At 47.6% G+C, this 115343-nt stretch carries 105 protein-coding genes and 1 tRNA gene (2 of these 106 running past the window's edge); 65 read left to right on the forward strand and 41 right to left on the reverse strand.

What is annotated here, in order from left to right:
• Positions 1-1564 carry the 5' portion of an ABC transporter ATP-binding protein gene (locus tag H9Q13_RS07010; protein ID WP_191183049.1) on the reverse strand. The gene continues 239 nt to the left of window position 1, outside the view, so only the first 1564 of its 1803 coding nucleotides appear in the window; it begins with the start codon at positions 1562-1564; its stop codon lies beyond the left edge, outside the window.
• Positions 1565-1605: 41 nt separating this feature from the next.
• On the opposite strand from H9Q13_RS07010, the gene H9Q13_RS07015 reads away from it, so the two are divergent.
• Positions 1606-1779, forward strand: coding sequence for a hypothetical protein (locus H9Q13_RS07015; RefSeq protein ID WP_191183050.1), 174 nt, complete (start codon positions 1606-1608; stop codon positions 1777-1779).
• A gap of 49 nt (positions 1780-1828) precedes the next feature.
• On the opposite strand, the gene H9Q13_RS07020 is transcribed toward H9Q13_RS07015, so the two are convergent.
• The 8 genes from H9Q13_RS07020 to thpR all read right to left on the reverse strand — a co-directional run bounded on the left by H9Q13_RS07020 (position 1829) and on the right by thpR (position 9454).
• A complete protein-coding gene (locus H9Q13_RS07020; protein WP_191183051.1) occupies positions 1829-3298 on the reverse strand; it encodes a sodium:solute symporter in 1470 nt (489 codons plus the stop codon).
• 52 nt (positions 3299-3350) lie between these two features.
• On the reverse strand, positions 3351-4367 hold the full coding sequence (locus tag H9Q13_RS07025) for an MBL fold metallo-hydrolase (protein WP_191183052.1): 1017 nt from the start codon (positions 4365-4367) through the stop codon (positions 3351-3353).
• A gap of 166 nt (positions 4368-4533) precedes the next feature.
• Positions 4534-5193, reverse strand: a complete 660-nt coding sequence (locus H9Q13_RS07030; RefSeq protein ID WP_191183053.1) for a TonB-dependent receptor — start codon at positions 5191-5193, stop codon at positions 4534-4536.
• Positions 5194-5301: 108 nt separating this feature from the next.
• Entirely contained in the window at positions 5302-5805 is a 504-nt protein-coding gene (locus H9Q13_RS07035) for a cytochrome c-type biogenesis protein (protein ID WP_191183054.1), read from the reverse strand.
• A 2-nt stretch (positions 5806-5807) separates the two neighbouring features.
• The gene (locus tag H9Q13_RS07040) at positions 5808-7643 is read right to left on the reverse strand and encodes a M61 family metallopeptidase (protein ID WP_191183055.1); all 1836 of its coding nucleotides are present in this window, start codon (positions 7641-7643) and stop codon (positions 5808-5810) included.
• A gap of 60 nt (positions 7644-7703) precedes the next feature.
• The gene (locus H9Q13_RS07045) at positions 7704-8348 is read right to left on the reverse strand and encodes a class I SAM-dependent methyltransferase (protein WP_191183056.1); all 645 of its coding nucleotides are present in this window, start codon (positions 8346-8348) and stop codon (positions 7704-7706) included.
• Positions 8349-8365: 17 nt separating this feature from the next.
• Entirely contained in the window at positions 8366-8857 is a 492-nt protein-coding gene (locus tag H9Q13_RS07050) for a CinA family protein (RefSeq protein ID WP_191183057.1), read from the reverse strand.
• A 33-nt stretch (positions 8858-8890) separates the two neighbouring features.
• Positions 8891-9454, reverse strand: a complete 564-nt coding sequence (gene thpR / locus H9Q13_RS07055) for an RNA 2',3'-cyclic phosphodiesterase (protein WP_224744131.1) — start codon at positions 9452-9454, stop codon at positions 8891-8893.
• Between the two features lie 105 nt (positions 9455-9559).
• On the opposite strand from thpR, the gene H9Q13_RS07060 reads away from it, so the two are divergent.
• Complete coding sequence (locus H9Q13_RS07060; RefSeq protein ID WP_191183059.1) at positions 9560-10267, forward strand: phosphatase PAP2 family protein; 708 nt, start codon at positions 9560-9562, stop codon at positions 10265-10267.
• A gap of 125 nt (positions 10268-10392) precedes the next feature.
• Positions 10393-10474: transfer RNA gene (locus H9Q13_RS07065), tRNA-Leu, on the forward strand.
• 65 nt (positions 10475-10539) lie between these two features.
• Here the strand turns inward: H9Q13_RS07065 and H9Q13_RS07070 are convergent.
• Positions 10540-11463 (reverse strand): lysylphosphatidylglycerol synthase transmembrane domain-containing protein, encoded by a 924-nt coding sequence (locus H9Q13_RS07070; protein ID WP_191183060.1) that lies wholly within the window; start codon positions 11461-11463, stop codon positions 10540-10542.
• Positions 11464-11705: 242 nt separating this feature from the next.
• On the opposite strand from H9Q13_RS07070, the gene H9Q13_RS07075 reads away from it, so the two are divergent.
• The 3 genes from H9Q13_RS07075 to H9Q13_RS07085 all read left to right on the forward strand — a co-directional run bounded on the left by H9Q13_RS07075 (position 11706) and on the right by H9Q13_RS07085 (position 15585).
• Positions 11706-12401, forward strand: a complete 696-nt coding sequence (locus H9Q13_RS07075; protein ID WP_191183061.1) for a phosphatase PAP2 family protein — start codon at positions 11706-11708, stop codon at positions 12399-12401.
• A 313-nt stretch (positions 12402-12714) separates the two neighbouring features.
• Complete coding sequence (locus H9Q13_RS07080; protein ID WP_191183062.1) at positions 12715-14586, forward strand: tetratricopeptide repeat protein; 1872 nt, start codon at positions 12715-12717, stop codon at positions 14584-14586.
• 9 nt (positions 14587-14595) lie between these two features.
• Positions 14596-15585: a tetratricopeptide repeat protein gene (locus tag H9Q13_RS07085; protein WP_191183063.1), complete on the forward strand. Its 990-nt coding sequence runs from the start codon at positions 14596-14598 to the stop codon at positions 15583-15585.
• Between the two features lie 84 nt (positions 15586-15669).
• Here H9Q13_RS07085 and H9Q13_RS07090 read toward each other — a convergent pair whose 3' ends face one another.
• Positions 15670-15975 (reverse strand): GIY-YIG nuclease family protein, encoded by a 306-nt coding sequence (locus H9Q13_RS07090; protein WP_191183064.1) that lies wholly within the window; start codon positions 15973-15975, stop codon positions 15670-15672.
• 242 nt (positions 15976-16217) lie between these two features.
• Between H9Q13_RS07090 and H9Q13_RS07095 the strand changes: the two genes are divergently transcribed.
• Entirely contained in the window at positions 16218-16781 is a 564-nt protein-coding gene (locus tag H9Q13_RS07095; RefSeq protein ID WP_191183065.1) for a phosphoglycerate mutase family protein, read from the forward strand.
• A 38-nt stretch (positions 16782-16819) separates the two neighbouring features.
• Here the strand turns inward: H9Q13_RS07095 and H9Q13_RS07100 are convergent, their stop codons facing one another.
• Together H9Q13_RS07100 and H9Q13_RS07105 are read right to left on the reverse strand one after the other, a co-directional pair.
• Positions 16820-17263: an RDD family protein gene (locus H9Q13_RS07100; protein WP_224744132.1), complete on the reverse strand. Its 444-nt coding sequence runs from the start codon at positions 17261-17263 to the stop codon at positions 16820-16822.
• Positions 17264-17350: 87 nt separating this feature from the next.
• Complete coding sequence (locus H9Q13_RS07105; RefSeq protein WP_191183066.1) at positions 17351-17851, reverse strand: methylated-DNA--[protein]-cysteine S-methyltransferase; 501 nt, start codon at positions 17849-17851, stop codon at positions 17351-17353.
• Between the two features lie 367 nt (positions 17852-18218).
• Between H9Q13_RS07105 and H9Q13_RS07110 the strand changes: the two genes are divergently transcribed.
• The 4 genes from H9Q13_RS07110 to H9Q13_RS07125 all read left to right on the forward strand — a co-directional run bounded on the left by H9Q13_RS07110 (position 18219) and on the right by H9Q13_RS07125 (position 21643).
• Positions 18219-18668 carry a MarR family winged helix-turn-helix transcriptional regulator gene (locus tag H9Q13_RS07110; RefSeq protein ID WP_191183067.1) on the forward strand — a complete coding sequence of 150 codons (450 nt, stop codon included), beginning with the start codon at positions 18219-18221 and terminating at the stop codon, positions 18666-18668.
• A 175-nt stretch (positions 18669-18843) separates the two neighbouring features.
• Positions 18844-19494 (forward strand): YceI family protein, encoded by a 651-nt coding sequence (locus tag H9Q13_RS07115; protein WP_191183068.1) that lies wholly within the window; start codon positions 18844-18846, stop codon positions 19492-19494.
• 433 nt (positions 19495-19927) lie between these two features.
• Positions 19928-20590, forward strand: a complete 663-nt coding sequence (locus tag H9Q13_RS07120; protein ID WP_191183069.1) for a YceI family protein — start codon at positions 19928-19930, stop codon at positions 20588-20590.
• A gap of 288 nt (positions 20591-20878) precedes the next feature.
• Complete coding sequence (locus tag H9Q13_RS07125; RefSeq protein WP_191183070.1) at positions 20879-21643, forward strand: DUF6503 family protein; 765 nt, start codon at positions 20879-20881, stop codon at positions 21641-21643.
• A gap of 178 nt (positions 21644-21821) precedes the next feature.
• On the opposite strand, the gene H9Q13_RS07130 is transcribed toward H9Q13_RS07125, so the two are convergent.
• A complete protein-coding gene (locus tag H9Q13_RS07130; protein WP_191183071.1) occupies positions 21822-22727 on the reverse strand; it encodes a flavin reductase family protein in 906 nt (301 codons plus the stop codon).
• 167 nt (positions 22728-22894) lie between these two features.
• Here H9Q13_RS07130 and H9Q13_RS07135 point away from each other — a divergent pair, with 167 nt between their 5' ends.
• From H9Q13_RS07135 to H9Q13_RS07285, 31 genes are all read left to right on the forward strand, one after another.
• On the forward strand, positions 22895-24379 hold the full coding sequence (locus H9Q13_RS07135; RefSeq protein ID WP_191183072.1) for an MBOAT family O-acyltransferase: 1485 nt from the start codon (positions 22895-22897) through the stop codon (positions 24377-24379).
• A 3-nt stretch (positions 24380-24382) separates the two neighbouring features.
• Positions 24383-25363, forward strand: a complete 981-nt coding sequence (locus H9Q13_RS07140) for a DUF1574 family protein (protein WP_191183073.1) — start codon at positions 24383-24385, stop codon at positions 25361-25363.
• A 1271-nt stretch (positions 25364-26634) separates the two neighbouring features.
• Positions 26635-27420, forward strand: coding sequence for a polysaccharide biosynthesis/export family protein (locus H9Q13_RS07145; protein ID WP_191183074.1), 786 nt, complete (start codon positions 26635-26637; stop codon positions 27418-27420).
• Positions 27421-27438: 18 nt separating this feature from the next.
• A complete protein-coding gene (locus H9Q13_RS07150) occupies positions 27439-29796 on the forward strand; it encodes a GumC family protein (RefSeq protein WP_191183075.1) in 2358 nt (785 codons plus the stop codon).
• Between the two features lie 160 nt (positions 29797-29956).
• A complete protein-coding gene (locus H9Q13_RS07155) occupies positions 29957-31270 on the forward strand; it encodes a nucleotide sugar dehydrogenase (RefSeq protein ID WP_191183076.1) in 1314 nt (437 codons plus the stop codon).
• Between the two features lie 85 nt (positions 31271-31355).
• Entirely contained in the window at positions 31356-32372 is a 1017-nt protein-coding gene (locus H9Q13_RS07160) for an SDR family oxidoreductase (protein WP_191183356.1), read from the forward strand.
• A 66-nt stretch (positions 32373-32438) separates the two neighbouring features.
• Positions 32439-33488 carry a dTDP-glucose 4,6-dehydratase gene (gene rfbB, locus H9Q13_RS07165; protein ID WP_191183077.1) on the forward strand — a complete coding sequence of 350 codons (1050 nt, stop codon included), beginning with the start codon at positions 32439-32441 and terminating at the stop codon, positions 33486-33488.
• Positions 33489-34043: a dTDP-4-dehydrorhamnose 3,5-epimerase gene (rfbC, locus tag H9Q13_RS07170; protein WP_191183078.1), complete on the forward strand. Its 555-nt coding sequence runs from the start codon at positions 33489-33491 to the stop codon at positions 34041-34043.
• 117 nt (positions 34044-34160) lie between these two features.
• Positions 34161-35030 (forward strand): glucose-1-phosphate thymidylyltransferase RfbA, encoded by an 870-nt coding sequence (gene rfbA / locus H9Q13_RS07175; RefSeq protein WP_191183079.1) that lies wholly within the window; start codon positions 34161-34163, stop codon positions 35028-35030.
• A 9-nt stretch (positions 35031-35039) separates the two neighbouring features.
• The gene (locus tag H9Q13_RS18185; RefSeq protein WP_191183080.1) at positions 35040-36482 is read left to right on the forward strand and encodes a lipopolysaccharide biosynthesis protein; all 1443 of its coding nucleotides are present in this window, start codon (positions 35040-35042) and stop codon (positions 36480-36482) included.
• Positions 36479-37558 carry a DegT/DnrJ/EryC1/StrS family aminotransferase gene (locus tag H9Q13_RS07185; RefSeq protein WP_191183081.1) on the forward strand — a complete coding sequence of 360 codons (1080 nt, stop codon included), beginning with the start codon at positions 36479-36481 and terminating at the stop codon, positions 37556-37558. The genes H9Q13_RS18185 and H9Q13_RS07185 overlap by 4 nt, the downstream gene beginning before the upstream one ends.
• 1 nt (position 37559) lies before the next feature.
• Positions 37560-38270: a WbqC family protein gene (locus H9Q13_RS07190; RefSeq protein WP_191183082.1), complete on the forward strand. Its 711-nt coding sequence runs from the start codon at positions 37560-37562 to the stop codon at positions 38268-38270.
• A 23-nt stretch (positions 38271-38293) separates the two neighbouring features.
• On the forward strand, positions 38294-38980 hold the full coding sequence (locus tag H9Q13_RS07195; RefSeq protein WP_191183083.1) for an acetyltransferase: 687 nt from the start codon (positions 38294-38296) through the stop codon (positions 38978-38980).
• A gap of 2 nt (positions 38981-38982) precedes the next feature.
• The gene (locus H9Q13_RS07200; protein ID WP_191183084.1) at positions 38983-39921 is read left to right on the forward strand and encodes a glycoside hydrolase family protein; all 939 of its coding nucleotides are present in this window, start codon (positions 38983-38985) and stop codon (positions 39919-39921) included.
• 7 nt (positions 39922-39928) lie between these two features.
• The gene (locus tag H9Q13_RS07205; protein ID WP_191183085.1) at positions 39929-40846 is read left to right on the forward strand and encodes a glycosyltransferase family 2 protein; all 918 of its coding nucleotides are present in this window, start codon (positions 39929-39931) and stop codon (positions 40844-40846) included.
• A gap of 40 nt (positions 40847-40886) precedes the next feature.
• Positions 40887-41747, forward strand: a complete 861-nt coding sequence (locus tag H9Q13_RS07210) for a glycosyltransferase family 2 protein (protein WP_191183086.1) — start codon at positions 40887-40889, stop codon at positions 41745-41747.
• A gap of 90 nt (positions 41748-41837) precedes the next feature.
• Positions 41838-42710, forward strand: coding sequence for an ATP-grasp fold amidoligase family protein (locus H9Q13_RS07215; protein ID WP_191183087.1), 873 nt, complete (start codon positions 41838-41840; stop codon positions 42708-42710).
• Between the two features lie 56 nt (positions 42711-42766).
• Positions 42767-43621: a glycosyltransferase family 2 protein gene (locus tag H9Q13_RS07220; RefSeq protein ID WP_191183088.1), complete on the forward strand. Its 855-nt coding sequence runs from the start codon at positions 42767-42769 to the stop codon at positions 43619-43621.
• A gap of 19 nt (positions 43622-43640) precedes the next feature.
• The gene (locus H9Q13_RS07225; RefSeq protein WP_191183089.1) at positions 43641-44606 is read left to right on the forward strand and encodes a polysaccharide pyruvyl transferase family protein; all 966 of its coding nucleotides are present in this window, start codon (positions 43641-43643) and stop codon (positions 44604-44606) included.
• Between the two features lie 20 nt (positions 44607-44626).
• A complete protein-coding gene (locus tag H9Q13_RS07230) occupies positions 44627-45691 on the forward strand; it encodes a glycosyltransferase (protein ID WP_191183090.1) in 1065 nt (354 codons plus the stop codon).
• 80 nt (positions 45692-45771) lie between these two features.
• Positions 45772-46899 carry a glycosyltransferase gene (locus H9Q13_RS07235; RefSeq protein WP_191183091.1) on the forward strand — a complete coding sequence of 376 codons (1128 nt, stop codon included), beginning with the start codon at positions 45772-45774 and terminating at the stop codon, positions 46897-46899.
• Positions 46896-48107 (forward strand): glycosyltransferase family protein, encoded by a 1212-nt coding sequence (locus tag H9Q13_RS07240; protein ID WP_191183092.1) that lies wholly within the window; start codon positions 46896-46898, stop codon positions 48105-48107. The genes H9Q13_RS07235 and H9Q13_RS07240 overlap by 4 nt, the downstream gene beginning before the upstream one ends.
• A gap of 51 nt (positions 48108-48158) precedes the next feature.
• A complete protein-coding gene (locus H9Q13_RS07245; RefSeq protein ID WP_191183093.1) occupies positions 48159-49223 on the forward strand; it encodes a glycosyltransferase in 1065 nt (354 codons plus the stop codon).
• 25 nt (positions 49224-49248) lie between these two features.
• The gene (locus tag H9Q13_RS07250) at positions 49249-50451 is read left to right on the forward strand and encodes a hypothetical protein (protein WP_191183094.1); all 1203 of its coding nucleotides are present in this window, start codon (positions 49249-49251) and stop codon (positions 50449-50451) included.
• A 96-nt stretch (positions 50452-50547) separates the two neighbouring features.
• The gene (locus H9Q13_RS07255) at positions 50548-51732 is read left to right on the forward strand and encodes a glycosyltransferase family 4 protein (protein ID WP_191183357.1); all 1185 of its coding nucleotides are present in this window, start codon (positions 50548-50550) and stop codon (positions 51730-51732) included.
• Positions 51704-52339 (forward strand): sugar transferase, encoded by a 636-nt coding sequence (locus H9Q13_RS07260; protein ID WP_191183095.1) that lies wholly within the window; start codon positions 51704-51706, stop codon positions 52337-52339. Before H9Q13_RS07255 ends, H9Q13_RS07260 begins: the two co-directional genes overlap by 29 nt.
• Positions 52340-53380 (forward strand): ATP-grasp domain-containing protein, encoded by a 1041-nt coding sequence (locus H9Q13_RS07265; RefSeq protein WP_191183096.1) that lies wholly within the window; start codon positions 52340-52342, stop codon positions 53378-53380. It abuts the gene before it with no gap.
• Positions 53380-54270 (forward strand): NAD-dependent epimerase/dehydratase family protein, encoded by an 891-nt coding sequence (locus tag H9Q13_RS07270; protein WP_191183097.1) that lies wholly within the window; start codon positions 53380-53382, stop codon positions 54268-54270. Before H9Q13_RS07265 ends, H9Q13_RS07270 begins: the two co-directional genes overlap by 1 nt.
• A gap of 15 nt (positions 54271-54285) precedes the next feature.
• Positions 54286-54933: a metallophosphoesterase family protein gene (locus H9Q13_RS07275; RefSeq protein ID WP_191183098.1), complete on the forward strand. Its 648-nt coding sequence runs from the start codon at positions 54286-54288 to the stop codon at positions 54931-54933.
• Complete coding sequence (locus tag H9Q13_RS07280) at positions 54930-56072, forward strand: DegT/DnrJ/EryC1/StrS family aminotransferase (RefSeq protein ID WP_191183099.1); 1143 nt, start codon at positions 54930-54932, stop codon at positions 56070-56072. The genes H9Q13_RS07275 and H9Q13_RS07280 overlap by 4 nt, the downstream gene beginning before the upstream one ends.
• A 425-nt stretch (positions 56073-56497) precedes the next feature.
• Complete coding sequence (locus tag H9Q13_RS07285) at positions 56498-58429, forward strand: polysaccharide biosynthesis protein (protein WP_191183100.1); 1932 nt, start codon at positions 56498-56500, stop codon at positions 58427-58429.
• A gap of 105 nt (positions 58430-58534) precedes the next feature.
• On the opposite strand, the gene H9Q13_RS07290 is transcribed toward H9Q13_RS07285, so the two are convergent.
• The 4 genes from H9Q13_RS07290 to H9Q13_RS07305 all read right to left on the reverse strand — a co-directional run bounded on the left by H9Q13_RS07290 (position 58535) and on the right by H9Q13_RS07305 (position 61758).
• The gene (locus H9Q13_RS07290; RefSeq protein WP_191183101.1) at positions 58535-58894 is read right to left on the reverse strand and encodes an endonuclease domain-containing protein; all 360 of its coding nucleotides are present in this window, start codon (positions 58892-58894) and stop codon (positions 58535-58537) included.
• A gap of 99 nt (positions 58895-58993) precedes the next feature.
• Complete coding sequence (gene fahA / locus H9Q13_RS07295) at positions 58994-60265, reverse strand: fumarylacetoacetase (protein ID WP_191183102.1); 1272 nt, start codon at positions 60263-60265, stop codon at positions 58994-58996.
• Positions 60266-60382: 117 nt separating this feature from the next.
• Positions 60383-60649, reverse strand: coding sequence for a NifU family protein (locus H9Q13_RS07300; RefSeq protein ID WP_191183103.1), 267 nt, complete (start codon positions 60647-60649; stop codon positions 60383-60385).
• Between the two features lie 5 nt (positions 60650-60654).
• Positions 60655-61758: an Mrp/NBP35 family ATP-binding protein gene (locus H9Q13_RS07305; RefSeq protein ID WP_191183104.1), complete on the reverse strand. Its 1104-nt coding sequence runs from the start codon at positions 61756-61758 to the stop codon at positions 60655-60657.
• A 218-nt stretch (positions 61759-61976) separates the two neighbouring features.
• On the opposite strand from H9Q13_RS07305, the gene dnaG reads away from it, so the two are divergent.
• The 3 genes from dnaG to H9Q13_RS07320 all read left to right on the forward strand — a co-directional run bounded on the left by dnaG (position 61977) and on the right by H9Q13_RS07320 (position 66131).
• Complete coding sequence (gene dnaG / locus H9Q13_RS07310) at positions 61977-63905, forward strand: DNA primase (protein WP_191183105.1); 1929 nt, start codon at positions 61977-61979, stop codon at positions 63903-63905.
• A gap of 88 nt (positions 63906-63993) precedes the next feature.
• Complete coding sequence (locus H9Q13_RS07315) at positions 63994-65235, forward strand: bifunctional 3,4-dihydroxy-2-butanone-4-phosphate synthase/GTP cyclohydrolase II (RefSeq protein ID WP_191183106.1); 1242 nt, start codon at positions 63994-63996, stop codon at positions 65233-65235.
• 227 nt (positions 65236-65462) lie between these two features.
• Complete coding sequence (locus tag H9Q13_RS07320) at positions 65463-66131, forward strand: hypothetical protein (RefSeq protein ID WP_191183107.1); 669 nt, start codon at positions 65463-65465, stop codon at positions 66129-66131.
• A gap of 6 nt (positions 66132-66137) precedes the next feature.
• Here the strand turns inward: H9Q13_RS07320 and H9Q13_RS07325 are convergent, their stop codons facing one another.
• From H9Q13_RS07325 to H9Q13_RS07335, 3 genes are all read right to left on the reverse strand, one after another.
• Positions 66138-66908: an ABC transporter permease gene (locus H9Q13_RS07325; protein WP_191183108.1), complete on the reverse strand. Its 771-nt coding sequence runs from the start codon at positions 66906-66908 to the stop codon at positions 66138-66140.
• A 1-nt stretch (position 66909) separates the two neighbouring features.
• The gene (locus tag H9Q13_RS07330; protein ID WP_191183109.1) at positions 66910-67806 is read right to left on the reverse strand and encodes an ABC transporter ATP-binding protein; all 897 of its coding nucleotides are present in this window, start codon (positions 67804-67806) and stop codon (positions 66910-66912) included.
• Between the two features lie 120 nt (positions 67807-67926).
• The gene (locus tag H9Q13_RS07335) at positions 67927-68673 is read right to left on the reverse strand and encodes a DUF2490 domain-containing protein (protein ID WP_191183110.1); all 747 of its coding nucleotides are present in this window, start codon (positions 68671-68673) and stop codon (positions 67927-67929) included.
• 130 nt (positions 68674-68803) lie between these two features.
• Between H9Q13_RS07335 and H9Q13_RS07340 the strand changes: the two genes are divergently transcribed.
• Complete coding sequence (locus H9Q13_RS07340) at positions 68804-69400, forward strand: DUF3267 domain-containing protein (protein ID WP_191183111.1); 597 nt, start codon at positions 68804-68806, stop codon at positions 69398-69400.
• 65 nt (positions 69401-69465) lie between these two features.
• Complete coding sequence (locus tag H9Q13_RS07345) at positions 69466-70659, forward strand: dipeptidase (RefSeq protein ID WP_191183112.1); 1194 nt, start codon at positions 69466-69468, stop codon at positions 70657-70659.
• A gap of 100 nt (positions 70660-70759) precedes the next feature.
• Here H9Q13_RS07345 and H9Q13_RS07350 read toward each other — a convergent pair whose 3' ends face one another.
• On the reverse strand, positions 70760-72235 hold the full coding sequence (locus tag H9Q13_RS07350) for a PQQ-dependent sugar dehydrogenase (protein WP_191183113.1): 1476 nt from the start codon (positions 72233-72235) through the stop codon (positions 70760-70762).
• A gap of 260 nt (positions 72236-72495) precedes the next feature.
• Here H9Q13_RS07350 and H9Q13_RS07355 point away from each other — a divergent pair, with 260 nt between their 5' ends.
• Positions 72496-73281, forward strand: coding sequence for a PhzF family phenazine biosynthesis protein (locus H9Q13_RS07355; RefSeq protein WP_191183114.1), 786 nt, complete (start codon positions 72496-72498; stop codon positions 73279-73281).
• Between the two features lie 56 nt (positions 73282-73337).
• On the opposite strand, the gene H9Q13_RS07360 is transcribed toward H9Q13_RS07355, so the two are convergent.
• The 3 genes from H9Q13_RS07360 to H9Q13_RS07370 form a co-directional block, all read right to left on the reverse strand.
• Positions 73338-75089: a M14 family metallopeptidase gene (locus H9Q13_RS07360; RefSeq protein ID WP_191183115.1), complete on the reverse strand. Its 1752-nt coding sequence runs from the start codon at positions 75087-75089 to the stop codon at positions 73338-73340.
• A gap of 61 nt (positions 75090-75150) precedes the next feature.
• Positions 75151-75597, reverse strand: coding sequence for a DoxX family protein (locus tag H9Q13_RS07365; protein ID WP_191183116.1), 447 nt, complete (start codon positions 75595-75597; stop codon positions 75151-75153).
• A gap of 40 nt (positions 75598-75637) precedes the next feature.
• Positions 75638-76252 (reverse strand): mechanosensitive ion channel protein MscS, encoded by a 615-nt coding sequence (locus tag H9Q13_RS07370; RefSeq protein ID WP_191183117.1) that lies wholly within the window; start codon positions 76250-76252, stop codon positions 75638-75640.
• A 121-nt stretch (positions 76253-76373) separates the two neighbouring features.
• On the opposite strand from H9Q13_RS07370, the gene surE reads away from it, so the two are divergent.
• The gene (gene surE / locus H9Q13_RS07375) at positions 76374-77147 is read left to right on the forward strand and encodes a 5'/3'-nucleotidase SurE (protein WP_191183118.1); all 774 of its coding nucleotides are present in this window, start codon (positions 76374-76376) and stop codon (positions 77145-77147) included.
• A gap of 112 nt (positions 77148-77259) precedes the next feature.
• Here the strand turns inward: surE and H9Q13_RS07380 are convergent, their stop codons facing one another.
• The 7 genes from H9Q13_RS07380 to H9Q13_RS07410 form a co-directional block, all read right to left on the reverse strand.
• The gene (locus H9Q13_RS07380) at positions 77260-78123 is read right to left on the reverse strand and encodes an energy transducer TonB (protein ID WP_191183119.1); all 864 of its coding nucleotides are present in this window, start codon (positions 78121-78123) and stop codon (positions 77260-77262) included.
• 92 nt (positions 78124-78215) lie between these two features.
• Complete coding sequence (locus tag H9Q13_RS07385) at positions 78216-79649, reverse strand: M56 family metallopeptidase (protein WP_191183120.1); 1434 nt, start codon at positions 79647-79649, stop codon at positions 78216-78218.
• Positions 79633-80025: a BlaI/MecI/CopY family transcriptional regulator gene (locus tag H9Q13_RS07390; protein WP_191183121.1), complete on the reverse strand. Its 393-nt coding sequence runs from the start codon at positions 80023-80025 to the stop codon at positions 79633-79635. The genes H9Q13_RS07385 and H9Q13_RS07390 overlap by 17 nt, the downstream gene beginning before the upstream one ends.
• 147 nt (positions 80026-80172) lie before the next feature.
• The gene (locus H9Q13_RS07395) at positions 80173-81546 is read right to left on the reverse strand and encodes a RagB/SusD family nutrient uptake outer membrane protein (protein WP_191183122.1); all 1374 of its coding nucleotides are present in this window, start codon (positions 81544-81546) and stop codon (positions 80173-80175) included.
• Positions 81547-81567: 21 nt separating this feature from the next.
• Positions 81568-84642, reverse strand: coding sequence for a SusC/RagA family TonB-linked outer membrane protein (locus H9Q13_RS07400; RefSeq protein ID WP_191183123.1), 3075 nt, complete (start codon positions 84640-84642; stop codon positions 81568-81570).
• Between the two features lie 409 nt (positions 84643-85051).
• Positions 85052-85678 (reverse strand): histidine phosphatase family protein, encoded by a 627-nt coding sequence (locus H9Q13_RS07405; RefSeq protein ID WP_317173881.1) that lies wholly within the window; start codon positions 85676-85678, stop codon positions 85052-85054.
• 3 nt (positions 85679-85681) lie between these two features.
• Positions 85682-86299, reverse strand: coding sequence for a GNAT family N-acetyltransferase (locus H9Q13_RS07410; protein WP_191183124.1), 618 nt, complete (start codon positions 86297-86299; stop codon positions 85682-85684).
• 461 nt (positions 86300-86760) lie between these two features.
• On the opposite strand from H9Q13_RS07410, the gene H9Q13_RS07415 reads away from it, so the two are divergent.
• The 3 genes from H9Q13_RS07415 to H9Q13_RS07425 all read left to right on the forward strand — a co-directional run bounded on the left by H9Q13_RS07415 (position 86761) and on the right by H9Q13_RS07425 (position 89703).
• On the forward strand, positions 86761-87870 hold the full coding sequence (locus H9Q13_RS07415; protein ID WP_224744133.1) for a glycosyltransferase: 1110 nt from the start codon (positions 86761-86763) through the stop codon (positions 87868-87870).
• A gap of 40 nt (positions 87871-87910) precedes the next feature.
• Positions 87911-89005 carry a CgeB family protein gene (locus H9Q13_RS07420; RefSeq protein WP_191183125.1) on the forward strand — a complete coding sequence of 365 codons (1095 nt, stop codon included), beginning with the start codon at positions 87911-87913 and terminating at the stop codon, positions 89003-89005.
• Positions 89006-89145: 140 nt separating this feature from the next.
• Positions 89146-89703 carry an NUDIX hydrolase gene (locus H9Q13_RS07425; RefSeq protein ID WP_191183126.1) on the forward strand — a complete coding sequence of 186 codons (558 nt, stop codon included), beginning with the start codon at positions 89146-89148 and terminating at the stop codon, positions 89701-89703.
• A 6-nt stretch (positions 89704-89709) separates the two neighbouring features.
• Here H9Q13_RS07425 and hisC read toward each other — a convergent pair whose 3' ends face one another.
• A complete protein-coding gene (gene hisC, locus H9Q13_RS07430) occupies positions 89710-91857 on the reverse strand; it encodes a histidinol-phosphate transaminase (protein ID WP_191183127.1) in 2148 nt (715 codons plus the stop codon).
• 216 nt (positions 91858-92073) lie between these two features.
• On the opposite strand from hisC, the gene H9Q13_RS07435 reads away from it, so the two are divergent.
• The 4 genes from H9Q13_RS07435 to H9Q13_RS07450 all read left to right on the forward strand — a co-directional run bounded on the left by H9Q13_RS07435 (position 92074) and on the right by H9Q13_RS07450 (position 95511).
• Positions 92074-92547, forward strand: coding sequence for a MarR family winged helix-turn-helix transcriptional regulator (locus tag H9Q13_RS07435; RefSeq protein ID WP_191183128.1), 474 nt, complete (start codon positions 92074-92076; stop codon positions 92545-92547).
• Positions 92548-92597: 50 nt separating this feature from the next.
• Positions 92598-93413 carry a TerB family tellurite resistance protein gene (locus H9Q13_RS07440; protein WP_191183129.1) on the forward strand — a complete coding sequence of 272 codons (816 nt, stop codon included), beginning with the start codon at positions 92598-92600 and terminating at the stop codon, positions 93411-93413.
• A gap of 155 nt (positions 93414-93568) precedes the next feature.
• Entirely contained in the window at positions 93569-94759 is a 1191-nt protein-coding gene (locus H9Q13_RS07445; RefSeq protein WP_191183130.1) for a serine hydrolase domain-containing protein, read from the forward strand.
• A 5-nt stretch (positions 94760-94764) separates the two neighbouring features.
• The gene (locus tag H9Q13_RS07450) at positions 94765-95511 is read left to right on the forward strand and encodes a class I SAM-dependent methyltransferase (protein ID WP_191183131.1); all 747 of its coding nucleotides are present in this window, start codon (positions 94765-94767) and stop codon (positions 95509-95511) included.
• A gap of 4 nt (positions 95512-95515) precedes the next feature.
• Here H9Q13_RS07450 and H9Q13_RS07455 read toward each other — a convergent pair whose 3' ends face one another.
• The 3 genes from H9Q13_RS07455 to H9Q13_RS07465 form a co-directional block, all read right to left on the reverse strand.
• The gene (locus H9Q13_RS07455; RefSeq protein ID WP_224744134.1) at positions 95516-96394 is read right to left on the reverse strand and encodes a DUF4846 domain-containing protein; all 879 of its coding nucleotides are present in this window, start codon (positions 96392-96394) and stop codon (positions 95516-95518) included.
• A gap of 139 nt (positions 96395-96533) precedes the next feature.
• The gene (locus H9Q13_RS07460) at positions 96534-97310 is read right to left on the reverse strand and encodes a hypothetical protein (protein WP_191183133.1); all 777 of its coding nucleotides are present in this window, start codon (positions 97308-97310) and stop codon (positions 96534-96536) included.
• A 156-nt stretch (positions 97311-97466) separates the two neighbouring features.
• Positions 97467-100736, reverse strand: a complete 3270-nt coding sequence (locus H9Q13_RS07465) for an amidohydrolase family protein (RefSeq protein WP_191183360.1) — start codon at positions 100734-100736, stop codon at positions 97467-97469.
• Positions 100737-100853: 117 nt separating this feature from the next.
• Between H9Q13_RS07465 and H9Q13_RS07470 the strand changes: the two genes are divergently transcribed.
• Positions 100854-101072, forward strand: a complete 219-nt coding sequence (locus H9Q13_RS07470; protein ID WP_191183134.1) for a hypothetical protein — start codon at positions 100854-100856, stop codon at positions 101070-101072.
• A 197-nt stretch (positions 101073-101269) separates the two neighbouring features.
• On the opposite strand, the gene H9Q13_RS07475 is transcribed toward H9Q13_RS07470, so the two are convergent.
• Positions 101270-101812, reverse strand: a complete 543-nt coding sequence (locus H9Q13_RS07475; protein WP_191183135.1) for a hypothetical protein — start codon at positions 101810-101812, stop codon at positions 101270-101272.
• 510 nt (positions 101813-102322) lie between these two features.
• On the opposite strand from H9Q13_RS07475, the gene H9Q13_RS07480 reads away from it, so the two are divergent.
• The 6 genes from H9Q13_RS07480 to H9Q13_RS07505 all read left to right on the forward strand — a co-directional run bounded on the left by H9Q13_RS07480 (position 102323) and on the right by H9Q13_RS07505 (position 109671).
• The gene (locus H9Q13_RS07480; RefSeq protein WP_191183136.1) at positions 102323-102604 is read left to right on the forward strand and encodes an ATP-dependent Clp protease adaptor ClpS; all 282 of its coding nucleotides are present in this window, start codon (positions 102323-102325) and stop codon (positions 102602-102604) included.
• An 11-nt stretch (positions 102605-102615) separates the two neighbouring features.
• Positions 102616-103224: a recombination mediator RecR gene (gene recR, locus H9Q13_RS07485; protein ID WP_191183137.1), complete on the forward strand. Its 609-nt coding sequence runs from the start codon at positions 102616-102618 to the stop codon at positions 103222-103224.
• A 603-nt stretch (positions 103225-103827) separates the two neighbouring features.
• Complete coding sequence (locus tag H9Q13_RS07490) at positions 103828-105036, forward strand: pyridoxal phosphate-dependent aminotransferase (RefSeq protein WP_191183138.1); 1209 nt, start codon at positions 103828-103830, stop codon at positions 105034-105036.
• Positions 105036-106055 (forward strand): bifunctional heptose 7-phosphate kinase/heptose 1-phosphate adenyltransferase, encoded by a 1020-nt coding sequence (locus tag H9Q13_RS07495; RefSeq protein WP_191183139.1) that lies wholly within the window; start codon positions 105036-105038, stop codon positions 106053-106055. Before H9Q13_RS07490 ends, H9Q13_RS07495 begins: the two co-directional genes overlap by 1 nt.
• The gene (locus H9Q13_RS07500; RefSeq protein ID WP_191183140.1) at positions 106036-107835 is read left to right on the forward strand and encodes a TrkH family potassium uptake protein; all 1800 of its coding nucleotides are present in this window, start codon (positions 106036-106038) and stop codon (positions 107833-107835) included. The genes H9Q13_RS07495 and H9Q13_RS07500 overlap by 20 nt, the downstream gene beginning before the upstream one ends.
• Before the next feature lie 36 nt (positions 107836-107871).
• Positions 107872-109671, forward strand: coding sequence for a TrkH family potassium uptake protein (locus H9Q13_RS07505; protein WP_191183141.1), 1800 nt, complete (start codon positions 107872-107874; stop codon positions 109669-109671).
• A gap of 147 nt (positions 109672-109818) precedes the next feature.
• Here H9Q13_RS07505 and hemE read toward each other — a convergent pair whose 3' ends face one another.
• Positions 109819-110859: a uroporphyrinogen decarboxylase gene (hemE, locus tag H9Q13_RS07510; protein ID WP_191183142.1), complete on the reverse strand. Its 1041-nt coding sequence runs from the start codon at positions 110857-110859 to the stop codon at positions 109819-109821.
• Positions 110860-111014: 155 nt separating this feature from the next.
• Positions 111015-111632 carry a MarC family NAAT transporter gene (locus H9Q13_RS07515; RefSeq protein ID WP_191183143.1) on the reverse strand — a complete coding sequence of 206 codons (618 nt, stop codon included), beginning with the start codon at positions 111630-111632 and terminating at the stop codon, positions 111015-111017.
• Positions 111633-111866: 234 nt separating this feature from the next.
• On the opposite strand from H9Q13_RS07515, the gene H9Q13_RS07520 reads away from it, so the two are divergent.
• Both H9Q13_RS07520 and purE read left to right on the forward strand, forming a co-directional pair.
• Entirely contained in the window at positions 111867-112997 is a 1131-nt protein-coding gene (locus H9Q13_RS07520; RefSeq protein ID WP_191183144.1) for a 5-(carboxyamino)imidazole ribonucleotide synthase, read from the forward strand.
• 1 nt (position 112998) lies between these two features.
• Complete coding sequence (gene purE, locus H9Q13_RS07525) at positions 112999-113526, forward strand: 5-(carboxyamino)imidazole ribonucleotide mutase (RefSeq protein WP_191183145.1); 528 nt, start codon at positions 112999-113001, stop codon at positions 113524-113526.
• A 51-nt stretch (positions 113527-113577) separates the two neighbouring features.
• Here purE and H9Q13_RS07530 read toward each other — a convergent pair whose 3' ends face one another.
• Entirely contained in the window at positions 113578-114261 is a 684-nt protein-coding gene (locus H9Q13_RS07530; protein ID WP_191183146.1) for a hypothetical protein, read from the reverse strand.
• Positions 114262-114369: 108 nt separating this feature from the next.
• Positions 114370-115343 carry the 3' portion of a molecular chaperone DnaK gene (dnaK, locus tag H9Q13_RS07535; protein WP_191183147.1) on the reverse strand. It continues 955 nt past the right edge of the window, so the window shows 974 of its 1929 coding nt (coding positions 956-1929); its start codon lies beyond the right edge, outside the window; the stop codon is at positions 114370-114372.

The raw sequence follows: 115343 nt of genomic DNA on the forward strand, positions 1-115343 counted from the left end.
CGTCGAGCACCAGAATAGCCGGGTTCTTCAGAATGGCTCTGGCGATGGCTACCCGCTGGCGCTGACCACCGGAGAGCTTAATGCCGCGCTCGCCCACTAACGTGTCCAGTCCTTCGGGGAAGGTACTGATAAAGTCGTAGGCATTGGCTTTGCGGGCCGCCATAATGATCTCGTCTTCGGTTGCTTCCGGTCGACCATACGCGATGTTCTCGCGAATAGAACCCCCGAACAGCAGCACTTCCTGTGGCACGATACCCACATTGGCGCGAAGCTCAGTCAGGTTCATATCCCGGATGTCCTGCCCGTCTACCGTAATGCTGCCGTTGCTTACATCGTAGAAGCGAAGCAGCAGCTGCACGATTGTAGACTTGCCGGCACCACTCGGCCCAACAAGCGCTATCTTCTCGCCGGAACGGATGGTAAAGTTGATATCGCGCAGTACCTGGATATCGGGGCGGGTAGGGTAGGAGAAAGCCACCTGGTTGTAGCTGATGTCGCCGTGCACGCGCTTGATTTCGCTCAGCGGTCGCTGGCTCTTGTCGGTTGGTTCCTCCGACTCGGCCAGTATTTCCTGAATGCGTTCTGTCGCCCCGAGGGCTGACTGAATTTTGCCGTACAGGTCTCCCAAGCCTCCTACGGAAGCCCCGATAAACACGGTATACAGCACAAAGGAAACGAAGCTGTCGCGCTCGATCTCGCCGTTAGCCACCAGGGTCGCGCCATACCAGATCACCAGGATGATGCCACCAAATAAACCCACGATGATGAACGTGATGAAGGCACCCCGGTAGTTGGCCGTGGCAATGGCAGTGCGTACGGCCTTTGCCAATGTGGTGCGGTAGCGGGCTACCTCAAACATCTCGTTGGTGAAGGCCTTCACGGTATTAATGGCCTGGAGCGTTTCTTCCACGATCACGTTCGTGTTCGCCAGTTCGTCCTGCGTTTTCTTGGAGAGCTTCTTGATGCGGCGGCCGAAAATCATCGCCAGTATTACGAGCACCGGGAAGGTAGCCAGCATAAAGAGCGACAGCTTGATGGAGATCCACATGATAAGGGCTACGCCGACGATAAGGGTTGTTACCTGTCGGAATAGCTCGGCCAGTGTGATGGACATGGCATCCTGCACCTGTGCTACATCCGTGGTAATGCGGCTTGTAATTTCGCCTACGCGTCTTTTTTCGTAGAAGGAGATTGGCAACTGCACAAATTTGCTGTAAAGGTCGCGACGAATGTTGGCTACCGCGTTCTCGCTGACCTGGGCAAAAAAGTAAACCCTGAAAAAGGAGAAGATACCCTGAAACAAGATCACTGCCAGCAAGCCCAGGGCATACATGTTGATCATCTCGTTTTCGGCCTCATTGAAAAGCTTGCCCACCAGGTATGGGAAGATCATGAAGGTAAGGCTGGAGAGCACCAGAAAACCGAGGCCTATCAGGAACTTGAATTTGTAGGGTAGTACGTAGCTGAAAATCCTGATGCCGCGTCGAAAGCTCTCTTTGCTGATCTTCTTCCTGCCTTCTTGCTCCTGCGTGCTGTCGTCTTGCCCGAATCCGCGTTTTGCCATTAATGAAAAAATACTTAGTAGAATACGTTTAGCCGCCTGGCTTGGCAAAGCCTGTAGCGGCAATGGGGTTTCTGGAGGTACAACAGCCAAAGCTGCCGAATGATGCCATCGCCCCGAAAAATCTTACAAAGGTAAGTAAAGTAATGGATTTAGCCGTAAAGGGTGCTGTTTCTTTGTCAGGATCAGTTGAGGTGGATAGGTTACTTGTTGAATAGCTAAATTGCTGCTTGTTCTGGGCAGGGTCTGTATAGGCACGGCCTATACCTACTTGCTGCGCTCTTCTAATTCCAACGCTGTCTTTTTGGCCGATATAGCATAAAGCCCCACAAAAGTCAGAAGTCCGTTCAAAATCAATACCTCAAAACCGAATTGGTAACCGTAGAACCAGGCAGCGGAGTTGGCGCTGATGAGGTAGGTGAGGAGCGGGGCCACGATACAAATGGCCGGTACATACCTATCGCGCACGACACGGCGGGTATACAGGCCGAAGGTATAGAGCCCCAGCAGCGGCCCGTAGGTATAGCCGGCCACCTGCAACACGGTCGCGATCAGGCTTTGGCTGTTGAGGGCATCCACAGCCAGGATGACAAGTGCCATCAGGACCGAGAAGCCAATGTGCACGATGTACCGCAAGCGCACCCGCTCGTGCTCGCTTCTTTCCTTAAAGTTGAGAAAGTCTACGCAGAAGGAGGTCGTAAGCGAGGTCAGGGCGGAGTCGGCGGAGGCATAGGCGATGGCGATAATGCCCAGGATGAAAGCAATGCCGACTATAGCCGGAAAGTGGTTCAAGGCCAGGAAAGGAAACACATCATCGCCGCGCTCCGGCAGGGCGATGCCTTTGGAGGAGGCGTACAGGTATAGCAACGCCCCCAGCGACAAAAACATGACATTGACCACTACCAAGATCACACTGAACCAGAACATGTTTTTCTGTGCCTCGCCAATGTTGCGGCAGCTCAGGTTCTTCTGCATCATATCCTGATCCAGTCCGGTCATCACGATGGTGATAAAAGCGCCTGCGAAGAATTGCTTCAGAAAATACTTGTTGTCTTTAAAATCCCAGTTGAAAACACCGGCATAATCGCTGGCAGATATCGTCTCGACCATCCCTTGAAAGCTTAAGGTCAATTCATCTGAAACCACCCAAATGCTGATGCCCACCGCCAGCAGCATGGCCGTGGTCTGGAAGGTATCGGTCCAGATGATGGTTTTCATGCCGCCCCGGAAGGTATAAGCCCAGATGAGCAGGATGGTAATGCCCACTGTTACCGAAAATGGAATGCCCATGGCATCGAACACGGCCAGTTGCAGCACGCTGGCCACCAAAAACAGGCGGATGGCAGAGCCCAACGTGCGGGAAAGCAGGAAAAAGGCTGCCCCCGTTTTGTAGGACCAGAAACCAAAACGCTGCTCCAGGTAGGTATAGATCGAAACCAGGTTGAGGCGATAATAAAGTGGCAGCAGCACCGTAGCGATCACCATGTAACCGGCCAGGTAGCCCAGCACCAATTGCATGTAGGAAAACTGCAGGTCGCGCACCATACCCGGCACCGAAACAAAAGTAACGCCCGACAAAGTAGCGCCGATCATCCCGAATGCCACCACATACCAGGGCGATTTCCGGTTGGCCAGGAAAAAGGTATCGGAGTCGGTGCTCTTGCCGGTGAGTAAAGAGATGAGGATGAGGATAGCAAAGTAGCCGATGATCAGGCTAAGAATAAGCGTTGCAGACATGTGGGTTGCGGTCGTATGGCCGCAAAGATAACACAGTGTGCCGGTTTTCGGACTATACCAAATCGCGCAACAACACCTGCTCCCCAATAGCAGGTATACGCAGGCCCTGTACCATACCTGCCGCCGCTATCTGCTCCAAAAGTCGCACGGGTTCGCCGGCTGGCTCGTCGGACAGGTCGTAGGTGCCGTAGTGCATCGGTATAAACGCGCCGCCGCGCAGCACATTGTAGGCCCGCACCGCCTCATGCGGATTCAAATGGCTCTTTTGCATCAGAAAACTCGGGCGGTAAGCGCCTACCGGCATCAGGCAGACATCCATGGGGCCGAAAAGGGATTCGATCTCCTCAAAGTGCCCGTTGTAGCCCGTGTCGCCGGCAAAGTAGAGCTGCATGGTGGGTGTCTTGATGAGGAAGCTTCCCCACAATACTTTGTTCATATCGAAAGCGCCACGTCGGTGCCAGTGTGATGCCGGCAGGAAGTAAATCGCTATACCTTCCGGGGTAAGGTCGTATTTCTGGTACCAGCCGGCTTCCTGGTAAGGAAGATGCGGCTCGGCGCTGCGTAGTAAATCACCAGCTTGCAGTGGTGCAAGGGCTTTTAGGTCGGGGTTGTGCTGGAAGATCGTTTTGATGGATCTGTCGTCGAGATGGTCGCGGTGCCCGTGCGAGAGTAGCAGGTAGTCTATGCCTGTCAGTTTATCAGGGCGACAGGGCAAACCCACCCGGCGCTTGAGCATGGGCAGGTCGAAAAGCACCGGATCCGTCAGGAAAGTGACGCCGTTCACCCGGATGAAAAAACTGGAGTGCCCCAGCCAGACCACCATATCCTCCGGGGAGGAAACGAAGTCACAGCCATAGGTAACGCGTGGCACAAAGCGATCGGCTTTTTTCTCCTCCCGCTGCGGGTTGCGGGAAAACTTCCAACGGAGCACGTTGCTCAATTCCGGTGTATACAGCTCGGTGCCGTTCATGAACTGACCATCCACTGTTTTGTTGCCACGGAAGTCAGGTTTCACCACTTCCAGCTTCTCGTTTTTCAGATGTCGTACCGTCTTGTTCTTCTGCCTCAAAATCTGATGAAGGTTGTTTTCAGGAAATATAAACACATTAACGCAGCTTTAAGTTGAAGCGTGTGCTGAAATTTGAGAAAAATCCGATTAGGGGAAATAAAAAGCGCCTCTCCATTTCTGGAAAGGCGCTTTTTAATGATCTATGTAGGATCTAATCCGATGTGTATTAGTACCAGAACGCGCCGCTTCTGCCAAAAGAAGCCGGTTGGGAGAAAGGCCCATAAAAAGGTGAAGCGCCATCGGAGTAGCGCATGCCACCGGTCACGGAGAAATGGTCTGTTATCTTATAAGTGGCCCGGAAATCCATGCCTTGTCGGCCTGGCGTCATGAAGTTGGAATAGGCCGGGTTTTGTGCCGGAATGTTCGAAAAGTCCTTCCAAACGCTTCCACTCAGGATTAGGCGGTTGTTCACCAGGTAATCGGCCCCGGCGTGCATGATGAAATGACTGCTCGGGCTGGTGCGGCGCATGATGGTGCCGCCCTCTGGAGTGACATCGGTATACTGCTGCGACATCACCGATAGATAAGTCATGCTACTGAAAACCCGTAGGCGAGGGCTCACCTGGTAACGCACGGTTGGCTCGAGATAAGTCGCCCCGAACCCATTGCCGAAGCTTGCGCCAGCCGAAAGGCTGTAACTGATCCGGTTTGAAGGCATGACCAGCATCGACGGCTTCGACTCCGCTTGCGGTGCCGGCTGCTCCTGCAGCGCAGGCGTTGGCGCAGCCTCCAGGCTGGCTTTCTGCTGGCCTTCCGAGGTCTGTGCTATAGCGGTGCCGGCAAAAAGCAGGCTGCAGCCTAATAAGGTGGTTATAAATATTTTCACGAGAAAAAAACGTCTAGTGTTGGTCGTACTAAGGTAGTGCTCAATTGCTTCAATAGCAAGCCGGGTATACCTTTCCAAACGGTGGGCCAAGGCTTTTGTTGTCAGCCGCTATACCTTGTGCTTTGGATTAGCCGCAGGTAGCACCCTTTTGGAAAAGGCCAGCCAGAAACTCAGTCCTAGCAAAAGCAGGTAATTCAAGGTATAGGCGGTTGCCGCCGAATCGGAGACAAGCCTGCCGGGTGCAAAGAGCAGCCCCTTTAGCAGCAGGTGGTTCAAAAGCCCCGTCAGTCCTAACAATAAGGCCATACCTGCCACGGCCAGTGTGTTCAGGTGGCTGTACTTTTTCCGTCGGTTGGCTATAAAGGATAGAGCCACCCCAAAAAGAGCCCCTGCAAAAGGAGCCGCCCACAGCACCAGGTTAAAGTTACGCAACCGTTTCGTGTCTACTCCAAATTGGAGCGCACTTTCCGTGAAAGCGGCCGTATCCTCTGTTTCCAGGTATAGCCCGGCCAGCGGCAAATCATAAATGTAGCCCAGCGCTACAAAGGCATAAGAAGCCAGCAGCAGCACCAGCAGTTGAAGCAGAATGACTTTCCAATTGAAGTGCTCCATCCCTATTTTGCCTTGCTCCCGAGCCAGGCCTGACGAAACTGCTGCATGGCGGGTGTCAATTCTCTGTCAGCCGTTTCAAAAAGCACCACCTCCAGTTCTGGCAATTCCTCCAGTATGATGGTGGCTGCTCTGGTTTCGCCTTGGCGGCTGAATGTGATGGGCACACTGTGCGCAGGCTGCAGTCGGCGCATGATTTTGTCCAGGTCTTTGGCGCTGGTCACTTTTTTGCCATTCAGCGTCAGGATCGTGTCGCCCCGGTTGATGCCCGCTTTGTACAGTGGTGACGTGACCCAGGTGCCGCTCAGAAGTTTTGCGCCTTCCTTGCTGTATTCCAGGTTCACGGGCCCCATGCTCGGTTTACCCGGACTGGCTTTGCGCAACTGCAAGCCGGCCTCTGTCAGCAGTTTGGCATAGTCTGGCAATTCGCTCCCGAAAACATAGCGCCGGAAGAAGTCGGCGGCCCAGGTACTGTCTTTGGTGACTTCGGCTAGAGTCTGCTCCAGGTCCGCCATGGTATAGGGCTTCTCTGGTTTGCCGAATTTCTGCCAGAGCGCCTGCATGTAGTTATCCAGGGTGGTGTTGAAGTCGCGGCGTAGCGTCAGGTCGAGCCCCAGCCCGAGCACGCTGCCATAGGTATAGTAGGAGATGAAGGTATTGTGCCGGTTATGCGGGTCTACGGAGCGGGCCGCATCCACAAACGGGGCCTGCTTGCTCATCTCCACCAGGCTGTGGTAGTGCCTTCCGGGCGACAGCAGCACATAATTCAGGTCGCCTGCCAGGTCGCCGGCGTATTTTTTTGCGTCGAAAATCCCGCTGCGGTGCATGGTCAGGTCGCCGTAGTAGGAGGTAAAACCCTCGGCCAGCCACAGTGCCTCCGACATGTTGGCCTGCTGAAAGTCAAACGGCTCCAGGCTTTTCGGGCGCAGGCGCTCGACGTTCCAGGCATGGAAAAACTCATGCGACACCGTGTTGAGGAGGGCAGGCATGGACGTGGCCAGCGAACGTGAACTGGTGACAATGGTCGAGTTGCGGTGCTCCATGCCATCGCCTGCCGCCTGCGGCATGTAGCAGCCAATGAAGGTATAGCGGCCAAAGTCGAAGTCCGGCAGTTCGCCGAAAACGGCCTGTTGCTCAGCCACGATCTGCTTTGTCTTGGCGACATACTCCTCAAACTGGGCTTTGGTGCCCTTGTGATGCAAGGTTACCTGTATGGTCTTGTCCTTTCCTTTGTCCTTCACTACCCATTCCGCGAAATCGAAATTGCTGAGTTCGGTTGGGCTGTCCATCAGGTACTGGAAGTCAGGGGCCGTGAATGTGGAGTCAGAAGTTGGCTTAAGTTGTGTGGCGATTTTCCAGTTGCTTCCTTTTGGAATACGGAAGGTGACGTTGGCCGGTGCCTTCTCGAACCCTTTGGCATAGAGCAGCGTGGCCGGCATGTTGAGGTGGGCGTGTGTTTCGTCTATCCCGGTATAAGTGCCGTCGGCGTGGTCGCCGAACAAGGTATAGCTGACCGTGACTTCACCACCCTGATGGCCCGTTACCTCCCACTGATGCGGAGTAGAGCGGTTGATCGGCAGTTGGTTTCCCTTGCTGTCGGTAGCCTTCACGCTGTACACATTCTTGGCAAATTCATGCAGGGCGTAGCGGCCCGGCGAACTGCGGGGCATCAGTACCTGCAGCGTGTCCGTGGCTATACCTGAGAATTTGACTTTGACCTGCGCTTCGTGATGGACGGCATTCGGGAAAGAGAGGTGATAGCTGACCTGTTGCTGAGCCAGGAGGGGTGAGTATGAGAGGGAAAAGGTGGCGATTAGGGCACCCAAAAGTCTTTTGGACATATGCTTTGAAAGTGGTTCGGCTATTAAAAGTATAGAAATTCTGCTTCCTGTGCAACGTGGCTATGCCTTCTGGTATACCTTGGCCTGCACCATGCCTTTGTAAAACGGAGCCGATTGCAACTCCTGTAACTGTAGTCTTTCGAAATGCTTTCGAAAATCAGGAAGCCGGGTCGCTTTTACTTCGCTCAACAATCCGAAGAAGGTATACATGCTCTTCAGAAGAAGGCGCTGCCAGATGAGAGCAGGGGTTTGTACAGGCCAGAAATCAGAAAATAGCCAGAGTCCATTTGGAGTCAGGCAGGTATAGAGACGGTCCATGAGGTGCTGCAACCGCTGTTCCGGAAAAAGGTCAAGCAGGAAAGGCGTCAGGATCACGTCGAATTTCTCGTCGGCTGTCAGGCTGTCTTCGTTTCCCAGCCGGAATGTAACAGCGGACTTGCTTAAAGCCGGGTTGCGGCCTATACGCTGCTTCGCCATTTGCAGCATTTTCGGAGCGTTCTCCAGGTAGGTAACAGCTATACCTGGCCGGAGCTGCAGCAATTGTTCCAGAAGCCAGCCGGAACCTCCGCCAATCAGCAGGACACGTGCCTGCGCAGGTATAGCGTCCAGGTGTGCCAGTTGGGCCCGACGCAGTTCGTTGCCGAACACCAGCCGTGCAAGGCTGTCGTAGAGGGGAGCAATGGGGTCGAAATTGGTGTCATTCACCCTGCAAAATTAACACCCTACCGGTCATAATGCTCCTCCACGATTCCCTTCAGTTTCTCAAAAACGTAATCGGTGAGCTGTTTGCGTATGCTGAGGCTGTTGCCCTCGAACACTTCCCGAAATTCTTCGGCTTTGCCGTCGTAGAGAATGGAAACGAACATGGTACCTACGGGCTTTTCGGCGTTTTCGGAGCCGCCTTCGCCAGCCAGCCCGGTGGTGGCAACGCTGATGTCGGCATCAAGTGCTTTTTTCAGGCCCATCACCATCTCGTTTGTCACCTGCTGCGACTCGGCGGTATACAGGTCCAGCGTGGCCTGCTTTACACCCAGCAACTTTTTCTTCGCTTCCGGTTGGTATACCACCAGACTGCCAATGAGGACGTCACTACTTCCTTTGGCTTTTACCATTTCGGAGGCCAGCATGCCCGCCGTGCAGCTTTCTGCAAAGGCAACCGTCAGGCCTTTGTCTTTCAATAGCATGGTTAGCTCCGTGAGCTCAGTTTGGTTCATCGTTCTAGCTGTGGTGAGAAAAATAAGTGCTTATCATACTGTTTTCGCTTCGGGCTGGTTGCCGCTGAGTGGGTAACTGTGCAAAATGCTGTAGTGCGGATGGGGCGATCCCAGTTCTGAATGCCACACGGCGATTTCGTTTACTTGCAGCGTTACAGGACCGTCCGGAAGAATAGCCTCCAGGTTGCGGGGAGCTGGGCGGTCCTTGCGGAAACGTGACAGGGTGATATGCGGGATAGCCTCCCGGTTCAACGGCGGTGCTGAGGATAGCGCCAGCGTCAGGCTCTTACTTAGTTGAGCAAAGGGTTCGCTGCTTTCAAACCGGGCCCAAATCAGGCGCGGGGACCTGGGTTTGGGCCCTGGCTCTATTGCGGTAAGCTGCAACTCAAACGGGGCAAACTGCCGGGCGATGTGTGCCGTCACCTCCCGGATAGCGTCTAACCTTTCGGCAGGGACGTTGCCAATAAAATAGAGCGTGAGATGGAGGTTTTCTTCCGGAACCTGGCGAATGGATTCGTCCTTGTAGTGGCTCGACTGCGTGGTCAGGTAGTCTTTCAATTCTTCTGGTAGCGGTGCCGCTATAAATAGTCTGGTCATGTTCCCCATCTGATCATCTGTTTATACCTGTATGCCTCCGAATACGTAATTGCTACACAGGCGTATAATTCAGCCTGAGAGTAGAACTTAGCAGCAAACAGATACATGATACGACACTATTACAGAAAACTGGCGGCAGGCTTCGCACTCTTTACACTGGAGCTAATCTTCGTTATGGCGATATTCCTGGCTTGTGTGCTGGTTTTCCTCTACGTGAGTGCAGAAGTAGCCACGGCTGCAGGCCCCTTGAAATTTGATGAATCCGCTTTTGCCCTGGCCGCAGACGTCCAAAGCACCGGCTTCACGCAGTTCATCGAGTTTATCACCTTTTTTGCGTCCCGGCACTTTATGACCGCGGCAGGCCTGATGCTCATTGCGTATTTCCTTTTCGTGCGCCGGCACAAATGGTATTCGCTCAAAGTGCCAGTGGTGGCGCTCGGCAGCATCTCGCTCAACCTGGTGCTCAAGTTCTTTTTCGATCGGCAGCGCCCGGACATGCCGCTGGTCGATGCCTCGGGCCTCAGCTTCCCGAGCGGACACTCCATGGTTGCGGCTTCCTTCTACAGTCTGCTCATATACCTGGTCTGGCACCATGTGCAATCCAAGCCGCTGCGCCACTTTCTGGTCGCGCTGCTGGTTATTTTTATTTTGCTCATCGGATTCAGCAGGATCTACCTGCGGGTGCATTTTGCAACAGATGTGGTGGCTGGATTTGCCGCTGGCATTCTGTGGGTTATCGTCGGGATTGGGGCCTTGCGCCGCCTCGAACGCTATACCCGAAAAGAGGTGGCTCCGGTAGTAGAGGAAGATTAATTGGTATTGAATGAAATTTTTTTTGGGGCAGGCTCTTGCAGATAAAAAATTCTGTCCTACCTTTGCAATCCCAATCTACAAGGGTTAAAGGGTTTTGGGAAACACATTTTGAATTAATACCAGCTGCGCACGTGGCGAAATTGGTAGACGTGCAGGTCTCAGAAGCCTGTGCCTTCGGGTGTGGGAGTTCGAGTCTCCCCGTGCGCACTTATCCAAAATGTAAAAAAGGCCAGCTGCAAAGCTGGCCTTTTTTGTTTTCAAGCTACCGGTTTTCAGGTGTTCCGCACAGGCGCAAGCTCTTCTTTTTCTGTCTCCGGTTTCTTTTTTCCAGGTATAAGGCTGAACTCCTTCGAGCTGAAAACAAAGTATACCCCTCCCAAAGCCACCACAGCCGACACCAGGTAGAAAGTCAGACTCAAGGTAACAGCTAGGTTTTTATCCATCTGCAATAGGCTGGCGGCTAGCACGAAGACATACTCCCGCGCCCCGAGCCCGCCGACGGAGAGGGGGAAAATGGCGACCAGCGACGAAACCAGGAAGGTAAGCAGGTAGGGCAGGTAATTCCCTTCAAAGTTTAGCGCCATCAGGATCAGCATCACCGTGGCCACCTGCAGCGCCTGCACGAGCAGTGCTTTTAGGTGCGCTGCCAGGGCGGTCGACAACGCTATACCTGATAATCTGATTGACACAAATAAATACATGAGGGTACCTGTCCCTAAAGTCGTCAGGATTAAAATAGGAGAGCGTGCAATCTCAGGTATAAAGATCAGGAACAGCGCCGCAAGGCAGGATAGCGCCCAAAGGCCGCTCAGGCGGTCCAGGAAAATGGCCGCAAGCAATGTTCTGGTAGAGAAGTTGAATTTGCTGCTCAGCAGGTATATTTTATAGCCATCCCCGCCAATTCCTCCCGGCAAAAACAGGTTGTAGAACATGCCGAGCAGATAAAGTTTCAGGTTATACTTAAAAGTGAGGTCAATCCCTTTGGCCCGAAAGAAGCCCAGCAGCCGGAACGAGGAAACTATTTGGGAACAGAAAAAGGTGAAAACAGCCAGCAACAGGTAGAGCGGCTCGCTTTGCCGGTACACACCCTTCACTTCCTCCAGCTCTATTTTCTGAGAAACGAAGTAAAGCAAGCTGCCTGTCACCACTAGTTTGAGGGGTGTTTTCAGCACATCCCATACCTGCTTTTTATCCATGCTTTTTCACGTTTAGGCCATTGTCTGACATGCGCAAGTCTCCTTTCCTACTCTCATACAAATCTGCCGGTTAAGGAAAAGTGGTTATGCCTGATCATTTTTCTGATGGTATTCATTAAATGATTTAATTAAATATATGAATAGTGCTCATAACTCCAACGTAATGCTGACCCGGAAGTTTGTGATTTCAACGGCAGCCATGCATTGTCCGTAAAGCAATCCGTCATACCTGAAGTTACCATATGAAACGCCTGACCAAACGCTTTCTGGAGTTACTGGCCTTATTGTCGGCAGAGGTAATTATCATCGGGCTGGCCTTTGTTTTTTGCCTGTTCTTATTCAGCTACATGGCCCGGGAGGTGTTCATTCTACGCGACAGTACTTTCGACAATGCCCTGTTTCGCTATGCGGCGACGCATCAATCGGATGGTATGACCAGTTTTATGCGTGGCGTTTCCTTTTTTGCCTCGGCTGAGTACCTGCTGGTGGCACCCCCATTGCTGGTCCTGGTATTGGCCTGGTTTCACAAGCTGCGGTGGTACGGACTCAAAGTACTGCTGATCGCCTTTACCAGTAGTATGCTCAACCAGTTGCTGAAACGGCTTTTTGAAAGACCTCGGCCCGAAACAGCCATGCTGGAGCAGTCGGGACTTAGTTTCCCGAGCGGCCACGCCATGATCGGCGGCTCCTTTTATGGTCTGCTGATCTACATTATCTGGAGGGAGGTAAAAACACCCTTCTGGCGTTGGCTGTGGATCAGTCTGCTGACACTGCTGATTCTGCTCATCGGGTATAGCCGCATCTACCTCAACGTGCACTATGCCACCGATGTGCTGGCCGGTTATGCCATGGGCATCCTCTGGCTGCTCCTGGCTATCTTCCTGATGAAAAAGCTGGAAAAGCTTTACATGGCGAAGCAGATAAAGTTAAAAAGTTAGAAAGTTTGGAAGTTAGAAAGTTGAAAGGGCTGGTAAGTACAGGTCATAACCTGTCCGAATCGAGCACTGACGAAATTGTCTGAATCAGGATTAACAGGATTAAGGGATTTACCAGATTTTTTAAATTTATTATTTAGGATTTTCAATCCTGAAAATCTTTAAATCCTGTAAATCCTTGGGGCAGGGGCCCTATGTATAGATTCAGACAATTAGCATTCCATCTCCCATGATCTTTCCTCGAGTCTGCGGCAATTTTGAATTCAAAGGGTATTGCGGTATTTTCGGGTAATCAACAGCCTGACGCTCCAGCACCATGACCCGACTGCTTTCCATTTGCTATACCTTGATTTTACTGGCTATACCTGCACTGGCGCAGCATCCTGATCAGATAGCGGAGATCCGAAGCAGATTGGAGCAGGAACGTAAACAGGTACGTGAATCGAAAGATCTATCGGTGCATGAAAGAGCGAACCGCATGTTGGAGCTAGGGATGTGGGAAGAAGCGGAAACCCTTATAGGCAAGGGGCCGCAGAACCCACAGGTGAAACTGGCCAAAGCACGTCTGGCTATACATCAGAACGAATACCAGGCAGCCGAGGCACTGGTGCAGAATGTCCTGAAGCAACTGCCAGATGAGCGGGAGGCGCTCCTTTTGAAAAGCAAGCTGCAGGTTCAGGCCTGGCAACTGCCCGAGGCACTGGCTACCGTTAACAGGCTATTGCAGAAGAACCCACAGGATGAAGCCGCGACACTGGCGGCGGGGCGCATTCTGATGCTTCAAAAGAAATACAACGAGGCACTGGCCCAGGCGATAAAAGTGCAGCGCTGGAACCCGAATAATGCCGAGGCTTACTTACTGGAGTCGGATGTGCTTTTCTGGGACCAGAAGCCTGAGGAGGCAGTAAAGCCGCTGGTGACCAGCCTGACGTTAGCTCCTTTCCATGCCGATGCCCGTTTCAACTACGGTTATGCCATCTGGCGGCGTGTAGACGCCACGCAGCTCAATGCTATGGCCGCGCAATGGGAACTGGCGCTAGAGTTGAACCCCTTGCATTACGTCACGCATTGGCATTGGGGCAACGGCCATACCAACCTCACCTATGCCGACTATGCCCAGTTCGAAGATGAGCAAGTAAGGGCCGCGCTAAAACCTGCCGACCAATTGATTTCCCAGAGCAAATTGCAGCAGGCATTGGCTGAGATCCGGAAAGTACAGCAGCAATACCCAACTTCGGTGTTGCCGGATATGCTGCGCGGTTTTGCCTATTACATGGCTTTCGACCTACCCCGTCATCCCCGGCTGGACTCAGCGCAGGTTATTTTTCAGCGCATCCTCCAAAAGAAGAAGCACTACGGCCCGGCACACAACGCATTGGCTGCCGTGATCAAGCAAAAGCAATTGGTATACCTGGCCGCTTACGATTCGCTTACACAGGTGATCCAAAATACGAAGATCACAGACCCGACCAACTTTGCCCGTGTGTTCCCGGATGTGACCTACTATCCGGGCGAGACAGTCAAGAAAATGGTCTGGTCGCAGCTATACGCCAGCACAGTATATTTCCCGTTTCTATCCAGACAGGGAGAAAAGTTCGTGATTCCGCCGTTGCACCAGGATCTGGCCATTGCCATGAACTCACCCTTTTTTCGGCAGGCTACCACCTTCGATAACCGCCAGTGGATGGACATTCGGGGGGTGGGAAGCGGTGCTGCTGCCATAGAGTACGTGATTCGAGGTGCCTACCTGGAGCGCAATGTCGTGTTGCATGAGTACGTGCACTTGTTCCATGGCCGTGTATTCACCGACGCCGAGAACCGGGAAGTGCGCCGGCTGTATAACAAGGCTATGAAAGGGGGCCGTACCCTCGACTATTATTCTGCCAACAACGAGCACGAGTACCTGGCCCAGACCTATCCGGCCTATTTCGAACCGGTGAAAGTGCACCCGCTCAACCATAAATCCATTAACACTACCGCCGATCTGAAGGCAAAAGACCCCGAGCTCTATACCTTCCTGGACCAATTGGTGCAACGGCAAAAGGCCTATTTGGTTGGCGATAAGCAAGCCATGGCCAGCAACTGGGCACAGGTATACCTCAACCTGGCAGAGCGGGAAATCCGTGGTCAGGATTATGTGAAGGCTGCCGCCAACCTAGACTCCGCCCTCACCTGGGATGCGGCTTAGCAACCGGCCATGCTGGCATACGCTGCCCTGCGCCAGCGGCAACTGGACTTTGCAGGTGCAAGAGACTGGCTCAGCAAAGCGAAAGCAGTGAACAAAAGTTACGCACCGATTTATGTGGCAGAGGCCGAACTGTTGGAAGCCCGACGGCGTGCCGGAAAAATGACGCGTCGTCGTGCTGTGTTGGAACAGGGGCTGCTCTATGACAAGGCCCTGTTGCTTGAAAATGACCTGCTCACCCGAGCCCGCATCCAGGAGGCGTTCAGGGAGTTTTATGCCAGCTACGGGATGTTGCCCGAAGCCGTGAGAGTGGCAGCGGACTATGTACGGGAAGCGCCATCGGTATCGACCTACCTGCGTGACAGACGGGACGAGGCGCAGGCCTATGCCAGCTGGCTGCGCGGCACTGCCGGCCCTTCGCCAGAGGCAGAGCGTACGTTGGCCGCACAGGTGGCCCGCAAACCGCAGCACTATGACCTGCGCCAACAACATGCCGAGGTACTGGCGACGCAGGGCAAATACAAAGAAGCCATAGCCACCCTGGAAGAAGCGCAGCGCATTCTGACTGCCGCCGGTACACCGCGTCCCGGCTATATGGTGCGCCTGGCAAACTGGCATTTACATCTGGGTAATCCCGAGGCGGCTCGCTCCGTGCTGGCGCCTTTGCTCACCGGAAAAGCCAAAGCAAGGGGAGAGGCCTACTTGCTAGCCAGGGTATACGCCCGATTAGGTGAAACAGAAAAGGCCATGGAAGAGCTCCGAAAACAGCCCGTGCAGGATACCCCGGCCCAGTCAGCCGATTTCCTGTACGCATCGGCTAAGGTATGGGAATCCCAAAACGAGCTGAAACGTGCTCGCAAAGCCTACGAAGCAGCCCTGCGTGCAAACCCATACCTGTACGAAGCCCGCCAAAGCCTGGCCCAGCTACTGATAAAGAAGGGGAAAACAAGCACCACCGAAAAGCTGATAGCAGAAGGCATAGACCTGGCTTACCGGATATAAAGTTTGAAATATGATTTCAAGTTGATTGTCATTTCGAATGCAATGAGAAATCTGGGTAAATTAAGGATTTGTAACTGACTAGTTCTAGTAATCCTCAACATCATCATTAAGTGGTATCCAATTTGGATTAAAGCTGATAATTAATTCTTCTTTTTTACTTCTGCTCCATTTTTTTAACTGTTTCTCTCGTGCAATAGCATGTTCAACATAAGTGAAGCGTTCAAAGTAAACCAGATTATAACAGTAATATCTGCCAGCAAAAGTTCTTGGATTACCAGCATTCAAAACATGTTCACTCATTCTGCGCGGTAAATCATTAGACATACCAGTATATAAAGTGCTTCTTTTAGGGTTAGTAGTAATATAAACGTAGTAATTTCGGGATATCATGGATACTCATACTCTGGTTAGATCAACAAACCAGAAAATGAACGGGGAAGTTTAAAATTTAAGGGGCAAAATTTTAACAATATTCAGATTTCTCATTGCATTCGAAATGACAGAATCGCTATTGAATGTTATCGTTTTAGCATCACAACTAGTACTACGGAAGATCAGATACTGTACAGCCCGTGTTAAAATATTTTATATATTTACTCTGCGCTTTAACTAAAACCTAACTAACTCTTTACATGAAACATTATTTACGCTTTCCTTTATTGCTATTGCTTTTGGTGGGGTCGTTATTTGCCTGTCGCCCGAATACCGCTGACAGTGATGTGACGGCGGCAGCCGAGCAGAAAGTAGCAGTACCAACCACGGTATACCTTGTCCGTCATGCCGAGAAAGATATCTCCAACCCATCTGACGAGAACCCTGACCTGACCCTGGCTGGCAAGGCACGGGCGGAGGCCCTCCGAAGTCTGTTGGATGGCGAGCAGGTGCATGCGCTTTACGCGACTAAATACATCCGGACCATCAATACACTGAAGCCGCTGGCCGAAGACCGGGCGCTGGAGATCCGGCAGTATGGCGGGCACGATTTCAACGGCATCAGAGAAAAGTTGCTGCAGGAGCACAGAGGGCAAACTGTTGTCATTGCCGGTCATTCGAACACGCTGTTGCCGATGATCGAGGCCTTGGGAGCCAAACGACCAGTAAGCGATATCGCCGACAGCGAATACAACTACGTTTTCAAACTGACCATAGATCCGGAAAACAAAACGACTGTAGAGCTTAACCAGTTTGGAGGCTGATCTTCAGTAAGTCAATGTTACCATAACCCCATCTGGCCTTAGTCAGTTGGGGTTTTTAATACCTGGGTCCCGGCTACTTTATCATGAAACAGCTGGGTATAGGGGGAAAGGGAATTGGTGATATATCGCAACAGGTATATAAAGATACCGATTGGCCTCAGTGCATACCGTAACGATGCACATGCAAAGGAGATACGGTCTTTGGTCTCGCTGGTCACCCGCAATTCCAGCAATTGCTTGCCTATGGTGGCTTGCCAGGATGAGCTTTCCAGACCGGCGAAGTAAAGCCACCCCAACAAGAGGTGCAACAGCCGCTCACCTTTGAAAAGCCATGCCTGCTCATCGCTGCTGACCGTAAAATATTCGATGATGCCGATCGTGAGCATAAGCAGTAGTGCGTCAAGGCAAAAAGCGACGGCACGTGCGCCTAAGTTGGCCACTTGTTCTTTGTTTTTTGCCTTGTGTATTGAAATCTGCATCATAAAAGGGCAGCAATTAACAAAAGCTGCTACTCTTCTATACTACAGAAAGTTGGGTAGGTTGCAGTATTTTAGTGGTAATTGGTACTTTTAAAAGAGGGAAAACTGGGAGACAGGTTTTAAAACCCCTTCATACCGCAGCAACCACTCTTTTCGCCACAGCCCACCGGCATAGCCCGTCAGGCTTCCATCGCTGCCGATTACCCGGTGGCACGGCACAATAATGCAGATCGGGTTGCGGCCATTGGCAGCCCCAACAGCGCGTATAGCTTTCTCCCCCGACACCGCCCTGGCCACTGACAGGTAGCTTTCTGTTTTGCCATAAGGTATACGCTGCAACTGTTGCCATACCTGGTTTTGAAACGCAGTACCTACCGGACAAAGCATAAGGTCAAAGTCTTTTCGGCTTCCCGCAAAATACTCCTCCAGTTGTTGCACACATGCACGTAAGCAGTCAGGTATATGTGTTGCAGCTACTCGCTCCTCAGACTCTTCACAGAATTTTACTTCGGTTATACCTTGATCGGTGCCGCTGATGCGGAGCCAGCCAAGTGGGGTTTCCAAAGCGGTGGTATGTGTGGTTATGGCCATACCGAAAGATAAGGTATAGCGACTTCAAAAGCTAGTGTCCGGTAAACTGCCAGTCAAACTTGGTCAGTAGGAGCGGCAACCCACTGGCAAACAGTTGAGGGCATTATGCCTCAAGCCAGCTGACCTACTGGTATAGGTTTATCAGTTAGGAAGATCCTGTAACATTGTAGCCTTTGATATTGCTATCGGATGTATTTCGCCTTCGATTAGAGCATGCAAAGCAAGATGGTCATGTCTATCTTTCTCAGAAAATAAAAAATATAATGGAATCATGTGAGTGTATTAAATGTATGTACATATATTTGCAAATGGCGTAAGCCCCATGTTTTTCCAGAAGAGGTATAGTCAGCCGCTTAGGCTACCAAATATGAAAATAGAAGAAGAGATAAAGCAGCCGGTCTTTAAGAGCCCTTATCAGAAGGCTTATATTAACTTGGTGTATACTGCCGGACGTGTGCAGCAGGAGCAAAGCGCCCAGTTTAAACAGTACGGCGTTACTTTGCCCCAATATAACATCCTGCGCATTCTGCGCGGACAATACCCCAAGCCGGCCACCGTTAGCCTGTTGATAGAGCGTATGCTCGACAAAACCTCCAACGCATCCCGCATCGTGGACAAGCTGGTTGCCAAGGAGTTGGTTACACGCCACCAATGCCCCAACGATAGAAGGACCGTAGATGTGCTGATCACCGAAAAGGGATTGGCACTGCTAAAGGAAATGGATGAGTTGGAAGGAGGCAAAGGTACCGGCATCACCCGGCTCTCAGAAGAAGAAGCCCTTGAACTAAGCCGCCTGCTCGATAAAGTGAGATCGTAATTTGTGTGGATCAGGATTTTAAGATTGACACAATTGATCTCCTAGATAATTAATTTTAAAAATCTGGTAAATCCTTTAATCCTGTAAATCCTGATTCAGACAGTTTAAACCATTTAGCAATTTAACCATCCAACAATTAACAATTAGCAATCAACCATTTAACAATAAACTCATTATGAAAAAGACCGCTATCCTGGCTACATGCGCTGCGGCGCTAACGCTAACTGCCTTTACGGGCAACCAGAATCAAATGCCTGCCCCGACCGAAGTAGCAGCACCTGCTAAAGGCCGGGTTTACAAAGTAGAGACAGCTGCCAGCGAAATAAAGTGGCATGCCAAAAAAGTGACTGGCGAACACATGGGCGACATCACCCTGAAAAGCGGTCAGTTGAGCGTAGACAAGAACAAAGTAACCGGAGGTAACTTCGTAATCGATATGACTTCACTCACGGTTACAGATATCAAGGACGAGGGTTCTAACGGAAAATTGGTTGGTCACCTCAAGTCGGATGACTTCTTTAGCGTGGAGAAGCACCCGACCGCTACCTTCACCATCACGGGATTATCGCCAATCGCCAAAGCAGCAGCCGGACAGCCAAACTACAACGTGAAAGGCAACCTGACAATCAAGGGCATCACCAACCCGGTGACGTTCCCGGCAACTATCACCGTGAAAGATGGCGTAGCCACTGCCAAAGCTGATGTCACCGTTGACCGCACCAAATACGACATCCGCTACCGTTCTACAAATTTCTTCGAAAACCTGGGCGACAAGGCTATTTATGATGAGTTTACGGTCAGCCTGAATGTGAAGGCGAAGATGTAATTGCCTGAATCACTTTACCCAAGCCCTTCCCTGAAAACAGGGGAGGGCTTTTTGTTTATACCGGGTCCAACCACCCCTAGCCCCTCCTTATCTAAGGCGGGGAATCTGCTATTGCTACTTGCTATTATTAAGTTTGATAGTAACTCTAAACGGTTGTCGGGTTAATGAAGAGTAAGATGAACTATATTCAAAAGTAATAGGAGAGTAGTGAGTAAAATTCCCCGCCTTAGGCAAGGAGGGGCTAGGGGTGGTTGGACACAATGCTAAGAATAATTCATACTTCCCTGGAACCAAATTTATTTTGAACCATGTTTGTACAATAAATGTATATACATTAGATTTGCAGAAAATTAACTGGAATAGTTTGGTAAGGACTTTAGGCCAGCTCAAGCTAATCCAGTGAAAAAGAACTTAACAAATAATTGATAATCACATGAAAAAGACCGCAATTCTGGCTTCGATGGCCGCAGCACTATTCTTCACTGCTTGCAGTGACAACACGTCAACCACTACTGAAACCAACGCCATCTCTACTGAGACAGTAGATGCTGCTGAAGGGGAGGCTTATGCCGTTATTCCCGCTGAAAGTGAACTGACGTGGAATGGTAAGAAAGTAGGCGGTGAGCACACTGGTAACATTAACCTCCAGAATGGTCAGCTGCTCGTAGCAGACAACGAGGTAGTAGGCGGTGAGTTCACCATCGACATGAACTCTATTACAAACACCGACCTAACAGACGCCAAGTATAACAGCGACCTGGTAGGCCACCTGAAGTCTGACGACTTTTTTGGCGTGGAGCAGCACCCAACCGCCACATTCAAGATCAACCGCATCAGCCCGATCGCTGACGCCGCAGCCGGGCAGCCTAATTATAACGTAGAAGGCGATCTGACAGTGAAAGGTAAAACTCACCCTGTAAGCTTTCCGGCTACGGTGACCGTAGAGAACGGAATAGCCTCCGCCAAAGGCGAAGTTATCGTAGATCGTGCCAAGTATGATGTGCGCTACGGTTCCAAGAGCTTCTTCGATAACCTGGGCGACAAAGTGATCGACGATAACTTCACTGTCTCGCTTGATATTACAGCGAAGAAGTAATTACCTCCCCCTAGCCCCCTCCTAAAAACAGGAGGGGGTTTTTTTGTTTTCGTACTGGGGCCAACCACTCCTAGCCCCTCCTTATCTAAGGAGGGGAATTTTACATACTATCCATACCGTCTTTGCTTTTAGTAAATCTAATTCGTTAGTGGCCTAATAATCGATGAATAGTAACTATGAAATTTAATGATAGTCTTCTGCAATGGCAGATTCCCCGCCTTAGACAAGGAGGGGTTAGGGGTGGTTGGATACATTTCGTAACTTGCCTCGCAAATAAACAGCAACACCATGAACCTTCTCAAATCCTCTATTCTTCTATACCTGACAATCTTTCTATTGTTAACAACCTCTTGCCAGCAGGAAAAACAGCCTGACGCGCAGAAGATCGTGGATGAGGCGATTGCGGCGCATGGCGGGGAGCGCTATGAGAAGAGTGCGGTAAGCTTTACCTTACGCGACCGGCAATACCGTGCTTTGCGCGATGGCGGGGTTTTCGTATATAGCCGCACCTTTACGGACTCTACCGGACAAGAAGTGCGCGATGAGTTTCGCAATAGTGGTTTCAGCCGGACTGTTAACGGCACAGAGGTAGAATTACCTGAAGAGAAGCAGAAAGCTTATACTGCTTCCGTAAATTCCGTGATCTATTTTGCGCTGCTGCCCTATGCCCTCAACGACGATGCAGTTCGGAAAGAGTACCTGGGCGAAACCGCTATAAAAGGTGAGCCATACCATAAAGTGAAAGTGACTTTTGCACAGGAAGGCGGTGGTGAAGGCTACCAGGATGTATACATTTATTGGTTTCACAAACAAAACCATACCATGGATTACCTCGCGTACTCATTCCAGGAAAACGACGGCGGCACACGCTTCCGGGAAGCCATTAATCCACGCACTGTCGGTGGTATTCTCTTTCAGGATTATGTAAACTATACCTTAAAAGAGCAGGATCTTCCGTTGGAAGGCTACGACCGCGCCTTCGAAGCAGGCAAGCTTGAGAAGGTGTCGGATATAAAGTTAGAAAGTTTAGAAGTTAGAGAGTTAGAAAGTTAAGGTTTGTAGGGACAGGTCTTGCAATAATTCTTGGTCATACTGGACATCCCCCTGCTCCCTTCAAAGGGGGACATTTTCTCGTAACGTGATTCAATAATTATATACGCATTGTGAGTGTCCCCCTTTGAAGGGGGCAGGTGTATGATAATCTTGCGATAATCATACACCCAACAACCATTTAACCATTTAATAATTCAACCATTAACAAAACCTTCCACGCTTCCTGCACCTGGTTGCCTTCCAGTAACTTCTTGCCCAACAACTCTAACTCCTGATTTAACTGGGCTTTATTATCCTTGTACTTCTGTAAGGTATAGCGCACCAGCGGATCACACTTGAAAGCTTCAACTTCTTCTGCCGTAGGAATGACCTCTGTGTTTCCGAGTCGTGCCAGGTTGTTTCCTGTCAAGATGTTGCTGTTGCGGATGAAGGCCGGGATCTGATCCACGCCGACGCCTTTGTTGCGGACTGGCTTGGGTAGCTCAAAAATACAGTCACCGTTGGCCCGCAGGTAGTAGTCTCCGCCCATACGAGCGACTGCATCTAATTTGTAGGGACTGATGCGGCCTTCCTCATCCAGTACATCCTCGCTCACATGCAGGAGCAGCACCTCGCAGATCACCAGGTTGCCTGCACCGCCCTCCGGCCCGAGGCTGATCACCTCGTTTACCCGGCACTCCATGGTTACTGGCGCCTCCTTCACGCGCGGGGGCTTCACCATCACCGAAGGCTCCGGCGTTAGCCCGGACTTGATGAACTCGTTGATGCCCTTGTCATACTCGGTGCTGGCCAGCGACATCTGCTCCACAATGTCGTAATTGCAGATGTTGATGACCACCTCTTTGGTGTTGATCACATTCTCCAAGGTATGCTTGCTGGTGTTGTCGCGCACGCGTCGGGCAGGGGAGAAGACCACAATCGGCGGCTTGGCGCTGAAAACGTTGAAGAAACTGAATGGGCTTAGGTTCACATTCCCTTCCCCGTCCATGGTGCTGGCAAAAGCGATGGGGCGCGGCGCGATGGCGCCGAGTAGTAAAGCGTGAACTTCTGCTGTTTTCGTTTCCTTCGGGTTGATGGTTTTCATGGTATTTCAAGCCTGTTTGGTTATTATGAAGGCAATTTACAAAATTTAAAGACTCATCCGCCAGGCGCTTGGTCCGGGGCTTAGCCAAATTCTCCGCTGATTTTTTCGGGATGTGGTTAGAATTCAGCAAATTTGCAGATTGAACACAAAGGTCACCCAACACAAGTATGCTTTTCAACTCCTTCGAGTTCCTGCTCTTCTTCCCGACCGTGGTGGGGCTGTACTTCCTGCTGCCGCACCGCCTCCGCTGGCTGCTGCTGCTTATTGCCAGCTACGCCTTCTACATGTTCTGGCGCGTGGACTACGCCATCATCCTGGTCATCTCCACGCTGGTAGATTATCTGTGCGGGCGGATGATGGACAGGTATAGCGAAGAGGATCGACACAAACGCAAGCCTTGGCTGTGGCTGAGCCTGCTCTCCAACCTGGGCATCCTCTTCACCTTCAAGTACTACAACTTCTTCAACGGGGCGGCCTCGGACCTGGCTGGCCTGCTGGGGGTGGGCTACGCGGCCCCGGCCTTCGAGCTGCTGCTGCCCATGGGCATTTCCTTCTACACCTTCCAGACGATGAGCTACTCGATCGACGTCTACTACGGCCGGATCAAGGCCGAGAAGCACCTGGGCATATTCGCCCTGTTCGTGACCTTCTTCCCGCAGCTGGTGGCGGGCCCTATCGAAAGGGCGGGCAACCTGCTGGGGCAGCTCAAGCAAAAGAACGACTTCGATTACGACCGGGTGACAGGCGGCCTCAAGCTCATGGCCTGGGGCCTGTTCAAGAAGGTCGTGGTGGCCGACCGCCTGGCCGTGATGGTGAACACCGTCTACAACAACCCCACCGACTACGAGGGCATACCACTCATCATCGCCACCGTCTTCTTCGCCTTCCAGATCTACTGCGACTTCTCGGGCTACTCGGACATGGCCATCGGGGCGGCGCAGGTGATGGGCTTCAACCTGATGGAGAACTTCCGAAGGCCCTACTTCTCAAAGTCCATCAAGGAGTTCTGGGGCCGCTGGCACATCTCCCTCTCCACCTGGTTCCGGGATTACCTCTACATCCCGCTGGGGGGCAACCGGGTGCTGAAGTGGCGCTGGTACTACAACATCTTCGTCGTGTTCCTGGTGAGCGGCTTCTGGCACGGGGCCAACTGGACCTTCCTGGTGTGGGGCGCCCTGCACGGCTTCTACCAGGTGTTCGGGGAGGTGACCAAGCACCAGCGAAACGGGCTGGCTCAATCGCTTGGTCTTACGAAGTCAGCTAGGGTATACAACGACTTGCAAATGGCAACCACCTTCTCTTTGGTTTGCCTGGCGTGGGTTTTCTTCCGCGCCAACTCCATCGGGGACGCCTGGTATATCACCACCCACATGTTCTCAGGGCTTGGTGAGTCAGTGAATACGATTGTCTATAATGTGGATGGGTTGAGGAAGTCGTGGCTAATATTAGGGCAAACACCCGTTATTTTCATGATCGCAGTCACAGTGATTTTGGTTTTGTTAGTGCTTGATTGGTTGAAGGATAGCAACGTAAATGTGTCGCTTAACTTGTTGCCTTCACCAATGAGGATTGTTGCTTACGGCACTATTATAGCCTTCATATTTCTGTTTGGCAGGTTTGATGAAACAGAGTTTATCTATTTCCAATTCTGATTTATGAAAAAGTTATTTATAAAAATACTTGCCGTAATAATAACTGGATTTTTAATCTATTCTGGAATTGTTTTGGTATTTTATGGTATTGGGAAGGTAAATTGGCTGCCTAATATAAAATTTGTTCGAGGTGGAGTAGGAGACACTTTACTAAGATTACGAGAAGCCAAAGAAGCGAAAGGCATTGATTTAATATGTGTAGGGTCTTCGATTGTTTCTAGAGGATATGATCCACGTGTTTTTGCAATGGAAGGTATTCGATTATTAAATTTGGGTTCGTCTTCACAGTCACCCTATGCTTCTTATTTTTTGCTTAAGATGTATTTACCTTCTGTGAAACCTAAATTTGTACTTCTAGATTTATACTGGCCTATGTTATCTAAGATAAAAAGCACTGAGTCTAGTATTGATTTGGTTTCAAATTCTGAAATAAATAGCGAAATATTAGAGATGGTATGGTACGAGAAAGATGCTTTGGTAATGAATACTCTATTCGTAAGCTGGATTACTCAAATTATCACACCATTAAATAAAGCTAAACAGAAAACTTATGACAAACGCTTTTACACCGAGGGTGGATTTTCTGGAACAAAACAAATCTACAACACGCTTACAACTGATGAATTAAGCAGTTTTAGAAAACATAACTTTACACCTGCTCCCATTCAGTTAGAATATCTTGGCAAGATAGTTCAATTATGTAAAGACCATAATGTTGAACTGATATTAACAGTTACTCCTGTTACCGAAGAATTTAGATATAGCGTTAAAAATTATGACGAGTACGAATCCTTTATAAAGCAATTTGCTAGTAAAAACAATTTGATTTTGTTTAATTATAACTCTAATCTAGATTTAGACTTATCCACAGAAAGAGACTTCTTGGATAAAAATCATCTAAGCCAAACTGGAGTTGAAAAATTTAACGAAATCCTTATCAAAGACTTTATAAAACTTAATCAAAATAAAGGCAATACTAACTAAGCGAGATTATATAGAATCACTGGAAAAGTATTCTTTGACCACAGGCACTTTTTTCTCCCGGGGAGACTTCACTAGTTGCTAAGGCTCTGGCTTCAGCTCCAACTTCATAAGATCGCTTAAGCATCCAATCTTACTCCATATTGATCAGTGACAAAGAAATGGGCCGCGACACTACGCATTAAGCAATATAGCATGCAGCGCTGCCTTGGCAGAATAATATAATTGACGACAGTATTGCAGTTATTAAATGCCCTGTATCTCCTAATATGAAGTGAAAGATTAAACACAGGAAGGAGTAATCCTGTGTTAGGCATTTGTATCACAGTGCGTGTAGATTAAACATTTTTAAAAATGGATTTTTAAACAACATCAATTTTTGATAAAGGGTGTGGGATCAATTTGAAATGAAATTTTGATACTCTATTGCTGCATGATAACCAGACTTGTCATGCTCCCCCCACCTGAAGGAACCGAAGAAGAGCATACGTAAATGCCTTTGGAGGAAGTACTACATAGAAAAAATCTAAAATCTAAGGACTGGCATGGTAAAGAGTTGTCCTATATCCAATATCCTCCGTCTATATACCCACCGCTGTAGTTTGGCATTGTATGCCTACCTACTATAAAATCCTTAGAACCAGGTGTAAACCGCTCCACCTGACGCTCGATGGCAGCTGTTATGTCCACTTACGAGCTATTCGGCACATGGCAGTAGACTCAAGAGGTGTGCTCTTCCCAGCAGGTGATCTGGTGTGATCAAATGGCCTTTCTGTGCCAGCAGCAAAGGCTTCTCAGGATGCTTCCTTTAGCTGAGGCATTCTCGTTAGTCACTATCTCATCGGTAGTGTTTCCAAGGTGCAGAGCACCTGCTCGATGGCACTCCTCCGCAATGAAAGGAATCAGCCCGTCCAAGGCACATTCTATCTTAAACTACCCCATGCCGTAACGGTCTAACTGCCATTCGAACAAGGCAGAGAAAGTATGCCTAGCTATCTCGGTGTAATGTCAACAAGTAAAGCATGCGCAGAAGGCAACTCTGTAAGTAGCCTCACATAAAAGCCCACTTGTAACAATAATCAAAGTTTTCTAACGTTTAAGCAGATTAAGTATAGTGGAAAACTAATAATTGTATTTTGGATGTTCGTTAATTAAATAAATGTTTTTGAAAACATTTTAGTTATTTTTGTAAACTGGTAACTACACATGGTTATCAATTTATTCCTGATTTTTCTTTCGGTTAAATATCTGAAAGTAGATTGATTACATTCAATATGAAAACAAGATTAATCCTCTATTTAAGTCTTATATTATTCACTTCCTGCAGTTCTCTTCGGACACGAAATATAATCTATTTTAGTGATTTAGAGCGGCAGTCTCTCATAACGGAAGAAGTTACACCTAAGAGATTGAGCATTAAGCCTGGCGACTTACTTGCAATATCCGTACTGACCCCCAATATAGAAACAAATATGATGTTTAGCAGGGGTATCATTATGGAAGAAGGAGCCAGTGCCGGGGGCGGTCAGATGCGACAAATGGGTGATGAGAATGAAGGTTATTTAGTAGATACCCGGGGAACAATTGATTTTCCAGTACTTGGGAATATGCATGTCAGTGGATTGACTACAGAACAGGTACGGGACACAATTGTTGCCAAAGTAAGAGACTATGTGCAAGATCCCATCGTAAAAGTTAGGCTTCAAAATTTCAGGTTTACAATGATAGGTGAAGTGGGGTCAACCGTTATTGCGGTGCCCTCTAACAATGAAGAAGTTAACTTACTGGAGGGTATAGCTATGGCGGGAGGGATTTCCACATACGGTAAGATGGACAATGTATTAGTTATTCGGGAGCAGGATGGTGTTCGGACAATGGCGCGTATCAATTTGAATAAAAAAGAAACCCTGTACTCTCCTTTCTTTTATTTGCAGCAGAATGATATTATTTATGTGGAAGCTGATAAGGCTAAGGTGACGGGTACAAGTTTTATCCGGAGAAACTGGGGCTTTGTGGCTGGCTTAGTATCATCGGCTTTTGTTCTCTACAGATTACTTTAATAACAGCCTTTTTGTAAAATGTCCGAATTAGAATTTTCAGATGATAGTGCAGAATCAATTGATATAAAAGCAATACTTAAGAAGTATCTTAAGTATTGGTATATCTTTCTGCTTGGTGCAGCATTAAGTCTGACTGCTGCACATCTATACTTACGTTATACTACGCCTGTTTACAGTGTAAAAGCAACTATTCTTATAAAAGATGAAAGTGGGGCAGATTTATCGAATAGCGCCGTATTTAGCGATCTAGCTATGTTCCAGTCTAATAAGACGCTCTCCAATGTGACTTTAATAATGAAATCTAAGGGGTTAATGCAGCGAGTATTACAAAAACTCTCTATGCAAACATCCTATTTTGCGGATGGCCGCGTCAAAGTGACGGAGCTGTACGGGGATAGAAGCCCTGTTAAAGTTATCGTTGCCAGATTGGACTCTGCTGGTCTTGGTAAAAGGTTTGTCGTAAGAATTAAAGACAACAATAATTTTGATCTTGAGGAAAGTGATGATAAAATCTCAACACATAAATTTGGAGAAGAAATAACAAAAAAATATGGCTCTTTTACAGTAATAGCAGATTCAGATATCGCTTTGTATAGAGAAAAACGTATCATTATTCGATTTAATGATTTAGGTAAACTTGCTAATAGTTACAGTAATAAACTAACCATTAAGGGTATTAATGAATATGGTACCATGATGGAATTAGGTATAACAGACCCTGTTCCTGAAAAAGGGGAAGATATTGTGAACAAATTGATAGAGCTTTACAATGAAGAAGCTATCAATGATAAAAATACGGTTGTAAGAAATACCATACAATTTATAGATGATCGCCTGATATTTCTCTCTAGGGAGTTGACAGATGTTGAAAAAGAAGTTGAACAGTACAAACAGCAAAATAAGCTGACAGATATAGGGGCTAATGCAGGAATTTATTTGAACACTGCTCATAGTTATAATCAGCAAATTACAGACAATGAGGTTCGTTTGGATATACTTAATTCTGTTGAAGCCTACCTTAGTAAAGAAGAGAATAAAGATGAATTGGTGCCTACAGGTCTGAATATTACAGATCCTATTTTGGGTGGGTTGATAAGCAGCTTTAATGGGTTGCAGACTCAGCGTCGTCGACTCTTGCGTACTGTAACACCTAATAGCCCACTTGTTCAGAACATGAATGAGCAGCAGGAAAATTTGCGGCTTAACATACTGGAAAATTTGAAGAACATACGTGATGCACTTTTAATTACACGACAAAACCTACAGGCCAGCGCAGCGCAATTTGAATCCCAAGTACGTCAGGTTCCATCTATGCAGCGTGAATTACAAGATATAAGTCGGCAACAAGGTATAAAAGAAGGACTTTACAAATATCTCTTGCAAAAACGTGAGGAAGCAGCCTTATCTTTAGCAGTTACTCCATCCAATTCCCGAATCATTGATCCAGCAAAAGCTGGCGGGAGTCCTATTGAACCTGAAACTACTAAGATTTATCTAATAGCATTACTTGCTGGTTTGGTGTTGCCTTTTGCAGGAATCTTCCTCAAGGATGTGCTGAATGACACAGTTCAAGAGCTTCGCGATGTCGAAAAGGGCACTGCTACACCTATTCTAGGCGAAATTGCCCATAACGAAACCGGAAATATGCTGGTCATATCAAAGTCAAGCAGAACTTCCAGTGCAGAGCTATTCCGACTGCTGCGTGCAAATATGCAGTTTGCAGCTGGTGGCAAGGAGAACAAAGTGATTTTAGTTACCTCTAGTATGAGTGGTGAAGGGAAAACGTTCTTTAGCCTAAATCTGGCTGCCACGTTGGTTATGACTGGTAAACGCGTTGTGGTACTCGGTCTTGACCTTCGCAAACCAAAACTAACACAAAGTGTCAACCTGCCCAATAATATAGGTATAACCAATTACTTGATCTCTGATACAGTGCAGATTGAGGACATGCTGCAAGAAGTACCGGAGATGCCTGAACTAATTATTATTGGTTCTGGTCCTATTCCTCCGAATCCGGCAGAACTGATATTGCTTCCTAAAATCGGTACTTTAATTGAGGAATTAAAAGCAGATTTTGATTACATCTTATTAGATTCATCACCTGTCGGCCAGGTAGCCGACACACTGGCATTAGCGCCTTATATCGATTCAAGCCTGTATATTGTACGATACAACTATACTCATAAGAAGCAGTTGCAGATTATCGATGATTTATACAAAAGCCGGAAGCTAAAACACCCTATGATTGTACTTAATGACGCGAAAAAGTCCACTGGTTATGGTTATTCATATGGGTATGGATATGGCTATGGCAACTACTATGAAGAGGAGTCTAATGGTTTAAGAAGCAAAATTAAAAAAATGGTCAAAGGGTAAGTCTAGTTATAAACCAGAAAGCAATTAACTTATCTCTTAGAACGATAAGCAATAAAATCTCTTAAAGGGTCAATGAGGATAAGAATTATTTTGATAAAGTAGGCTTTCTTTATAGAGAAGTACATAACATAAAACGTTTACTTAGAAAAAATAACAAAGCATGTCATTAATAGCTAGTGCAGGAAAAGAAGAAGCACGCATTGCCGTAATCGGTTTAGGATATGTAGGACTACCTCTAGCGGTTGAATTTGCCAAAAAGTATAAAACCCTTGGCTTTGATATCAACGAGTCTCGTGTAAAGGAGCTAAATTCAGGTTTTGACCGTACCTTGGAGGTAGAAGATGATAAACTGAAAGCTGTGTTGGTTGACAAGCCAAATGGTCAAGGTAATGGCCTTTATTGCTCCAATAAGTTAGAGGATATACAAAGCAGCAATTACTATATCATCACAGTACCTACACCAGTAGATAAGCACAACCGTCCTGATTTGACACCGCTATATAGAGCAAGTGAGACTGTAGGAAAAGTCTTAAAGCATGGCGATATAGTGGTATACGAATCTACAGTTTATCCAGGAGTAACAGAAGAGGAATGCGTACCAGTTCTGGAACGTGTGTCAGGATTAAAATTTAATAAAGATTTCTTTGCTGGTTACTCACCTGAACGAATTAATCCGGGTGATAAAGAACATACAGTAGCCAAAATTCTAAAAATCACATCTGGTTCTACACCTGAAGCAGCCGAAAAAGTAGATCAACTTTATAATGCAGTGATCACAGCGGGTACACATAAAGCAGCATCTATCAAAGTTGCAGAGGCCGCAAAAGTGATTGAAAATGCTCAACGAGATATCAATATTGCTTTTGTAAACGAATTGGCTAAAATATTCAACCGTTTGGGGATTGATACAGATGAAGTACTAGAAGCGGCAGGCACCAAATGGAATTTTCTAAAGTTTAAGCCTGGTCTAGTTGGTGGGCATTGTATTGGTGTAGACCCTTACTATCTGGCTCAGAAAGCTCAGGAAGCGGGTTATCATCCGGAAATTATTTTGGCTGGCCGTCGCCTAAATGATGGCATGGGCGAATATGTAGCCCATGAAGTAATCAAACTGATGGTGAAAAAAGATATCCCGGTAAAAGGCGCAAATATCTTGGTGCTAGGGATTACCTTCAAAGAGAACTGCCCTGATGTACGCAACACTAAAGTAGTTGACATACTGCGTACGTTGAAAGATTATGATACCAACATTACCATCTATGACCCGTGGGCTGAACCTGCAGAAGTAAAACATGAGTACGGGTGGGACTCGGTAAAAGAGTTGAATGGCACGGCTGATTGTGACGCCATCATTCTCGCAGTATCTCACAACGAATTCAAGTCACTAGACCTAGGCAAACTCTGCAAAGAGAAAGCTGTAATCTATGACGTAAAAGGTGTACTCCCTAAAGAGCTTTCCGACGCCCGTTTATAAATTAACATTGAGAACTCCCCTCCTTGGAAAAGGAGGGGAGGAGTGGTTTAACCCTATTGAATTAAACTATTCAGACAGTAATTATATGTATAGCACCCCCTACCATACTACAGACATAAGCCAGTATACCTTCCTGGTTACTGGCGGCGCAGGTTTCATTGGCTCGAACATTGTTGAATACTTATTGAAGTATGGCGCAAAGAAAGTAAGGGTGCTTGATAATTTTGCAACAGGCTCGCACAATAACATAGAGGAGTTCAAATCGAACCCTGCCTTTGAACTTTTAGTAGGGGATATTCGAGATCTGGAGACCTGTAAGCGAGCATTGGAAGGCGCAGACTATGTTTCTCATCAGGCAGCTTTGGGTTCTGTTCCTCGCTCTATAAATGATCCCATTACCAGCAATGATGTCAACATTAGTGGTTTTTTGAACATGTTGGTTGCAGCGCGGGATACGGGTGTCAAACGATTAGTATACGCCGCCAGTTCCAGCACTTATGGAGACCATCCGGGTTTACCGAAAGTAGAAGATAAGATTGGCAACCCATTGTCTCCTTATGCGGTGACTAAATATGTAAACGAGTTATATGCGAGTGTATTCTCGAAAACTTATGATTTTCATACTATAGGTCTACGCTATTTTAATGTGTTTGGGCCAAAGCAAAATCCGAATGGTCCTTATGCAGCCGTAATTCCTCTTTTCATAGAAGCGGCCATCGAAAGTAAAGCCTCCTATATCAATGGAGATGGTGAGACGAGCCGTGATTTCACATTTGTAGAGAATGCAGTGCAAGCTAATGTGAAGGCATTGCTTACTACTGGCATTAATAAACATGAGGTGATAAATATTGCCTTTGGTGAACGTACTACGCTGAACCAATTATGGAATAGGATTATTAATATTGCTGGAATCACCCTTTCCCCTGAATACAGAGAGGAACGCAAAGGAGATGTACGTCACAGTCTGGCGGATATAAGCAAAGCCAACGAATTGATTGGCTATAAACCTGAATTCTCGGTATTGGAAGGTTTAGGAATAGCTTATAGCTGGTATGAAGAGCATATTACAAAAAGAAAATCTCCCTCATTAGACTCTAACTAGGCCCCCGCCCTTAGGAAGGGCAAAGGGTGGTTTAATTACCTCCTAAGAAACAAATTTAAAGTAACAATGAACCTACTAATTACCGGCGGTGCCGGATTCATCGGCTCGCACGTGTTGCGACTGTTTGTGGAGACCTATCCTGAGTACAACATCTTCAACCTCGACAAGCTCACCTACGCGGGCAACCTGCAGAACCTGCGGGATGTGGAGGAGCGGGAGAACTATACCTTTTTGAAGGGCGACATCACCGACGCTGCTTATCTGGAGCAGATTTTTAGGGAGCACAAATTCGAGGCGGTGATCCACCTGGCGGCCGAGTCGCACGTGGACCGCTCGATATCCGGGCCCATGGCTTTCGTGCAGACCAACGTGCTGGGCACGGTCAACCTGCTGGAGGCCTGCCGCCGCGCCTGGACGGGCCAGTACGCGGGCAAGCTCTTCTACCACGTCTCCACCGACGAGGTGTACGGCTCGCTGGGCGAGGACGGTCTGTTTACAGAGCAGACGACCTACGACCCGCGCTCGCCCTACTCGGCCTCCAAGGCGGCCTCGGACCACTTCGTGCGGGCCTGGCACCACACCTACGGGCTGCCCGTCAAGCTCTCCAACTGCTCCAACAACTACGGCCCCAACCACTTCCCCGAGAAGCTCATCCCGCTGGCCATCCACAACATCAAGTCCGGCAGGCCCGTGCCCGTGTACGGCAAGGGCGAGAACGTGCGCGACTGGCTCTACGTGAAAGACCACGCGAGGGCCATCGACGCCATCTTCCATAGCGGCAAGGTGGGCGAGACCTACAACGTGGGCGGGGTAAACGAGTGGCGCAACATCGACCTCATCGAGCTGCTCTGCGATGTGATGGACGAGAAGTTGGGCAGAGAGGCGGGCGAGTCCAGGAAGCTGATCACCTTCGTCAAAGACAGGGCCGGCCACGACGCCCGCTACGCCATCGACTCCTCCAAACTCATGGACGAGCTGGGCTGGAAACCCTCCGTCACCTTCGAGGAAGGTTTGCGGAAGACGGTGGACTGGTACCTGGCAAACGAGCAGTGGCTGGAGGAGGTCACCTCGGGCCATTACCAGAAATATTATGCAGAACAGTATTCAGCAAGATAAATGACAGTAAAACATACTACCCTTCTTGAGTGTATCGTAATAGAGCCTACTATCTTCAAGGATGAAAGAGGATACTTTTATGAAAGCTTCAATGAAGAAAAATTCAATCAGTTAACTGGACAGAATATTCATTTTGTACAGGACAACCAGTCTTTTTCTACCTATGGCGTGCTAAGAGGACTCCATTTCCAGCATGGAGTGCATGCTCAAGCCAAATTGGTGCGGGTACTAAAAGGGGAGGTGCTGGACGTGGCTGTGGACATACGTTCTGGGTCACCAACGTTCGGAGAGCATTTTTCTATAGTACTTAGTGCGGAAAATAAATTGCAGTTGTTCATTCCTCGAGGATTCGCCCACGGCTTTGTGGTGCTCAGCGCGGAAGCCGAGTTCTTCTACAAGTGCGACAACTATTATAACAAAGAATCTGAAGGCAGTATTTTATATAATGATACTGAGTTAGATATCGATTGGTATATAGATGCCTCTAAGATGATAGTCTCAGAAAAGGATAAAGAGAGCGGTTCCTTCTCAGCATTTAAAAGGGCTATTCAATAATGCTAATAAAGAAGCTGCACTAGTCTGTGCTTTAGATATCACGGCCTGCCATAAGATTTAATAGCTTTGCAAAATGGCTTGAAAAAGGCATTAATCATATACATCAATTAAGGACAAATGAAAGGTATAATCCTAGCTGGAGGATCTGGCACCCGCCTTCACCCTTTAACATTAGCTGTAAGCAAGCAACTTATGCCTGTTTATGACAAGCCAATGATATACTATCCGCTCTCTACTCTCTTGCTGGCTGGCATCAGGGAGATCCTTATTATCTCCACGCCACACGACTTGCCCATGTTTGAGCGCCTACTGGGGAACGGAAGCCAGATTGGGTGTAAGTTTAGTTATGCCATACAGGAGGTACCCAATGGACTAGCTCAAGCATTCGTAATTGGGGAAGAGTTTATTGGCAATGATAAAGTTGCCTTAGTGTTGGGCGATAACATTTTCTACGGATCTGGAATGAGCAAACTATTACAAGCAAACAATAAACCAGACGGTGGAGTGGTATATGCTTATCATGTACAGGACCCAGAACGTTACGGAGTGGTAGAATTTGATGAGAGCGGCAAAGCTATCTCCATCGAAGAAAAGCCAAAGAAGCCAAAATCAAGCTACGCAGTGCCAGGGCTCTACTTCTACGACAACGAGGTGGTGGAGATCGCCAAGAGACTAGAGCCAAGCGTAAGGGGCGAGTATGAAATCACCGATGTAAACCGCGAGTACCTGCGTAGGGGGAAGCTAAAGGTTGGTATCCTAGATAGGGGCACGGCATGGCTTGACACGGGCACTATTCAGTCTCTGATGCAGGCGGCCACCTTCGTGCAGGTGATCGAGGAGCGGCAGGGCCTCAAGATCGGCTGCATTGAGGAGGTGGCCTGGCGCATGGGCTTCATTAATGATGAAGAGCTAAGGGAAGTGGCAGAGCAATTACGCAAGAGCGGCTACGGAGAGTACCTGCTAGAGCTGTTAAGCGATAAGGTTTAATTATATTTTGTGAGTTTACGACAGAAAACTATATCAGGACTAATCTGGACATTTAGCCAGCAGTTTGGGGTGCAACTCATTAATTTCTTAGTGTCTATTGCACTAGCTAGACTATTGATGCCTTCAGAATTTGGTTTGATAGGAATGATTTCAATTTTTATAGCTATTGGTTCTAGTTTGATTGATAGTGGACTAACCTCTTCATTGATACGGACCATTAATCCTGATCAAAGGGATTATTCAACTGTATTTTTCATCAACTTAGCTGGAAGTGTGGTCATATATTTTATTCTTTTTCTGGCAGCTCCATTAATTGCTAATTTTTATGATCAACCTATACTTGAGAGTATAGTAAGAGTATTTACCTTCTCCTTTATTATCAATGCATTCGCAGGTGTACAAAGTGCTAGGCTTACAAAGGAAATGAACTTTAAGCTACAGATGACTATTCAGATACCATCAATTATTGTTAGTGGTATTATAGGAGTTGTTCTGGCAGTTCAAGGCTATGGAGTATGGAGCTTGGTTTATATGAACTTGTCTCAGTCATTTTTATCAACACTACAACTGTGGCTGCGCAGCGGTTGGAGACCTAGCTTAATTTTGGATAAAGAAAAACTAAAACATCATTTTAAATTTGGTTATAAATTAACCTTATCAGGTCTTCTAGATACAATTTATAATAATGCTTATAATCTAATAATTGGTAAATATTTTTCTGCTGCACAACTAGGTTACTATACAAGGGCTCAATCTTTAAAACAACTTCCTGTTAATAATATCTCTAGGGCGCTAAACAAGGTTACATACCCTCTTTTCGCTTCTATACAAAATGATAATTTAAAGCTGCGGGCTGTTTATAGTAAGATAATGCGGCAAGTAATATTTTGGCTAGCTCCGACCATGGCAATCTTATTTATTTTTGCTTTGCCTATTTTTCAGATACTGTTTGGGGAAAAATGGCTGCCGGCAGTGCCTTACTTTCAGATTTTGTGTTTTGTAGGAGTTCTTCATCCTCTGCACTCATATAATCTGAACATTTTGAAAGTTAAAGGCAGGAGCGACTTATTTTTAAAGCTAGAAATAATAAAGAAGATATATACAACCATAGGTATAGCTTGTGCGATTCCTTTTGGCATAATAGGGCTGCTTTGGTGGCAAGTTATATCATCAATAGTTGGATTAATCATAAATGCATGGTATAGTGGTAAATTGATTAATTACCCTCTGAATGAGCAGTTAATAGATATTGTTCCAATTTTTAGTTTATCAATAGTAGTCGGAGCTATTATTTACTCTTTTGATTACTTTTTTAGTAGTGCGATTTTATTATCAGATATCTGGAGAATAATGTTTTTCCCGATACTTTATTTTCTGTTTTACCTTGGGTTAAGTTATATAATAAAAATAAAATCCCTAGCTGATTTTACACAATTAATTCTTAAGAAATGATACCTGTAACAAAGCCTTTTTTGCCTTCCCAGGAAGAATATAATAAATATTTGAGTGCAATATGGGAGCGCCAATGGCTTACCAATAATGGACCACTCGTAAATGAGTTAGAGTTGAGGTTAAAAGATTATTTAAAAGTTAAGCACCTTTTATATGTATCTAATGGAACATTGGCATTACAGATAGCAATTAAAGCCTTGGATCTAAAAGGAGAAATAATTACTACTCCTTTCTCTTTTTCTGCTACTACTGGTAGTATAGTGTGGGAGGGGTGTGAGCCTGTATTTGTTGATATAGATGCAGACACACTGAATATTGACCCTACAAGCATAGAGGCAGCAATAACACCTAAAACGACTGCTATTTTAGCAACACATGTATATGGTAATGCCTGTGATATTAATAGCATTGATTCTATCGCAAAGAAATATAATCTAAAGGTTATTTATGATGCAGCTCATTGCTTTGGAGTCAAATATAAAGGGCAATCTATTTTCAATTTTGGAGATATAAGTACAACGAGCTTTCATGCAACAAAGCTCTTTCATACAATTGAAGGTGGAGCATTAGTGACTAACTCACCTGAATTAACATACAAAATGTCTTATTTGAGAAGCTTTGGAAACATTAGCCCTGAAGAATTTGCAGGAGTTGGGACTAATGCTAAAAACTCTGAGTTTCATGCCGCAATGGGATTATGCGTACTAGAGCGGATTGATCAAATTTTGAATGTAAGAAAAGTTATTTGTGAGCGTTATAATTTAATGCTTAGTACATTAAACGCTAAAAGAATTAAAATACAATCTGAATGCTCTTGGAATCACTCGTATTTTCCTATAATCTTTGAAACTGAGGAAGCTTTGCTAAAAGCATTAAAATTATTGAATGATAATAAGGTTTACCCAAGAAGGTACTTTTACCCATCTTTAAATACCTTGCCATTCCTTAAAAGTCAAGAAATGCCAATTGCTGAAAGTGTGTCTAAAAGGATACTCTGCCTTCCTTTATACCATACCCTAAATATTGAAGAAGTGGATTTTATAGCTAGATTACTTTTAAGAGCACAAAATAATTAGTATGACACTAGCTATAATGCAGCCTTACATATTCCCCTATATTGGCTATTTTCAGCTTATAAATGCTGTAGATAAATTTGTCATTTATGATGATGTTAATTTTATTAAGCAAGGGTGGATAAATAGGAACAGAATTTTACTACATGGGAAAGAGCACCTTTTTACAGTACCATTAGAAGGAGCAAGTTCATTCAAACTTATTAGAGAAACAGAACTAAATTACAAGTCTTATAGAACTTGGGAAGTGAAGTTCTTGAAATCCCTTGAACAGTCTTATAAAAAGGCATCCAACTTTGGAGATTGTTTTGAGCTCATGCAAAAGGTATTCAAAAGGATAGAAGGTCAAACTAATATTGCTGATTTAGCCGTAGCAAGTATAGTAGAAGTTTGCAATTATTTAGAATTAAAAACTGAAATAAAGTTAACATCTACAATTTATGATAATCAAAATTTGTCTGCACAAAGTAGAGTGATAGACATATGTATTAAAGAGGCAGCTTTAAAATATATAAATCCAGAGGGTGGCCAAAGCCTATATGATCACATGGTTTTTGAAGAACATGGTCTTCAATTAAAATTTATTAAAGTTGGTTTAGATGAGTACAAGCAGTTTAATCTACCTTTTTCAAAGGGATTATCCATTATAGATGTTTTGATGTTTAACCCTAGAGAAAGGGTAAAACAAATGGTAAATAATTATAATCTACTTTAAATAATCTTAAAAGTATAATAAAAATGGAACAGAAAAAAATTATAATATTTGGTGTGAGTCAACTGGCAAGTCTTGCTCATTTCTACTTCAAATATGATAGCCCTCATGCAGTAGTAGCCTTCACTGTTGATAAGGATTATATACAAGCTGATACTTTTGAAGGGTTGCCTGTAGTTCCATTTGAAGATATAGAGAAACTGTATTCAACGGAAGAATATTATATGTTCTTGCCTATCAGTTTCAAACAAATGAGCCATTTAAGGCGTGAAAAATATGAAGCAGCAAAGGCTAAAGGGTACAAGTGCGTAAGCTATGTTAGCTCTAAAGCGACAACTTGGCCAGATCTAAATATTGGTGAAAATTGCTTTATCTTCGAGGATAATACAATCCAACCATATGTGAAGATAGGTAATAACTGTGTCTTATGGAGTGGTAACCATATTGGGCATCATACAGAAATTAAAGATCATGTCTTCTTGACATCACATGTAGTTATATCTGGTTGCTGTGTAGTAGAAGAGAATTCATTTTTTGGGGTGAATTCTACTGTCCGTGATGAAACAATAATAGGCAAGGAAACATTAGTGGGTATGGGTGCTATAATTACGAAAGACACACCAGAAGGTAGTATCTGGATTGGTGCAAAAAGTACTCAAAGAGAATCTAAAAGTAATCAGATAGATAGTATATCTCACAAAACTAATGGCTAATTATGTGGGAAAAAAAAGGAGTATTATTTAATACTGATAACAATTACGAATGGATGGTAAGCCATGCATGCGTTCCTACTGCTTTGGTGTTACCAGACAACAGAATTAGGATATACTTCGCTCCTAGAAATAACAAGGGGCAAAGTATACCTACATATATTGAGGTCTCTGGAGAGAACCCATCTGAAGTGCTTTATGTACACGACAAACCAATTTTGCCATTAGGTAAAATTGGTACATTCGATGACGGTGGTATCATGCCATGTTCTGTAGTTGAAACTGAAGGCAAGATATACATATACTATGTGGGCTGGAATCCCAGTGTGTCTGTTCCTTATAGGAATGCAATTGGGTTAGCTATCAGTAAAGACGGAGGAAAAAGCTTCAATAAATTATTTGATGGTCCTGTGGTTGATCGTAATAGATATGAGCCTTACTTTACTGCATCTCCGTTTGCATATAAGGACAAAGACTGTTGGCACCTGTGGTATGCTTCATCTACAGGGTTTGTGATGGTACAGGGTAAGCCTGAGCCTTTATACGTTATCAAATACGCGTCATCTATTGATGGTATTAACTGGGAAAGAAATAATAAAATTTGTATCGAACCCAAAAGTGAATTCGAAGCTAATGCTAGGCCCACTGTTATAAAAGAAAATTCTCTTTATAAAATGTGGTTTTGCTATAGAGACAGTTATGACTATAGAGATGGTACAGGTAGTTATAAAATAGGTTATGCAGAATCTTTTGACGGGGTTACCTGGAACAGAAAAGATGAAGAGGCTGGTATTGTACTTTCAAAAACTGGATGGGATAGTCTTATGCAAACTTATCCTTCAGTCATTGATTGGAAGGGCCGTAAGTATATGTTTTATAACGGTAATGGATTCGGGAAAACTGGTATTGGTTGGGCAGAATGGCATGACCAGTTATCAAGTTAAATAAACTATGGATATAAAACCGATGGTTAGTGTTTCACTAATCACATATAATCAAGTAAGATATATTCGTAGAGCAATAGAAAGTATTCTTGCTCAAAAGATAAATTTTGAATACGAAATAATTGTTGGTGATGATTTTTCATCTGATGGAACGAGAGAAATCCTATTAGAATATCAACAAAAATTTCCAGCTATTATAAAGCCTATTTTGCATTCTCAACGGAATAATGGCATACCAGGAAAATTAAATTATATATCAACAATATATGCGGCAACTGGTAAGTATATTGCCTTATTAGATGGTGATGATTATTGGGATGATCCTAGTAAATTACAAAAGCAGGTAAGTTTTTTAGAGCAAAATCCTGAATATGTTATCTCGTTTCATGATAGTGTAGTTGTTGATGGAGAAGGAAATCTATTGAAAAAGTCAAAGCTCGGGGTACAGAGGCAAAGGAACTTAACCGGTGAAGAAGTAATTAATGGGGCATTAATACCGGCAAATACTGCTCTCTTTAGAAATAGATTATTCAGATCTTTTCCAGACGAATTTTATAGTGTATTGAATGGTGACACCTTTACATTTGCACTGTTAGCACAACATGGTAACGCCTATTATCATGCTGATATAGTGCCGAGCGGTTATACAATGCATAATACTGGTGTATGGAGTCAAAGCAACCTAGAATTTAGGCATAATGAAACACTACATACATATGAGATGCTATTAAATGTTATTGATATTAAGTATAAAAGTATTGTAAAAAAACATCTATTCATTAAAAAAATAAAAACTGTAAAATTCCAAAATACTAAGATTAAAAAATTAAAAACCTATTTTTCTTCCTTTAAATACTTCTTCTTTGATAAAAATATTATCAATGTTGCGATATACAGCGCATATTCAATGCTAAGAGGCAGATGAAATAAGTTGTATATCATAGCTCTTTTAAATTTTACCATAAATGCCTTCTGTTTCAGTAATTATTCCAATATATAACTCTGCTAAAACTATTAGGAGAGCAGTAGAATCTGCCTTAAATAATAATAGTGTTAAAGAAGTTATTTTAATTGAAGACGGTTCTTCAGATGAATCTTTAGAGAAATGTAAGGAATTGATAGAGACATATCCTTTATTAAAATTACTAACCCATGAAGATGGTATAAATAAAGGGGCAAATGTAAGTAGAAATTTAGGCTTGTATGAAGCGTCAGGCGAATGGATTCAGTTTTTAGACGCTGATGATGAGCTATTAAACAACAAAATAGATCATCAGATAAAGTTAGTAAAAAATAATCCTTCAAGTAATCTGGTAATTGGGAATTATGTCTATATTAAAGCAAAATCACAGCTAAAAATTAAGTCAAATCTGTCACCTTGGCTAGGGCTAATTGATAGTAATCTAGGGATCACTAGTGCTAATTTGTGGAAAACAGATGCAATTAGAAGAGTTGGAGGATGGGAAACAGCATTAACTAGTAGTCAGGAGTATGATTTAATTTTTAGGCTTATGCAAAATAATCCTTTGGTAATATATGATGATGCTTTTTTAACTAAAATCCATGCAGCACAGAACTCTATTTCAAGATCGAAAAATAGAATCCAAGAAAATACAATAAACCGACTTAAGCTTAGAATAGAAATTAGAGATTATTTAAAAAAGAATAACTTATTGACTATAGACAAAAAGCTTTTCTTAGACGGCTTTATAGGAAGAAATGTGAACTATTTAAAACGAGAGGAAAGAAGCAAATTTAAATTTAATCCTTTACTATTCAGTATGTATAAATTATACCTGAGAGTAAACAGATTAAATATTATTTGATGCTGTAGCCCGATAGAACCGGAGTAATATAATGTCAGAATATATCATCAAGTTAAAAGAATATCTTCAATTACCTACAAGCATAACAATATGCCTTTACTAAAACTTGTAAATAAATTAAATAGAAAACTGAATTCTAATAATGAGTTTTTCAAGAGAATCAAATATAGGCATACTACTTTCTGGTTGAACGGTAATGATAAGGACAATATATCACATAGAGTTCAGTACGCTACAGACTCTGTTGAGGAATGGAAGGATGTTGAAAATTGGCAACGTAAGCTAAGCAACAAACACAACTCCAGGGAATTTGCTATTAAGTTTGGTTGTAGAGTACCTTATTTATACTGGCAGGGCAGAAATTTTAATAGTATACCTTTTGACACCTTGCCAGATAATTATGTTATTCGGCCAACTACTGGTGCGGGCGGTAAGATGGTATTTGTAATGCAAAAGGGGCTAAATTTATTTGATGGCCATACTTATGCACCTCAGCAAATAATAGATGTTTTGTCTGTAGCTGCTGCTAAGAAGCCTGATTTAGAATTTCTTATAGAGGAGTTTGTTACAAATGAAAAGGGAGAGTTTAAAATTCCTGATGACTATAAGTTATACATGTTTAATGGAAAAGTGGCATGTATACAAGTGATTAACCGACAGAGCCCTTCTAAAGGCAGAGTTCAGTTTTATGACGAAAATTGGGGCAATTTAAAGAGAGTTCAGTTTTCATATGAAAATGGTGAGCGACAAGACCCGCCGAAATGTTTACCAGAGATGTTGGAATATGCTAAGAGGATTAGTAAAGAATATCAAATCTTTGCAAGGATTGATTTTTATGCAACGCACAATGGAGCTGTTTTTGGTGAAATCACCCCTACTCCATTTCAAGGAAAGGGATTCACTTTTTTCGGGAATAAACTTTTGATAAAGTATTGGGATACATATTGTAAGGGATTGATATAATATATAACTGTAAAACGAGCTCCGATAAGCTTCTTAAATATCCTTGCCCTTTTAAAATGATAGAATCGTTTGCTAAAAAAGATGGTGCAATGCCTTTAGTGTCAATAGTTGTACCAACTTATAACAGAGGTGATATAATAAGTACTACTATCGAAAGTATAATCAAACAAACTTATATCTGCTGGGAATTACTGATAGTAGATGATGGGTCTACGGATGACACTGAAGATATAGTTAAATCTTTTGCTGCTGTAGATATTAGAATTAAATATTACGCAAGGCCGAACAATAGGAAGAAAGGGGCCAACAGTTGCCGAAATTATGGATATGAGCACGCTAAAGGAAAATTTATCAAGTGGGTTGACTCAGATGATATTTTGATTCCTGAGGCATTATTTAAACAAATTCAATTAATATCAATTGACCCAGAATATAAGGTTTGCTTTGCTTATGGTCGCTTTTTCAATGATGAAACCTCGGAATTAGAAGAAGGCTGGGCACGAAAATACACTTCTGAGAATCTGCTTTGGGATTATATTCGAAATATTATAAGATGGCCAGTAGGAGGACCATTATGGGAAATGAGTTTTTTTGAAAGTTCACCCTTTAATGAAAAACTGAAGAATTCCCAAGAGTGGTTAATGCATGGCGAGCAAGTCATTAAACTGAAGACCAATAATTATGTTATATTATCCGAAGATATATATCTTATAAGAAGGGGTAATGTAAGGATGAGTTCTAGCAGAAGTAGTGGGTATTATTATAATTCTGCGAAAGCAAGAACATCCTTATTACTAAGTCATCTTAAATCTAAAGCTGTTTCTTCAAGCATTATTATAGAGTTAACAAAGCAGATACTTGTGTTTTCTTATCATACAACTAAAAGTGCTGTGTTAACAATTACAAAATAGACTAGCGTATCAAAATCTAATGAAGCGAATAACAAAGGAGCATATTGATTTTATTATAGGCTTAGTGGTCAAGAAGAGATTTTTTCTGACTGAAACTTTCAGGTACTTTTCTCATCCTAATAAAATTATTATTAATGGCTTTGCCAAGTCTACGAATTTTGGTGATGCTCTTAATATCCCTCTAGTAGAATATTTAAGTGAGAAGAAAGCATTGCCGTATAAGTATCTTTTATTAAGTAATAAAAGGCTTAAGCAACTAGACCATTATACCGTAATAGGGAGTATATTGCAATCAGCCAAAGAAGGCTCCTTGGTTTGGGGTAGTGGCTTTATATCAAATACTAATTCGGTAATTAAAAGGCCTAAGAAAGTTTATGCTGTCAGAGGACCTCTGACTAGGGAAATTTATCTTAAAAATAAGATTGATTGCCCGGCAGTTTTCGGGGACCCTGCTTTGCTGCTTCCATTTATCTATAATCCTCAATCTATTGAAAGATGCAAAATAGGAATCATACCTCATTACATAGATAAGAAAAGTTCATGGCTTTTTAAGCAAAAGAATAAGCATAATGTTGTAGTGATTGATATAGAGACTGGTTATAATTGGGAACAATTTTTGAATCAGGTACTGAAGTGTAAAGTTGTAATTACTAGTTCTCTACACGCTATAATAATAGCTAATGCCTATAACATACCTTCAATCTGGGTGAGTTTTTCTGATAAAATAACTGGAGGCAATTTCAAATTCAGGGATTACTACTTATCTGTTGGAAAGCAGATTACTACTCCTTTCAATATTGCAGAAAGCACTCAGTTAGAAGAACTTTTTGACAACTTAGATTATGAGTCTAATCATATTAATTTAAATTTATTGGTAGATGCCTGCCCTTTCGCCACTGACCAAAAAAAAGAATTGTTAAAATCTAGAATTCAAGAGTCAGTTAAGAATAGTGTTCCTAATACTCCAAACATAAGTATAAATTAACTAGCCCAAAGCATAAATTAATGAAAATACTCCGTGTTACAACAGAGCTTAATTATGGAGGAATAGAAAAAGTATTTGAGTTGCACGCCAAATATCATGATAAATCCTATGACTTGGTTTTTGTTGCTTTAGGAAATGGAGGTAATACCGAAGTGCTGTTACAAAAATTAGGTTACAAAGTAATAGTGTTGAATGCTATAAAAGTTACTATCCCATCTCTAAAACTCATAAGTGCTTTAACGAAAGTCATCAAAGAAGAAAACCCTGATGTTGTCCATGCTGCTGGAGCTGAAGCTAACTTTCATGCAACTCTAGCAGCGAAAATATCAGGTGTTAAAAAGATTATTTGTGAAGAGATAGGTATACCTAGTCATTCTATAAAAGCGAAACTTTTTTTTCGTTTAATATATAGTTTCTCAGATAAAGTAATAGCAATTTCTAAAGCCGTTGAGACCTATTTAGTTGAATCTAAGGAATCACCCGCAAATAAGGTTGTACTTATATATAATCCTGTTAATGAATTTGTAAAAGTAGAGGAAGTTAAAAAGGAGGAGTTTTTGATTACTATAGTAGCAAGACTTGAGCCTGTTAAAAATATTGATTTACTTATTGAAGCGTTTGCTGAATTGATTAAAAGATTTCCTAAAGCCAAGTTAAGTATTATTGGTAATGGGAGTTTAAGAAACGTGTTACAGAAACAGGCTGAGCGGCTTCATATGGATGAGAATATTTCTTTTAAAGGCTATCTTGTGGATCCTTACCCTGAACTGCTTAAAAGTACTTTTTTTGTGCTACCATCCTTATTTGAAGGTTTTGGGCTAGCTTGCATTGAGGCCATACAGACAGAAAATATTGTTATATGTACTGATTCGGGAGGTATTCCAGAATTTGTAAGTGATGGAGAGCATGGATTTCTTTTCAATCCTACTTCAAAGGAAGCATTATTAGAAAAGTTGGAGAAAGCGATATTGTTGCCCGAAACTGAAAAGGCTAGAATGATAAATTCTGCACAAGTCAAAGTTAAGCAAATGTTTTCTCCTGCAAAGTATTTGAGCCAGCTTCAGGAACTGTACCAATTAACATGAACACTTTCTTTACATTTAACGCATAAGAAATTTTTATACTCTCTAATAAGAGTGAGTTAAATTATCATTAATCAATCTTAATGAAGATACGAGTATTATATGTTCAAGAGACTATAAGTAGTGGAGGTGTAGAACGCAGACGACATTCTTTAGCAAAGCTATTACCAAAAGAAATATTTGAGATTAAAATAATTTGCACACAAGTTATTGGACCTTTAGCCAGTGATATTTCTAAAGAAGGAGTAGAAATTATAGAAATCGGGCTATTAGGAAAAATTTGGAATTTAAGTAAGTATAAAGCCGTATTAAAAGTTATAAAAAGTTATAAACCCCATATCATACATGGGGCCGTATTTGAGGGAGTATTACTTGCCACAATTGCTGGTAGACTTGGCAAGGTCCCTATAGTTATCGCAGAAGAAACTTCCGATCCAAAAACCAGATCAAAAAAAGCAGATAAGTTACTTAAAGGGTTGTCTCTTTTAGCAGACGCCTTTGTTGGGGTTTCACCTGCTGCGTATGATTATTTGTTATCACGAGCTAGGGTTAGTCCAAATAAATTAAGACTAATTGTAAATGGTGTTTTTCCCCCTCAACAAGTTAACCAAGAGCTAATTTCTAATCTTAGGATGTCTTTAAATATTTCTCAAGGCGATTTTGTAATAGGAAGTGTTGGTAGACTGTTTAATAAAGTAAAATTATTTACTGATTTAGTGGATGCTATAGCATTGCTAAGGGATAGATTTGAGAATATTAAACTTGTAATTGTAGGGGATGGTCCAGATAAGCATTATTTAGAAACTTACATAAGTGAATTAGGTCTGGAGTCACATATAATATTGGTAGGGTTTCAGTATGATCCTCATCCTTACTTTAAAATAATGGATGTTTTCGGAATCGTTTCATCCACAGAATCCTTTGGTCTAGTCGTTGTTGAGGCAATGTATCACAAGTTGCCGGTTATTGCCTCAAAAATAGGAGGCTTGAAAGATATTGTAGAGGATGGTAAGACTGGTATTTTAGTAGATGTAAATAGTCCTGAACAAATTGCAGAAGCATTAATAGAACTTATGTCAGACCCGCTTAAAATGAAGGAAATGGGCGAAACAGGTTTTACAAATGCCTATGCTAAATATAGTGCAGAACGATACGTGAAGGATGTAGAAAGCTTGTATGATGAACTACTAATTCGAAAACGAATAATATGAAATTATTATTTGTAACCTGGAATGGGCCTGATGTAACTTATATTGAAGGATTGTTCCTTCCCATATTTGAGAGATTGAGTAAACAATATGCTGTTGAATGTCATATTTTACAATTTACATGGGGTAATGAAGATTATGTTTCTAGAGTAGAACTTGCCTGCAAGGATAAGAGCTGCTACTATGAAGTGATAAAAGTAAACCGTCGTTTTGTACCTGCTGCATTGCTAAAAGCTAATTTGATAGATAGTAAAAAGGTAAAGAAGTATATACAGAAACACGGAATTGATATTGTGATGCCGAGGGCAACTGTTGCTGCTGCAATAGTACTTAAAGCTATAGATGGTTTGCATAAAGTAAGACTGCTTTTTGATGCAGATGGGCTACAACAGGATGAACGTGTTGATTTTAGTGGGTGGGAACCTTCCGGCCTTCAATATCGGATTTACCGGGATATAGAATTCAAAGCCCTAAGAAGATCTGATGGTGTGCTTGTACGTTCTAATCAGGCTAAGTTGATATTAGCGAGTAGGGCAGGAGCTCTCTTCAATGAAAACATTATAACAGTAATTAACAATGGAAGAGATAAAAATTTATTTGCTCCTAAATTTGATGAAGCCTTAAAAAAAGAAATTTTCAATTCTTCTACAGAAGACTTCCCTGTGCTGGTATATGCGGGGTCGATAGGGCCGCAGTATTGTTTCGATGAAATGATGTATATATTTAGTAAAGTACATCAACTTAATTCACTTACTAAGTTCTTGATTCTAACAGGTCAACCTGAAATAGTTGAAAAGAATCTGGAAGCTTATAATACTTTAAGAGCGAATTGTCTGGTTAAGAAAGTCGCTGCCGAAGAAGTGCCCATCTATTTGTCTATAGCAGATATAGCCTTTGCGTTACGTAGACCAACTTTTTCAATGAAAGCAGTTGCACCTATTAAACTTGGAGAGTACCTGTTGTGCGGTGTGCCAGTATTAGCGACGAAAGGTATTGGTGACACAGAACTATATATCCAAGGTGTAACATGTGCTCACATGCTGACTGATTTAGAAACAAGTCATTTAGACGCTTCTGTTCAATGGGTTTACCAAACGCTAAGCCAGGACAGAAGGACTGTTCGGGATGAAGCAAGGCGGATTGGCGAAAGATACTTTGATTTAGAAAAGACTGTCAGCCAATACATGCTTGCCATACAATCCTTAGGTTAGTTAAAGTGTAAATGTATTACCTTTACACCTTAACACCATTACAGATTAGACTTGAAAATTTTATTTTTCCCGAAGTATACCCGCTTAGGAGCTAGCAGCAGGCTGCGCACTTATCAGTATATTCCTTATTTTGAGGAACAGGGAATTGCCTGTGAATATAGTCCCCTCTTTGATGATCAATACTTGCTTTGTTTATATCAAAAGAAAACCATTAATAAGCTAAACATTATTATAGCCTATTTTTATAGGTTAATAAAGCTTTTTACCGTCTCAAGATATGATTTAATAATCATAGAAAAAGAACTCTTTCCTTATTTTCCTGCGTTTGCAGAACAGGTACTTGCCTTACTAAGGGTCAAGTATATTGTAGATTATGACGATGCTATTTTCCATAACTATGACCTTCATCCAAATAAATGGGTTCGCTTTTTATTAAAAAACAAAATTGCACAGGTGATGAAGGGCGCCTCATTGGTTGTAGCAGGCAATACGTACTTGCAGTCTTATGCAAATAAGGCGGGAGCAAACCAAATAATTGTAATTCCGACAGTAATTGATACAGATTTGTATATAATTAAGGGCCAAGAGCAGTCTCCCAAAGTGATTATAGGGTGGATTGGCTCTCCTTCTACCTTGAAGTATGTCAAAAACATTCTTCCAGTATTGCAGGAACTTAGCAGCAAATATCCTATTAGGTTACATATTATTGGAGGAAAAGATGGGATTGGTTTTGAAGGTTATGAAGAGGTCATAGAATGGACTGAAACTTCGGAAGTAAATTTAATTAGAGAAATTGACATAGGTATTATGCCACTAAACGACGATGCTTGGGAAAAAGGGAAGTGTGGTTATAAACTTATCCAATATATGGGTTGTGGTGTACCTGTGGTTGGTAGCCCTGTAGGCGTTAATGATGAAATAATAGTAGATGGTGTTAATGGTTTCAAGGCCTCTAACCTGTCAGAATGGAAGAAAGCCTTAGAAATCCTCTTAACCAATCGAGATCTTAGAAGGAGCCTGGGAGAGCATGGCCGTATGATGGTAGAAGAAAAGTACTCTTCTAGAAAAGCCAAGTCTATTTGGCTTGAAAATCTTTTGCATTTGCAAAAATCATAATAATATACATTGAATCTAATTATATATGATGGGGATATTCGATGTTATTATATTGTTGCTAATTCCCTACTTAGTTAAAGTAGCGATACCATATTTTTCAAGTAAAGCTGGTGTTAAGAGTACAAAATGGTTGTACTACTTATGGTACTATCATGTAGCTTTTGGATTAATTTATATTGTTTACGTTAATATTTTTGGTGGAGATGCTCTAGGATACTGGCGAAAATCTTATTTGACTCTTAACCAATACTTAAATCAAGGCCAAGGTACAGCATTTATGCATGCATTTAATTATGTATTTGTAAATGTAATGGACATCTCTTTTTTTACAGGATCCATGATTTATACCTTTATTGGGTTCCTGGGAGTAATGTTTTTTTATCTATCTACTGTTAACTTAGTCAAGACTAATGTTAAAGTTTATGGCTATAGTATTTTCCCTTATATCTTTTTTCTGCCTAATCTTCATTTCTGGTCTGTCGGCGTAGGTAAAGACACATTGGTATTTTTCTGCGTAGGATTGTTTCTCTTCAGTGTAATGAAGCCAATGGGCCGCAAATTGGGAATTGCAATTGCTTTGATTTTGTCATATAATATACGACCTCACATTACAATTTTTATATTAGTTTCATTTGGGGTAGGATTCCTTTTTGATAATAGATTAAAGCCAGTACAGAAATTATTTCTTTCTTTCTGTATGGCAGTGGGTGCTGTGCTGATCTTTGATCAGGTAATGAACTTTGTAAAGTTAGAGGAGCTCTCAATTGATGGTATAGAACAATCTACAAGCACGAGGGTTTCTAACTTAAGTAGAGGACATACTGGGTCTAGCGTAGATATTTCCTCTTATCCACTTCCATTAAAAGTTTTTACTTTCTTATTTAGGCCATTATTCTTTGATGTACACAACATAATGGGTGTTTTCGCCTCTATAGAAAATTTGATACTATTGATTCTTTTTGGTAAGATAATAAACATGAAAACACTTAAACTGCTTAAACAAGCTCCATATCAACTCAAAGGTCTATTTTTCTTTTTCTTTATAGGTAGTGTTGCCTTCTCTACTACCTTAGGAAATCTGGGTATTATGATGAGGCAGAAAAACATGTTAGTCCCCGGATTGATTATTTTTATGTTTTGGGTTCTTAGTGTCAGAAAAGAGGAACTCATAATTAAGTATAATCGGCTTAAGGCAAAAGTATCGCCTAATAATAATCCCCTTACTTAATGCTGAAATGAATATAGATGAATAATTTAATTCAAGAGATGAAGGGTTACTCAAGCGTAAGTTTTATTGATTTTTTGGTTAAAGGATAATTTAGGGATGGGCAAAGTTTTAGTTAGAATCGCTACAGTGCCGATTTCCCTTAAAAATTTAATTAGAGGACAGCTGCCTTATATGCGGTCTAGGGGGTTTGAGCCGGTGATGGTTTCTGCAGCTGGGCCCGAATCCGAGACTGTTAAAATTGAGCAGGAGTCTCCTCTAATTGAAATCAACCTTACTCGGAAAATTACCCCAGTGCAGGACCTGAAAGCATTATGGCAATTCTATAAGGTATGCAAGAAATATAAACCGACCATTGTCCATTCCCATACTCCCAAGGCTGGTGTAATAGGTATGTTGGGTGGAGCTCTTGCTGGAGTACCTATACGATTGCATACAGTGGCAGGGCTACCCTTGATGGAAGAAGCAGGATTAAAGCGCCATATATTGAATGTCGTCGAGAAAATCACATATGCCTGTGCTACTAAGATCTACCCAAACTCTACAATATTAAAAGAATATATTCTGAACAGCAGTTTTTGCGGACAGGAGAAAGTGAAGGTTATTGGTAATGGTAGCAGCAATGGTATAAACACACATTTTTTCAGTTTGGATGCTCTTGATGTTTCTAAATTGCATCAGCTGAAGCAGGAGCTTGCTATTAAACCTGAAGATTTTGTATTTGTCTTTATTGGCCGGCTTGTTAAAGATAAAGGAATTCAGGAATTAGTCACTGCTTTTAAATCCTTATGTGGCAAGTACAAGCATTTAAAACTTTTACTAGTAGGCTCTCTAGAGCAGCATCTGGATCCATTAAGTGCAGAAATTATTCAAGAAATAGAACATAACCCTGCAATACTATCGGTAGGTTACCAAAATGAAGTGCGCCCATACCTTGCATTAAGTCATGCATTAGCCTTTCCATCTTACCGAGAAGGATTTCCCAATGTTCCTATGCAAGCAGGCTGCTTTGAACTGCCATGTATAGTAACAAACATAAATGGCTGTAACGAGATTATTGTAGAAGGTGAGAATGGATTAATTATACCTCCTAAAAATGCTCGGAAGTTACAGGAGGCCATGGAAAGGTTCCTCAGAGAAGAAACACTGTATGAGCATTTAAAGTCGAATGCTCGTCGCATGATTGTGGAGCGTTATGATCAAGGCCATTTTTGGGAGTTGTTGTATCAAGAATATCAGGAACATCTGAAGGAGCATGAATTCGCTATATCGAAATTATCTTAAACGCATCATTGATTTTATAGTAAGCTTAGTTGCTTTTGTTATACTGCTACCGGTTTTCGTAGTAGTGACGGCACTGCTTTACATTGCTAATCAAGGGAAGCCTTTTTTTCTTCAACCCCGTCCGGGCAAAAATGGCAAAATCTTTAGGGTAATCAAATATAAAACCATGAATGACCTGAAGGATGCCCATGGCAAGTTACTACCGGATGATGTGCGTCTGACTCCCGTTGGTAAGTTTGTTCGTAAGACCTCTCTGGATGAAGTTCCACAATTACTGAATGTATTAAAAGGAGAAATGTCATTGATAGGCCCACGCCCCTTGCTAGTTGAGTACCTGCCACATTACAGCAAAGAGCAGCAAAGGCGTCATGAAGTCAGGCCGGGTATTACTGGTTGGGCGCAGGTAAATGGACGCAATGCCATTAGCTGGGATGAAAAATTTAAGTACGACGTTTGGTACGTAGACAATATGTCCTTTGCTTTGGACATTAAGATTATTGGCTTAACAATTATTAAAGTGTTAAAGTCGGAAGGTATAACTGCAGAGGGACATGTCACTATGCCTACTTTTACAGAATATGTTCGGCAAAGGAAAAACAATATTTAAATGAAAAGAATACTTGTAACAGGTGCTGGCGCATTACTTGGCCAGGGAATATTACGCTGCCTCAACGTTTCATCAAACGAATACTATATAGTAACAGCTGACCCTGACTACAGAGCCCAAGGTCACAGTCTAGGAAATAAAGCCTATACTATTCCGATGGCAAGTGATCCTAAGTTTTTAAACTTTATTGAAGGGTTAATAAAGGATGGGCAAATAGATGTCGTACTAATTGGTACAGATGTAGAATTGCCAATCTTTGCCAAATATAAAGAGCAACTAGAGCAGCAGCATGGAGTAAAAGTTATTGTTTCTAGCCTCGATGTAATTAACATTGCCAATAACAAATGGTTAACGGCTCAGTTTCTTAAAGTGAATGGCTTTCCTTACCCTTTATCAGCTCTTACTACAGATAAAGAGGCTATAAAAGAACTGCGTGAAAGTCGTCCTTTCCCCTTCATAGCTAAGCCCGTTGATGGTGCTCGCTCCAAAGGCATCAAAATTATCGAAAATGACGATGACCTGCAGGAGGTCTGTTCTTATCCTAACAATCTTGTAGTTCAAGAAATGATTGGAGAACAAGAAGGTGAGTTTACCACGGGCTGTATGGTAGTAGATGGTAAGTGTCTAGCTATAGTGTCGCTTAAGAGAGACTTGCGTGACGGGAACACTTATAGAGCCTACAGAGATGGTAAAAATACTTATGACGCAGTTATCGCTAGCATAGCCGAACGCTTAGGGGTGGATGGACCTGCCAATTTCCAGTACAGGATAAAGGACGGACAACCTATAGTATTTGAAATAAATGGTAGGTTCAGCGGTACCACGCCTCTGCGTTACATGTTTGGGTTTAATGAGGTTGAGGCTCTCCTGAATCATTTGTTTAAAGTAGAAGAGATGAAGCAGCCTAATCTTAGGAATGGAGCTGTATTCAGAACTTGGTCTGATATCTTTGTGGAACCATCTCAGCTAGACGAGTTAAAAGAAAAAGGAGTACTGGAAGATTATAAAAGCCAGTATTATCCATTTAAAGCTAAGCCTTAATGAAGTATTTGATATTCGGAGCCGGTGGCTTTCTTGGCAGTACCATGGTTCAGTTTCTAAAAGAGTCTGGAGAAGTAGTGTATGAGGTGGCACGTAATGCTGACAAAGGGTTTATACCTGTTGACATTACAAAGCCGGAGCAATTCGATAGCATAGTTGTATTACCTGACATTATTATAAACTGTGCATCAGCCTTGCCAGATGTCTCCAAACGTTTTGATGACCCTAATTATCTTAGAACTTTGTTTGAAACCAACACGATAGGGGGGGCAAACATTATGAACTGGGCTGCATCTAAAGGGATTCGAAGAATTATTAATTGCTCCACACTGGTTGTTGTAAATAAACCTTGGCCTGTTCCATTAACAGAGGTAGAAAAGACCTATCCGAAAGGAAGCCATGTAGGGTACAGTGCATCAAAGTTGTCGCAGGAGTTAATTATGAGTTCGATTGCAGAAGCACATAGCTTGGAGTTATTGCACATGCGCATATCAGCCCTTTATGGTCCAGGTATGAAAGAGGGAGGAATTCTCCAGAAACTAATCCAGCAAGCAAGGTCTCATGAAGCCCTACAGTTGACAAATGGCAATAATGTCAGTTTTGATTTTTTACATGTTTATGACGCAGTTAAAGCTCTATATCACGTTTCTAAAATGGAGGCTTGGCCAGATCGGATATTAAATTTAGCTTCAGGTGAAGAAGTTTCGCTTCTGGAATTGGCCGAAAAAATTTACCAATTCACTGGAAACTCCAGTGACCTAATCACTAATATCGATAATGAGAATGTTTCTTCTAGAGCAAAAGTCGATACTAGCCTTTTGGAAAAATATTTAGAGGGTTCAGGCATAAGTACTAAATCTTTCGCCGAGAAAGTAAAAAGTATGCTGTAATGGGGCTACGAACGTATGCGGGTACTGATATTTGGTGATGTACATGGAAATCTTGTTGCGCTCGAGAAAATGCTGCAGCATGTCAGTCCAGAGGTAGACTTGATGGTGAGCCATGGGGATGTTGTAAACTATGGCCCTTGGAGTAATGAGTGTGTAGAGCTTTTACAAAGTATTCAATGCATGTGCTTACTTGGTAATCATGAATCTTATTTCATAGAAGGGAGTTATCCAGGTGAAAATAAAATAGCACAGGCTTTTTTTAACCACTGCTATGCCTCATTTAACCAACAAAAACTTATTTTGACTTATAGGGACAATATAAAAGTAGGTGACTTCGAAGTTCAGCACACAGTAAATAATCAGTACGTCTTTCCAGATACAGACTTAGAAGAGCTTAATATTGAGGGTAATTATATTATAGGTCACTCTCATCACCAGTTTTCCGGTGTAACTAATTCAGGCAAACAAATAATAAACACAGGAAGCGTCGGTCAAAATAGAAAATTCATTAATTTGATCAATTACATTATTTATGATACAGTTTCTTCGGAGGTTAAGCTGGAGTCATTAGTGTATGATATAAATCCTGTTATTGATAAAATGAAGAGTGAAAATTACCCTCAAGTTTGCCTTGACTACTATTTGAATAAAAGCAGAATATGAAAACAAAGATCTGGCTCTCTTCCCCACATATGGGGACAAATGAGTTCAATAACATCAAGGAAGCCTTCGATACGAACTGGATCGCACCGCTTGGTCCGCACGTGGATGGCTTTGAAAAAGACCTGGCCGACTTCCTGGGGGAAGGCGTGCATGTCGCTGCCCTAAGCTCGGGTACAGCCGCTCTGCACCTGGCCCTAATTATGCTGGGCGTGCAGGCCGGGGATGAGGTGATTTGCCAGAGCATGACCTTCTCGGCTTCAGCCAACCCTATTGCCTACCAGGGAGCTATACCTGTTTTTGTGGATAGTGAGAATCGCACCTGGAATATGTCGCCCGATCTGCTGGAGACGGCTATACAGGATAGGTTGCGCAAAGGCAAAAAGCCCAAAGCCATCATCGTGGTGCACCTCTATGGTATGCCAGCTGAAATGGATCGCATCATGGAGATTGCGAACCGCTTTGATATACCGGTAGTAGAAGATGCAGCGGAGGCGCTGGGCTCTTCTTACAAAGGTCGCAGGCTGGGTACCTTTGGGGCGATGAGTATTTTGTCTTTTAACGGCAACAAGATTATCACCACTTCGGGTGGCGGTGCATTGGTGTCGAATAACGAGGCATATATTAAACAGGCCCGTTTTCTGGCCACACAGGCCCGCGATGCGGCGCCTCACTACCAGCACTCGCACATTGGCTATAATTACCGCATGAGTAATATCTGCGCCGCCATTGGCCGCGGACAAATGGATGTGTTGCCGGATCGTGTGCAGCAGCGCCGTGCCAACTATACTTTCTACAAAGAAGCCTTTGCCAAATTGCCTGCCATACAGTTTCCGGATGAGCCAAGTCTAGAATATTATTCTAATCGCTGGTTGAGCACTGTGTTAGTTGATGATACAAAAGGTGTGAGCCGGGAGGACATCCGCCTGGCGCTGAAAGAAGAGAACATTGAGTCGCGTCCGCTTTGGAAGCCTATGCACCTGCAGCCAGTGTTCGCCAACGCTCCTTTTTATGGCGATGGAACTAGCGAGCGGCTCTTCGAGAAGGGCCTCTGCCTGCCATCCGGATCCAACATGACGGACGAGGAACGTGCGCGGGTAGCAACTAAGATAAAAGCTTGTTTTAAGGAAGTAACGGTCTAGGCTAGTTCCAATTATTGGCATTGAATTACTTTGGAGTGGCAAGCACTTCATAGAAGCGAGAGAAGTTAACTGATTGGAATCAGTGCAAAATTTCTGATCTGAGCTAAAAGGCTATGCTTCAATTGATAATTCTTCTATATTAAATATAAAATGCTGTATTTTAGGATTTTTATAATTAATTTTGGGCTAGCAATTGACTCTAAATCAAAGCGAACTGATTTTTGGGGGTTGTTAATGTTATTTAAAATTTAGTGTAGGGCTTTCGTAAAAAAGAAACACGGTAAACAGTTTTAAAATCCTTTGGATGGATAAATAACATATTAAATTAAACTAAAACGAATGCCTGGAAGAGGCCGTAATTAGGGCCTAGGCTATCAACAAGCGTCTTTACCTGCCCGCTTACAAACCTGACCCAAAACAGTTATATGAAAACATTTCTACAGAATAAGGCATTGCCAAAATGGATCATCCTGATTATAGATCAGGTGATTACGACCTGGTCTTTTGCTTTATCCTTTTTCATTATAAGGCAGTTCGATTTCGAAAATATCCTGCGCGGGCACTTCTTTGTTTATGTCGGGGTCTACTTTCTTGTCTCGGTAACAGTATTTTACCTGATGCGCATCCATACCGGATTGATCAGGTACTCCAGCACCGATGACATTTACCGGATCTTTACCGCCGTGCTTATCTCTAGTCTGGCCTATGCCGCTATCGTGGGATTTTGGGTAGAGCCTGAGTTCCGGATTCACTCTGTTAACATTTACGTTGTCCTGCTGGTCAATTTTTTCATCTGCTCCTCTGTGCTGGTGATGATGCGCATCGGGGCCAAAGCCCTGTTTTATTTCATCAAGCGTGGTACCACAGGCGATAAAGAGACGGTATTGATTTATGGGGCCAACAGCTTTGCCATTCTGGTGAAGCAGGCGCTGGAGGTTAGTACGGCAGGCCGCTTTACAATTGCTGGTTTTGTGGATGATAACCCGAACAAGATCGATAAGAACATCCAGCAAAAGCGGGTCTACCACATCAACGACATCGAAAAATTACAGAGTAAACTACACATTGATAAGCTCGTGATTTTGAGCGAGGACTTAAAATCCGAGGCGCGTAAGAACGCCATTGAGAAGTGTGTGGAGCTCGGCATTAAAGTAGTGACCGTGCCGCCCACCGAGCAGTGGATGTCAGGGCATCTACGTATGAGCCAGATTCAGGACTTACGCATTGAAGACCTGTTGCAGCGCCCGCCAATTGTAATCGAAAATGACAAAATATCGGCTGACCTGGCAGGCAAGCGTATCCTGATTACAGGTGGTGCTGGGTCTATTGGGTCAGAAATTGTGCGTCAGGTACTGTCTTATAAGCCAGAACTTGTCATTATCTGTGACCAGGCCGAATCGCCGTTGCATGAGTTGCAACTGGAAATGGAGGAGCAGTTCCCGGAGGCAAACCTGAAGTTGTGCATTGCCGATATCCAGAACTTCAATCGCATGTATGCTCTATTCAAAGAGTATAACCCGCAGATGGTTTACCACGCAGCCGCCTACAAGCATGTGCCGATGATGGAGAACAATCCATCGGAAGCCATTCTGACGAACGTGATGGGCACCAAAAATCTGGCAGATCTTTCCATGACCTTTGATGTGGAAAAGTTTGTGATGATCTCAACAGACAAGGCTGTGAACCCAACCAATATTATGGGGGCATCCAAGCGCATAGCGGAGATTTACATCCAGTCGCTGAACAACCTAAATGACCAAACAAAGCTACGTGATAATGTGAAAGGCACTGCGTTGCAGCAAACAAGGTTTATCACAACGCGTTTTGGCAACGTGCTGGGGTCCAATGGCTCTGTCATCCCACGTTTCCGCTCCCAGATCGAGCGTGGTGGCCCGATCACAGTGACGCACCCGGATATTACCCGATATTTCATGACGATACCGGAAGCGGTGCAGTTGGTGCTTGAGGCTGGCACAATGGGTATGGGAGGCGAAATCTTCATCTTTGATATGGGGCAGCCTGTCAGGATCGTGGATCTGGCCAAAAAAATGATCAAGCTCGCCGGCCTGACATCAAATGACATCGAGATCGTATTCTCCGGTCTTCGTCCAGGCGAGAAGCTCTACGAGGAACTCCTGAACCAGGAGGAGCTAACGATTCCTACCCATCACGACAAGATCAAGATCTCAAAAGTGCGCGAGTATACCTACAACAAAGTAGTTTCCAATATCAACGAACTGCTCACGCTCAACAAAGACGGCGATGAGACTGATGTTGTAAAGAAGATGAAGCACATCGTACCTGAGTTCAAAAGCAAGAACTCTCGTTTCGAAGAACTGGATTCGATGGTGCAGTAATGCGGCTTGTGCGATAATCAAAAAAAGGCTCCGAGTAATCGGGGCCTTTTTTGTTCAAGCGGGGTCCAACCACCCCTAACCCCTCCTTGTCTAAGGCGGGGGATTTTACTTACTGAAGCTACTGCTGATTTCCTGTAGCAAGGCTTCTATATTCTGGAACACATCTTTGTTTTCGAAGCGAAGTACTTTAATGCCAAACTCTTGTAAAACCTGATCACGCTCATGGTCCATGTTGTGGACAATTGCACTATGGTGTACTTGCCCATCTAATTCAATAGCCAGTTTTTCTGAAGAACAGTAGAAGTCAAGAATGAAGTTGCCAACGCTGTGTTGACGCCTAAACTTGCGGCCACTTAACTGGCCTCCTCTTAAGTATTTCCATAGCTCGTCTTCCGCTGGAGTTGAGTGATTTCTCAAATCCTTCCTTTTTCCTTTCAAGTATCCTCTGTTGTGCAGTTGCATCATCTATATCGTTGGCTGTAACCATACAACAGTGGAGCCCCAAAAATTCCCCGCCTTAGACAAGGAGGGGTTAGGGGTGGTTGGACTTGAAGTGAAAACCGCCTACAACGCCGGCAAAACCTTCGCCTTTACTTCACCAAACCCAATACGTATACCTTGTCTCTCTGCATAGCCGCGCATGATGACGGTGTCGTAGTCGTTGATGAACTTGCGCTCGGTACCGTCGGATAGCTTGATAGGCTGTGTGCCACGCCAGGTTAGTTCGAGCATAGAGCCATAGGAGGTCTTGTCGGGGCCGCTGATCGTGCCGGAGGCATACATGTCGCCAACCTGGATATTACAGCCGTTGCTGCTTTGATGGGCCAACTGCTGATTCATGTTCCAGTACATGTACTTGAAGTTGGAGTGACAGATACTGTTCTCCTCACCATCTTCTGGCTGAATGAGTACTTCCAGATTAATATCGTAGTTATGTTCGCCGCTGAACTGCAGGTAGGGAAGTGGCTTGGGATCTTGTACCGGACCTTTCACACGGAATGGCTCCAGGGCGTCTAAGGTTACCACCCAAGGTGAGATGGAGGAAGCAAAGCTCTTTGCCAGGAACGGCCCAAGGGGTACGTACTCCCAGGTCTGCATGTCGCGTGCCGACCAATCGTTAAACAGCACCAGGCCAAAGATGTAATCATCCGCTTCATTAGGAGTGATCATGTCACCCAGCTTCGTTTCGCGACCTGTAATAAACGCTACCTCCAACTCAAAATCGAGCAGGCGGGATGGGCCAAAAGTAGGTGCTTCGGCATCCGGCGCTTTGGTTTGGCCATTGGGTCGTCGAACATCAGTGCCAGACACCAAGATGGAAGAAGCACGTCCGTGATAGCCGATCGGGATATGTTTCCAGTTCGGTAACAGGGCGTTCTTCGGGTCACGGAACATGGTGCCCACGTTTGTAGCATGTTCAATGCTGGAGTAAAAATCTGTGTAGTTCCCCACCTTCACCGGCATCAGCATGCTTACTTCATTGCGCTTCGCCAGGCATTCATGCATAAGTTTGCTGTTTCCGCTTATCTCCTCGTTGTCATTGCGGAGCAATTCCGACACCCGGTTGCGCACTGCCCGCCAGGTTGGTTTGCCTAGGGCAATAAAGTCGTTCAGGTATGGGCGGTGAAATACAGTTGGGTCAATATCAAGCAGTTCAAACAGGTTATACTGCGCTACGGCATACAGGTCGAGTACATAGTCGCCAATAGCAACACCCACACGAGGGTCTTTGGTGTCTGATGTGAAAATGCCGAAGGGTAGGTTTTGTATCGGGAAATCGCTCTCAGGCGCTATCTCTATCCAGGAATGCAGGAAGGGGTCGTTCGCTTTTATCATAGTGCAAATGAATCAGGATTGATAAACAAAGATATAGATTTTGAAGCGGATGGGAAACAAAAAAGCAGGTACTGAACATCAGCACCTGCTTTTTCTAAATATAATAAGGTATACCGCCTAAGGTATAGGTGTCACATTTACGGCTTCCACGGATTTAATCTCAGGCACGGCTTTGAGTACCGATTGCTCCACGCCCGCCTTGAGCGTCATGGTAGACATCGGGCAGGAACCACAGGCCCCGAGCAGCTCAAGCTTGAGCACCATCTCATCCGTTACCTCCAGCACTTTCACGTTGCCGCCGTCAGCTTCCAGGTATGGCCTGATTTGGTCGAGGGCGTCTTCTATGCGAAGTAAAAAATCGTTATCAACGTTTATGGTTGCCATTTGTCTTAGCTTTTAATTTCTACAGGTTGTGTTTTGGCCAACGTCGCGTTACGAACAGATACCTGCTGGGCAACAGCTTGGGCCAACTCTCTAAAAACACCGGAGGCAGGAGAATCGTTCTGCAACGCAACAGGAGTTCCCTCGTCACCGCACTCGCGTATACCTTGCACCAACGGTACCTGGCCGAGTACCGGCACATCAAACTTCTTAGCGAGGTTTTGGCCGCCTTCCTGTCCGAAGATATAATATTTGTTCTCAGGCAGCTCGGCTGGCGTAAAATAAGCCATGTTCTCAACCACGCCTAATACAGGAACATTGATCTGAGGCTGACGGAACATCTGTAATCCCTTCTGTGCGTCCGCAATAGCTACTTTCTGTGGGGTCGTCACAATCACAGCACCGGTTACTGGCAGCACCTGCACCATGGTCAGGTGAATGTCAGAGGTTCCCGGAGGGAGGTCAAGCAGCAGGTAGTCCAACTCACCCCACTCCACATCCGAAATAAACTGCTTCAGGGCCGAACTGGCCATTGGGCCACGCCAGATCACGGCATGGTCCGGAGGAGTCAGGAAGCCAATCGACATCAGTTTGACGCCATACTTCTCAACCGGTATAATGTAATTCTTGCCATGATCGCCCTGCACCATATGCGGTCGCTCAGCTTCCACACCGAACATGGTAGGTATAGACGGACCGAAAATATCCGCATCGATCAGGCCAACCTTAGCGCCGGACTGTGCCAGCGCGATGGCCAGGTTACTAGTCACGGTAGACTTGCCTACGCCGCCTTTGCCCGAAGCGATGGCGATGATGTTTTTCACCCCAGTCAGTACCTCGTTGTTGCCGGCGCGTCCAGAAGTCACGCGGGATGTCATGTTTACCGTTACTTCTGCGTCTTTGTCCACCATAGTATGGATGGCACGGATACAGGCGTTACGGATCAGGTCTTTGAGGGGGCAGGCGGGTGTGGTCAGGATAACGGTAAAGCTAATGTTCTTACCATCTACCTGAACGTCCTCGATCATGTTGAGCGTCACCAGGTCCTTGCCCAGGTCTGGTTCCTCCACATAACTGAGGGCTTTGAGTATATCTTCTTTTGAAATTGCCATAGTATAATCTGCTTTTGTGAAGCCTTACAAAGATACAAACAAAAAAACTTTAAACATGATTTAGGAAGTGGTAGATATGAATTCGGGGTTCATTACATTTTAGTACTGCTCTCGCTCGCGTCCCGTGAGTGTGAGCATTGGGACGCAGAAATCGCCGCCTACAGTATAGCCATTCAACAATTTAAATTTATCTTTGTATCCCCTCAAGCAGCATACCCATGTCCCTGATCCCAAAAGAAATAGTTGACCAGATTTTAGCCCAGGCCGATATCACGGAGGTAGTGGGGGATTTTGTGTCGCTTAAGAAGAAGGGGCAGAACATGTGGGCAAACTGCCCCTTCCACCATGAAAAGTCGCCGTCCTTTTCGGTTTCGCCGGCCAAGGGCATTTATAAGTGCTTCGGTTGCGGTAAGGCAGGTAACTCAGTTCAGTTTATCATGGATGTGGAAGGCACCAGCTTTCCGGAGGCGCTTAAGTACCTGGCCAAGAAATACGGCATTGAGGTGCCTGAGGAGCAGCCTAACCCAGAATATGCCCGGGAGCAGAGCGAGCGCGACAGTCTGTACATCGTCTCGGATTTTGCCAATAAGCATTACCAGCAAATACTGCAGACCCATGAGCAGGGGAGTATAGGACAATCCTATCTGAAAGAGCGTGGCCTGACAAATAACACCATCCGTAAGTTTGAGCTGGGGTATAGCCTAGATGCTTGGTCTGACCTGACGGACGCCGCCCTCAAAGCAGGGTTTAAGCAGCAGTACTTGGAGGCAACAGGCCTGACCATTGTCAAGGAAGACGGTAAGAAGTATGACCGTTTCCGGGGGCGTGTGATGTTCCCGATCCATAACATTTCGGGCCGCGTAATTGGCTTTGGTGCCCGTACGCTCAAATCCAACGACAAGAAGAGCCCCAAGTACCTCAATTCCCCGGAGTCGGAAATCTACCACAAGAGCAATGTGCTCTACGGCATGTACCAGGCCCGGCAGGCCGTTCGCATGCAGGATATGTGCTACATGGTGGAGGGCTACTTGGATGTGTTGTCGCTGCACCAGGGCGGTATCGAGAATGTGGTGTCCTCGTCCGGCACCTCGCTCACCGAAGGGCAGATCAAGCTGATCGCTCGCTATACCCAGAACATTACAGTGCTGTACGATGGCGATGCGGCAGGTATAAAAGCATCCCTCAGAGGTATAGACCTGATCCTGGAGAACGGGCTCAATGTGAATGTGGTGACTTTCCCGACGGGGGAAGATCCGGATTCATACATCCATAAAGTGGGCGATGAGAAATTCAAAGCCTATGTAAAAGAGCATTCCCAAGACTTTATCTCTTTCAAAACCAGCCTGTACGCCGAAGAGTCAAAGGGCAATCCAGTGAAGAAGGCCGAAGCTATACGGGAAATCGTTACGTCTATTTCCAAAATTCCGGACCCGATCAAGCGGACGGTATTCTTCCAGAGTTGTAGCCTGATCTTCGACATCGATGAGCAACTGCTCATTTCGGAGTATAACAAGATGCACCTGCAGGAGCGCCAGCAGCAACAGCAGCAACGATCAGGCAGTGCGGCAGACTTTGCAGAAGCCGAGTACTACGAGCAGGAAGAAGCAGCTGCCCGGCCAGCCACCGAAGCTGATGGGCTGAAGCGGTATGAGCGGGAGATTGTGCGCATGTTGCTCAATTACCCAGACCGCGTGCTGGTAGACGGACAGAATACCTGCCAGTATATGCTGGAGCAGCTGGAAGATGTGGAATTCCGGACGCCACTCTATGCCCGTCTGGTGGAAGTGGTAAAAGAGAAGCTAAGCCAAGGAGTTATACCTACGGCAGAGGATTTCATCAATTACCCGGACCAGGAAATACGCACGGAGGCCACCAACCTGCTTTCAGATCCCTATGAACTGAGCCAAAACTGGGAAACACACCAGATTTACGTACCCCACGAGTCTGACCTACTGCCTTACGGAGCCGAACGGGCCGTGCTGCGCCTGAAGTGGCGCAATGTGCAGCTGCTTATGAAAGCCGAGATGGAGAAACTACGTCTCGTGACAGACCCCGCCGAGCAGGACCGTGTACTCCAGGTCATCTTCAGCCTCAAATCCTTCGAAAAACAGATCGGTGACTTATTGGGGATTGTGGTGAATAAGTAAGATTAAACTTTTTACCTTTGCAGCGCATTTCATAGTATAGACAATCAGCCTGCTATACCTTAGGTAGGGCAGGTATAGGAAGTAACACATGGAAACTAATTCACTAGAGCCAATCAAGCTCGATTCAATAGAAGACGCGATCGAAGACATCCGCCAGGGTAAGATCATTATTGTGGTAGACGACGACGACCGGGAGAATGAGGGCGATTTCATTTGCGCCGCCGAAATGGTGACGCCGGAGATCATCAACTTCATGGCCACGCATGGTCGCGGTCTTGTTTGCTGCCCGCTGACAGAGGAACGTTGCGATGAACTGGGGCTGGAACTGATGGTAGGCCGTAACACGGCGCTGCATGCCACTCCGTTCACCGTATCAGTTGATCTGATCGGGCATGGCTGTACCACTGGTATATCCGCTTCTGACCGCGCCAAGACCATTCAGGCTCTGGTAGACCCTAACACAGACCCGCACTCTCTTGGCAAGCCGGGGCACATTTTTCCGTTGAAGGCCAAGAAAGAAGGCGTACTGCGTCGTCCGGGACATACCGAGGCATCCGTTGACCTGGCTCGCCTGGCAGGCCTGGCTCCGGCTGGCGTTCTGATCGAGATCATGAACGAAGACGGTACCATGGCGCGCCTTCCTGACCTGGTCAAGGTGGCTGAGCGCTTCAACCTCAAGCTTATTTCGATCAAGGATCTGGTGGAATACCGCCTGAAAAAAGAAAGCCTGATTGACCGGGAGATTGCCGTGGAGCTTCCAACTGACTTTGGCGACTTTGACCTGTACGCCTTTACGCAGCGCAGCAACGATGCCAAGCATCTGGCCCTGGTAAAAGGCACCTGGGCCGAAGAGGAGCCCGTATTGGTGCGCGTTCACTCTTCCTGCGTGACCGGCGATATCTTCGGCTCCTGCCGTTGCGACTGCGGTCCACAACTGCACGAAGCCATGCGCATGATCGAGCGTGAGGGAAAAGGTGTGATCGTCTACATGAACCAGGAAGGACGCGGTATCGGTCTGATCAATAAACTGAAAGCCTACAAGCTGCAAGAGCAGGGCCGCGACACTGTGGAGGCGAACCTGGAGCTCGGCTTCGGGATGGATGACCGCGACTACGGTGTAGGGGCTCAAATTCTGCGCGACCTCGGTGTGAAAAAGATGAGGCTGATCACCAATAACCCGAAGAAACGCGGCGGTCTGATTGGCTATGGTTTGGAAGTGGTGGAAAACGTGGCCATCGAAATAGCGCCGAATCCGCATAACCAAAGCTACCTGACAACCAAGCGGGACAAGCTGGGTCATGAGATCCTGAAGAACACATCCGTCCGATAGATTTATACCTGCATATACCTGATCCTGATACAGGAATAAGCCCGTGCCTAAGAGGTACGGGTTTTTTTTGTGCCCTTTTATTTAAATTAATTCTAAAAATTTAACATACAACGCATACACCCAAGTGATTCTAATGCGTTATCATTTATATGTAAACATTTGTGCAACAGTAAGTTGAGTGGGGGTGTGTGAGATGAGGTAGTTGTGATGTTTTTAGTTTTATGCCCATGAAGAAGTTGGATACTAATAGTCGTTTTTTACTGGTGCTTGTGGTTCTGCTTGGCTGGCCATTGTTAACTTATGGACAATTCCGGGATAGTTTCGAGACACAGGAGTGGCATTTTGGAAAGGTTGTGCTGGCGACCGGTGTGAGCCTGAGCGGGCAGGTAGTATATCATCCGGCCAAAGAAGTGGTGCAAGTTTCGTCAGATGACGGGGCTATCAGTTCGTTCTCGCCAGTCAATGTGAGTTATTTTGTCGTTAACGACATTTACACAGGCAAACCACAGTTGTTTCGCTCGATATTCTGGAACCTGGGAAAGCAGGACACCGATTTTAAAAAGCCTGTTTTCTTTGAACAACTGAACGACGGCAGGCTGGTCCTGATCAAAAGACAGACCGGCGTTGTAGCCAAACCCACCGATAATCAGATCAGGGATCCTTATCAGGAAGCCCTTTACCCCCACACGCGGGGCACATCGGAAAGTATACAGGAAGCCTATTACGCACTGTTACCCAATGGTGAAATCGTGCCACTGCGCAAAAAGAAGCGAGACCTGCTCCAGCTTTTCGGGGAGAAGTCGGACCAGGTAAAGCAGTTTGCGAAGTCCAACAAACTGGACTACAACAACCCCAATCAGCTGGTTACCATTGTTAATTATTTCAACTCGCTTTAGAAGGGCCTACAAATCCCTGAAGCGGAGCAACAGGTAGGAGCCAAGCAACAGCAGGCCGATATACCCCAAAGCAGGCAGCACGGCCCAGGCAGGCGAGAGCGCTTGCGTAGGAGATGTCAGTTGGTCGATGATTTCCTGGCCGGGCGTAGGTGTCAGGCTGCCAAATACCTTTATCGGCATGTACTTATCCAGGCTATCATCCAATTGATAGTGTATGATCGGCTCCACTAGTTTGGCCCAGGCAAGGTAGGCTATGATCGCCAAACCACTTTTGCGGACCAGAAAGGCAAAGAACATGGCCAGCGTCATGTAGCCCACTGACTGCACAAAGAAGTAAGACAAATGGTCAATTTGCCCCAAGACGGCACTAAAGCTTTTGTCTTTGCTGAAGAGGAGACCGAAGATCAACCCAAGCGCCAACAGAAAAACCGTGCTGAACACAGCCAGGCCGAGTGCCACACAAAATTTTGCAAGCACCAGTTCTTTCCGCGAAAGCCCGTCGATGACTTGTTGGCGGAAGGTCCGGAAGCTGTACTCGTCGGTGATGAGCACGATAATAAGTATACCCAGCAGCAGATTGAAAAAGTAGGCGATAAAGGAAAACCGTGCCCACAGGCCGGGAAATTCAAACATAGAGGCCCCGACAGTCTGACCACTGATCAAAACGCTTTTGCTTACATAGATCGAAAGCAGGAGCAGCAGCGCATAAATGCCCAGGATCACCCAGAAAGTGCGGTATAGGAATATCTTCCGAAATTCGATTTGTAGCAGGTTCATCTTAAGCTTCTTCTTTAGTGATTTCCAGGAACTGCGCCTCCAGGCTTTTGCGGCGCACCAGCAGCTGCGACAGCACAATGCCCTGCGCAAACATATCGCGGTTGAGGTCGGTGCTGGTATAGCCTTCGGTCAGAGTGAGGGTAATGTCCTCTTTTTCCTGCCCAAACTGCGCCACGTAGGGGAGTCGCTCCAGCAGCTGCAGCACAGGGGCCAGGTTCTCGGCGCTGATCAGAAGCTGATCCTGAGCTGAGAGGATGTTGCCAACCGGCCCGTTGGCCTTCAGCCTGCCGGATTGCAGCACCGCCACATGGGTACATACCTTCTCTACCTCATCCAGCAGGTGACTTGCCAGCACAATGGTTTTGCCCTGCCCGGCAATGCGCAGAATAAGGTCGCGTACCTCGGCTATACCTTGCGGATCAAGCCCGTTGGTGGGTTCATCCAACACAAGTACTTCCGGGTCGTTGAGCATAGCGGCTGCCAGCGCCAGGCGCTGCTTCATCCCCAGCGAAAAACCTTTGAAAGTGGTATGGCTCCGTGTGCCCAGGCCAACCAGGTCCAGCATTTTGTTGATGTTCTTTGGGTCCGCCTGCTTGACGTCGGCGATCACCTGCAGGTTGCGTTTGGCAGTCAGGTAAGGGTAGAAGTTCGGCGTTTCGAGCAAGGCCCCGACCCGCTGCTTGGTCTCTTTGCTGATAGATTTTCCAAACCACAAAAAGCTCCCGCCGCTTGGCCGGATCACGTCCAGTACCATGCCGAGCGTGGTGGTTTTGCCGCTTCCATTCGGGCCGAGCAAACCGTAAATGCTGCCGGCTTCTACCTGTAGGGTCAGCCGGTCCAGCGCCTGCAGGCTGCCGTACTTTTTGGAAAGCTCATCAAGGTATAAGACTGTTGCCATAGCTGCGTTAGTTTTAACAAATATACCTTTTTTCTGATATAGAAAAGACAAAACAAAGCAGCCCCGGCAAAGCGTGTCGCTTGCCGGGGCTGCCTAGGTATACAAACAATAAAACTCGCTTTATTCTGTGAAGTTCAGGTGGTAGAACAAACTCACCTGCAAGGTATGGTTGTGCTCAAAAACCACCCCGTTGGCTTTCTGCACGATCTGGTTGAGGTAACCGAGTTCCAGCGTGGCTGCATTGCTAAACTTGTAGCCCAATGCGGCATAGGCTCGGTTCTGGTCGAAGATGTTACGCTGAATATTGTTTCCGAAACCTACAAAGACCTCATCATAAACAGCCAAAAATGGCTCTTTGGCCTCAAGTGTGGGACCTACAAGCGGGAGCGTCGCTTTGATCATGTAACGGGCACGGTTGAGGTAGGTATAGCTGTCTGCATCTGCAGGCTTTATCCAGCGCTGCTCGAGGCGGTAGCGGTGCATGAGCCCCACCCGGTCCAGGTTGCTTTTAAGTTGCAACTGTTCATAGATACGATGTTCCGGAAAGGTGCCCGCCGCCGGAAAGTCTCCGTAAGGATGGGTTTCGATGAAGCCGTAACCCAGCGTGAACATTGCAGCAGGGGTGAGATCATAGTTGATGCCTGTCCGGATAAGCAGTTGCTGCGGATCTTTGATGAGGTTATGCCGGCGCCACTGCAATTCGGTGTGCAGTCCCCATTTGCTGTGAAGCTTATGGTCGCCAAAATACATGTACCAGCCATTGTTGTTGAAATCCTTGATGCGGCTACTCTGTGCCTGTATGGTTTGTGTCAGTAGCGCCAGGCTCAAGCCTACTGCCAGTTTGCAAAGTATGTGCTTTGTATTCATGGGGGTAAAGTTCGACTTCAAAAGATTGCTTTTCAACTTGATTCCGGTCTTTTTTCTTTAGGTAAGAAATAACGTTATCTTTTCTGTTGAATTGAAAAAGGGGGCTATAATTGATCCGACTTAAAAACCTATGTTACCAGGAAACGAAAAATTCAGGAAGATAGAACGCAGCATGACAGCGGCTGAGGCCAACGTGCGGGCCCTCGTTTTCATGCTGCCCATCGTACTCATTTACGTGACTACTTATGCGTTTATCTGGTCCGAGCAGTTTTCAGCGGAAAATCTCAGGGAGCTGATACAAACCCACCGCACCCTGCTAATGTTTTCGCCGCTTGTCATGATGGGGGTGTTTGTGCTGGGGGCTGTGGTGCATGAGTTGCTGCATGGGCTCACCTGGGCTGCTTTTTGCGAAAACGGACTCAAGTCGATACAATACGGGGTTTACTGGAAAGTGCTGACACCTTATTGCCATTGCAAAGAGGTACTGCCACTCAAGCACTATGCGATAGGCGGGATGATGCCGGGCCTGGTGATGGGCTTTCTTCCGGCGCTGGCAGGTATAGCGACCGGGCATTTTCTGCTTTTCCTGTTCGGTTTGTTCTTCTCGATGGCTGCTGCCGGCGATTTGCTCATCCTCTGGATGCTCCGCCACCAACACAGCACCGACCTCATACAGGATCATCCGGACAAGATCGGTTACTTTGTGCTTATACCCGTTGCACCCTAGCGGCAGCGCTTTGGTCAGGTAGGTATTGTGGCCGCAAATGGCTATATTTATTTAAAATCTATTCTATGAACTACAAAAAGGTATACGGCAGCCTGCTCGCGACGGCTCTTGCCATCGGTAGTTTGCCGGCAGTGGCGCAGGATTACAAGGAGCTGCACCAGAAAGCCATCGTGGTAGACACACACAACGATGTGCTCATCTCGGTATTGGAGGGCTTGCGGCTAGAAGATGATTTGCGTGGCAAAACGCACTCCGACCTGGCCCGTTTCAAAGAAGGTGGCGTGGATGTGCAGATTTTTTCGGTGTGGAGCGACGAGACCTATGGCAAAGGCAAAGGCTTTAAATTTGCCAATCTGCAGATTGACTCGCTTTACGCCATCGTGGAGCGCAACCCGGACAAGATGATGATCGCCAAAACGCCAGCCGACATTATGAAGGCGGTGCAGCAAAATAAACTGGCCACCATGATCGGGCTTGAAGGCGGTCACATGATCGAGGATAACCTGAACTACCTGGAGGAACTGCACCAGCGCGGTACCAGCTACATGACGCTTACCTGGAACAACTCTACTTCCTGGGCCAGTTCTGCCATGGATGAGTCAGGTGGTAAAATGCGGAAGTCGAAACGGGGACTGAACAAGTTTGGCAAGCAGGTGGTGCGCAAAATGAATGAACTGGGTATGATGGTGGACCTGAGCCACGTAGGAGAGCGCACTTTCTGGGATGCCATGGCCACCACCACCAAACCGGTGATAGTCTCGCACAGCTGCGTACATCATTTTAACCCGCACTTCCGCAACCTGAAGGACGATCAGATCAAGGCCATCGCCAAGAACGGTGGCGTGATTCATCTGAACTTCTTCTCAGGTTTCCTGGATCCGGGTTATGACAAGCGGATGAACGCCTTTCGGGAAAAACACAAGACTGAAGTAGACGCATTGCGCAAAGCAGGCAACAACTCAATCCAGATTTACGACTGGGCTATGGAAAATTATCCGGAAGAGGCATCTGAGTTGCGTCCACCACTCTCATTGCTGCTCGACCACCTGGACCATATCGTGAAATTAGTAGGAGCGGATTATGTTGGCTTAGGGTCAGATTTTGACGGCATCACCTCCACCCCGCAGCAACTCGACAGCGTAGCCGATATGCCCTTGATTACCAAAGAGCTGCTCGCACGTGGGTATAGCGAAGAAGATGTGAAGAAGATTTTGGGTGAGAATTTTATGCGCGTGTTCCGTGCCAATGTAGGATCGTAGGAAGGTATAGGTATGAATGAAAAAAGGTCAGGCTCCAACGTGGGCTCTGACCTTTTTTTGTTTAAGTAGGGGTGGGACAATCATACTGTGAAAGCAATCATTACTCCACAGGCACCACCCTGTAAATTATACCGGGATTCTCCACCGCTACATAGATATACCCATCCGGTGCCATGCGCACGTCGCGCACACGACCAATGTTTTTGAGGAGCTTCTCTTCGCTCACGATCTTGTTGCCATCCATTTTGAGTTTGCTCAGGAACTGGAAGCGGAGGGAACCCACCAACAGGTCGCCTTCCCAGGCTTTGTAGCGGTTGCCCGTCACGAAGGCCATGCCGGATGGGGCGATGGAAGGCACCCAGTACCAAAGCGGTTGCTCCATCCCTTCTTTCTTGGTCAGCTCCGTGAGCACGGTGCCATTGTAGTTAATGCCGTAGGAGATAACCGGCCAACCGTAGTTTTTACCCTTCTCGGCAATGTTCACTTCGTCACCGCCTCGTGGGCCGTGTTCGTTGGTCCAGATAGCGCCGGTTTTTGGGTGTATGGTCATACCTTGGATGTTGCGGTTACCGATGGTATAGATTGTGGCTACTGCGCCCTTCTCATTGGCAAACGGGTTGTCGGCAGGTATAGCGCCGTCGTCTTGGATGCGGTGTACCTTGCCTGGCGCGCGTTCTATGGTTTGGGCATTCTCGTGGTGCTGGCCACGGTCGCCTACCGATATGTACAGCATGCCGTCACGGCCAAACTCTAGGCGAGACCCGTAATGGTGGCGGGTTCTGGCCCAGGGTTGGGCTTCAAAGATCACTTTCTTATCTGTTAGTTTGTTGCCTTCCAGCCTGGCACGCATAACGGCCGTAGTCGAGAGTGTCTGGTTATCCTCCTGCTTGAAAGCAGAGTAAGAGAGGTAAATGGTGTTGTTTTTGGCAAAGTCCGGGTGCAGCTCCACGTCCAGCAGTCCGCCCTGGCCTTGAGCCAGTACTTCCGGTGTACCGGCAATCTTCTGCAATTGCTTCGTGTCCTTGGGTAGACGATAGAAAGAGCCGTTTCGGTCGGTGATCAGCATGTCGCCGTTGGGCAGGAAAGCCATTCCCCAAGGCACCTGCAGGCCGGTTGCCACCGTGTCGAGGCGGTAACGGAGGGTTTCGGAGGTATAGACTTCGGTACGCTTTGACTCTTCACTGAAATCGTACTGCTTCACATTCTGTATACCTTCCTGTATGTAGGCAACCAGGCCCGTGATCTCGTCATCGGTGAAGGTCTGGTCAAAGCCTGGCATACCTTCGTCGGAGTAACCGTGCTTGATGGCGGCAAAAAGGTTTTCGGCGGAGTTGCCGTGTTTCCATTTGCGGTCGGTGAAGGCTTCCATCTGCTCGCCGTGGCAGCCAGAACAATAGCTGGCGTAATTGGTGCGGGCTTTTGCTAGCTGTGCGTCTGTTAAAGCTGTTTCCTTGACAGAAACTTCGGCTACGGTATTGGCATCGGTCGTGCTGGTGCTGGAACTGGAGCCTGTGCAGCTTTCGAAGCTGATCAGGGCTAATCCCAACAGTGAAAGTAAGTATGAGGTATTTCGCATGGTTGTATGTTTCAGTCGCTGGACTGTACGTGAATAGTAAGCTTGTGTATACAAATATAGGCTTCTATGCCGGTTTCGCCTTACAGGAATATCCAATTATGTAATTAAACAGGTATAGTGTGCTGACTTACCTTGTTTAATGCTTTATCAGTGGCGCATCTGCTTTGGACAACTTCCGCCTTTTTGCTTAACTTTCAAGCTATAAAGGGCCAGCATACAAGATACTGGGCAAACCGACAACACGAAAAGATAAAGACTTGATGAAAATAAAACTGTATCAGATAGATGCCTTCACGGAACAGGTATTTGGTGGCAACCCTGCCGCTGTTTGTATACTGGACGAGTGGCTAAGTGATACACTGATGCAGCAGATCGCAGGTGAAAATAACCTGGCAGAAACAGCATTTGTGGTAAAGTCAGCTGAGAATTTTGAGATCAGGTGGTTTACGCCGACCGTTGAGGTTGATTTATGTGGACATGCTACGCTGGCTGCTGCGCATGTACTTTTCCACTACTATAATTATCCCACAAATCTTATCAATTTCTACTCGACCCGTAGTGGCTTGCTGAGGGTTACAAAAGGGAGCGATGGCCTCACGTTAGACTTCCCGACGGATACTTTTGAAGAAGTTGATACGCCAGAAGTGCTTGTGAGGGCATTCGGAAAGAGACCTGAAAAGGCTTTCAAAGGAAAAACTGATTATCTGTTACTTTACACGGCTCAACAAGACATTGAGGCGATGCAACCTGATTTGGGGCTGGTGGCAACCGTTGGTGGAAGAGGCGTGATCGTATCCGCTCCAGGTATAGAAGTCGATTTCGTATCCCGTTTTTTTGCCCCACAGGCAGGTATAGACGAAGATCCTGTAACCGGATCGGCTCATACAACGCTAACGCCTGTGTGGAGCGAAAAGCTAGGCAAGAAAGTTCTTAGCGCGCAACAGTTATCTAAGAGGCGCGGCAGTTTGAAATGCGAATTTCTTGGTGATAGAGTTAAAATAACCGGAAAAGCAGTAACTTACTTAGTAGGGGAAATAGAAATTTAGCAATTAGAAAAGCCACCTTCATCAGGTGGCTTTCACTTTTTGAGGTAGTTCAGTTACTACAACGGCAATTTCATATCCTGCATCAGTCTCCCTACCGGGTACATTTGGTGGGTTGGCTCATAGTGCGGAGAGTTTCTGTAAACGAAGTCCAGCTGGGCGCGGGCGTTCTTGGCGAATTCCGGGTCCTGCTTCTTACGCTCTTCCAGGCGCTTCCTCAAATCCGGGTTTTGCTTCAGAATATCAGCAGCCAGGTCTTCAAAAACATAACTGGAGAAGTACTCTTTCTGCATAAGGATGCTGTCGAAGAAATTCCAGTTGAAGTAGGAGTCCACGGCCTGCGGCTCCAAAGCCTCTACCAAAAAGCGGTTTGCTTCCTGGTTCAGGTATACCACGTAGTCGCCTTTCCGGAATTGGCGTGGTAGGGTGCGCGTCTCCACTTGGGTGCTGTAGTGCAGATAATGGCCCTCATAAGGACGCTGCCCTGTTTTATAGTCGGTGATGTAGTACGTGTCGAGCGTGAGGGTAGTGTCGCGGGTAAGTTGGCGCATTTCCACTTTGTTCAGCTTGAGGCGGTCAATTACTTCGCGCCAGGCCTGTGGGATGATATAGGCCACTGGCTTCTCCACTGTTAATGCAGGGGCAAAGGTATTGTAGTAATTGATGATTTTGGAATAAGGCGCTTTGCGGTCGTAGTAAAGTCGCTCGAGTCCGCTTACCTCACTGGGTTTGTATTTGGCAGCATAGCCCAAGAAAGGAATTTGATCGACTTTAGTTGTATCCAGCTTCCAGTCCAGCGCAAAGGTTTTCTGCGTCAGTGTTTGCTGCTTGGCATTAGCTCGCAGCTCTCCTATCTCTTTGGCATCGCGGCTCACGGTGTTGATCATGTGCTCCATCAGCTTGTAGGTGGACTTTACCCGCTGGTCGAAAGGCTTGAGCATATGTGTTTCGGGTACAAAGCCGATGGTGTTGTAGAGGGTCGTGTACCCGGTGGCATAGCGGGGCGATTCCATGAAACCTACTATACCTTTGTCCGGCGTCTCGTCAATAGTATTCATGTAGGGCACCATCGGGAACTTGTCCTTTTTCATGCCTTCATAAAGCGATGGCAGCATTTTGCCCTGCAGGTAACCAGCCAGTGTTGGGTTGAGTTTGTTGTGCTGCGTGGCGATGAGCGTCATCACGTGCTGGTAGTCGGCCCCGTTGGAGGTATGGTTGTCCATGAACACATCCGGATCCCAGTCGCGGAAGATCTGGTGAAAGGTTTGTGCGTTTCTGGAATCGGTTTTGAGGTAATCACGGTTCAGGTCGAGGTTGCGGGCATTGCCCCGAAAGCCGTAGCTTTCCGGCCCGTTTTGGTTGGTGCGGGTATGGCTGTTGCGATTCAGTGTCCCGCCGATGTTATAGACAGGTATAATGACCAGCACCACATTGTCGAGCTGCCTGCGCTTTTTCCTGTCCTGCAGGTAATCGCGGGCCAGCAGCATGGTGGCGTCTATACCTTCGGGCTCACCCGGGTGAATACCGTTCTGGATCAGGAGTACGCGCTTGTTCTTTTGCCTGATCGAAGCCGGGTCGAAATCTTTGTCGGTGGAGATGATGACCAGGTGCAACGGATGACCGGAATCCGTGCTGCCGTAGGGCACCATTTTCACTTCGTCGTAGGCGGCGTCCAGTTTGCTATACCAGTCGATGGCCTCGTCGTAGGTGGCGGTTTGGTTGCCGTTTCCTTTTTCGTAAGGGGTCTTGAGGTCTGTTTTATCAGGTGTTCCGGTAGCCAGCAGCGCGGCCAGGAGTAGGGTGGTTAACATGAATGTGTCTACAATTGGTGTTGTAAGGCAATGTTAGCCATTTCCGGACAAAAATCCTGCGCTATACCTGAAACGTCGCCCTGTTTTTGTTGGTCGGGAAGAAAAACTTATCGAGGCTGTACTTGCCGGGGCCGATGAAGAAGAGAGAGAAAAACAGAATAGCAGCCTCCAGCGCATGGGAGTAACCGCCGAAGCCATCCCCGGCGCTCATATGGCGCAGGGCCGCAACCAGCATGGTAACAAACAGCAAAATCAGGACGGGACGGAATAGCAGGCCAAGAGCAAGCAGCAGGCCACCTGCCGTTTCGGCAAAAGCAGCCATAAAACCCCAGAACTCCGGCGCAAACCCGATTCCCAGCAATTGCATGTTGGCTCCTATCTTAGCCCAAAGCTCCGGACCGCCCATCATCTTGGGCCAGCCATGCAGGATAAACATAATACCAATGCCGATGCGGAGCAGCAGCAGTCCTGTGTTTCGATAGTGATAGCGGGTTCGGAATATTGCCATGAGAGCAATAATACGTATTTCTATATTATATTACAAAAATCTAATATACTAGTATGCCTTTTACCAGTGTGTTAGCCAGAATATCCTCGGGCTTCAGGTTGTTGCGTTGTATTTTGTTGAGTTGGTCTTTGTCGAGAACGAAGGAGAAACCGGCGGCCTTGCTAACAGCCACAAAACCTGCCTCGCCCTGGGCGGTATAGTCGATGGGGTAATGCTGCTGCACCTCGCTAAACTTGGAGCCAATGCCTATGCCTTGGGCGGTCTTGTAATCATCGTCGCGGATGCTCAGGCGCCATACCTGGCAGGTTGGTTCACATTGTTGCTCTATTACCAATCCGCTAGGGCTGATGTCACTACTTAGTACGTGAGCGGTATAGTTTTGCCCTTCCAGGCGCAGGGTCGTGTCTTTTAACTGTAAACCCGGAAGTTTAAGCTGGCGCATTTCATCGATGGGCATGCCAATCCGTATACTGCCTACACGCCCTTTGGCAATGAGGAACTCGGCTGGGTTCGGAACAGGTATAGCATCTTCTGAGGTGACTTCTGTGGCAATGGCTTCTTCTGAGGTAATGCCGGACGCTGCATCGTCGCGGTCGGCAAGGCAAGCTGCCATGCCCACTCCCAGCAGGATGGCATATAGTAGGTTCTTAAGCATAAGGTGGTATTAAGGAATCATGATATTCTTTATTAACCTTTTCGTGGCGGCAGGGGTTGTCGTATATTAGCACGGAAACGCAATTCGTTTAATTTGTTATACATCAACTAAGAATAATAAAATGGCTAAACCGCTAATCCTGGTTTCTAATGACGACGGTATCACGGCACCGGGCATCCGGACGCTGGTAAAAGTGGCAAAATCGATAGGGGAGGTGATCGTAGTGGCGCCCGACGGACCACAGTCAGGTATGGGGCATGCCATTACCATTGGCAACACACTCCGACTGGACAAGTCCATAGCGTTCGATGATTTGGGTATAGAGGCCTATGAATGCTCCGGCACACCGGCCGACTGCGTGAAACTGGCCAAGCACCATGTGCTGAAAGAACGCCGCCCCGATCTGGTGGTGAGCGGCATTAACCACGGTTCCAATTCCAGCATCAGTGTGTTGTATTCGGGCACCATGTCGGCTGCCATCGAGGCGGCTATCGAGGGACTTCCGGCCATTGGCTTCTCACTCTGCGACTACGGGCACGAGGCGGACTTTTCGCATACCGAGGAATTTGTGGAAGTGATCATCCGGCAGGCTTTACAGCACGGCATACCCGAGAACACGGCCCTGAATGTGAACCTGCCCAAAAAGAGCAGTGAGCCGATCAAAGGCATAAAAGTGTGCCGGCAGGCGCATGCCAAGTGGCAGGAGGAGTTTGACGAGCGCCTCGACCCACGCAACCGCCGCTACTTCTGGATGACGGGCAGCTTCGTGAACTTCGACAAAGGCGAGGACACAGACGAGTGTGCGCTTTTGAACAATTACGTGTCGGTAGTGCCCTGCCAGTATGATATGACCGCTTACCATGCCATGGCCCGGCTCAATGAATGGGATATTTAAGGTATAGCAGCAAGTAAGTACAAAGACAAAGCGCAGCTCCTTAACAGATTCGGAGCTGCGCTTTGTCTTTGTACCTTGTCAGGTCAGTCAAACCCTATCAGGTATCGGGTGGTTATTTGGATTGTCCGGTTCCAGTGCTGAGGAACTGAACCGGTAAGGTTAACTCCGTTGCTACTGGCTGTCCGTTTTTTAAAGCCGGTTCCCACTGGCCGGAAGTAGCCTTTACGGCAGCCATGGCGGCTTCCGACAGTTTGGCCAGAATAGCCTTGTTCTGCAACTGGAAGGTGGAGGCATCCATATAATCCAATTCAGAGCCAGGACCAACCGCTTTTTTAAGCTTGGTGTTTTCCAGTTTCAGCTTTGATACGCTGCCGTCCGGCTCCACAGTAAACTTCACTATAACGCGGGCATTCAGGTTTTCTTGTCTGGCCTCGGCCGGCAGTGTGAGGTGCTCCATCATGGTTTGTTGCATGGCTTCCTGACCTCCTTTGAATTGCGGCATGCGGTTAGCTTTTTCGATGGCGGCTTTTCTATCCGCCTCTGTCATGGCAAACCGAAGTGGCAAGGTATAGCGCACCCGCACGGCTTTGCCGCTCTGGCGACCAGCTGTCCATTGGCCGCTCATCATTTTCACGACCCGCATGGCTTCTTCATCGGTGCCATGGCCAAGCGATTTAACGGTTTGGATTTCCTGTATAGTGCCGTCTTTCTCCACCACAAAGCTCACCACTACCAAACCTTCTATGCCATTCTCAATGGCTGCTTTAGGGTATTTTATGTTCGTTCCGAGAAATTTCAACATTTCCCCTTCCCCGCCTTCGAATTGAGGCATCTGCTCAACATAGGTATAGGGCTTGTTTTGTTCTGTGGCAGTTGATAATTTTTGTGCGAATGACGGGGTTTGTGAACCTAGAGCCAAGGCCAATGCCAACATCGGAGCGGCCAGCATGCTTTTTTTGATGTTTTTGTTTTTCATGAGAGGTGAGTTTTATGGTTTGAAAAGGCAATACGGTTCTGTTCCAGCTTATTCGGCTGGATTAATCAGGGAAAAGAAAGTATAGGGTGTTGTTATTTTATGGCAAACCGGATGGGCAAGGTGTAACGGACCGGTACAGCTTTGCCGTTTTGCTTTCCGGCAATCCACTGGCCGTTCATTGTTTCAACTACCCGAACGGCCTCACGGTCGAGGTCATCATGCAATTTCTTTAGCACAGCGATATCGTACAGGCTGCCATCCGTATCCACAACGAAACTCACCACAACAAGCCCTTCCATTCCAGCTTCCTGTGCAGTTTTAGGGTACTTGATGTTAGTGCCCAGAAACTTCAGCATTTCTACTTCTCCTCCTTTGAACTCGGGCATTTGTTCTACATAGGTATAAGGCCTTGCTTTTTCATTGGGAGAAACGACTGCTTCTCCCGACTCGGAATTTTCTATTTCTCTTTCAGGATTGGAAACTGGTGTTGACTTTTCAGGTATGGACGGTGCTGTCCTTGTACCTGCTGTACTCTTGCTTTCTGAATCTATGGAAGGTATAGCAGCCGCTTTATGAGCCGGTACATTTTCCATAGCTTCGTTCAATGAGGCAGGTTTAGCTAAGGTAGTAGCGATATCGGCGCGAACCCTATTATTGGAGAATGCAACCAGTAACACTAACAACAATGGAAGTACCAGCAGTGAGCGCATCATGCTGCCTTGGCGACCGTGCTGCTGCAGCATGTGCAGGCGTCGGAACACCTGCGGCTTCTGGAAATAACTGCCTACCGGTATACCTGTTGTGTAGAGTACTTCTTTAGCTAAAAGAGAGCTGTATTCATTGGCCTGAAAATCGGACAGTACCTCGGCGTCTGCCTGATACTCATGTACGTCACGCAGCTCTTCCTTCAGCAACCAAACCAACGGGTTGAACCAGAGTAGGGCCGTCAGGACTTCGTAATACAGAATGTCGTAGGTATGGCGCAGGCGCACATGGGCCAGTTCATGGGCCAGTATCTGGTGCTGCTCTTTTTCGGTTAGGTGTGGCTGTCGGCTCAGGAAAACATAGTGGAGGAAGGCAAATGTAGGAGAGTGGCCTTCTGTCTGCAAAACTGATGCTTCTGTTCCATTATCCTCCAACGGTACTGATACGGCTGCCAGCCTTTGTATTTGCAGCAGCTGCCAAGCCAGCCTGCCCCACATTATCAGGCTCACCAAGGTATAGAGTCCAATCAGCACAACCGCAAGTGGCAGCGAGTCCGTCGCCCCAGGTCCCGATTCGCTATGCCCTATTACGGCGACTTCCGGCAGCTGAAAAGTAGGTATAGCTGCTGCCACCGGCAGCGCATCAGCCAAGGGCAAAGGCAAACGGATCAGGGGAGCAGCCAAAGCCACAGCCGGTGCCAGCAGCAGGAACAAGCGGTTGTAGCGCAGGCTAGGCTGCTTACGCAGCAGCAGCACATAAAACAGGTATAGCATCAGCAGACCGAGGCCTGACTGTAGCAAATAATTAACGGTCGTTTCCATCGGGCTGGTCCTCTTCTTTTAAGTCATCTTTTACATGGCGTAGCAGCTGATCGAGCTCCTTTACATCCAGGTTGTTGTCTTTGGCAAAAAAGGAAACCAGTTTCTCGAAAGAGCCTCCAAAGTAGCCGCTCATAAAGTTTTTCAAAAAGAAACTCTTGTACTTGTCCTCAGCCACTAGGGGGAAGTACTCATGTGACTTGCCGAAAGCGGTGTAGCCCACAAAGCCCTTCTTCTCTAGAATCCGGACGATGGTTGAAACCGTGTTATAGGCTGGCTTGGGTTCAGGCATCTGTTCGATAATATCTTTCACGAAACCTTTTTCCAGCTTCCAGAGAATCTGCATGATCTCTTCTTCGGCTTTGGTGAGCTCTTTCATAGGCGGTGTATCAGTTTGATAGAATAAATATATAACTAAATACTTAGTTTATAAACTAAATACTTAGTTTATTCTGAAATAAATTGATGGACAATAAAAAAAGGCTCCCCGATCGGGGAGCCTTTTCATATATAGGTCAGTTCTGGCTTAGTAACCAGGGTTCTGAGTCAAGCTTGGGTTAACCTCTATCTGCTGCAGCGGAATAGGCCACAGGTTACGGAAGTCAGTGCCTGTATCAGGGCAGAAGCCAAGTAGCGTACAAGTCAGGTTGTAACGCTTCAGGTCCATGAAACGAAGGCCTTCACCTACGAACTCCAAACGACGCTGCTCCAGGATCTCTGTCAGTGCCTGTGCGTTTGTCAGCGCCAAAAGTGGAGCAAGTCCGGCTCTTGTTCTGATCATGTTGATATCAGCCAGCACCTGTGGGGCAACCGGAAGGACATTATTTCCTCCGCTCGCTGTCATCCTTACTGCGGCCTCTGCTCTGATCAGGTACATTTCAGCCAGACGGATAACCATTACGTTATCGGCGTTGTTGGCGATGTCCTCATATTTGAGCAAACGCATGCGGTTGTTCTGGATACGGGTAGTTGCTTCAAACCTCTTGTCACCCTTTTGTCCCGAAGCCGACAGTGCGTTGTAGGCACCGGATCGCAGGTAGAATTTCTGCCCGGCAGATGTCGGGTCAGATGCCGTACCCAAGCCATTGGCATCGTTTAGGGTGAAGTCCACTTCAAAAATGGACTCTGCGTTACCCTCTGTCGTGAAAAGCTCAGCGAAGTTAGGCAGCAACGAAGACTCGCCATTCACAATCACCTGGTTGGCTTTTGCGAATGCCTGCTCATTGTTACCACGCTGCAACTGTACACGAGCCTGAAGTGCGATAGCAGCTTCGGCTGTAGCTCGTCTCGGGTTCGATCCGCCGGCAGCGCTCAGCATAGTTTCAGCCTTCTGCAAGTCAGAAAGCACCGCATTGTATACCTCAGCTACCGGAGTTCTGCCCAAAGACTGAATCTCAGCAATTGTAGTAGTAGGAGCCAGCACCACCGGTACAGCACCGAAAACTTTCACAAGGTCGAAGTGAACCAGTGCCCGAAGGAACATCATCTCGCCTTTGATCTGGTTGCGCTGTGCATCTGTGATGTTGGTCAGACGGTCCGCATCGCGCAGCACAATGTTCGCGCGGTTAATGGCGCTATACATGGTTGCCCAAGTGCTTGAAATCTGCAGGTTGGACGCGTTGATACGGCGACCAGACACTTCACGGTCAGTTGTGAAGGTACCTGAATGGAACAGGTTATCAGCATACACATCCTGATAAAGCAGGTAACGCATGCCATAGTAGTTCGAGGACTGGATGATGCTATAGGCACCCAGGGCAGAACGGTTAAGGGTGGTAAAGTCAATTACAGCGCCTTCTGCCTCAATTGCTGTAGTTGGTTCAACGTCTAGCACATCGTTACAGCTGGTAAAGGTTCCCAGGCCGAGTGCTGCTAATAGTATAATCGAATATTTTTTCATGATTGCTTTTCCTTTTGCTCGTTAGAAACCTACGTTAACACCAAAAGTGATTGTGCGTGCCTGCGGGAATGTGTAGAAGTCAACGCCAAGGGTTGTATTGGAAGTACCGGCGAAGTTAACTTCAGGGTCAAAGCCAGGGTAGTCTGTGAATGTAAACAGGTTCTGGGCTTGTGCGTACACACGCAGACTTCTCATCTTCATGCGCTCAGTCAATGATGTTGGCAAGGTATAGCCAAGGATCACGTTCTTGAAACGCAGGTAAGAGCCGTCGTAAATAAATCTGTCAGAGTTGCTACGGTTGTTGTTGTTCAAATCGTCTACAGTCGCTCTAGGTACGTTCGTCACGTCACCTTCTTGCTGCCAGCGGTCTCTAACAAGGCCCAGCATGTTGTCATCCAGGAAGTCGTTGCCGAGGTGCTGCTGATACTGGGAAGCAGGGTTGGCGATATCGTTGCCCTGAGAGAACTGCATGAAAACGTTCAGATCGAATCCTTTGAAGCGGAAGTTGTTGGTGAAACCACCCACGAACTTAGGCTGAGCGCTACCGATAATGGTCAGGTCGTCATCTGTGATCACGCCGTCACCGTTTACATCCACAAACTTCACGTCACCAGCCTGTGTGCCTTGTGCCTGGATAGTAGATGGAATCTCATCCGTTGTGCTGTATACGCCATTTGTCTTGAAACCGTAGAACGTACCGATAGGCTGTCCTTCACGCAATACAAGTGAGTTACCACCGAAACCGTAGAAAATGTCCTGTCCTTCATAAAGCTCCAGCACCTTGTTTCTGTTGAAAGAGATGTTGAAATCAGACGTCCAGTTAAAGCCATTGTCTCTGTTGTCGATGTTCACCGTGTTCAGGGCAAGTTCAAGACCTTTGTTCTCGATAGAACCGATGTTAGACTGGTAGCTGCCAAAACCGTTCTGAGTCGGGATAGGGCGGGCAAACAACAGGTCGTTTGTCTTCTTGATGTAGTAGTCAACGGCCAGGTTCACGCGGTTGTTGATGAAACCGAAGTCAGCACCAACGTTGAACTGCTGCGTCTCTTCCCACTTCAAGTCCGGGTTAGGGATTTGAGTAAGGCCGATGCCTGGCTGATCCAGGTAGTTAGATCCTGAGTAAAGCGCCAGGTAGGCGAAGTCACCAAATGATTGGTTACCCGTGATACCGTATGAAGCACGCAGCTTCAGTTCGCTCATAAAGTCAAGGCCAGACATAAAGTCTTCTTCGATCACTCTCCAGCCAGCTGAAATGGATGGGAAGTAACCAAAGCGGTTTTCGTCACCGAAACGGGTAGAACCATCCGCACGGAAGTTAAGGCCCAACAGGTATCTGTCTTTGAAGTTGTAGTTTACACGACCGAAGTAAGAAAGCAGAGCGCTTTCGATCAACGTGTTAGAACCTTCGTTCACGCGGGCTGCACTGGCAATGTAACGGAAGCGCTCACCAGGGAAACCCACACCTGTTACGAAGGCCGAACGGCGCTTGTCCTGTTCTGTACTTACACCGAACACACTGGAGATGCTGTGCACGTCGTTGAAGGTCTTGTTGTAGCTGGCAGTAGACTCAAGCAAAAGCTTGGTAACGGTAGCCGTGGCGTTTGTGCCTGAACCACCAACTGCTGTGGCAAAAGAGCCAGGGTAGTTGGTTGGCGTATAGCGGCGCTCATCCACGTTCAGGGCGTCAATACCACCTTTTACTTGCACATCAAGGCCTGGCAGGATCGTGTAACGGGCAAATGCGTTACCGATCGCACGCAGGTTCTGCGTCAGGTCGTCGTTCTCAGTTCCTTCCGCCACCGGGTTGGTGTAGAAGTAGTTAGGACGCGTGTATTGCTTTGTAGCCTCGTCAAAATAAATAGGCCAGATCGGAGAAGCAGCCAGTGAGTTGGCAAACGGACCGTACAGGGTGTTGTCACTCACGATACGGTTGTTGTCAGAGCGGCTCAGCTGTACGCTTGTGCCGATTGTCATCTTGTCGTTCACCTGGTGGTCCAGGTTCAGACGAGTAGAGAAGCGCTCGTAACGGCTACCGATTACGATACCTTTCTGGTCAAAATAGCTACCTGACAGGTAGTATCTTGTCTTGGCATCGCCACCGCTAAGTGAGATCTCGTAGTTAGAGATACCCGCGTTTCTGGTAACAGCGTCAATCCAGTCCGTATCAGTCGGCTCGAAATCAAGACCACCGTAGTACCAGTCTGTAAAATCTTCGAATGTTGCGTCCGGAGCAAAGTAACCATCGTTTACATAGGCTTCCAGCATGATTTCCTTATACTCATCAGCTCTCAGGAAGTCAGGCTTTTTCCACATGCTCTGTGTACCTGTGTAGGCGTTGAAATTGATCTGCGTTTTCTTGGCAGAGCCACGCTTGGTTGTGATGAGTACCACACCGTTGGCAGCACGCGAACCGTAGATAGCCGCAGCCGAGGCGTCTTTCAGAACGTCGATTGACTCGATGTCGTTCGGGTTCAGGTCAGACACCGCGTTCACGGACTGGCCACCGTAGCCCAGCTGCGAGTAGTCACCAGAAGTAAGCGGCACGCCGTCTACTACATAAAGTGGCTGGTTGCTGGCAGAGATAGACGAAGAACCACGTACACGCACGCTGATACCACCACCTGGCGTACCAGAGTTCTGTGAAATCTGCACACCGGCCGCACGACCCTGCAGGGCCTGGTCAACGCCAACTACTGGTAGGTTTTTGATGGTTTCGGAAGTTACTTTGGCTGTTGCGCCCGTTACCTCGCGACGCTCCTGCGTACCGTAACCCACTACCACTACCTCACTTAATTGTTTCTCGTCGGTAGCCAGCTGCACGTTGATGCTCGTACGTCCGCCAACCGCGATTTCCTGTCTTGTCATACCAATGAAAGAGAACACGAGCGTCGCATTCGGTTTCACAGAAATGGTATATTCACCATTGATGCCTGTTGTTGCACCGTTGGTAGTGCCGCGCTCCAGTACGGTAACGCCTGGCAGGGCAGAGCCGTCGGAGGCTGCTGTCACTCTACCGGATACAGTTTGAGTCTGCGCCCACACACTGCTAACCAGCGCCAGGACTAAAAAGAAGCTCAAGAGTACACTCTTCCTCATAGTAGTTTGAATTTGATTAAAAAAATTGTTTAAAATAAAAGGGAATTTAACTGTCAGGTTCTCAAAGAGAGCCGCTAAAGCCCATCACTCACTTTGGCAAATCTAAGAAAAAATGAAACACGGTTTATTAAATATCTGAGTTTTGTAATAGATGGACAAACAGAGGAATAACACATTGCCTGTGAATAGGTTTTAGCGGTAAAGGATTTTATTGCCTCCAAACAACGCTGGTTCAAAAAGCTTGATGGTGCGCAATGCTGTTGTTTTCAAGATATGGTAGCTGGATTTGAGTCCTTTGGCCCGGTTTGGGTTATTCAGTATACTGTTTAATTAAGATGAAGTTGCGGAATGCCGGTGTCGGGCCAGTTGAAAAATGCAGGTGCCTGTCAGTCAGACACTAAAATTTGTCTTAGGCTGTCTGTTTCTCCAGCACCGTGACGCCCAAAAAGCCGCTTCCCTCGTGCAGACTCGATTTCCAGCCCATGTCCTGCAAATACCATCGGATGAAATTATTGAGCAGACCGTGGGCCACCAGAATAACCGTTTGTTGGGTGCCGGCTTCCTGGGCCAGCAAGGCCGCACACTCCCGGGCGCGTGCCTTGGCCTGGTGGAACGTTTCGATGCCTTTGCTGTTGAATCCCAACATCCACAGGGCACGGGCACTCAGCAGCCAGAAGCGTATGGGCAGCTTGAGTAAGGGGAGGGAGAAGATCTTGCGCTCAAACTCCCGGAACTCGTGGCGGACGATCAGCTCAACATCCTCCCCGAAAATAGCCTGGGCTGTCAGTTGGGAGCGCAACAGGGTGCTGCAGTATACCTGCTTAATCTCTTGATAAGGTATAGCCTCATGCCGCATCACAAACTCCTCCACCGCTGCCGCATCGTAGTCGCTGATAAACGCGCGGGCATCGGATGCGCTAAAAAAGCCCTTTTTGGAAACCAGGGGGCGGGCATGGCGGATCAAAAAGATTTTGCTCGGTCGTTTGTGCTCTGTTGTGGTGCTGCTCAAGGTATAGGGTTGCTGATGGTATGGCACTGTTTATACGGTGCTGCGGCGCTGTAGATTTTCGGGGGTAAGTAGATCCCCAAATCGTTCCTGTCGAATGCGCTGCCACTCGGGCCGCAGGATGCTATAATAGATCGTGTCGCGCCGCCGGCCGTCCTGCATCAGGGTATGGCTGCGCAGTATGCCTTCTTCCGTGGCCCCGGTTTTGAGCATAGCGCTCCGTGACCTTAGGTTGAGCACGTCCGTTTTCTGCTCTACACGCTCATACTGCAGTACCTCAAACGCATAGGAGAAGAGCAGGAACTTTACCTGCTTGTTCATGCCAGTACCCCGGAAATCCCTCCCCAGCCAAGTCCAGCCGATCTCCAGCCGCTTGTCCCGGTCCGAAATGTTGCCGAATGCAGTGGAGCCTGCCAGCCTCCCGGTAGCCTTGTCGATGATCACAAAGACGTAGCGCTGCCTGCTTTTCCTGTCCTGCAGTGCCGCGTTCATCCAATCCGTCAATTCTTGTTTGTTGCCAATGCGGGTCGGCATGTAGCGCCAGATGTCCTCATCCAGGGCGATGGCCTCCAACTGGGGCAGATCATGCTCTGAGACTGGCCTGAGCAGCACCAGTTCGTTTTCAAGTACGAGGTCGTGGTCGAATTTCATTGGATAAAGGATTTTGCAGATAGCTACCATACCTGCAGCGACCAGCAGAAAGGGCGCCTTGGTATTCGCTGAGAAATTAACAGAAAAATAAAGAAACATACTAACGTATTCGGGGGCAAGTGCGTATTAGAAGGCACTGACAGGGGGTGGCCTGCATCTGGCAAGGTTTTTAAGCCTGGACCATCGCCAGCCCCTCTATACAGCGCTCCGACGCACTCTACAAAGAAAATTTCAGGGTATCTCAGGCCATAAGGGCCCCGGTGAAGGCAAATTTATACCTGATCTATACCCATACTATAACTTGTTTTTTAGCGAAAGCGCTTCCTGTCCTTCACAGCTTCCTGCAGCAGCATCGTGCGGGGGCACGACAGCTGGCAACCCATCCCGCAAGTGGGTTTGGCTACAGGCATTAGAGCATTCAGACCAAATAGCAGATGATACAACATTTTACAGCAGATATTATGATGAAAGCACCGCATTACCCATCCAAAATCCTGATGACGGCAGATACGGTTGGCAGTGTCTGGACCTACGCACTGGAACTGACGCGTGCCATGGCCCAACACGGCACCGAGGTGGCGCTGGCCACCATGGGAGCCCCCATGAACGAAGAGCAACGGGAAGAGGCTGCACAAATCGGCAACCTGACAGTATACGAAAGTGAATATAAACTGGAGTGGATGGACAACCCCTGGGAGGATGTGGAGCAAGCCGGGGAGTGGCTCTTGAAACTGCGCGACGAGGTACAGCCCGACCTGATCCACCTTAACGGATTGGCCCATGGCAGCCTGGACTGGGGCAAGCCTGTCCTGATGGTCGTGCACTCCTGCGTGCTGTCGTGGTGGAGGGCCGTGAAAAACGAGGAAGCCCCAAAAGCCTGGAAACGATACAGTGACATGGTGCGCCAAGGCTTGCAGGCCGCCGATGTGGTGGTGGCGCCTACACAGGCCATGATGCATCAGGCCGAAGAACTCTACGGACCCTTCAACCAGAGCGCCGTGGTGTATAACGGACGCGGACAGCACCATTTCCAATTCGGTCGCAAAGAGCCCTTTGTGTTCAGCCTGGGGCGCGTGTGGGACGAGGCCAAAAACATTTCTATGCTGGCGCACATCGCATCGGACCTGCGATGGCCTGTCTACATTGCCGGAGAAGGGCGCCACCCGGCTACAGGCGAGATCGTGGAACTGGAAAACGTGCATTTCCTGGGGCAGTTGACCAACGAGGAGGTTTCCGACTGGCTGTCGCGGGCGTCGATTTACGCCTTGCCGGCCAAGTACGAGCCCTTCGGCCTGACCGTGCTGGAGGCTGCCATGTCGGGCTGCGCCCTGGTGGTGGGCAAAACCGAAAGCCAGGCAGAGGTATGGGGCAATGCGGCCCGCTACGTGGACCCTCGCAGCGCCGACGAATTGCGCGACACCATCAGCAAGCTGATTGACGACGAATTTGGGCGCAACATCATGGCATGCCGTGCCGTGAAGCGTTCCCATGGCTTTACCGCCGACCAGATGGCGCAGGACTACAGTCATCTGTACGGTCAGTTAATAAAAGCACCGGCTACGGTTTACTAATGATTTGTTCTTACTTTTGCGCACCAAACAAGGCAATGCCATGAATATCGTATTACTTGGCCTATCGATCACTTCTTCCTGGGGCAACGGCCATGCCACCACATACCGCAGTCTGGTGAAGGCACTGCAAAACAGGGGGCACCAAGTGTTGTTCCTGGAGCGTGAAGCCGTTAAACAGGCAGGCCGGCAGGACCTCCCGCAGCCCGACTATTGCCAGGTCGCCCATTATACCTCGGTCAGCGAGCTAGGCAAAAGGTTTGAGGAGCAGGTTCGCGAAGCCGAAATGGTGATCGTGGGGTCCGGACTGCAGGATGGAAAAGCGATAGGAGAGTGGGTGTTTAAGACAGCAGGTGGCATCAAAGCCTTTTATGATTTGGACGCCCCCACTACGATTGCCGGACTGGAACAGGGAAACCTGCCCTACCTGAATGCCAAGATGGTGCCGCGCTTTGATCTATACCTGTCGTGCTCAGGCGGCCCAACCTTGCAACTGCTGGAGCAGAAGTACGGCTCCCCAATGGCACGGCCACTTTATTTCTCCTTCGACCCGGAGCTATACTTCCACGAGTACCGCGAGATAAAATGGGACCTGGGCTACCTGGGCACGTACTCCGAAGACCGGATGCCGGGACTGACCAAATTGATGCTGGACGCTGCCGACCAGTGGCCCAATGGCCGTTTTGCCGTAGCCGGCGCACGCTACCCCAGCGACATGGGCTGGACATCCAATGTCACCATGCTGCAACACCTTAGTCCGGCAGAGCACCGCGACTTCTTCAACAGCCAACGCTTCACGCTCAGCATCGCCCGTGCCGAAATGAGCCGGATCGGCTATACGCCCAGCATGCGCCTGTTCGAAGCCGCAGCCTGCTGTGTCCCGATCATTTCTGACCACTGGGAAGGTATAGAAACCCTATTTGAGCCAGAGACCGAAATCCTGATCTCGGCAGGTGCAAAGGACACCCTGCGCTATCTGCGGGAAATCTGCAACACCGAGCGGAAGACGATCGGGTCGAGAGCACGCCGGAAGGTGTTGTCATTACACACAGCCGATCATCGGGCGCAGGAACTGGAGGGATTTGTGGCCGAACTCATGACGCTTGACACCCGTGGGGAGAAACAACTGGCGCTATAGCCCAAAAGTCATTTAATCAGGATCAATAAGATAAACTTTTCAAAATCTGCCATACCTGCCGTTTCTTTGGATAGCGGCAGGTATGGCTCTTTTATGTACTCAGGGCGGTGACAATGTGCCGCCTCAATCAAGAGCTAATTATGGAAACCAAAAGTATAGAGCGCTGGAAAACGCTGAAGTCCGAGATTGTATTCGAGCACAAGTGGTATACCCTGCGGCGCGACCATGTAGAGCTTCCAAACGGGCAGGAGATGGATGACTACTTTGTGAGCGTGCGGCCGGATGTGGTGCTGACCTTTCCGGTTACAGAAGACGGCCAGGTGCTGTTTGTGCGGCAGTACAAGCATGCAGCCGGCGACATCTTCATAGAGTTGCCGGGCGGCGTGATCGATGCCCATGAAACTGAGCCCCTGGCCGCTGCCAAGCGGGAGCTGCTAGAGGAAACAGGCTATACCTCTGACGATGTGGAGCCGCTGCTGCAGGTGATCGATAACCCGACAAAGGACACCAACCGCGTCTATTACTTCCTGGCCCGCAACGTGCGCGAAGTGGCTGCGCAGGACCTGGATGAAAGTGAGAACATCGAGGTCCTGAAAGTGCCGCTGCATGAAGTAGAACAGATGATTCTAAACGGCCAGATCAACGTGGCCGGTTCAGTGGCGCTTTGCCTGCTGGCCCTCCGGAAACTAGCAAAGTAGCGTATGTTAGGCCTCGGCTCGCCAGGCTGTGCTGGCAATGATGCTGGTGCCTTTCCAGTGCAAAGTATAGCCCGCTCCATTTTGCACCAGGCTAAAATCAGGATGTAACCGCAGCTCATCGGTGAGGTCCTGTGCCAGATCCGGATGTGCAATTGGGCCAAAGCCGTTGCGAACCAAACGGCGTTGCCAGGCATCGCTGCGCTCGTGCCGCTCTACCCGGTCCGCGCCCTCGCTGGCGACCACATTGATGATCTCACGTCCAAAAAATTCCTGCTCGATGATCTGCCGCTCCGGCATGTCCTGCGGCAACAGCGTGTCCAGCACATCAAACACGGTATGGTAATGGCGGAGCGACTCGCGCAGGCGCGGCAGGTAGTCCAGCTTGTTGTGTTCTGAGTCCGGCTCAGTCAGGGTAAACACCAGTGGCTTCAAAGCCCTGATCTGGCGCAGTACCTTGTCACGCTCATCAGGCTGCGCCACCAGTTGGTCAGGTATGTGGTGCAGCGTCAGGGCGGAGTTAATCACCAGGGCCTGCTCCGGGGCTATGCGGAGCGTGCTGAGGTCAAAGTCCTCGAGCCGCGATGCGATACCCTCGTAGCTGAACGGGATACCGAGCCTGCGGGCATGCTCCTCCAGCCGTATACCTGTCTCCTGCAGTCGGCGTGCCGGCTCCTCGGCGCTGTCCGGAATGTCTATACCTGTCAGGTGCAGGGAGGGGCTGCCGCCGGGCAACTTGGCCAGCTGCTCCAGGAGGTGAAACCACTGCAGTCCGCTTCCTATACCTAAATCCAGCAGGTATACCTTGTTTGCTCCGGCTATGGCTGACAAAATGATCTGGTTGGCAAACCGATGTCCGAACGAGACCAGCGGCGTGGCGTTCACCAGCACATTGAAGGCCGAGATCATGTCCATCACCCCGTAAGTGGAGTTGTAGAGGTTGCCGGCGTGAAGAGTGGTTTGCTGGTTTCTGGCCGCTAATGCCCTGGCAAAGGCCAAGGCCACCCTATCCGCAGCATTGTGCAGTCCCGAAGCCGCCGTTATCAGCTCGTTTATTTTTTCAGAGGCATCGGCTGTGTCGTGCTGCAGGCTGTTTCCCGTCGCCAGCACCTGGGCCAGCAAGGGCTGCTGCGGGTATAGGGCGGTGGGGTGAAGTATGTTTTCTAGCATAGCGATAAGGTATAGTTGGTTTTCATCTGGTCCGACGGTGATGCGCAGGCTAAAGCTGTCTTCAGTGCGGCGCGACTGTATCTGGTGTTCCAGCAGGTGCCTGTCAATTACCTCGGCTTTGATGCCCGCGTCCAGCAGCAGGAAGTTGCTCTGCGATGGCCAGTACTGCACACCCAGGCGCTGCAGTGCCTGCTCCAGTTTGAACTTCCCGCATCGGGTTGCGGCCAGTGTCTGGTTTAAGAAGTGCCCGTCTGCCAGCGCAGCCAAAGCAGCCACCTGCGCCAGTTGGTTCACATTATAGGGCTGCTTCACTTGCAGTACCTTTTCGATCACTCCTTCCTGTGCGATCATATACCCTATCCGGAGCGAGGCAAGGCCATAGGCTTTGGAGAAGGTGCGCAGAATAACCAGGTTTGGAAATTGCGGAAGCAAGGCAAGTGCGTCGCCATAGTCGGGGGCTGTCACATATTCGATATAGGCCTCATCCACGACTAGTATCACATGCGGGGGCAGCTTACGCAGCAAATACTCCAGTTCCGACATGGGCAGGTAAGTGCCTGTCGGGTTGTTGGGGTTGCACAGAAAGCACAGCCGGGTGGAGTCATCGACTTTGCTTAGCAGGGAGTGAACATCCACCTCGTAGGCACTGGTAAGCGGGGCTATCCGAAATGGGACGTGTAAGGCTTGCGCCTCTTGCCTGTACAGCGGATAAGAGGGGCTAAGCGAAAGCACACTTTCTACCCGTGAAGGACTGCAAAACCGGCGCACCAACAAGGAGATCAGTTCAGCAGACCCGCTGCCGACAAGGATTTCGGAAGGGCGTATACCTAACTTGGACGCAAGGACGGTCCGCAAGGGGGCGGCATCCGGATGCGGATAGCTGTTGATTTGAAAAAGGGCCTGCTGCAAGGCTTCCATCACTTTAGGGGAAGTGCCAAAGAGGTTTTCGTTTGAAGCGGCGCAGTAAGCGGGTCTGGTGTTCCCCATGAGGCTCAAATTAGGTAGCAGGTTGGATGATTTTAAAGAAAATCTTGGAGCAAGATAACAATTAAAGAGAGAAGAATACGGAAATAACTATACACTGGGGACAAACATTATTCAATGATTTTTTTTTGTTTTAGATAGTCAGTTTGTAAACGGTTGACTGGCAGAAACTAAAACTGCCTATAGGTTGTATATACAATAGTTGCAAAAGCTTATATTATGCGTTTAGAAGAAGAACTAAGGATGAATAAGTTCAGGAGCGTCTTTCAGAAAGCCTCCCTGAACCTGATGTTTACAGGGGAGTGGCTGATGGCGCGGGTAGACAGCCTGCTGAAACCTTACGATATTTCGTCGCAGCAATACAATGTGCTGCGGATTCTGAGAGGGCAGCAGGGCAAGCCCCTCAACCTGTACGCCATACAGGAGCGTATGCTCAACCGCATGTCCAACGCAACGCGGCTAGTGGAAAAGCTGCGACTCAAAGGCTTGGTAACGCGGGAGCAGTGCGAAGCAAACCGCCGAAAAGTAGAGATCGCGATCACCGAAAAAGGGCTACAACTCCTCGACAAACTCGACCCCATGATTGAGCAGATGGAAGAGGATACTTTCAAAGGTGTATCGAGGGCAGAAGCTGGCAGGCTAAGCGATACGCTCGACGCGCTCCGGGAAGAACATAGGGCGGCTGGTGGCTAACCTGCCGTCTCCCCGGCACGTTATACCTGAACCAATCTTAACGAACAGCTATGGAACAGGAACAGACTGCATTATTAAAAGATTATACCATCGAGGAAAGGGGGGCCTACCTGGCTGCCCTGGCCACCATAGCCTCTGTCGATGGACATGCATCAGAAGAGGAACTTGAGTTTTTGAAACTCCTGGGCGAAGCGGCCGAAATGCCGGAAAATGTAGAGCAAGAGGTATTGGAGATAGCCAAGAATCCCTCTCAAATCAGCCTGCAGCGCGTGCTTGATGTGCTCAAGAAGAGTCAGCTGCGTTTCTCCTTTATCACCGACATCATCAGTTTTGCCAAAGCCGATGGCCAGTATACCTCACAAGAGCAGCAGCGCATACAGGAGATAGCCGACTACCTGGGGGTGGACCAGAAGCAGTACAGCCTGCTAGAGCAGTTCGTGAGCAAAGCCGACGATGCGCAGCAACACGGGGAAGACCCGACTTCGCAGTCCTTCATGAGCAAGAACGGCTTTAGCGACATGTTCAAGAATGTCGGTATTTCGTCACAAATGGTGCAGGGGATACTGGGCATAGCCGCGCCTATTGTGCTGGCCCGCCTGATGAGTGGCGGCAGACGGCGTAGTGGCGGTATGACGGGAGGCATGGGCGGTGGCCTTTTAGGTGGATTGCTCGGTGGCCTGATGACAGGCCGTGGCGGGCTGATGGGCGGTGGCCGACGCTCCACAAGTGGCCTGGGCTCGATGGCCTCGGTACTGGGCGGCCTGAACGGACGCAACCGTTATGGCAGCATGGGATCTGGCGGACTGGGTGGCTTGCTGGGAGGTTTGCTGGGCGGCGGCAAGCGGGGCAGTGGTACCAGTTGGTAGGTATAGCCGGGAATGTACATCACCCTTTACAAGGTATAAACTGAGGAGTAGAGCTGGAGGCGTAAATGTCTCCAGCTTTTTTTGTGATAGTCAGACCAAATCAGATATGATATATTTCGTAGCTTTAAGAAGTATTTCCCAAACATTCAGGCACTATGACAAAAAGTAAACTCCTATACCTGGCACTGGCGCTGAGCCTTAGCTTTTCTGCCTGCCAGCAACAGCCGCAGCAGCCCTCAGTAACCACCCAAACACAATCTGCTGCAGCCAAGCTATACTTCCCGGGCAAGGGCGATAACTGGGAGAAGAAGCGGCCTGAGCAACTAGGTATGGACGCAGCCCTACTGCAAGAAGCAGTGGAGTGGGCCAAACAGCAGGAAACTACCCAAATGCCCAAGGACTTCTCCACCCAGGAAGAGATCTTCGGTAAAATGCTCGGCCCTATACCTAACGACCGGGCCAGCACCAACGGCATCATCCTGAAGAACGGCTACATCGTGGCCGAGTGGGGCGAAACAGAGCGGGTAGACCCAACCTATAGCGTGGCCAAAAGCGTGCTCTCCACCATACTGGGCATCACCATCGACCGCGGCATGATCAAAGACATCAAAGACCCGGTGGCGAGCTATGTGCAGGACGGCGGTTACGACTCGGAGCAGAACCGCAAAGTAACCTGGGAGCACCACGTTCGGCAGACCACTGAGTGGGAAGGGGAATTGTGGGGCAAAAAGCATGACTTTGTAGGAAAAGAAGAGTATGGCAGAGGCGAGCGCAAACCCCGAGAACTGCAGGAGCCAGGCACTTTCTACGAGTACAACGACGTGCGCATCAACCGCTTTGCCCTGTCTTTGCTGCGCCTTTGGAAGAAGCCTCTACCTGAGGTTTTCAAAGACGAAGTCATGGACCCGATCGATGCTTCCAATACCTGGCAGTATGTGCCTTATCGCAATTCTACTATTGAGATTGACGGCAAGCGCATGGCATCAGTGAGCGGGGGGACCCGCTGGGGTGGCGGTCTCTGGATCAGCGCCCGCGACGAAGCCCGATTCGGGTACCTGTTTTTGCGCAATGGCCGCTGGAAGGACAAGCAGATTGTATCGGAAGCGTGGGTGAAGGAAGCGACTACTGCCCGTGGGCCAGTGGGGCCAGACTACGGCTACCTGTGGTGGCTCAACACCGAGGGTAAAGCCTGGCCAAATGCGCCTACTACCAGCTACGCCGCTTTAGGCGCCGGGCAGAACACCATTTGGGTTGATCCGGAACATGATATCGTGATTGTGTGGCGCTGGCATGATGGCAAACAGGATGAGTTGATTAAAAGGGTGCTGGCGGCAGTGAAAGAGTAGTGTACATGGGCAACAAGGAAGTGAAAACACAGGCAGAAAAGGTTGATATCTATTCCGAGGATTTTGTGTCGGGACTTTTTGACAGTATGTCCGCTACCTATGGACTAACAAATTACATCTCTTCTTTTGGCTTTACAGAGCGTTGGCGGCATTGCTGTATAGAACAGTTGCCCAAACAGGCGCATTTTATGAAGGGCTATGACCTCATGACCGGGATGGGGGAGGTTTGGGCTTCGCTAGACAGAAGATTTGCAAAAGCTGATATCACTGCACTTGATATTTCGCCCATGATGTTAGCCCGCGCAGGGGCAAATGTATCCAGGTATACCTATCAAATTTCGTTGTTGCAGGCAGACGTGCTGTCGAACACCATACCTGATCATTCCGCGGATTTTGTTATTTCTACTTTCGGTCTGAAGACTTTTAACGAAGCGCAGCAAAGTTTACTGGCCGATGAGGTCGTACGCATCTTGAAGCCTGGCGGTGTATTCTCATTCATAGAAATTTCAGTACCCCAAAATATGCTTCGTCCATTTTATATGTTTTACCTAAAGCGCGTGATACCCGTTATTGGTAGACTGTTTCAAGGTAATGCTGACAATTACAGAATGCTTGGCCGATACACGTCCAATTTTAAGGATTGCAGTACTTTTTTTCAGCTCTTAGCCGATAGGGGGCTAAACGTTAGGTTTACAAATTATTTTTGGGGCTGCGCCACAGGTGTATCTGGCAGTAAACCATCGCAAAAATAACTGCCTAAAACCGCTTCAAGTGGTTCCGCTGGAAAGTCCATTCCGGGGTAAGGAGAGGTCCGCTGAAATTGGCGCTGTACCAAGGGCTTATACTTGGATTCATGGGATTCTTGAGAATCTGAATTTCCTGAGCCGGCATGTAGCTTTGAGCCAGCAAAAACAGCTTTTCCCCGGTCTGGTCATGCACAGCCATATCCATCACAATCACGGCATGGCCGGGACTTCCGCCCTTGATGAACACGTCGCCAATCTGAATGTCATTAATCGAAACAGCTTTCATCTCTTTCTCTAGCGACAAAGTGCCGGCATAGGTGAAGACCACGTGGAGGTAATCCTTGAAAGAAGCAGAGGCTGTTGACGGGGCGGCTTTCTTGACCCAAGAGCAATCGTTCCCCTTTACCTGTACGCGGTAGCCTTGCCGCCACTTGCTGTAGTCGGCCCGGAAACCGCTCGTGAAGTTGAAGTGAATGGCATCATACCTTTCCTGCCCATACAAATACTCTGCCCGCAAACGCATCACAGCATCGGCGCATTGTTGCAAATCCCGGTTGCCAACATCTATGTCGAGCACGGCGTCATAAATACCGTCATTTGGTTTAACCGCTCCATTGTAATAATGCACCTTTACGCCATGTGGCTTTAGTTTGAAATGCTGGAGGTAAGCGCCAAAGCTGTTATCTGGCTGTACTTTTCTTTTGTAGCCTCTGGGCGGTAGAAACCTTTCTACTATTGTCTTCCCTGTAGGATCGACCAGCACTGCGGTTTCAGCCATAATGTCCGGAGCATCTACAGCCGCCTTTTCGGCTTTGGAGCCGCAGGCAGTGAGCATGACGAAGAGAAGACTGTACAGGTATAGCGGCATCTTACAGGTGATAGGTTTCAATCTGAGGTGATCATTCGCAAGCAATTTATACTTGTTGCTCACTATTAGTATACGACTATAGGATTGATAGAACGAGTTTTGACTGGATCAGATACTTCCCCAGCAGGATTACAAGTATAGGACTCATGCTCTTCATACCTTACTTTCTTTTGCCAATAAAGCGTTCTTTTACCCGAGGGTATCCTTTTTGTGTGAAAGGCTTTGTATCATCCCCATAGGTATAGTTTACCTCAATCGAGTCAGGCGAGGTTAAAACAGCCCAGGCATCCACCCCTTTGCAGCCATCGCCATACCAGGCATGGTTATAGAATCTGTGCACCCGCGCCCCTCTGCCTCCTGTCCAGGTTAGCCCACTGGGCATACATCCCTTGTTTATGTTTCTAATATAATATTTTGGAAAGCCATCCACATCAAACTCTCTGCTGATCTCAAACTCAAACACATCGTTCGGGCTACTCACGTTGTAGCCTACGTATTTGCCGATCGCGAATGAGTAACCCCAGTCCATCACATGGAATGTTTTGGTGAGCGTGTCAATACCCGGGTCATCTGGGAAATTGATCAGGTCGGGCTCGTAGGTTACAATTAACTGTACATCCACGTTGCCTTCCGGGTGCATGAAACGCAGCGCGAAGGAAGGCTTATCGAAAGTACGTTCATCATTCCCTACCTTCCACTGATAGCTTTTGTACTTCTTGTTTTTGGCAGCTTTAAAGACAATGCCATTATACATGAGCACTGTATCAGCAACAAAAAGACTGTCACTTACATTTTCGTAAATAGTGAAGTCAGCTCTGGTTCTGATTGGCTCTTCTAACTCTTTTGGGTTAACCGTAGGCTTCCTATCACAACTGCTTACCCCAAATCCTGCCAAAATAAATGCAAAGCATGCCTGTATCAAATAATTTGTTTTCATGATGATGAATGCGGGAAAGTATGCTAAAGTAATAATAGTGGATAAAATTGAATATTACAATTCTTTAATGCTTTTAGTATAAACTTATACCTGTAAAAACAAAACGAGCCGACTCTTTTGAGTCGGCTCGTTCATTATTAGGTTATACCTTTAATCTTAGTGACGGCAGGTACAATGCTCACCGGCTATACCTTCAAAGCGGGTGTCCGTGCCTTCGTGCCAGTCGAAGGCCGAAGCATACTTGTTGTTTTCCCACCAGAATTTGCCCGGCTTGCGGTCGTAGTTGCCAATCTCGTTCATGGTCGCGGCATCATACAGGCGACCGTTTATCATGGTGTAGCGCACGTGCTCGGAGTTTTGGATGTTCTCAAGTGGGTTCTGGTCCAGCACGATCAGGTCGGCCAGTTTACCGGTTTCCAGCGAACCGATCTCTTTGCTCATACCCAAATATTCTGCACCGTTCATCGTAGCGGCGCGCAGGGCTTCGAGGTTAGTCATGCCACCTTGCTGCAGCATCCAAAGTTCCCAATGTGCGCCGAGGCCTTGCAGCTGTCCGTGTGCGCCAAGGTTCACTTTCACGCCAGCGTCGGTCAGAGCCTTGCAGGCTTCAGAAGTTTTAAAGTAACCGTTCTTGTATTCTTCGTCCGGCACCTGCATTACAAAGCGTGAGCGACCGTCGATGATGGAGCGTGGGGTGAACTTCAGGAGTCTTTCCTTCTCCCATACCTTGGTGTTCTGGTACCAGTAGTACTCGCCGCTGGTCGCGCCGTAGTTCACGATCAGGGTAGGGGTATAGCCGGTTTTAGAAGCTTTCCATACTTCTACCACGTCTTTGTAAAGCGGGGCGATCGGGATGTTGTGCTCAATGCCGGAGTGGCCGTCGAGGATCATGCTCATGTTATGGAAGAACGTCGAGCCGCCTTCCGGCACCACGGTCATATCCAGTTCGCGGGCCGCCTGAATTACCTGCTGGCGCTGCTCACGGCGTGGCTGGTTGTAGCTCTTCACCGAGAAACCACCGGCAGCCTGAATGCGGCGCAAGTGCGAACGGGCATCATCCAAGCTGTTGATCACGGCTTTGAAGTTACCGTCAGCTCCATACAGAATCGTACCGGTCGAGTAGATACGCGGACCCACCATGTGGCCTGCTTTCACGGCTTCGGACTGGCTGAACACCATCTCCGTGGTAGAAGACGGGTCGTGCGTTGTGGTTACGCCGTAAGCCAGGTTAGCCAGGTAGGACCATTGCTGTTTCGGGCTCATGCCGTTGCGGAAGGTGCCCAGGTGCGCATGTACGTCCACCAGACCCGGCATGATCGTTTTGCCGCTGGCGTCGATCACTTTGGCGTCTTTCGGTACGGCTATACCTTTGCCTACCGACACAATGCGGTTGCCGTCGACTACGATCGTACCGCCTTCAATTACTTCATCGCCTTTCATCGTGATAATGCGGGCATTGGTGAAGGCCACTTTACCTTGCGGGGCGTCTGTCTTAAACTCCAGTCCGATCTTTATACCTGTCGTGTCGATAGCAGGCAGTTTTTCAGGTGCACCTTCTAAAAAGGCAAAACGGTCTTTCAAGTCGTTGGAGAAATACTCATCGCCCAGCACCCAGTTCACTTTCTTGCTGTCGCCTGACCAGTGCACGCTCGTGCCAGCGTCTTTGGTGAAGCGGGCCACCGGAACAGCCTTCGTCTCAGCGCTCAGGTCCATGCCGGCACCGTTAGCCGAGAACGGCACCACGTAGCCATTGAACAGCTCTACAAAAGCCAGCCATTTGTTGTCCGGGCTTGGGTAGAACTGGTCGGTGTAGGTAGAGGTATAGTGCGTGCGCTCTTCCTTGCCGTTCAGGTCCACGCTCTTGAAGGTATACTTACCGCCACCGCCTGAAGTGAAGAAAATTCGGTCAGAAGAAGCGTTGAACAACGGGTTGAAGCCACTTTTCTGCACCAGCGTCGGATTCTTGCCCTCGGCTGTGATGTAGTAAAGGCCGCGTTCGTTACCGTGCGCATAGCCCATGTGGTTGTTGCCGCCGTCTTTGCTGTACACGATTAGTTTGCCGTTTGGCGAGAAAGAAGCGTTGGTGTAAAAGCCTTTCTCGGAAGTCAATTTGGTTGGCTTCGCGTTTTTCTTGCGGATGTCCACTTTCACCAGCGCACCAAGATTGTCATCGTCCCAAGTAGAGAAGACGAGGGTCTTGCCGTCGGGTGAAAAAGTTGGGTAGAACTCGAAGTCCTTGCCATTGGTCACACGCTCCGGCTTACCGTTCGGCAGTTCTTTTTTGTAGATATGGCCAGCCGCATTGAACACGAGCAACTTACCATCTGGCGAAGTCACGGCATGGCGGATAGCCTTGGCGGTGAACTGCGCTGGCGATACACCTGCCTTGCTGAAATCGTGGCGAACGGCCTCGGCAATGTGGTGCGTAGCGGTCGCTTCGAACGGTATGTTGCTTACTTTCTGGCTGGCTACGTCGATTTTGTTGATTTTGCCGCCAGCCCAGAACACAAGGCTCTTGTTGTCGGGCGTCCAGGCGAAGTTCGGGTATACCCCGAAGATGGCCCAGGCTTCCTGCTGGTCGTTGCTCAGTTGATCGTAGATAGGCCACTGTTCACCTGTTTTCAGGTCGTGGATGAAAAGGACAGACTTGGTGCGCACTCTGCGTACGAAAGCCAACTGCTTGCCATCGCGGGAGATCACCGGACGCACCGAGCCACCATTACCAGTCACCACGTTCTCAATCTCTCCTGTGTTACGGTCCACGCGACGAATCACGTAAATCTGGCCGTTGGCGTCTTTGTTGTACTCGAAGGTAGTGCCGCCGCTCATGTCTTCGGAGAAGTACACATACTTGCCGTCCGGCGATACAACCGGCTCGCCGGCGTCCTGCTGGTCGTTTTTGCGCTTGGTCAGCTGTACGCCGCTGCCGCCTGAGCGGTGGTACATCCACATCTCACCGGCACCCAGTGAACGGGAGGCCGTGAAGTGCTTACGAGCGATCAGGTAATCCCCGTCGGGCGTCCAAACAGCGTTATTCAGCAAACGGAAGTTCTCTTTGGTGATCTGCTTGGCGTCGGTGCCGTCGCGTTTCATCACCCAAATGTTGTCGCCACCACCCGCGTCGGAGGTGAAGGAGATGAACTTGCCGTCTGGGCTGAAACGCGGCTGCACTTCGTAGGCGCGGCCGCTGCGAAGCAACTTGGCCTTGCCACCGGTGATCGGCATGCTATAGATGTCACCGAGCATGTCGAACACGATCTCCTTGCCGTCGGGACTTACGTCCACGCTCATCCAGGTGCCTTCGTCGGTTGTTACGGTAATTTCTTTTTGCGGTCCGCGGGCTTCCTCCACGTTCCATTTATTGTCTTTTTTGTCCTGCGCCGAGGCTGTGCCCAAAGGTAAGGCAAGCGCCGCCGCCAGGAACATACTCCAATAGGTATGTTTCTTCATTACAGGGTGATTTCAGTTAGTTTAGATTCTCAAATTTAAGGATTTGAGGGGAGAAATGAATCAGGATTTTAGGATTTAAAAGGATGGGTAGGATTGAGAATTTCGGAAGTGTTTGTCATAAGCGATGGCTCTTTAGGGATAGACCGCGACTTGTCCGTGGCAAGGCTGTGCTATGACTATACCTTGTCAGCCGCTATACCTGTCATTCTGGAAGAATCTTGGTGGCATGTTGGAAACACCAAGCTACGTGGCATCACACCTTCTTCCTCACAGTTAGAATTCAATAGACCCTTATTTACTGCTATACCTTAAAGGTATAAGTTGTGCCTTGCAGGCAGGGGGTATAAGGATATACCCTGCAGATAGTTTTCGGATATTGACATCCTAAAAAGCAAGGTTGTCCTCTCGACAGAATAGAGAGAGCTGGATTCTTTTATTGGCAAAACTTCAGATTCCTCCATTCTGTCGGAATGACAAATGTTCCTACGGATAAACAGGCTCACTATACCTTACTCCACCACAAACTCCTTGGGCAAATCAAAACTCAGCGGCTTGTTGCGGCTGTGGATCTGCTCAAGGAAACTGTCGAGTTCGTCTTTGTACTCAAGGTGGTAGTCTTCGTGCAGGTTCTTGCGAATCAGCTGGATGGTGCGCTGCAGGAGGCGAGCCGTGGCGGTATAGAAGGCTTTGTAGTAACTGTCGAACTGGCCTGTGAAGTTGCCGAAGATCAGGCGCAGCAGGTATAGGTGCAGGTCTGTTTCCAGTTTCACGTCTTTGGTAATGCGCTTGAAACGGGCGATCTCCTTAGCCGACTTGCGCAGCGATTTGGTGAGCGCACGTCCCAGGTAGCGGCCTGTTGTGCCAATCATCAGCTCATGTATTTTCTCGGCGGTTTGTTCATAAGCCTCTTCCGGCGTGAGTTCGCCTAATTCGATTGCCAGCAAGTCATACAGCTCCCCGTCTCGGCGAGCGGCTTTGAGAATGATGGCTTCCTTTTCTTTATCGCTCAGCTGCTTGACAGCTCTTTTAAAACCTGTGGAAACGGTTGGCATAAGGTATAGTAGCTAAGTATAATCCGGCAAAACGGCTGGATAAAATGTTAGTTGCGTATTGGCTGGCTATACCTGTAAAGCTAGGGAATATTGGCGTGCGGTTCAAGATGTTGTGTCTGCTAAGTGCTTTGTAAAACTGTCCCCGTTGAGTGGACAAATGGTGCGGCAATGAAGGGAACTCTCCCCTCGAGGGGAGCGCAGAGGGGTGTTTTCATTTGCCAGGAAATTATAAATTGGTTAATTGTCTATATCTCAATTCGGGATTTACACCCCTATAAACCCCTCGAGGGGATAGTCTTCGAGAATGCAACGACTATAGCTTCAAGGGTAGAATTCCATGCCTCAAATTTCTACCGCTATCCCCTGAAATAATCAACACCACCGGAATTAACCCCAGCTCCGGATTGTTTTAACCTATACCTTTTTTTGAATGATAGGGGCTTGTCGGGAGGGCTTGTTTTATAGCACTTTCTACTTCCGAAGCTCCGTAAAAATTCGTAATTTTGCACTATGAATATTGAGACTGAAATTTTACATCAGGATGATGTGGCCTTGCTCGAAGAAAGCACTGATCTGCACAACCTGATTGTGTATAATGACGACGTGAATACATTTGACCACGTGATCGCAACGCTGATCAAGGTATGCGGCCACTCGGCGGAACAGGCGGAGCAATGCACGCTGCTGATCCACTACAAAGGCAAATGCACCGTGAAGGTGGGGTCTTATGAAGAGCTGGCAGGTATGTGCACCTCCCTGCACGACAAAGCCCTTTCGGCCAACATAGAGTAGCGGGAGGTTGAATGGAATTTCCGTCTAAACTGATTGAAAACGCCGTCGAGGAGTTGGCGAAGCTCCCAGGCGTAGGGCGCAAGACTGCCCTGCGGTTGGCACTGCACCTACTCAAAGAAGAGTCTGAAGAGACTTTTCTGCTGGCAGAGGCGCTCGTGAAAATGCGCACCGAAGTAAAGCACTGCAAGGAATGTCACAACATTTCGGATACAGAGGTTTGCGGTATCTGCCTCAACCCGCTGCGCGACCGCAGCCTGCTCTGCGTGGTAAGCGACATCCGGGATGTGATTGCAATTGAGAACACGTCGCAGTTCAAAGGCCTATACCATGTGCTGGGTGGGGTGATCTCGCCAATCGAAGGCGTAGGACCATCGGACCTGCACATCGACTCCCTGCTGGAGCGTCTGCCCAATTCTGAGATAAAAGAAATCCTGTTGGCGATCAGCCCGACCATGGAAGGCGATACCACCGCCTTTTACCTGACCCGCAAACTCCGTGACCATAACGTGCGCATTACCACCATTGCCCGTGGTGTGCCGGTGGGAGGGGAGTTAGAGTATACCGATGAAATTACCCTCGGGCGCAGCATTGTAGAGCGTACATCTTACGGCAAGAATTAAAACTCGCGGCTTATAATAGCTGGGGAAGGACATGCGATAGCATGTCCTTTTGTTTTTGGTGCGGTGTAGCGATTGCTATTACAGGTATAGTAACTTGAACTGTTTCATAGCTTCGCCTGTGCGGCGGGCACCCCAAAAGCTTTCGGGGCAAAAAAGTCAAGTGGTACATCCCAAACTGGTTTCGGGGACGCTCAAACAGTGGAGCGCCGCAAAGTGCACATGGCTGAGGCTATCTATTTCATATCTGGTGGGCAAGTTTTTATTGATATACCTGCAGTGGTTTGTAACAGCAACCACAGTACTTATACCTGACAAATGGCAGTGAAGTAAGCTCCCCTCCTTGGATAAGGAGGGGCAGGGGTGGTTGGATCCGGTAGATCAAAAATGCTACAGCTATTATACTTAAACCTGTTGAACGGTAGTGACAAAAATGTTCCTCTTGGGATAGAAGTGCTCGGCAAAGAACAGACTAAGGGATGACCAACCTCAACGAACTAACTCCCCTCCTGTTTTTAGGAGGGGGCCGGGGGGAGGTAAAACAACCCCCATTTCAATGGATTTCTCTTGCATTATATTAACTTTGGGACTTAATTCAGAACGGACATGCAGCACACAGCATTGAATATACTTTCAGACAAAATCACAGCACTTTCGGAGTCTCAGACCATTGCCATGGCCAAAAAAGGCCGTGAACTGGCCGCACAAGGGTTTGACATCATCAACCTAAGCTTCGGGGAGCCGGATTTCCAGACGCCACAGTACATTAAAGACGCCGCGAAAGATGCGATAGATGACGGCTTTACCTTCTATACCCCGGTGCCAGGTTTTCCGGCGCTGCGTCAGGCCATAGCCGATAAGTTTAAGCGCGACAACAACCTGGACTACAGTCCAGAGAATATCGTGGTATCAACTGGAGCCAAGCAATCCATTGCTAATGCGGTGATGTGCCTGGTAAATCCGGGAGATGAGGTGATCATATTCTCACCTTACTGGGTGTCGTACGAAGAGATCGTGAAACTGGCCGAAGGTATACCGGTGCCGTTGCAAGGCCGTCTGGAAAACGACTTTAAAGTAACGCCGGAGCAGCTTGAAAAGGCCATTACCTCGAACACCAAAGTGGTCATGTACTCTTCGCCTTGCAACCCGACCGGTTCGGTGTTCGACGAGGAAGAGTTGCTGGCGATTGCCAAAGTGCTGGAGAAGCATCCGCAGGTATACATCATCGCCGACGAGATCTACGAGTACATCAATTTTGGGGGCAAGCATGCCAGCATGGCCAGCTTCGACTTCATCAAAGACCGTGTGATCACTGTGAATGGCTTCTCGAAAGGCTATGCCATGACAGGCTGGCGCGTGGGCTACATTGCCGCACACAAAGACATAGCTACTGCCTGCGAGAAAATGCAAAGCCAGATCACGTCCGGCACCTGCTCTATCGCCCAGAAAGCGGCCCATGCGGCGCTGTTGGGTGGAAACGAATCAGCCTTGGAGATGCGCGACGCTTACCGCCGCCGCCGTGACCTGGTGCTGGACATCATGCAAGGTATACCGGGCTTTAAAACCAACGTGCCGACCGGCGCATTCTATATTTTCCCGGATGTGAGTTATTATTTCGGCAAAAGCTGTAATGGTAACATCATTAGTAGCGCACTCGACTTGAGCCTATACCTGCTCACCGACGCGCATGTAGCCTTGGTAAGTGGCGAGGCCTTTGGGGCGCCGCAGTGTATCCGTTTTTCCTATGCCACATCCGACGATAAACTAATTGAGGCGCTCCGCCGCATCAAGGAGAGCCTCGCCAAATTGCAGTAATGAATCAGCATACCAATTTAGAAGATATTTTCAGTGCCTTCGATAGGCTGACCGTGCTCATCGTGGGCGATGTGATGATCGATTCTTATCTCTGGGGTAAGTCGACACGCATATCGCCGGAAGCACCAGTGCCGATCGTGAACGTGGTGAAACGCGAGAAGCGTTTGGGCGGGGCTGCCAACGTGGCCCTGAACGTACAGGCCATGGGCGCAACGCCACTGCTTTGCTCTGTGATTGGCGATGACCCGGACGGCGGCGATTTCCTGCGCTTGATGGAAGAACGTAATTTGTCCACAGAAGGCATCGTTCAGAGCCCGGAGCGGGTAACGACCATCAAACACCGCATCATAGCCGGCGGTCAGCAATTGCTGCGCGTGGATGCGGAGATCGAGCACAACCTGGTGGACTACGAAGAGCGCCATCTGGAAGAGCACTATCTGAAACTACTCGACAAGGCCGATGTGGTTGTGTTTGAAGACTACGATAAGGGCGTTTTTTCTGAGCAGAACATTGCCCGGTTTATCCAGCTGGCCAACGAGCGGGGTATACCGAGTGTGGTCGATCCGAAAAAGAAAAACTTCCTGAGCTATAAAGGCTGCACGCTGTTCAAGCCAAATCTGAAAGAACTCAAAGAAGGCCTTAAAGTAGACTTCGCCGACGAGAACCTGCACGCTTTTGAGGAAGCGGTAGCGCAACTGCAAGAGCGACTGGCGACCAGGCAAGTGCTGGTAACGCTTTCGGAGCGCGGCGTGTTTGTGGCCAACGGCGAAGAGAAAACCTATATACCTGCGCACCGCCGTTCCATTTCGGACGTATCGGGGGCCGGCGATACCGTGATCAGTATAGCGGCGCTGTGTATGGCACTTAAAACCTCCCTGCCGTTCATGGCTGGCCTGAGCAACCTGGGCGGCGGACTGGTGTGCGAACAGGTAGGCGTAGTGCCTGTCGACAGAAAACGCTTGTTCCAGGAAGCAAAAGAGAACAGGCTGTACGAAACCCATGAACACCGAACAGCTTAACAGGCTACTCTACGGCAGCAAGCTGCGGGCATATAAAATGATGCGCCGCACTACCTACACGCTCACCATTGTGGCGATAGGTTTGTTGCTGTATGCACATGGCGTGGTGGTAGACCACGATACGATTCAGATCATTTTCTACGCTATTGACGCCATCCTGGGGGTGTTTGTGCTGATCTACCTGTTGCGGATTCTGTATGGGTTTGAGCGAGTCAAGTTTCTGAAGCGTACCTGGTTCGAGGGTTCGCTGATGGCCATCATTCTCATCAACCACATCGGGACCTATGTATTCGGGTTCCCTATCATTTACAACATTTTCGAAGGGATAGGTGTGCCGCTCTCAGTGGAGCTGTACCGTCTCCTGGTTTCTCTCTACATGCTCCTGCTACTCGTAATTGAGTTGCTGGAGACGAAGGTGCACCTGAAAACCCTCCAGATAAAGCCTGCCATTACCTTCCTGATGAGTTTTATCACGCTCATCACGCTGGGTACAGCCATGTTCATGCTTCCGAAAATGACCAACGATCCGGACGGGATGCGCTTTGTCGATGCCCTGTTCATGGCTACAAGCGCATCGTGCATCACGGGGCTGACAGTTGTCGATCCGGGAACCTACTTCACCTTGTCGGGGCTGGTGGTACTGCTGGTCTTGGTGCAGTTGGGGGGCTTAGGGGTCATGACCTTTGCGACCTTTTTCGCCATGCTCATGCGGGAAGGGCTAGGTATAAAGCAGCACGTGGCCATGTATGAGATTATGGAGAGCGAGTCGATATCGTTCACTAAAGGCCTGCTGCGTAAACTGATCATCATGACCCTCTCCATCGAAGCGATCGGGGCAGTCATTATATTCAATACATGGGGGCAGGAGACGGAGTTTGTGAGCCTGGGCAGCAAGATTTTCTTCTCGGTGTTCCATGCTGTGTCCGGATTTTGCAACGCCGGTTTCTCGCTATACCCGGAGGGCCTCTATAGTAACCCGCTCCGCAGTGCCTATACCTTACACCTGACCATTGCCGCGCTCGTTATTTTTGGCGGCATAGGTTTTCCTACTATCATTGATGTATTCTCACCCAAGGCGATGCGTGCCCGCATGAATGCCCCCTGGCGCAACTGGAAACTGATGACAAGGGTGACTGTTTACGCAACAACTGCTCTGTTGGCCTTTGGAACGGTAATGTTTTTCATGCTGGAGTACTTCAACACCCTCTCGCACCTGAGCTTCATAGAGGCGCTGATTGCTTCTTTCTTTCAGTCCATGACAACTCGCTCCTCCGGTTTCAGTACGGTGGATATCTCAGAGGTATCAGTCCCCATGCTGCTTATCATGATGATTCTGATGTTCATTGGAGCCTCGCCGGGTTCAATGGGGGGCGGCATCAAAACAACCACCTTTACAGTGATTATCCTGTCGGTGTGGGCGACCATTGCCCAAAAGCGAAACATTGAGATTGGCAAGCACACCATCCCACATTCTGTCTCTTATAAGGCATTTGCGGTTTTCACGTTTGCGGTCGTTTTCAACGTTTTTTTCCTGATCATCCTGTCGATCTCAGACGCACAGTTCGACATTGTGCGCCTGGCCTTCGAGCAGGTATCAGCTTTTGCCACGGTGGGTCTCAGCACCGGTATAACGGCTGGCCTGTCGGATGTAGGCAAGACCGTGATCATCCTGTCCATGTACATCGGCAGGGTAGGTACGCTCACGCTGGCGCTGGCTATCAGTACACGGGCTGTCTCCACAGCCTACAGGTATCCAGACACGCATTTGGCTATTGGTTAAGGTTATGTTAGCTTTGAAGCTTCAACAAAATTCAAGATGAGTACAGAAGGGTTAAACAGGGCGCTTTACGGGAGTAAGTTAACAGCATATGCCATTATGCGGCGCACCACTTATCTTCTGACCCTGCTTTCGATCGGACTACTGATCTATGCCCACGGCATAGTCCAGAAACCCGAGACGATCCAAAAGCTTTTTTATGCGATCGACGCTATTCTGTCGGTTTTCGTGATCATTTACCTGCTGCGCATTCTTTATACCTTCGAGCGGAAGAAGTTTCTGAGGCGGACCTGGTTTGAGGGAATGCTGATGGGCATAATTCTGATAAACCAGATAAGTACCTACGGACTGCATGTACCGGTTGTCTATAATTTCTTCGAGAGCATCGATATTCCGCTTTCAGTAGAGCTATACCGGGTAGTGGTGTCCATGTTCATGCTCGTGCTACTGGTCATTGAGCTGCTCGAAACCAGGGTACACCTGAAAACGCTGCAGTTCAAACCAACGATCACTTTCCTTTTCAGCTTTCTTTTTCTGATCATAATCGGGGCTGCCCTGCTCATGATGCCGAAGATGATCACCACGCCGGGCAGTATGCGTTTTATCGACGCCCTCTTTATGGCAACCAGTGCTTCCTGCGTGACGGGCCTGGCCGTGGTCGATCCGGGTACGTATTTCACCTTCTCGGGGCAGGTCGTGCTCCTGATGCTGGTGCAGCTGGGCGGTCTGGGCATCCTGACCTTTGCGACTTTCTTCGTCTCGCTGATGAAGCAGGGTATAGGTATAAAACAGCACGTGGCCATGTACGAGATCATGGAGAGCGACTCGCTTTTCTCTACCAAGAACCTGCTGCGCAAACTGGTGGTGATGACTTTCTCTATCGAGGCGATCGGGGCTTTTATCATCTTTTTTACATGGGGCCCATCTGCGGAGTTTGACAGTTTAGGAAGCAAAATTTTCTTCTCGGTGTTTCATGCAGTTTCGGCCTTTTGTAACGCAGGTTTGTCCTTGTACCCGGAAGGGCTGTACACGGAGCCGGTGCGCTTTGCCTATGTAATGCAACTGACTGTGGCTTGCCTGATCATATTTGGCGGCATAGGTTTTCCGACCATCCTGGATGTGCTGTCGCCCAAGGCAATGCGGATGCGAATGAATGCTCCCTGGAAAAACTGGAAACTGTTGTCCCGTATCACGATCTATACCTCTGCCTCTCTTATTGCCTTGGGCACCATAGGATTTTTCCTGCTGGAGTACTTCAACACGCTGGCGCATTTGAATTTTGTGGAGGCGATGATTACCGCTTTCTTTCAGGCTGTGACCACGCGAACGGCCGGTTTCAACACGGTGGATATTTCGGCGCTGACGGTGCCCACTTTGTTGATGTTCATCTTCCTGATGTTCATCGGCGCCTCACCGGGCTCGACAGGAGGGGGAATCAAGACGACAACCTTCACGATCATCCTGCTGTCGGTGTGGACGACCATCCGGGGCAAGCGAAATGTTGAGATGGGGAACAGAACTATACCGCACTCTGTGTCCTACAAAGCCTTCTCTATTTTCACGTTTGCAGCGATTATCAATATTTTCTTCCTGTTCATCCTCACCATCACCGACTCGCAGTTCGATATCTTCCGGCTGGCCTTCGAGCAGGTGTCAGCTTTCGCTACGGTGGGGCTCAGCACAGGTATAACAGCCGGGCTATCCGACACAGGCAAAGGAGTGATCATCCTGTCTATGTTCATCGGCAGGGTAGGTACGCTCACGCTGGCACTTGCCCTGAGCACCCGCGCCATGACCACAGCCTATAAGTTTCCGGAGACACACGTACCGGTTGGTTAAAGGAAGTTGGGGAGTGGCGTTGTAGTCGATAAAAATGTGATGATAAAAAAGAAGGCCTGCCAAATCTGGCAGACCTTCTTTTTTATAATTTACTCAAGCTGTTCGTCGCAAAAAGTAAGAACTCTACTGCTTGATTGCTCTGATTTACTAATACTTAGCGCTGCCGCTATACTCTTTCACTGTCTGGATAAAGCACTTTACCTTCTCTGGGTCGGTGTCAGGGTATACACCGTGGCCGAGGTTGGCGATGTGGCGCTGCGGTCCGAATTCCTTCAGCATTTTAATGGTTTCGTGCTGAATGGTTTCGAAAGAACTGTAAAGCAGGCATGGGTCCATGTTGCCTTGCAGGGTCTTGTTCGGACCCACCTGTGCTCTGGAAGTTTTGACATCCATGTTCCAGTCAAGGCCAATGGTTTCGCAGTTTAATTTGCTGAAGTCTTCCAAGGCGAAGAAAGCACCTTTGGCAAATACCGTTACCGGCACCTCGTTAATGGCGTCGCAGATCTCCTGGATGTAAGGCAGGGAGTACTCGCGGTAATGCGCCGGAGGCAATATACCTGCCCATGAGTCGAATACCTGAATGAGGTTCGCTCCTGCCTCCACCTGTGCTTTCAGGTAGGCGATGGTGGTATCGGTGATCATGCGCAGCATGTGGTGTGCCAGCTTCGGGTTGGTATACAGCAAACCGCGCGCATGCGAGAATGTCTTGGAACCACTGCCCTCCACCATGTAGGCCAGGATAGTCCAGGGGGCACCGGCAAAACCGATAAGCGGCACACGGCCGTTTAGGGCTTTTTTCGTCACTTTAATGGCCTCCAGCACATAACCCAAATGCTCATGCGGGTCGGCTACACGGAGTCTTGCCAGATCGGCTTCCGTGCGGATGGTCTTTGGAAACCAGGGGCCTCGCTTCTCGACCATCTCATAGGTGCAGCCCATCGCTTCGGGTACCACCAGAATGTCAGAGAAAATGATGGCGGCGTCCACATCCAGTATATCAACCGGCTGAATGGTCACTTCGGCAGCCAGATCAGGTGTTTCCACGAGTTCCTTAAATCCGCTCAGGCTCTCACGTACAGCTCTGTATTCGGGTAGGATGCGCCCCGCCTGGCGCATCAGCCACACTGGAGTACGTTCTACGGTTTCTCCTTTGGCGGCTCTTATAAGCAGGTCATTCTTCAATTCCATGGCGCAAAGATACGTTAAAAATGCTGACTGTCGGAAGATGATTGTGATCATCAGGAAGACAGGGCAGAAGTATTTTTAACAAGGTGTACTATGGAGAAGGCGAAGTGGTTGACTATAAAACTAAAGTCAGCTTAGTAATATTTAGAAACGGAAGATTAAGACAAAAACAGCGCATCAATAGCCGACACGATAAAATTCACGCCGATAGACAGCACGATGAAGCCCATAATGCGCGACAAGGCTGACAAACCCGCTTTGCCCATAAAGCGGGTGAGCTGGGTAGAAAAGCGCAGGATGACATAAGAAATGACAGCCAGCAGAATAATGCCTATCAGAATCAGCATCATGTCAATAAAGGAGAGAGAGGTTGTAAAGAGGCCGATACTCACCGCAATAGCCCCCGGTCCGGATAGCATCGGCATGGCCAACGGTGTGAAGGATATATCCTCTTTGTGCTGGGCTTCTTCCACCACATCCGGCGATACCTTTTTGTTACTGCCACCCGGTGTGAGCAATTCAAAACCTGCCCGCATGATCATAAGTCCACCGGCTATGCGCAGGTCGTGTATGCGGATGCCGAAGAAGTTGAGCACATACTGCCCTGCCAGAAAGAACACAGCCAGTATACCTACCATATACAGACAGGCTTTGAGCGCCTGTTGGTTACGTTGGGCAGGCGTATCGTTCTGGGTAAGCGTCAGGAAGACCGGCATGGCCCCAAACGGGTTTACAACGGAGAAAAGGGCAGAAAGCGTGGCAAGAATAATTTCCATGGGTGGGTTAAACGTACAAGCTCCAATATAGTTTTTAATCGATATAAGAGCAAAGCTTTACTTATCTTTTGTCCAGATAAGCCATCAGGAATGCCTGTTGTTGTGCTACACGATTGAATACCTTGGCAGAATTCAAGTTTTTAATGTAATCTGGTTGACATCTTTTGATATTTGTCTTTCGTCTCCACACTTTATCCTTAATTTTGGGTAGTAAACACCCTAAGCAACGATACTATGAAAGGAGAAGTAAAGCTCGGGATACTGGGCGGCGGACAGTTGGGCCGCATGCTCATTCAGGCCGGACTCGATTTTAACCTCTATACCTTGGTGCTCGACCCGGACGAAAACGCACCTTGTAAGGACGTGTGCAACGAGTTTTTCGTGGGCAGCTTCCGCGATTTCGACACGGTGTACGAGTTTGGCAAACAATGCGACATTGTCACGATCGAGATTGAGCACGTGAATGCCGATGCCTTGGAGAAACTGGAGCAGGAAGGCGTGAAGGTATACCCGGATGCCAAAACTGTTCGCACGATACAGGACAAAGGCCTTCAGAAAGAGTTCTACAGCAAGCACGCTATACCTACCGCCGATTTCAGAATTCTTAAAGACGCTGATGAGCTCAAAGCCCATACAGATTTCCTGCCTGCTTTCCAGAAGCTGCGCCGCGAAGGCTACGACGGCCGTGGCGTAACCCGTTTGCAAAGCGAAGCAGATCTGGGCAAGGGCTTTACAGAGCCTTCGCTGCTGGAGAAACTGATCGATTTTGAAAAGGAGATTTCCGTGATTGTGGCCCGCAATGCCAGCGGCCAGGTAACTGCCTTCCCGGTAGTGGAGCTGAGTTTTCATCCGGAACATAACCTGGTGGACTCCCTTTTTGCTCCTGCCAACGTACCTTACAAACTGCAGCGATTGGCTATCGAGATTGCAACCCGGGTGATCGAGTCATTCGACATGGTAGGTATACTGGCGGTGGAGATGTTCTTGACCAAGGACGGGCAGATACTGGTGAACGAAGTAGCACCGCGTCCGCACAACAGTGGGCACCATACCATCAAGGCGAACTATACCTCACAATACGAACAGCACCTGCGTGCCATCCTGAACCTGCCACTCGGCAGCACCGACATCCAAAGTGCCGCTGTCATGCTAAACTTGCTTGGTGAGCCCGGCTACGACGGCGAAGCTAAGTACGAAGGCCTGCAGCAAGCCTTGGCTGTGCCGGGCGTGTACATTCACCTGTATGGCAAAAAATATACCCGTGCCGCTCGCAAAATGGGACACATCACGGTGCTAGGCACCGATATAAAGGAAGCACAGGAACGGGCCGAATCAATCAAAAACATCATCAAAGTAATCGCATAATATGGCCAACGAAACCCCAACCACACAACCGCTGGTAGGCATCATCATGGGCAGCCAGTCCGACATGAAAGTGATGGACGCAGCTGCTGAGATACTGGAAACCCTGAACGTACCTTTTGAAATTACGATCGTGTCGGCGCACCGTACCCCGCACCGCATGTTTGAGTACGCCGAGCAGGCCCGCAAACGTGGCCTGAAAGTAATCATTGCCGGAGCCGGTGGCGCAGCCCATTTGCCGGGTATGGTCGCTTCCATTACCACACTGCCCGTAATTGGTGTGCCGGTGAAGTCGAGCAATTCCATCGACGGCTGGGACTCCGTGCTCTCTATTCTGCAAATGCCGGGCGGTGTGCCTGTCGCAACAGTAGCTTTGGATGGCGCCTTAAACGCAGGTATACTGGCTGCTCAGATCATCGGAACTTCCAATGCCGCTGTAGCTGATAAGTTGGAGAAGTACAAGGTAAGCCTGAAGGACAAGGTGATGCGCTCTGTGGAGGAGCTGAGAAGAGGGGATCGGGATCTGGACTAAGTCTAATAGAAAGGCCACTACAAAATAGTGGCCTTTTTCATGATATTCTGTTTAGAAATAGAAGCTTGCCCCAGCCCTTACGCTGGATAATCCGAAGTCGGCACTGAAGTTATGTGGGTGTTCTGTGCCTTTTGGTGAGGCGCTATTGTCGAGGTCATGGTTATAGTGCAACAGGTTGAGTTTCAGTTCCAAGCCAATGGTAGTGTTGGGGAAATAGGTTATGCCCGGTGCAATCACAGCATTAACAGAAAGCGCGCTGCTTTTTTCAGAACCACCTGATTTTGCAGTTGTATTTTCGGGGTTGCTTATTACATAGCTCGAGTTAAGATACTCGCTTTCTGAGGCCTCATACATAACTCCAGCCCTCCCTTCGCCAAATACATATAGCTGCTGCTTTATAGGATAGTAAAAACGCGATAGCAAACCAGTTTGCCAATCACTTCTCTTTTGCTTATAGTATTTGTAATAACTCATATTCTGAGAACTGATTTCACTTGTTGTCTCTGTTTCAGAAATGCCTCTGCCATGCTCTGCAAAAATACCGATAGCCCATTTGTCTGAAGCCATTTGGCTTAACGAGGTGCTGAACTGGTAAAAGTTAAACTTATTGTCCCTGCCATCTATTCGGCTATCAATACCACCGTTTAGAGTTGCAAAATATGATTTGGGTTGCAGCTGTGCAGAGGCCTGCAAAAGTGTTAGCGTAAAGCCTGTCAAAAGTAAAAGTCGTTTCATAGATTGATTAAATTAAAACGGTGCTATATACTTTATATTCTGGCTATAAACAAAAAAAATCCCCTGCCGAAACTCGACAGGGGATTCCAATATAGTTTGAGTTAATTCTTATTTCTTGCCGTCTACTTCTTCGTAGTCCACATCAGTCACGCCGCCGTCGTCAGTGCCTGCGCCCTGCGGGCCGCCAGCCTGCTGACCGTCACCGCCAGCCGTAGTGCCTTCTTGTCCGGCACCGGCTGCGTACATCTCCTGAGATGCCGCTTGCCAGGCGTTGTTCAGACCTTCGATGGCCTTGTCTATACCTGCAATGTCCTTGGCACCGTGTGCTGTTCTGAGCTCACCCAGCGCAGTTTCGATGTTAGACTTGTTGCCTTCAGACAGCTTTTCGCCATACTCTTTCAGCTGCTTCTCAGTCTGGAAGATCATCGAGTCGGCAGCGTTCAGCTTTTCAATCTCTTCCTTCGCCTTCTTATCGGCTTCCGCGTTGGCTTCAGCTTCCTGACGCATTTTCTCGATCTCCTGCTCGCTCAGACCAGAAGAAGCCTCGATGCGTATCTTCTGCTCTTTGCCAGTCGCTTTGTCCTTGGCCGTTACGTGCAGGATACCGTTGGCGTCGATGTCGAAGATAACTTCGATTTGCGGAACGCCGCGTGGTGCTGGTGGAATGCCATCCAGGTGGAATCGACCGATAGTACGGTTATCCTTCGCCATTGGGCGTTCACCCTGCAGTACGTGGATTTCTACTGAAGGCTGGTTATCCGAAGCGGTTGAGAAAGTCTCAGACTTCTTCGTAGGTATAGTCGTGTTCGACTCGATCAATTTCGTCATTACACCACCCATGGTTTCGATACCCAGTGAAAGCGGGGTTACGTCCAGTAGCAATACATCTTTTACTTCGCCTGTCAGAACGCCACCCTGAATCGCAGCACCAATGGCTACCACCTCATCCGGGTTCACGCCTTTAGAAGGCTTCTTGCCAAAGAACTTCTCAACTTCTTCCTGCACTCTCGGGATACGGGTAGAACCACCTACCAAGATCACTTCGTCAATGTCAGAAGTTGAAAGGCCAGCGTCCTGAAGAG

This window comes from Pontibacter aquaedesilientis (genome assembly GCF_014773225.1).
In the GTDB taxonomy this organism is placed as follows: Bacteria; Bacteroidota; Bacteroidia; order Cytophagales; family Hymenobacteraceae; genus Pontibacter; species Pontibacter aquaedesilientis.

Excerpts from the sequence above, each read along its gene's own strand:
- H9Q13_RS07270 (WP_191183097.1), top strand. The coding sequence starts at position 53,380 with ATGAAGTATTTGATATTCGGAGCCGGTGGCTTTCTTGGCAGTACCATG.
- H9Q13_RS07100 (WP_224744132.1), bottom strand. The coding sequence starts at position 17,263 with ATGATGCAGATTTCAATACACAAGGCAAAAAACAAAGAACAAGTGGCC.
- H9Q13_RS07520 (WP_191183144.1), top strand. The coding sequence starts at position 111,867 with ATGAAAGGAGAAGTAAAGCTCGGGATACTGGGCGGCGGACAGTTGGGC.
- H9Q13_RS07445 (WP_191183130.1), top strand. The coding sequence starts at position 93,569 with ATGACAAAAAGTAAACTCCTATACCTGGCACTGGCGCTGAGCCTTAGC.
- H9Q13_RS07370 (WP_191183117.1), bottom strand. The coding sequence starts at position 76,252 with ATGCTTAAGAACCTACTATATGCCATCCTGCTGGGAGTGGGCATGGCA.
- hisC (WP_191183127.1), bottom strand. The coding sequence starts at position 91,857 with ATGGGGAACACCAGACCCGCTTACTGCGCCGCTTCAAACGAAAACCTC.
- H9Q13_RS07220 (WP_191183088.1), top strand. The coding sequence starts at position 42,767 with ATGATAGAATCGTTTGCTAAAAAAGATGGTGCAATGCCTTTAGTGTCA.
- H9Q13_RS07410 (WP_191183124.1), bottom strand. The coding sequence starts at position 86,299 with ATGAAATTCGACCACGACCTCGTACTTGAAAACGAACTGGTGCTGCTC.
- H9Q13_RS07185 (WP_191183081.1), top strand. The coding sequence starts at position 36,479 with ATGATACCTGTAACAAAGCCTTTTTTGCCTTCCCAGGAAGAATATAAT.
- H9Q13_RS07345 (WP_191183112.1), top strand. The coding sequence starts at position 69,466 with ATGAACTACAAAAAGGTATACGGCAGCCTGCTCGCGACGGCTCTTGCC.
- H9Q13_RS07110 (WP_191183067.1), top strand. The coding sequence starts at position 18,219 with ATGAAAATAGAAGAAGAGATAAAGCAGCCGGTCTTTAAGAGCCCTTAT.
- H9Q13_RS07465 (WP_191183360.1), bottom strand. The coding sequence starts at position 100,736 with ATGTTCCTGGCGGCGGCGCTTGCCTTACCTTTGGGCACAGCCTCGGCG.
- H9Q13_RS07260 (WP_191183095.1), top strand. The coding sequence starts at position 51,704 with ATGAATTCGCTATATCGAAATTATCTTAAACGCATCATTGATTTTATA.
- H9Q13_RS07425 (WP_191183126.1), top strand. The coding sequence starts at position 89,146 with ATGGAAACCAAAAGTATAGAGCGCTGGAAAACGCTGAAGTCCGAGATT.
- H9Q13_RS07040 (WP_191183055.1), bottom strand. The coding sequence starts at position 7,643 with ATGTCCAAAAGACTTTTGGGTGCCCTAATCGCCACCTTTTCCCTCTCA.
- H9Q13_RS07420 (WP_191183125.1), top strand. The coding sequence starts at position 87,911 with ATGAATATCGTATTACTTGGCCTATCGATCACTTCTTCCTGGGGCAAC.
- hemE (WP_191183142.1), bottom strand. The coding sequence starts at position 110,859 with ATGGAATTGAAGAATGACCTGCTTATAAGAGCCGCCAAAGGAGAAACC.
- H9Q13_RS07125 (WP_191183070.1), top strand. The coding sequence starts at position 20,879 with ATGAACCTTCTCAAATCCTCTATTCTTCTATACCTGACAATCTTTCTA.
- H9Q13_RS07335 (WP_191183110.1), bottom strand. The coding sequence starts at position 68,673 with ATGAATACAAAGCACATACTTTGCAAACTGGCAGTAGGCTTGAGCCTG.
- recR (WP_191183137.1), top strand. The coding sequence starts at position 102,616 with ATGGAATTTCCGTCTAAACTGATTGAAAACGCCGTCGAGGAGTTGGCG.
- H9Q13_RS07500 (WP_191183140.1), top strand. The coding sequence starts at position 106,036 with ATGAACACCGAACAGCTTAACAGGCTACTCTACGGCAGCAAGCTGCGG.
- H9Q13_RS07320 (WP_191183107.1), top strand. The coding sequence starts at position 65,463 with ATGAAGAAGTTGGATACTAATAGTCGTTTTTTACTGGTGCTTGTGGTT.
- H9Q13_RS07090 (WP_191183064.1), bottom strand. The coding sequence starts at position 15,975 with ATGATATCCCGAAATTACTACGTTTATATTACTACTAACCCTAAAAGA.
- H9Q13_RS07275 (WP_191183098.1), top strand. The coding sequence starts at position 54,286 with ATGCGGGTACTGATATTTGGTGATGTACATGGAAATCTTGTTGCGCTC.
- H9Q13_RS07155 (WP_191183076.1), top strand. The coding sequence starts at position 29,957 with ATGTCATTAATAGCTAGTGCAGGAAAAGAAGAAGCACGCATTGCCGTA.
- H9Q13_RS07190 (WP_191183082.1), top strand. The coding sequence starts at position 37,560 with ATGACACTAGCTATAATGCAGCCTTACATATTCCCCTATATTGGCTAT.
- H9Q13_RS07300 (WP_191183103.1), bottom strand. The coding sequence starts at position 60,649 with ATGGCAACCATAAACGTTGATAACGATTTTTTACTTCGCATAGAAGAC.
- H9Q13_RS07160 (WP_191183356.1), top strand. The coding sequence starts at position 31,356 with ATGTATAGCACCCCCTACCATACTACAGACATAAGCCAGTATACCTTC.
- H9Q13_RS07095 (WP_191183065.1), top strand. The coding sequence starts at position 16,218 with ATGAAACATTATTTACGCTTTCCTTTATTGCTATTGCTTTTGGTGGGG.
- rfbB (WP_191183077.1), top strand. The coding sequence starts at position 32,439 with ATGAACCTACTAATTACCGGCGGTGCCGGATTCATCGGCTCGCACGTG.
- H9Q13_RS07285 (WP_191183100.1), top strand. The coding sequence starts at position 56,498 with ATGAAAACATTTCTACAGAATAAGGCATTGCCAAAATGGATCATCCTG.
- H9Q13_RS07360 (WP_191183115.1), bottom strand. The coding sequence starts at position 75,089 with ATGTTAACCACCCTACTCCTGGCCGCGCTGCTGGCTACCGGAACACCT.
- H9Q13_RS07035 (WP_191183054.1), bottom strand. The coding sequence starts at position 5,805 with ATGGAGCACTTCAATTGGAAAGTCATTCTGCTTCAACTGCTGGTGCTG.
- fahA (WP_191183102.1), bottom strand. The coding sequence starts at position 60,265 with ATGATAAAAGCGAACGACCCCTTCCTGCATTCCTGGATAGAGATAGCG.
- H9Q13_RS07150 (WP_191183075.1), top strand. The coding sequence starts at position 27,439 with ATGTCCGAATTAGAATTTTCAGATGATAGTGCAGAATCAATTGATATA.
- H9Q13_RS07225 (WP_191183089.1), top strand. The coding sequence starts at position 43,641 with ATGAAGCGAATAACAAAGGAGCATATTGATTTTATTATAGGCTTAGTG.
- H9Q13_RS07385 (WP_191183120.1), bottom strand. The coding sequence starts at position 79,649 with ATGGAAACGACCGTTAATTATTTGCTACAGTCAGGCCTCGGTCTGCTG.
- H9Q13_RS07315 (WP_191183106.1), top strand. The coding sequence starts at position 63,994 with ATGGAAACTAATTCACTAGAGCCAATCAAGCTCGATTCAATAGAAGAC.
- H9Q13_RS07415 (WP_224744133.1), top strand. The coding sequence starts at position 86,761 with ATGATGAAAGCACCGCATTACCCATCCAAAATCCTGATGACGGCAGAT.
- H9Q13_RS07495 (WP_191183139.1), top strand. The coding sequence starts at position 105,036 with ATGAATCAGCATACCAATTTAGAAGATATTTTCAGTGCCTTCGATAGG.
- H9Q13_RS07230 (WP_191183090.1), top strand. The coding sequence starts at position 44,627 with ATGAAAATACTCCGTGTTACAACAGAGCTTAATTATGGAGGAATAGAA.
- H9Q13_RS07115 (WP_191183068.1), top strand. The coding sequence starts at position 18,844 with ATGAAAAAGACCGCTATCCTGGCTACATGCGCTGCGGCGCTAACGCTA.
- dnaG (WP_191183105.1), top strand. The coding sequence starts at position 61,977 with ATGTCCCTGATCCCAAAAGAAATAGTTGACCAGATTTTAGCCCAGGCC.
- H9Q13_RS07305 (WP_191183104.1), bottom strand. The coding sequence starts at position 61,758 with ATGGCAATTTCAAAAGAAGATATACTCAAAGCCCTCAGTTATGTGGAG.
- H9Q13_RS07400 (WP_191183123.1), bottom strand. The coding sequence starts at position 84,642 with ATGAGGAAGAGTGTACTCTTGAGCTTCTTTTTAGTCCTGGCGCTGGTT.
- purE (WP_191183145.1), top strand. The coding sequence starts at position 112,999 with ATGGCCAACGAAACCCCAACCACACAACCGCTGGTAGGCATCATCATG.
- H9Q13_RS07235 (WP_191183091.1), top strand. The coding sequence starts at position 45,772 with ATGAAGATACGAGTATTATATGTTCAAGAGACTATAAGTAGTGGAGGT.
- H9Q13_RS07350 (WP_191183113.1), bottom strand. The coding sequence starts at position 72,235 with ATGCGAAATACCTCATACTTACTTTCACTGTTGGGATTAGCCCTGATC.
- H9Q13_RS07145 (WP_191183074.1), top strand. The coding sequence starts at position 26,635 with ATGAAAACAAGATTAATCCTCTATTTAAGTCTTATATTATTCACTTCC.
- H9Q13_RS07340 (WP_191183111.1), top strand. The coding sequence starts at position 68,804 with ATGTTACCAGGAAACGAAAAATTCAGGAAGATAGAACGCAGCATGACA.
- H9Q13_RS07280 (WP_191183099.1), top strand. The coding sequence starts at position 54,930 with ATGAAAACAAAGATCTGGCTCTCTTCCCCACATATGGGGACAAATGAG.
- H9Q13_RS07195 (WP_191183083.1), top strand. The coding sequence starts at position 38,294 with ATGGAACAGAAAAAAATTATAATATTTGGTGTGAGTCAACTGGCAAGT.
- H9Q13_RS07075 (WP_191183061.1), top strand. The coding sequence starts at position 11,706 with ATGAAACGCCTGACCAAACGCTTTCTGGAGTTACTGGCCTTATTGTCG.
- H9Q13_RS07515 (WP_191183143.1), bottom strand. The coding sequence starts at position 111,632 with ATGGAAATTATTCTTGCCACGCTTTCTGCCCTTTTCTCCGTTGTAAAC.
- H9Q13_RS07255 (WP_191183357.1), top strand. The coding sequence starts at position 50,548 with ATGGGCAAAGTTTTAGTTAGAATCGCTACAGTGCCGATTTCCCTTAAA.
- surE (WP_191183118.1), top strand. The coding sequence starts at position 76,374 with ATGGCTAAACCGCTAATCCTGGTTTCTAATGACGACGGTATCACGGCA.
- H9Q13_RS07450 (WP_191183131.1), top strand. The coding sequence starts at position 94,765 with ATGGGCAACAAGGAAGTGAAAACACAGGCAGAAAAGGTTGATATCTAT.
- H9Q13_RS07325 (WP_191183108.1), bottom strand. The coding sequence starts at position 66,908 with ATGAACCTGCTACAAATCGAATTTCGGAAGATATTCCTATACCGCACT.
- H9Q13_RS07460 (WP_191183133.1), bottom strand. The coding sequence starts at position 97,310 with ATGAAAACAAATTATTTGATACAGGCATGCTTTGCATTTATTTTGGCA.
- H9Q13_RS07105 (WP_191183066.1), bottom strand. The coding sequence starts at position 17,851 with ATGGCCATAACCACACATACCACCGCTTTGGAAACCCCACTTGGCTGG.
- H9Q13_RS07390 (WP_191183121.1), bottom strand. The coding sequence starts at position 80,025 with ATGAAAGAGCTCACCAAAGCCGAAGAAGAGATCATGCAGATTCTCTGG.
- H9Q13_RS07050 (WP_191183057.1), bottom strand. The coding sequence starts at position 8,857 with ATGAACCAAACTGAGCTCACGGAGCTAACCATGCTATTGAAAGACAAA.
- H9Q13_RS07210 (WP_191183086.1), top strand. The coding sequence starts at position 40,887 with ATGCCTTCTGTTTCAGTAATTATTCCAATATATAACTCTGCTAAAACT.
- H9Q13_RS07355 (WP_191183114.1), top strand. The coding sequence starts at position 72,496 with ATGAAAATAAAACTGTATCAGATAGATGCCTTCACGGAACAGGTATTT.
- H9Q13_RS07250 (WP_191183094.1), top strand. The coding sequence starts at position 49,249 with ATGATGGGGATATTCGATGTTATTATATTGTTGCTAATTCCCTACTTA.
- H9Q13_RS07215 (WP_191183087.1), top strand. The coding sequence starts at position 41,838 with ATGCCTTTACTAAAACTTGTAAATAAATTAAATAGAAAACTGAATTCT.
- H9Q13_RS07135 (WP_191183072.1), top strand. The coding sequence starts at position 22,895 with ATGCTTTTCAACTCCTTCGAGTTCCTGCTCTTCTTCCCGACCGTGGTG.
- H9Q13_RS07440 (WP_191183129.1), top strand. The coding sequence starts at position 92,598 with ATGGAACAGGAACAGACTGCATTATTAAAAGATTATACCATCGAGGAA.
- rfbC (WP_191183078.1), top strand. The coding sequence starts at position 33,489 with ATGACAGTAAAACATACTACCCTTCTTGAGTGTATCGTAATAGAGCCT.
- H9Q13_RS07365 (WP_191183116.1), bottom strand. The coding sequence starts at position 75,597 with ATGGCAATATTCCGAACCCGCTATCACTATCGAAACACAGGACTGCTG.
- H9Q13_RS07085 (WP_191183063.1), top strand. The coding sequence starts at position 14,596 with ATGCTGGCATACGCTGCCCTGCGCCAGCGGCAACTGGACTTTGCAGGT.
- H9Q13_RS07265 (WP_191183096.1), top strand. The coding sequence starts at position 52,340 with ATGAAAAGAATACTTGTAACAGGTGCTGGCGCATTACTTGGCCAGGGA.
- rfbA (WP_191183079.1), top strand. The coding sequence starts at position 34,161 with ATGAAAGGTATAATCCTAGCTGGAGGATCTGGCACCCGCCTTCACCCT.
- H9Q13_RS07380 (WP_191183119.1), bottom strand. The coding sequence starts at position 78,123 with ATGAAAAACAAAAACATCAAAAAAAGCATGCTGGCCGCTCCGATGTTG.
- H9Q13_RS07330 (WP_191183109.1), bottom strand. The coding sequence starts at position 67,806 with ATGGCAACAGTCTTATACCTTGATGAGCTTTCCAAAAAGTACGGCAGC.
- H9Q13_RS07200 (WP_191183084.1), top strand. The coding sequence starts at position 38,983 with ATGTGGGAAAAAAAAGGAGTATTATTTAATACTGATAACAATTACGAA.
- H9Q13_RS07505 (WP_191183141.1), top strand. The coding sequence starts at position 107,872 with ATGAGTACAGAAGGGTTAAACAGGGCGCTTTACGGGAGTAAGTTAACA.
- H9Q13_RS07020 (WP_191183051.1), bottom strand. The coding sequence starts at position 3,298 with ATGTCTGCAACGCTTATTCTTAGCCTGATCATCGGCTACTTTGCTATC.
- H9Q13_RS07395 (WP_191183122.1), bottom strand. The coding sequence starts at position 81,546 with ATGAAAAAATATTCGATTATACTATTAGCAGCACTCGGCCTGGGAACC.
- H9Q13_RS07070 (WP_191183060.1), bottom strand. The coding sequence starts at position 11,463 with ATGGATAAAAAGCAGGTATGGGATGTGCTGAAAACACCCCTCAAACTA.
- H9Q13_RS07140 (WP_191183073.1), top strand. The coding sequence starts at position 24,383 with ATGAAAAAGTTATTTATAAAAATACTTGCCGTAATAATAACTGGATTT.
- H9Q13_RS07480 (WP_191183136.1), top strand. The coding sequence starts at position 102,323 with ATGAATATTGAGACTGAAATTTTACATCAGGATGATGTGGCCTTGCTC.
- H9Q13_RS07130 (WP_191183071.1), bottom strand. The coding sequence starts at position 22,727 with ATGAAAACCATCAACCCGAAGGAAACGAAAACAGCAGAAGTTCACGCT.
- H9Q13_RS07205 (WP_191183085.1), top strand. The coding sequence starts at position 39,929 with ATGGATATAAAACCGATGGTTAGTGTTTCACTAATCACATATAATCAA.
- H9Q13_RS07080 (WP_191183062.1), top strand. The coding sequence starts at position 12,715 with ATGACCCGACTGCTTTCCATTTGCTATACCTTGATTTTACTGGCTATA.
- H9Q13_RS07475 (WP_191183135.1), bottom strand. The coding sequence starts at position 101,812 with ATGCCAACCGTTTCCACAGGTTTTAAAAGAGCTGTCAAGCAGCTGAGC.
- H9Q13_RS07060 (WP_191183059.1), top strand. The coding sequence starts at position 9,560 with ATGATACGACACTATTACAGAAAACTGGCGGCAGGCTTCGCACTCTTT.
- H9Q13_RS07240 (WP_191183092.1), top strand. The coding sequence starts at position 46,896 with ATGAAATTATTATTTGTAACCTGGAATGGGCCTGATGTAACTTATATT.
- H9Q13_RS07435 (WP_191183128.1), top strand. The coding sequence starts at position 92,074 with ATGCGTTTAGAAGAAGAACTAAGGATGAATAAGTTCAGGAGCGTCTTT.
- H9Q13_RS07530 (WP_191183146.1), bottom strand. The coding sequence starts at position 114,261 with ATGAAACGACTTTTACTTTTGACAGGCTTTACGCTAACACTTTTGCAG.
- H9Q13_RS07290 (WP_191183101.1), bottom strand. The coding sequence starts at position 58,894 with ATGATGCAACTGCACAACAGAGGATACTTGAAAGGAAAAAGGAAGGAT.
- H9Q13_RS07490 (WP_191183138.1), top strand. The coding sequence starts at position 103,828 with ATGCAGCACACAGCATTGAATATACTTTCAGACAAAATCACAGCACTT.
- H9Q13_RS07120 (WP_191183069.1), top strand. The coding sequence starts at position 19,928 with ATGAAAAAGACCGCAATTCTGGCTTCGATGGCCGCAGCACTATTCTTC.
- thpR (WP_224744131.1), bottom strand. The coding sequence starts at position 9,454 with ATGACCAGACTATTTATAGCGGCACCGCTACCAGAAGAATTGAAAGAC.